Here is a 115,343-nt window from a genome sequence, read left to right as displayed (position 1 = left end):
GCTTGGCCCAGGCGTTGGTATAAATGCGGTTGAGAAACTCTGCCGCATCGGGCCCGCGAATATCGATCTTGCCGAGGGTAGAGGCGTCGAGAACGCCAACAGCATTCCTGACCGCCAGGCATTCGCGATTGAGCGCCTCATGCATGGTCTCGCCCGCTTTCGGGAAATACCAGGGGCGTTTCCATTGCCCGACATTTTCGAATAGGGCACCATTCTCCACATGCCAGTCGTGAATGCTGGTTACGCGCACCGGATCGGACCAGTCGCCAAGGTTGCGCCCGGCCAGCGCGCCATAGGAGACCGGCGTATAGGGCGGACGGAAAGTCGTCGTTCCGACCTTGGGGATTGGTTTATCGAGGATGCCGGAAAGAATGGCCAGCGCGTTGATATTCGATGTTTTTCCCTGATCCGTGCCAAAACCTGTCAAGGTATAGCGTTTGATATGCTCAACGGACTCGAAGCCTTCGCGCACCGCTAGCTCGATATCCGCCGCTGTGGTGTCATTTTGCAAATCGACGAAATGTTTCGCCATTCCCTCCCCGATGGGGCGCGATCCCGGAACGATCCAGAAAGGCTCAATCCCGCCGAGGTCCGGCTCTTCAATCTCCGGCGCGGCGGGCTTGCGCTTCGGGGTGAAACCGGTTGCCCGCGCCGCATCCGCCCCCGCCTTATATCCGCCCGCCAGACATTCCTTCAGAGTAAACTGACCGGCGAGTGCGCCTGCCACCTGTTGAGCCTGCCGGGGCTTTCCGGGCAGGAAGCAGACTTTTTCCTCATCATATTCAAGCTGGCCCTGTGACTGACTGAAAAGATGGACGACCGGGCTCCATCCACCGGACATAGCGACGAGATCGCAGTCGATCTGCCGCGCGGCGGAAGTATAGACCTTCGCGCCTTTCTGGATGGCCCGGACTTCTACACTCTCGACGCGCTTGCCGCCGGATGTGCCGGTGATTGCGTAGCCCGCCAGTATCTCGATATCAAGCGCGCGGGCCGCATCGACAAGTTCCCCGCTCACCTCATGCCGACAGTCAATGATCGCGACCACATCGCCGCCCGCCGCCTGCAGATCAATCGCCGCCTCATAAGCTGCGTCGTTATTGGTGAACAAAACCATCTTCTTGCCCGGAAGGACGCCATAGCGATTGACGTAAGTCTGCACAGACCCCGCCAGCATGATTCCCGGCCTGTCGTTATCGGCAAATACCAGCGGCCGTTCATGGGCCCCGGTGGCGAGCACGACTTGTCCCGCGCGAATATGCCAGACCCGCTGTCTTACCTTGCCCTTGCGTTCTGCAGCAGGAAGGTGATCCGTCTTCTGTTCCAGCACGCAGAGATAGTTATGATCGTAATAGCCGAAGGCGGTCGAACGCGAAAGCAGCGTCACATCGGGCATGGCTTCCAGTTCCGCCGCCATATCGGCGATCCAGCCTGCCTCATCCTTGGCACCGATTTGCCGTTTTTTTGAGAGGAGACTGCCGCCGAATTCGCTCTGCTCATCGACCAGCAGGACCCGAGCCCCCGCACGCCCCGCCGCCAGCGCCGCCATCAGGCCCGCCGGACCGCCACCAACCACCATCACCTCCACATGAAGATGCATATGATCATAGATATCCGGGTCCGTTTGCGTCGGCGCCTTTCCCCAGCCAGCCGCCCGGCGGATAACTGGCTCATATAGTTTCATCCACATGGAACGCGGCCACATGAACGTTTTGTTGTAAAAACCCGCCGTCATGATCTTCGCAAACAGGCCGTTGATCGCGCTGATATCAAACTCGACATTCGGCCAGACATTGACGCTGGAGGCCGTCAGCCCCTCATAGAGGGAGATTTGCGTCGCGCGGATATTCGGCTCGGTCGTCGCCCCCTCACCGAGTTGGACCATGGAGTTGGGCTCTTCTGCTCCGGCGGCAACAATTCCGCGTGGGCGATGATATTTGAAACTGCGCCCCAGAAGATGCACGCCATTCGCCAGCAGGGCCGAAGCAAGTGTGTCGCCCTCATAGCCGATGTAGCTTTGGCCGTTGAAGGTGAAATTGATCGCCTTCCTGCGGTCAATGCGCCCGCCAGATGTTGTGCGAAAAGCTTGTGTCATTTCGCATCTCCCGTTCGTTTTGGCAGTTTGGGTGGCTTCTCGCCCATCTTGTAGGAACCGACAATATCATGGGTAACAGTGTTCCGGATCACATTGAACCAGCGGCGGCAGCCGTGGCTATGCAGCCATCGTTCGGCGAAATAGCCTTTCGTATTGGTCCGCATGAAAAGAAACTCCGCCCATTCCGTATCTTCGAGCTTGGCAGGATCCTCTGGACGGGCGATATGCGCCTCTCCGCCGTAGTGGAATTCCGTTTCGTGTCGTTTGCCACACCAGGGGCAGTCGATATTAAGCATCTCTCTGCCCTCCTAATGCGCGACGCCAGCGGCGCCATGTTCATCGATGAGCGCGCCACTCTCGAACCGCGAGAGGCTGAAGGGCGCGTTGAGCGGATGCGGCTCTTCTTTTGCGAGTGTATGGGCGAAGCACCAGCCCGAGCCCGGCGTTGCCTTGAACCCGCCAGTCCCCCAACCGCAGTTAAAATAGAGCCCGTCAACCGGCGTGCGCGATAAAATCGGCGACGCATCGGGGCAGGTATCGACGATGCCGCCCCAAGTCCGCATCATGCGTACCCGGCTGAAAATTGGGAAGAGTTCAAGACAGGCACCAAGCTGATGCTCGATCACATGGAAGCTACCCCGCTGGGCATAGGAATTGAAGCTGTCGATCCCCGCCCCCATGACCAATTCCCCCTTGTCCGACTGGCTGACATAGACATGCACCGCGCCCGACATGACAACGCAGTCGATGACCGGCTTGATCGGTTCGGAGACAAGCGCCTGCAAGGGATGGCTGGTGATCGGCAGGCGAATCCCCGCCATCTCCGCAATGACGGAACTGTGCCCCGCCGCGACGACGCCGATTTTCTTGGCCGCAATATCCCCGCGCGTGGTTTCGACGCCAGTGACCTTGCCGCCTTCCCGCTTGATGCCCGTCACTTCGCAATTCTGGATGATATCAACGCCGAGCGCGTCGGCAGCGCGGGCATAGCCCCAAGCGACGCTGTCATGCCGGGCGACACCGCCCCGTCGCTGCAAGGTCGCGCCAAGCACCGGATGCCGCGCGGATTTGGAGATATTGATGATCGGGCAGAAGTTCTTGACCCCCTCCGCATCCAGCCATTCTGCATCCACACCGTTGAGGCGGTTGGCATTCACCCGGCGCACCCCTTCACGCACATCGCCAAGGCTGTGGGCGAGATTGAGGACGCCCCGCTGGCTCAGCATCACATTGTAGTTGATGTCCTGCGACAGCCCTTCCCAGAGCTGCAAGGATTTCTCATAGATCGCCGCGCTTTCATCCCAGAGATAGTTGGACCGGACAATGGTCGTATTGCGCGCTGTATTGCCACCCCCAAGCCAGCCTTTTTCCAGCACAGCAATATTCCTCACCCCATGCTCTTTCGCGAGGTAATAGGCAGTCGCCAGACCATGACCGCCCCCGCCGATGATGATCACATCGTATTCCGGTTTGGGCTCCGGGCTGCGCCACTGCTTGGGCCAGTTCTGATGGCCGGTAAGCGCGTTCCGCGCGATCGTGAAGATCGAATATTTGACCATGAAATTTCCTCACTCAGCCACGTTTCCGGGACAGTGCCATTTTAACGAAAGCGCCATCAGTCGCAAATGGTCATTTACTAGAAAATTAGCGACATCCGCGTTACCGGGTTCCGTTCCGCTTGCTGAAGAATAAGTGTCGCATTATGAATAGCCACAGACCAGCAGTCCCGCCACTCTGGCGGAAATGGTTGGAAAATCAAGAAATGACGGCTTTTCAGGGGGAGAATAAAGTACAATGACGGACCAACATGCGAATCCCAAAAGCGATATTGACATTGCACAGGCCGCCTCCATGAAGCGTATTGCCGAGGTGGCGAAAGACAGCCTCGGGATCGATGCGGATAATCTGGAACCCTATGGCCATTACAAAGCAAAGCTCTCTCTGGATTACATCAACTCCTTAAAAGACAAACCGGATGGGAAATTAATCCTCGTCACGGCCATGACCCCGACCCCGGCCGGTGAAGGCAAGACAACTACTACTGTCGGGCTGGGCGACGGCCTCAACCGTATCGGCAAGAAGACAATCATCTGCCTGCGCGAGCCTTCCCTTGGCCCCTGCTTCGGGATGAAGGGCGGCGCGGCGGGTGGCGGTTATGCGCAAGTTGTACCGATGACGGATATCAATCTTCATTTCACCGGCGATTTTCATGCGATTGGCGTCGCCAACAATCTGCTCGCGGCGATGGTCGATAATCATATTTATTGGGGCAACAAACTTGGCCTGGATGAGCGGCGCATTATCTGGCGGCGGGTTGTCGACATGAACGACCGGGCGCTTCGTAATATCGTCAACAGTCTTGGCGGTATCGCCGATGGGTTCCCGCGCGAAGATCATTTCGATATCACTGTCGCCTCGGAAGTGATGGCAATTTTCTGCCTCGCCACTGACCTTGAGGATCTAAAACGTCGTCTTGGCAATATCATCGTGGGCTATACCCGAGAGAAAAATCCGGTATTCGCAAAAGACCTCGATGCCCATGGCGCGATGACCGTCCTCCTGAAAGACGCGTTCCAGCCCAATCTCGTCCAGACACTGGAGAACAACCCCGCCTTTATCCATGGCGGTCCGTTCGCCAATATCGCCCATGGCTGCAATTCTGTACTCGCCACAAAGACAGCGCTCAAACTCGCCGATTATGTCGTGACGGAAGCTGGGTTTGGTGCAGATTTAGGTGCCGAGAAGTTCTTGGACATTAAATGTCGTAAGGCAGGACTAAACCCGGAAATCGCAGTACTTGTTGCGACCATTCGCGCGCTTAAAATGCATGGCGGTGTTGCGAAAGAGGACCTTGGAAAGGAAAATGTCAAAGCCGTCACCGACGGCGCGGAGAACCTTTCGCGGCATATCGAAAACCTCAAAAAATTCGGCCTGCCTGTGATCGTCGCCATCAATAAATTCTCTGCCGATACGGAAGCCGAAGTGAACGAGGTCCGACACATCTGCGTCAACTTAGGGGTGGACGCGATTGAATCGGATCATTGGGGGAATGGCGGCGCAGGCGCAGAAGATTTAGCGAAAGCCGTCGTCGCCAAGATCGAGCAGAACAGCAGTAACTATGCCCCGCTCTATAAAGACGCACTGCCGCTTTGGGATAAAGTCAGAACCGTTGCCCAGTCGCTCTATGGCGCAGAAGACATCACCGCAGAGAAGAAAGTCCGCGACCAGTTTCAAGAACTGCAGGACGCAGGTTTCGGCCATTACCCGGTCTGTATTGCCAAAACCCAATATAGCTTCTCCACCGACCCGAACCTCAAAGGCGCACCCATCAATCATGTTGTGCCTATTCGGGAAGTGCGCATCTCCAGCGGCGCGGAATTTGTGGTGGCCGTCTGCGGCAGTATCATGACAATGCCGGGCCTGCCGCGTGTTCCAGCCGCCAACTCCATCGATGTGAATGAAGCGGGCGACATCATCGGTCTCTTCTGAGGTCTCTTTTAATTCACGCAAAAGGCGGCGGATACGTCGCCTTTTTGGCGGAACATATCAAAAATTGTTTGTCTTTTATCGAATCTGAATTAGCGTTTAGATCCTGATGGAATAAATTTGCTGGAAGTCACGAATTTGGACAGTGAAACGGAGGCCACGGGCGCAAAGCATAGAATTGGTTTTTGTTTGCTGCCCGAATTTTCATCGCTTGCATTCATCTCAGCCGTTGAACCGCTTCGGCTGGCCAATCGCCTCAGCAACGAAACCATCTACAGCTGGGAATGCTTTTCCATCGATGGCAAGCCGGCCGTCAGCTCCGCCGGAATTGAATTTTCCGTGCAGGGAAGCATCTCTGATATGCCCGCGCTACCCACCGTATTCACCTGCGGCGGGGTCAATATCCAGAAGCACACGGAACCGCAAATCATTTCGACCTTGCGGCGGCTCTCATCCCACGGCTCTAGCCTCGGCGCCATATGTACAGGGCCGCATGTGCTGGCGAAAGCCGGACTGTTAAAAGGCTATCGCTGCACCATCCATTGGGAGAATTTGTCGGGCTTTATAGAGGATTTTCCCGAACTCGATATCACCTCTGAACTCTTTGAGATTGACCGAAACCGCTACACTTGCGCCGGCGGCACGGCCTCCCTCGATATGATGCTGAGCCTGATCGCGAATCAAATCAGCCAGGAACTGGCCCTCGGTGTCGCTGATCAGTTGATCTATCACCGTATCCGAGAGGGAACGGAGCGCCAACGGATGGAGCTGCGGGCTCGCCTCGGCATCTCCCACCCCAAACTGCTGGCCGCCATTGCTTGCATGGAAGACAATCTGGAAGAACCGTTGAGTTGCAGTGATCTAGCCACCAATGTCGGCCTCTCCACCCGGCAGCTTGAAAGACTGTTCCAGAAATATCTCGATTATTCGCCGACCCGCTACTATCTCGGTCTACGGCTCGACCGGGCGCGCTATCTCCTGACACAGACCAGTCTGCCGATTATCGAGGTGGCGCTTGCCTGTGGCTTTGTCTCAGCCTCGCATTTCTCAAAATGCCACCGCGAACATTTTGGCCGCACCCCGAGTGATGAGCGGCGCGTCCGCCATTAATCAGCGTCTACCCGGTTCCGACGTCGACGGCGGCGTCCTCCTTCCGATGACGTATCGGAGAGAACTTTGGGTGCAGGCATTTTGACAGCCTTCGATAGCTCCGGATAGGACGCTGTTTTATGGGGTATGGCCATGGCTTCCACGAAATACTGCTGGAATTTTGGCTCGACGGCGGTTTCGATTTTCTCAACCGTTTTCACCAGTTCCTCAATCTCATCCCGCGCCGCATTGTTTAGAAGTGCGATGCGCGCACCAACACCCGCCGCATTGCCGACGGCCTGAACTTCGCTCAAATCGCAATCGGGAATCATGCCGAGCACCATGGCATATTTAGTGTCGATATGGCTGCCGAACGCGCCGGTGAGTTGGATGCGGTCCACCTTCTCCAGATCAAGACGGTCCATCAGCAGCTTCGCCCCTGCATAGAGAGCCGCCTTCGCCAGCTGGATCGCTCGAACGTCCGTCTGGTATATTTTGATCTCGCTCTCACCGTCGCGGATGACATAGGAAAAAGTCCGACCATCAGCGACCACACGCGGGCTTTTCGCTGACATGGATCCGTCAATCACGCCATCGCTGCTTAAAATGCCCGCGAGATACATCTCCGCCATCACCTCAATGATGCCGGAACCGCAAATGCCGGTAATCCCGATTTTCTTCGTCGCTTCCTCAAACCCCGGCTCATTCGACCAGAGATCGGAACCGATCACCTTGAAGCGCGGCTCCAATGTTTCAGGATCGATGCGAACGCGTTCAATTGCGCCTGCCGCCGCCCGCTGGCCACAGGAAATCTGCGCGCCCTCAAACGCCGGACCGGTTGGCGATGAGGCGGCCAGCAATCGCTCGTTATTGCCCAACACAATCTCCGCATTGGTACCGACATCAATAATAAGGGTCATCTGCTCCTGCAAATACGGAGCCTCCGACAGAATGACCGCCGCCGTATCAGCCCCTACATGTCCCGCGATACAGGGCAGGAAATAGGCACGACAATCGGGGTTGGAAATCATGCCGACCTCGCTCGCCCAGACGATCATGCCCGAATTGGTGGCCAGTGCAAATGGCGCACCGCCGAGTTCTGTCGGATCAATCCCGAGCAGTAGATGGTGCATGATCGGGTTGCCGACAAAAACCGCGTTCAGGATATCGTCCGGATCAACCTTCGCCTCGTTTGTTACCTCCGCGATCAGGTCATTGATGCCGCCGCGCACCGCTTCCGTCAGCAGGAGTTCCCCGCCCGGGTTCATCATTACATACGAGACCCGACTCATCAGGTCTTCGCCATAACGGATCTGCGGGTTCATCATTCCTGCCGAGGCAATCACTGCCCCGGTGGAGAGATCACAAAGATGCATGGCGATGGTGGTGGAGCCAACATCGACGGCGATACCATAAGCATGACTGTTGAAACCGGGCCAGATTTTTGTGATCCGCGTGCCGCGATGCACGGCAACCGTAACGTTCCAGTTCCCCGCCCGCAATGTCTTTTGCAGGGTCTGCAAGGTCCGGATATCACATTCCAGATCATCAAGATCCCATTGCTGCTTCAATGCAGCGCAAAGCCTCTCAAAATCGCCGGTGGGATTATGCATATCCGGTTCCAGCACCTGCACAAAATGCAGCCGGATCGCCGGGTCCATCTCGATCTTGCGATCATCCACCTGTTTGACAACGACCTGCTTATGCACCTGGCTGGTGGCAGGCACATCGATGACTGCGTCACCCAGAAGCTGCGCCTGACAACTGAGGCGACGCCCCTCCTTCAGCTTGCGGCGCCCCTTGTAATTTTCTTCAACCTCGTTGAAAGGAGAGAGCGAATCTTCCCGGCTGGTCACCCCATGCTTGGAAAAGCGGCCTACGGTCAAATCTACCTGACAACGGCCGCAAATCCCGCGTCCACCGCACACACTGTCGATATCTACCCCGAGAAGACGCGCAGCCTCCAACACCGGCGTTCCATGGGGAAAGCGCCCTCGCTTGCCCGACGGCATGAAAGCGATCAGATGGGTTTCCTCTTTTCCCAGCGACCGATCAGGCATTGCGTCTCCGTCGACGACTGGCACGACGGGCCTCCTCGCTGCCTTCGGCGGCGGGTTCACGGAATGTCTTGATCCATTTCACGCAGTTCGGATCATGCCCCATGACCACATTCGCCCCCTTGATGGCCGCCATCTCCGGTTCGTGCAGCGGATTGGTAATGGCGGACGTCATGCCCGCGCCGATCGCCATGGAAAGGAATGCCGCGTTCATGCCGTGGCGGTTGGGCAGGCCGAAACTGAAGTTGGACGCGCCGCAGGTCGTATTGACTTTCAGCTCCTCGCGCAGGCGACGGACCAGCGACATCACCTGCCGCCCTGCATCATTGAGTGCCCCCACCGGCATCACCAGCGGGTCAACCACGACATCGGAGGCCGGAATGCCGTAATCCTGCGCCCGCTCGACAATCTTCTTGGCAACCGCAAAACGGACGTTCGGGTCTTCTGAAATACCGGTTTCATCATTGGAGATGGCAACGACCGCCGCGCCATATTTCTTGACCAGCGGAAGAACCGTTTCCAGCCGATCTTCCTCGCCGGTAACGGAGTTTACGAGCGGCTTGCCCTGATACACGGCAAGGCCTGCCTCCAGCGCGGCAACGATGGAACTGTCAATGGAGAGCGGTACGTCGGTCAGGCTCTGCACCAACTGGATCGCCTCCGCCAGAATGCGTGGCTCATCAGCGAGTGGAATTCCCGCATTTACATCCAGCATTTGGGCTCCGGCGGCAACCTGCGCCAGCGCATCCGATTCCACGCGGCTGTAGTCCCCATTCTTCATTTCCTCGGCAAGGAGCTTGCGACCGGTCGGGTTGATACGCTCCCCGATAATCACGAAAGGGCGTTCAAACCCGATGATAACTTCCCGAGTCGCTGAGGAAATAAGGGTATCCGTCATGCTGCCATACCTTCAATAAACGGGGCTTTCGCCAATTGTCACTCACATTCATTAAACGGCAGAACCGCTAATTCTCTTGTTCAGGAACGACTTAGTGTTCCTCAAAAGCGGCAGCGACCGCCTCCTCTGGATCAATGGGATGTTCAAACTGATCCTTGGCGGTTTCAAAGGCCTCGGTGACTGCCTCGAAATCCGGATTACTTTCGCGCGTCCAAGGCCGGCGGCCCTTCAATATACCGGATTCATGGACAATTTCCGCGACCAGTTCTTCCTGCCGATAGGCCATGACATGTGCGCCAGAGACCCCCGTCATCTCCCGCACCTGCTGGAGCATCTCGATACAGATTTTCTTGCCTTCCAGCTTTTGATCTGCCGCGCCTTCCAGCCGGTCGATAATTGAATCCGGAATATGGATGCCCGGCACATTGCTCCGGATCCATTTGGCGGCCCGCGCGGAGGCCAAAGGCCCAACCCCGATCAGGATATAGCATTGCTCATCCAGCCCTAAATCACGCACCTGATCCATATAACGTTCCAGCATGGGTGCATCGAAACAGTATTGCGACTGCACGAACTGCGCCCCGGCCTCAAATTTTTTTGCAAGGCGCAAGGGCCGGAAGTCGTAAGGTGGCGCGAATGGATTAATCGCCGCGCCCAAAAATACCTGCGGCGGAGAGGTGATCTTGCGCCCGGACAAGAACCGCCCCTCATCACGCATCAGGCGAATGGTCCGGAGCAGCGACATGCAATCCAGATCAAAGACCGGCTTGGCGCCGGGCTGGTCCCCCGCCTGCACCCCGTCGCCGGTAAGACACAGGATATTGTTCACCCCCATCGCCGCCGCACCGAGCACATTTCCCTGAATGGCAATGCGGTTATGATCGCGGCAGGAAATCTGCATGATCGGGGAATAGCCGACACGGGTCAGAAGCGCGCAGATTCCGACGGAGGACATATGGCAATTGGCGCCAGATCCATCCGTCGCATTGATCCCGTCCACCCAGCCATCAAAAACTGCGCCGCGATCAAAAACCTCGTTAGGATCCGCGCTGTCAGGCGGGTTAAGCTCGGCCGTGACCGCAAATTCACCGGCGCGCAGCACCCGTTCCAGCCGCCCGCGGGAAGTATGACCCGGCAGCGGCGGCAGAGGTGAGCTTATGTCGTGGGGCGCAGGCGTACTCATGTCAAACAGCCTCTGCCTTCTGCGCATCTTTCTCCTCCGCAGATTGGGCAGTTGCCCGCAGCCAGGCGGAGGAACCGCGGTAGGAATGATCGACCGGCGGCTGGACATGCAGGATGTTATCTCCCGCCCGCATATTCCGGCTGCCCTTCCAGGCCTGAACCCAGACGCAGGGCATGTCCGGCTCCACCTCGCAATTGCCGTTCGCCCTCACCCCGCCGCACGGACCGTTGCGCAGGGATTTCGGGCAATTCATCGGGCAGGACATGCCGGTATCGCTGAGCACGCATTGCCCGCACATCCGGCAGTCGAAAAGAAAGCTCTTCACTGTCTTCTCAATCAGCACCACCGGCTTTTCCGCACGCTTGTAGCCAACGAACTTCCAGAACGGGTGCAGTTTCAGAAAAACACCCGCCAGAAGCTTGTAGATTCGCTCCAGCCCACGGGAATGGCGCACGGACCATAGCCGCACCGAGTAAAAGGCGCGTGAGCGGGGAACGGGACTGCGGCTTGCGGGTTGATAAGCGGGTTTCGGCATCAACCCTCCTTCCGGCCGCCGGAGACAACCAGCGCCCGGAGCGCGGCGTCATCATACGTCGTCTCCAGCGAGTTTGCGCATGCTTCCGCCGCGGCCTGAAGATCACCCTCAACGCTTTCGGGGTCGCCCTTGCGCCAACCCTCGAGATAGGCATCGCTGTCATGGGATTTGTCGCGCATGGCGGCCATATCAATCGCCTCCTGAAACCGGTCGGAAAGCAGGATCTTGGCGTTCTGTCGCCCCTGCTTGACTACGACCTGGGACGGAATATCGCGCCAATACAGAATGGAAAGTTGCGCCATCGCCTTACCCCGCCTTCTGGTTCAGAAAATCGCCAATGCCGGATAATCCGGTGAACCGATACTCGTAACGCAGGGAGAGACGATCCGCCGCCGCGCGCGCCTTTTCCTGAAGGTCTTTATTTTCAATTTGAGAGAGGTAGAGCAGCTTTTCATAGTTACCAAAATAAAGCGGTAACAGCTCCGGGTGCTTGTCAATGCCGAGCCCCTCGATGATCAGCCGGTCGAAATGCCGGGCGAGAAAGTCCGTTAGATAAAAGGTGGCGGGTTCCGCATCGGCAATTGCCGCAAACGCCGTCGCACCGGTATAGAATTCATAGCAATGAGCGCCGGCAATCCGCTCAACGCCCTCCTCTTTCAGCACCTTATCGAGCCCGCCGCCCGTCCCGCAATCGCCATAGAGGGCGAGAATCTGGTCGAACCGGTCGCGATTTTCATGGATCTTTTTCCGCATTGCCTCGGGGATCAGGGCCGGCCGGTTATGCAGCTTGGCCGGCAGGCAGGTCACCTCCATATGATCCCAGCCATTTGCCCGGATCACGGCGAAACATTCCTCTGCCAGCGCGCCGCAGGCGATTAAAAGCGTTTTCCCCGGCGCAGCTGTCATATCACGCTCCTCCGGTCATGACGTCAGGCCGCGCGGCGTTCGGCGACCATTTTCTGGGCAATTTCCACAGTCATGGCTGCATCCCGGCCATAGGCATCGGCCCCGACGCTTTCGGCAAACTCCTCATTCAGCGGCGCGCCGCCGACCATGACAATATAATCGTCGCGGATGCCCTTTTCCTTCATCGTGTCGATGACGACCTTCATATAGGGCATGGTGGTGGTCAGCAGCGCCGACATGCCGATGATGTCGGGTTTATGTTCCTCCAGCGCCTCAAGATATTTCTCGACCGGATTATTGATGCCGAGATCCACCACCTCGAAGCCCGCACCTTCCATCATCATGATGACAAGGTTCTTGCCAATGTCGTGGATATCGCCCTTGACCGTGCCGATGACCATCTTTCCGGCCTTTGGCGCACCGGTTTCAGCGAGCAGCGGTTTCAGGATCGCCATGCCCGCCTTCATCGAGTTGGCGGCCAGCAGCACTTCCGGCACGAACAGGATGCCGTCCCGGAAATCAATGCCGACAATTCGCATCCCTTCAACGAGAGCCTCAGTCAGAACCCTGTAAGGCTCCCAGCCGCGCCCCAGAAGGATGTTCACCCCCTCGCAAATCTCATCCGCCAGTCCGTCATACAGATCATCATGCATCTGTTCGACGAGTTCCCCGTCATCCAGGGCCGAGAGGTCAATATCATCATCTTCCATCGAAATCTCCACAGACTAATAAAAACGCGCTCTGCTCTATCGAAAAAGTGTCATATAAGCGGCCGCGCAAAACTATTCCCGCGCAGACATGGAATAATTTTCCTGCGACACTTTTGTCGAAATCGGAACAAAGCCTCCGATTTTCAGGCCCTCAACCGTTCATTTTCAGGGTCAAAGATCGATTCATCAATGACGGTCGCGGGATAACGCTCCCCGAGGATTTCAATCTCCAACTTGGTGCCAATAGCCTCCATCCCGGCCTTGATATACCCTTGCGCCAGGCTCTTCTTAACCCAGTGGCCATAGGCTCCTGCTGTCGCCCGGCCAACAATATTTCCGCTTGTATCGTAGAGGGGCTCATTGCCCAGCGGATCGGCATCCGTGATTCCGTCCACCTCAAGGCAGACAAAGGATTGGGGCACGCCCTCTTCCTTCTGCCTGATCAACGCGTCCCGGCCGATGAAATCGCCCTTGTCGAGATGGACGAAGCGCTCCAGCCCGGCCTCAAACACGGAATATTCACGGGTCAGGTCCTGCCCCCACATGCGGTAGTTTTTCTCCATCCGCAGGCTGTCCATGGCGCGCATGCCGCACATGCCGAGACCGAATTCCTCCCCCGCCGCGACAATCGCATCATAGATATGGTTCTGATACTCAATCGGGTGATGCAGCTCCCAGCCGAGGTCGCCGACAAAATTAACGCGAAGGGCCCGGCAAGGCGCCAGACCGACGGTGATATGCTGTCCGGTCAGCCATTTAAAGCCATTGTTGGAAAGGTCGGCATCGGTGATTTTGCGAAGGATATCGCGGGATTTCGGCCCCGCCAGCACCAGCACCCCATGTGCCGTTGTGACGTTATCGAGGCGGACCGAGCCGTCATCCGGTAAATGCTTCAGCAGATAATCATGATCAAATCGTTCCGCCGCTCCGGAACTGACCAGATAGAACGCTTCCGGCCCGTCTCGCATGATGGTGAATTCGGAGCGAATACCGCCCCGCTTGTTCAGCGCATGAGAGAGGTTAATACGCCCGACGCCTTTCGGCAGCTTGCGACAGACAAGCCGGTCGAGATAGGCCTCCGCTCCCGGTCCTGTCACCTCGAATTTCGAGAAGCTGGTGATATCGATTAGTCCGGCGTTTGTTCGCATGTTCTTCACTTCATTACCCACATGCTCGAAATAGTTGGAACGCCGGAAGCTCCATTGATCCTTCGGCTCCACCCCTTCCGGCGCAAACCAGTTGGGCCGTTCCCAGCCATAACGTTGGCCGAACACTGCCCCGCGCGCCGCCATCCGGTCATGACAGGGGCTCATCTTGAGTGGCCGACCGGCTCCACGCTCCTCATCGGGATAATGAATAACGAAGACATGCTCATAGCATTCCTCATTCTTGATCTTGGTATAGGGCTTGGTGGCATAGGCACCGAAGCGGCGCGGGTCGACATCCATCATGTCGATGCCGGGCTCGCCCTCGGTGATCCATTCGGCGAGCTGCCAGCCGGAACCGCCCGCCGCCGTCACGCCGAAGCTATGGCCTTCGTTGATCCAGAAATTTTTAAGGCCCCAGGCCGGGCCGATCATCGGGCTGCCGTCGGGGGTATAGGCGATGGGGCCGTTGACGATATCCTTGATCCCCGCATCGGCAAAGGTCGGCACGCGCTTGATCGCCGCCTCCACATGCGGCATGAGCCGTTCGAGATCGCCGGGGAACAGATCCTGCCCGAAGGTATCCGGGACGCCATCAACGAAACAGGCGGGTGCGCCCTTCTCATATGGACCGAGGATATAGCCCTGCCGTTCCTCCCGCAGGTAATAAGACGCGTCACTCTCTCGCAGGACGGCCATTTCCGGCAAGCCGGCCTTCTTGCGCTCGATCAGCTCCGGCACTTCGTCGGTGACAATATACTGATGCTCCACGGGGATGACCGGAATATCAAGCCCGACCATGGAGAGCGTCTGGCGGGCGTAGTTGCCGGTGCAGCTGACCACATGCTCGGCGGTGATATCGCCCTTGTTGGTGCGAACCAGCCATTCGCCGTTCTTCTGCTGCTCAATGGAGAGGACTTCTGTATGGCGGTTGATCTCGGCGCCGCCATTGCGTGCGCCGATCGCCATGGCGTTGGTCACATCCACCGGCGCGATATGGCCGTCATCGGGATGATAGAGCGCCCCGACCAGCCCATCGACATCGGAAAGCGGCCAGAGTTCCTTCACCTGTTTCGGCGTGATGATCTCATAAGGCACGCCAATGGTGTTCGCGGTTCCGCAGTATTTGAGATATTCATCCATGCGTTCCTTGTTTGTCGCAAGGCGGAGATTGCCGGTGACATGGAAGCTGACATTCTGTCCGGTCTCGGCCTCCAGCCTTTTATAGAGGTCAACACTGTATTTATGGATCTGCCCGACGGCATAGCTCATGTTGAAAAGCGGGAGGAGCCCCGCCGCATGCCAGGTCGATCCGGCGGTGAGTTCCGTCCGTTCCAGCAGGACCACATCGGACCACCCCTTCTTGGTCAGATGATAAAGTGTACTGACCCCGACAACGCCGCCGCCAATGACAACTACCCGCGCATGTGATTTCATTTTGTCCGTCCCCTTTGCCCTGCAGCATGCCCGAGAGGCATAGATTTTCCCTCCGTCCACCGTGGCGATTGCGCTTTTAAATCGCTAACGGGTCTCCGACGCTCCCTGTTCCTTAGCCGTCATGCCTGTCACCCGCCTCGACGTCCCCTTCGGCGACTGTTCTATATTCGCCAGAGAAATCAGGAAAAAGACGCCCACTGGCTAGTCCGCCCTTGGATATCCGATTTAATTTCATGAAAGACGCGCTTCTGTCTGGTGAGACAAGCTGGAGGAAATCATGAGTGCAAGAGAAGGTCGCAGCAATCGGAGAGGGCGCGATGCCCGCCGTGAGGCACGGGCGAGCAACAACGCCCGTCATATCCCCTATATCAAGCGGAATATCCCCGTTACCAACCTCACCAGCAATGAGGCACTTGAGATTATCGAGGCGAATGCCGACACGATCCTGGAAGAAATCGGCCTTGAATTCCGCGATGACCCGGAATCGCTGGCGCTCTGGAAATCCGTCGGGGCGGATGTGCAGGGTGCACGCGTGCATTTCCCGAAAGGCCTCTGCCAGCAGCTTCTCAAAACCGCACCGGCCGAGTTTACCCAATATGCCCGCAACCCCGCAAACAATGTCCAGATCGGCGGGAACAATACGGTGCTGGCGCCGGTCTACGGCCCGCCCTTTGTGCATGATCTCGACAAGGGTCGCCGCTATGGCACGATCAAGGATTTCGAGAATTTCGTAAAGCTCGCCTATATGGCACCCGCCATGCATCATTCCGGCGGCACGGTTTGCGAGCCGGTCGACCTGCCCGTCAACAAGCGGCATTTCGACATGGTCTACAGCCATATCAAATATTCCGACAAACCCTTCATGGGATCGGTCACCGCGCCGGAACGGGCGCAGGATAGCATCGATATGGCGTCCCTCGTCTTCGGGGAGGAGTTCGTGCAGAACAACTGCGTGATGCTGAACCTGATCAACGCTAACTCGCCCATGACTTTTGACGCAACCATGCTTGGCGCCCTCAAGACCTACGCCGCGAACAATCAGGCCTGCGTCGTCTCTCCCTTTATCCTCTCGGGCGCCATGAGCCCGGTTTCGGGTGCCGGCACCCTGTCCCAGCTACTCGCGGAGGCTTTGGCTGGCTGCGCCCTCACGCAAATCATCAAGCCGGGCACCCCGGTCATTTTCGGCACATTCGTCAGTTCCATCTCCATGCAGTCGGGCGCGCCAACCTTCGGCACCCCGGAAAGCAGTCTCGTGTTGAACGGGGCGGCGGAACTTTCGCGGCGGTTGAACCTGCCGTTCCGCTCCGGCGGATCCTTCACAGCCTCCAAGCTGCCGGACGCGCAGGCCGCCTATGAGAGTGCGCAAACGCTGCTGATGACGCTTCTTTCCGGGGTAAACTTCTCGCTCCATGCGGCGGGCTGGCTGGAAGGCGGGCTCTGTTCATCCTACGAGAAATTCGTCATGGATATTGACCAGTGCGCAATGATGGAAGTGTTGGCGCGCGGCATTGATGTCTCTGAAAATGGTCAGGCTATGGATGCGGTGCGTGAGGTTGGGCCGGGTGGCCATTTCCTCGGCTGCGCCCATACGCAGGCGAATTTCGAGGATGCCTTCTACCGGTCCCGCACCGCCGACAACAACTCGGTCGAACAATGGCAGGCGGACGGCTCCAAGGACACGGCCACGCGCGCCAACGCTATCTGGAAGCAGATGCTCGCCGACTATCAGGCGCCCGCCCTCGATCAGGGCATTGATGAGGCGTTGCAGGAGTTCATGGCGAAGCGAAAGGCCTCCTTCGCGGATTCGAATGTCTAGCGATCGGCCGTAAAGGCCCCGCCAAAGGCAAAGCGGCTGCCCGGATGATAGAGCCGGACCGTGGTGATCATCTGCTCCCCGGCGTAGGTATGCCGCTCCAACGTAAGAACTGGTTCGTTCTCCTCCAGCTGCAGCAGGCGTTTTTGCTCGTCCGTCGGGATATCGGCACTGATGCGGTGGTCGGCATGGCTGTAGGGCATGGTGCGGATCAGGAAGCCGCTTGGTGTCTCGTCTGAAAAATCCTGCTCGATAAAGGCCGGAACAAGGGACGGATTGACATAGCGTTCCTCCAGTTCCACAGGTACGCCATTCTCCGAATGCAACATCAGGCAGTGAAAAAGGCGCTCCCCCTGCCCGGCCATCAGTTCCCTTAACTCGATCGACACGGTAATTTCTTTCAGGCTTAGGAGTTCCGCGCTATGCTTCCCACCACGGTTGGCAATTTCCGCCGCAATATTGCGGATTTCCAGAAGGCCGGATTCCAGCTTGCTCGGCGCGACAAAGGTGCCGGAGCCCTGCCGCCGCGCCAGAACCCCCTCCTGCGTCAATTCCCGAAGCGCCCGGTTAATGGTCATGCGGGAGGCTTTCAACTCCTCAACCAGGGCATGTTCCGTTGGGATCCTGTCGCCCTCGCGCCACTCTCCCGTCCCAATCTTGTGAAGAATCAGGTCCTTGATCTGCTGATAGAGCGGGCCGGAAGTATTTATTCTGAGGTCATTAATGTTATTCACTACGCTGTCCAAATCTAGTGTCCGGCCGCCAGCTCCGTTATCACACGTCGGAAGCGATGGGTGATTGCCTCCTCCTCCGCATGGTGGCGATCCTTGATCACCAGCTTGCCGTTGACCGCGACATCCTTTACCACAGAGTTATCGCCGGCGAACAGCCAGCTATCGAGAATTTTCCGCGCCGGCTTGCCAAGAAGCGCCGGGTGATCCCCGTCGAGAAGAACGAAATTGGCGTAACCACCGACCTGCAGACCTTCCTTCCCCGGACGGCCAAGCGCCTGATGCCCGCCGGAGAGCGCCGCTGAAAAAATCCGCGCACCGGTCGAGTGTAATTCATCGCCAAGGACATTGCGCTGCTCTTTCAAAAGGCGCTGCCCATATTCCAGCAGCCGGACCTCCTCCGCGAGGGAAATATAGATATTGCTGTCCGACCCGAGCGCGATCCGCCCGCCATCTTCCAGAAACTCTCCTGCCGGGAAAATGCCGTCACCGAGATTTGCCTCCGTGATCGGGCATAGCCCCGCAACCACCCCGGACTGCACGATGCCCCGTCGCTCCGTTTCCGTGATATGGGTGGCATGAATGAGGCACCAGCGATCATCAAGATGCATATTTTCGGCCAGCCATTCGACGGGCCGTGCACCTGACCAGTCAAGGCAATCCGCGACCTCTTTCTGCTGTTCGGCGATATGTATATGACAAGGCATGTTCTTTGGGATTCCGGCGAGGAGGGTTTGCAGCAAGGCCGGATCCACCGCGCGCAGCGAGTGCGGCGCAACACCAACCAGAGTGGAATCACTTCCCTGCGACCGGTCCTGCAAGCGTTGCACGAGAACGAGAAATTCATCTCCCTCCATAATAAAGCGGCGCTGATGATCCTGCGGTGCCTCTCCCCCGAAACCACCGTATCGATACAACACGGGGAGCAAAGTAAGACCAATCCCCGTCCGCTCCGCCGCCGCAAGAATTCTACCACTCATCTCCGTGGGATCAGCGTACGCCGTGCCATCCCTGTCATGATGCAGGTAGTGAAACTCCCCGACCGAGGTGAACCCCGCCTTCAGCATTTCAAGATATAGCTGCGCGGCAATTATCTCCAGCTGCTCCGGCGTGATCGTGCGCAGGAAACCATACATGACCTGACGCCAGCTCCAGAAGCTATCCGCCGCCGGTCCCGCTGCTTCCGCAAGGCCCGCCATCGCGCGCTGAAACGCATGGGAATGTACATTGGCGATGCCCGGCACCGCATATCCCCGATGGATTACTTCCGCTTCCTTCGCGGTTCCGTCTCCTATAGCGAGAATTTCCCCGCTTTCGGAGATATCAAGGAACTGATTTCGCTGCCAACCGTTAGATAACAGTATTTCGTCAAAAAAATGCTTGATCATAAGAGAAATCTTATCATAATAATTTGTATATACAAATTTAAAATGGGGCATGGGAGAAATGGCGATAGCGACTTGCGACAGACTTTTCATCAATGCACATCTTGCCGCCATGACACCCGGTGGCGAGCCCTATGGCGCGATTGACGCCGATGCCCTCGCCGTGACGGGTGACAGGATCAGCTGGCTCGGCCTTGCGGAAGACGGCCTGCCCGACGCCCCCGAGGTAATCGATCTCGAGGGCCGCTGGATCACCCCGGGCCTGATCGATTGCCACACCCATCTTGTCTATGCTGGCAATCGCGCCCAGGAATTCGAGATGTCGCTGAATGGCGCGACCTATGAGGAAATCGCCGCGCAGGGCGGCGGTATTCTCTCCACCGTCAAGGCGACACGAGAGGCCAGCGAGAGCGATCTCGCCGCTGAAAGCCAGCCACGTCTGCAAGCCATGATCGATGCCGGCGTGACGACAGTGGAAATCAAATCAGGCTACGGCCTCGATCTGGAAGACGAAGTCAAGATGCTGGAGGTCGCCAAGCAACTCGGTGAGATCAATCCGGTCCGGGTTCTCAAGACATTTCTCGGCGCCCATGCGCTGCCACCGGAATTCGCGGGCGACAGCGACGGCTATATGGCGAAGGTTATTCACGAAATGCTGCCGACCATTCACGCGCTCGGCCTTGTCGACGCTATCGACGCCTTCTGCGAGAAAATCGCCTTTTCCGAGGACCAGGTGCGCCAGCTTTTCAAGGCTGCCGACAGGATGAACATTCCGGTCAAGATCCATGCGGAGCAGCTCAGCAATCAGCGCGGGGCGGAACTCGCCGCGCATTTCAAGGCGCTCTCCGCCGATCATCTGGAATATATTGACGAAAAGGGGGTGGTGGAAATGGCGAAGGCAGGCACCGTTGCGGTGATCCTTCCCGGCGCCTTTTATTACCTTCGTGAGACACAAAAGCCACCGATTGAACTGTTCCGCGAATACGACGTACCAATGGCGCTCGCCACCGACTGCAATCCCGGTTCTTCCCCGACGACGAACCCGCAGTTGATGATGAATATGGCCGCCGTACTTTTCCGCCTGACACCGGAGGAGGCCCTTGCCGGTTTTACGCGCAACGCCGCGAAGGCGCTCGGCTTAAGCAAGGAGATCGGTACGCTCGAAGTCGGAAAGCTGGCCGACCTTGCCGTCTGGGATATCGAGCATCCATCAGAACTCACACAATCCATTGGCTCTAACCCGCTCCATTCGCGGTATTTTGGAGGTCATCTATGAACACCGATCCGACACACATGGTCCTCTCGCCAGGTCATCTCACCTTGGATGAACTTCGTTTGATTTATGAAGGGGAGCGCACTCTCTCTCTTGATCCCGCTTGCCGGGATGCCGTGGAGGCGAGCGCGGCAACGGTTAAGAATATCGTCGATGAAAACCGCACTGTGTATGGCATCAATACCGGCTTCGGCCGCCTCGCGCAGGAGATAATCCCGAAAGACAAGCTGGAGGCGTTACAGAAAAATCTCGTCCTTTCCCATTCCACTGGCGTTGGCCCTCTCCTGAATGACAATATCGTCCGACTTGTCTTGGCGATGAAAGCCGCGAGTCTCGCGCGCGGATTTTCGGGTGTGCGCATGACGGTGATTGAAGCCTTGATGACTTTTTTGGAGCATCGAATCTATCCCTGCATCCCGTCAAAAGGCTCTGTTGGTGCGTCCGGTGACCTTGCCCCCCTGGCCCATATGACAGCAGCTCTGATGGGCATCGGCGATGTCCGGTTTAATGGAGAAATCGTACCCGCCGATGCCACCTTGAAGGCCTTGATGATTCCGCCGCTCACCCTCGGTCCAAAGGAAGGCCTCGCGCTCCTGAACGGGACTCAGGTCTCCGCCGCGCTTGCGCTTGCGGGTCTGTTCGAAGGCGAAAAGCTCCTCGCAGCCGCTACACTTGCGGGCAGTCTGTCGTTGGACGCAGCGCAAGGCACTGATGCGCCCTTCGATACCCGCATTCACGCGGCGCGCGGGCAGATTGGGCAGATGGAAATGGCAGCGAGTTACCGCGCCCTGATCGAGGGAAGCGAAATTCGCAAGTCCCACGAAGAATGCGAAAAGGTGCAGGACCCTTATTGCCTGCGCTGCCAGCCTCAAGTGATGGGCGCTTGCCTTGATCAGATGCGCCATGCTGCGAGCGTCCTGATTATAGAGGCAAATGCCGTATCTGATAATCCACTTGTCTTTGTTGAAACCGGCGAAGTCATTTCGGGTGGTAATTTCCATGCCGAACCAGTGGCCTTTGCCGCCGACAATCTCGCGCTCGCCATTGCCGAAATTGGTTCCATGTCGGAACGACGCATCGCCATGCTGGTCGATACCTCGATCAGCGGCTTGCCAGCTTTTCTGGTGACCAGCGCCGGGATTAATTCCGGCTTCATGATTGCCCATGTGACAGCCGCCGCACTCGCCAGCGAGAACAAGCAGCAGGCTTTTCCCGCCTCAGTCGACAGCATTCCGACCTCCGCCAATCAGGAAGATCATGTCAGCATGGCGACGCATGGCGCGCGGCGAACGCTACGTATGGCGGAGAATACGGCGGCGATCGTCGGGATTGAGCTTCTGGCGGCAACACAGGGGATTGAGCTACGCAGCCCGCTAAAAACCTCGGCCCCGCTTGAAAAGCTTCATGCGGAAATTCGTAAAATCGTTGATCCTTACGAGGAAGACCGGTTCTTTTCCCCGGACATCGAAGCCGCAAAAAAACTGGTGATGAGCGGCACTCTTAGAAAGCAGTTCGCCGACTTCCTTCCCGATACACTGGAGAGTTAATATGCAAGGCGACGTATTTACATTAACGCGGGGATCATCCCCTCTTCTCCTAAGTCAGCCGCATGCAGGGCTCGACGTTCCCGCATCGATCGAGCGACGCCTGACGGAGGCGGCAAAGGCCCTGCCCGATACAGACTGGCATATCCACCGCCTCTATCAACCGATGGCGAAAGAACTCGACGCCACGGTTTTAACGGCTCGTTTCTCCCGTTACGTCATCGACCTGAACCGTGATCCCGACGGGGCGCCACTCTATCCAGGACAGAGCGTCACGGAACTTTGCCCGACAACCCTGTTTGATAACAGCAAGTTATATCAGGACGGGCTGGAGCCGGACATCGAGGAAATCGAGACACGGCGCGGAGTCTTCTGGCAGCCCTATCATGACGTCCTGACGGAGGAAATCGAGCGGATCAAGGCTATCCATGGCTATGTGCTGCTCTATGACTGCCATTCCATCCGCTCTGTCATCCCGCGCTTTTTTGACGGTCGTCTGCCGTCCCTGAATATCGGCACGGGGGACGGGATATCCGCAGATGCGGATCTCACGGAATCCGTTGAGAATATTGCTGCTGCGTCCCCCTATAGCCACGCGCTCAACGGACGGTTCAAGGGCGGCTATATCACGCGCCATTACGGTGACCCGACAACCAACATCCATGCACTGCAAATGGAGCTCGCGCAGGAAGATTACATGCAGGAAGAGACGCCCTTTTCTTATCTGCCGGAGAAGGCAGCGGCACTTCAACCCACTCTCAAACTGATACTGGAGACCATGCTCGACTTCGGGCGGAACCGCGTCGTTACATAAAGGAATGGCATCATGACGAACCGACGAGACAACAGCCGTGTGATTAAGGCCCCGACGGGCCCGAAACTTTCCTGCAAGAGCTGGCTAACCGAGGCACCACTTCGCATGCTGATGAACAATCTCGACCCTGATGTCGCGGAGAACCCGGCGGAGCTGGTGGTTTACGGCGGGATTGGCCGTGCGGCGCGCAACTGGGACTGCTTTGACCAGATACAGCGATCCTTACGCGATCTCAACACGGACGAAACTCTGCTGGTCCAGTCGGGCAAGGCCGTCGGCATCTTCAAGACCCATGAGAATGCACCCCGTGTCCTGATTGCCAACTCCAACCTCGTGCCGCATTGGGCCAACTGGGACCATTTCAACGAGCTCGATAAAAAGGGCCTGATGATGTATGGCCAGATGACAGCAGGGTCCTGGATCTATATCGGCAGTCAGGGCATTGTGCAGGGCACCTATGAGACCTTTGCCGAAGCCGGGCGACAGCATTTTGGCGGCGACATGTCGGGTAAATGGATCCTGACCGGTGGCCTTGGCGGCATGGGTGGCGCGCAGCCTCTGGCCGCGACCATGGCCGGTGCCTCTATGCTCGCCGTTGAATGCCGTCCGAGCAGTATCGATTTCCGCCTGCGTTCAGGTTATCTCGATGAAAAAGCCGTGAGCCTGCCCGAGGCTCTTGCCATCATCCGCGATGCCAATGAACGCGGAAAGCCTGTCTCCGTCGGGTTGCTTGGCAACGCCGCAGATATCTTCCCGGAGATTCTCGAAGGCGAGATGCTGCCTGATCTCGTGACCGACCAGACCTCTGCCCATGATCCGGTCAATGGCTACCTGCCGCAGGGCTGGACCCTCGCTCAGTGGGAGCAGATGCGGGAAAATGATCCCAAGTCCGTCGAGATTGCGGCGCGCAAATCCATGGCGGTGCAGGTGCGGGCGATGCTGGAATTCCAGGAGCGCGGAATCCCGACTGTTGATTACGGCAATAACATCCGTCAGGTCGCGCTGGAGGAAGGGGTCGACAGCGCCTTCAATTTCCCGGGTTTTGTTCCCGCCTATATCCGCCCTCTCTTCTGCCGGGGTATCGGGCCGTTCCGCTGGGCCGCGCTTTCCGGTGACCCTGAGGATATCTTCAAGACCGACACCAAGGTGAAGGAGCTGATCCCCGATGATGCCCATCTGCATAACTGGCTCGACATGGCGAAGGAACGGATCAAGTTTCAGGGGCTTCCCTCCCGCATCTGCTGGGTTGGGCTGGGACAGCGCCATCGCCTCGGCCTCGCCTTTAACGAAATGGTGCGAACGGGGGAGCTTTCCGCCCCCATCGTGATTGGCCGCGATCATCTGGATTCAGGATCAGTTGCCAGCCCCAATCGGGAGACGGAGGGGATGAAGGACGGATCGGATGCGGTTTCTGACTGGCCCCTCCTGAATGCATTGCTTAATACAGCAAGCGGCGCGACATGGGTCAGCCTGCATCACGGCGGCGGGGTCGGGATGGGATTTTCCCAGCATGCCGGGATGGTGATCGTCTGTGATGGCACAAAAGAGGCGGACGAACGGATCGCCCGCGTTCTCTTCAATGATCCGGCGACGGGCGTGATGCGCCACGCCGACGCCGGTTATGAGGAGGCCATAGAATGCGCGAGGGAGAATAACCTCAATCTCCCGTTTTTGAACCGGACCTAGATCTTGATACCGAGGCCGTTCGCGGCCTTGGTCAGCATGTTGGTCGTCTGGTCATTGCCGCTGGTATATTCGGCCTGCGTTGCCGCATCGGCAATTTCCGCCCAGTTTTCAGCAATTTTCTCGGGCGTGCGGTCTTCCTCGGGAAGCCATTTGCCGCCTGTCTCATAGACGATGGTGCGCGCATAGGTGCCCGCGCCCGCCGTGATGATCGTGCGGTTGGGGCTGTCGTCGGAAACGATGTAGAGGAGTGCCGGAGTCACGGATTCCGGCGTCAACAGTTCCAGAAGATTTTCAGGAATGATATCCTCGGTCATACGGGTCGCGGCGCAGGGCGAGAGCGCATTTACCTTGATGCCGTATTTCGCGCCCTCGATCACCAGCGTATTCATCAGGCCGATAACGCCCATCTTCGCCGCGCCATAGTTGGTCTGGCCAAAGTTGCCGTAAAGCCCACTCGATGAAGTGGTCATGGCAATGCGGCCATAATTCTGCTCCCGCATGATGCCCCAGACCGCCTTCGAGCAGTTGACTGAACCCATCAGATGGACATCCAGAACAAAGGAGAAGTCATCCAGTTCGACGTTGGAGAAGGATTTATCGCGCAGAACGCCCGCATTATTCACCAGAATATCCACACGGCCCCATTTATCCATGGCCTCCGCCACCAACGCCTCGACCTGGGCCATATCGGTAACGTTCGCGCCGTTGGCAATCGCCTCGCCACCCGCCGCCTCAATCTCGGCCACAACAGCCTTCGCCGCATCGGATGAGCCGCCACTACCGTCGACGGCACCGCCCAGATCATTGACGACCACTTTCGCACCGCGCGCCGCAAGCTGCAACGCATGGCTCTTGCCCAGTCCGTTTCCGGCGCCAGTAACAATAGCCACCCTGTCATCAAACCGAATGCTCATCTTCTCTCCTTAACGTTCTGATTTTACGGATAGTTCTTATTCGCCGACGAAAGTCATTCCCAACCATTCAACAATCAGGGCCGGCTTACCCGAACCCTTGATTTCCACGGTTATCTCAGTTTTGGTGAGATATTGTCCCGGGCGTTTCTCGTCGATGCTGAGAACCTTGGCAGTGACACGAATTTCGCTATCCACTTTGACCGGCTGCAAGAAACGCAATTTATCAATGCCATAGTTGATGCCCATCTGGACATTCTCGATCTTAGGCTGGATTTTCGGCACAAGACCCGCCAGCAGTGACAGGGTCAGAAATCCATGGGCGATAGTTGAGCCGAACGGTGTCTCCTTGACGGCGCGCTCCGGATCCACATGAATGAACTGGAAATCATCGGTTGCCTCGGCGAATTTGTTGATCCGGTCCTGATCGACCTTGAACCACTCCCCCGGTCCATACACAGTGCCGACAGAATTCAGAAAATCGGTTTTGGATAGTGTCATTGTCATTATTGTTTTCCTCCAAATCAGTTTTAGATGAATTTTTTAGCCAATTTTCTGCCGCCGCGATAGCCCCTATCGTCCGATGGCTTTATTTACTGTGGGGATTTCCGCTCACTCATTTCCCTTTGGCATGCCATAGCCTTTTTTGAATTGTTCTTTTACGGCATCCATCTCCGCATCACTCAGAAGGATGGGATCGCCGATCTGGAGAATGCGCCAAAATGTGTCGCATAAAGTCTCTACCTCGACCGCGAGTGAGAGCGCCCGTGCGAGGCTTTCTCCTCCCGCGAGCAGCCCATGATTGGCAAGCAAGCAGGCCTTACGACCTTCAATCGCCTTCAACGCATTATCGGAAAGTTCCTGAGTGCCGAATGTCGCGTAGTCAGCGCAGCGGATTGTGTTCCCACCTGCAACCGCGATCATATAATGAAAAGGCGGCAGATCCATGCGCTGACAGGCGAGCGTCATGGCGGCTTTGCCGTGGGTATGGACAATTGCACCGAAGTCCGACCGGGAATTGAGAAGATCCTGATGAAAGCGCCACTCGCTGGAGGGTTTGCGTTTTCCCTTCGCCTCACCTTCAAAAGACATCTCGACGATATCGTCGGGCTCCAGATCTTCATAAGCCATGCCTGACGGAGTAACCAGATAGCCGCCCTCAACACGAACACTGGCATTGCCGGACGTGCCTTGATTGATGCCAAGCCCGTTCATCTCTCGCACCGTGGCTATCAGTTCTTTTCGTTCCGCGAGATTTCTCATATTGTCCCCGCCAATCAATATAGCCTATGGCCGACGAGACCGTCGTCCGATGCGCTCAAATTCACCAGTTCCCCATACTCATATCGCATCCGCCAGGAGAGAAGCTCCTGTACGCAATTGAGCACAATGCCTTGATAGTCCGGATCTTCTGCCAGATTGCGCGTTTCGTCCGGATCGTTTTTCATGTCGAACAATAGCGGCGGCAAGGCCGCAAAATGCACATACTTAAACTCCGCATCCCGATGGACAAGCAGGTTGCACTCCGCCGATGAGATATTGAGCAGTTTTTCTGGCATTCCGGTCACCGGATCACGAAAATCATAAAGCCAATGCACCGCTTTACGCCAGTTCTCGGGCATTTCACCACGCATAAAGGGCATGAGCGAATGGCCGTCGCATTGGCGCGGAATCGGGAGATCGAGCCCGTCCAGTATTGTCGGCATCAGATCGACGGATTCAGTGAATTCGCTCACCTGCCGCCCGGTGGCAACGTCCCAGCTTTTCGGTGGTTTAATAATCAGCGGGATGTGGAAGCTCTCATCATAAAAGCCGATTTTTCCCCATAGATAATGATCCCCCAGCTGTTCCCCATGATCGGATGTCACGACTATCATTGTCTCATCATAGCGACCCTGCTCTTTCAGCGTCGTGATAATGCGGCCGAGATTATGATCCGCCTCAGTGATCAGCGCCTGATAGGTCGCGCGGATCTGCGCCACGGCGGCATCATCGAGATCCACGGCACGCCCCTCACCTTCCATGAAAAAGGCATCCTGCGGGATTGCTTCATACATCAGGGCAATGGCGGGATGCAGGCTTCGCATTTCATCACGCGTCGCGGCCTTTACTGGCTTCACCATATCTACCGGATCATACATGTCATGATATTCCGGTGGGGAGATAAAGGGCGGATGCGGCCGCAAAAAGGAAAGATGGTGAAAGAATGGCGTATCGGGATCACTTTTCAGGCCATCGATTAACCTGTCCGCAAGCCAATGCGTCTCGCTATCCTCGGCCTTGAACCGGCTCGGCGCGGAGAGAGGATGACGGCCGGGTGGGAGTTTATAGTCCGGGTCGGGATGATAGATCGCATAGCCCGGTCCCGGAATATCATAGCCCTTCGTTGCTAGATATTCGAGCCAAGGGATATTGTTTGCAGGAAGTTGCTGCCCCACCGTGAAGCCCGGCATCACCCCTTCATAGGTCAGGAAAGCCTCGTGATCCTCCCCCAGCAGCCGTGGATCCGGCGTTGTATCCGTATAACCCCAAAGAGTTGGATCATATCCCCCATTTCGAACTTCCAATGCGATATTGGTCAGGCTGTGATTGAGCGGCGTGCCATTGCGGATGGAGCGGTGATTACTCGGGTACATGCCCGTCAGAAAGGTCGTCCGCGACGGGCCGCAGGGCGCGATGCAGGTATAGTGGTTGAGGAAGGTAACGCCATCACCCACCAGCGCGTCTAGATTGGGTGTCTTCACGGTCGCGTTCCCGGTTGCCGCGAGATGATCTGCGCGCCACTGATCGAGAGTGACGAAAAGAACATTCGTTTTTGTCATCAGGACAATTTAAATCCGTTAAGGGATGTTGCAATATCTTGTGAGAATTCTACCAAAAGCTGGCTCACCGCCTTGGCATAGCTGTTGTAATCACCGACCGTGGCAGCAGTCTCGTAAATTTTCGCCTGCCGCGAAAGAACTTTGTTGTCATAAAGCGCCTTGATATGCCAACGCACGGACAGGCGCGCCATCCCTGCCCCTGTCTCGGTGATATCAATGACATTAACCGCAACCTGAAGGGATTGCTTGTCCGGGCGAAAATCCGCCGGGTAGGAAAAGACTTTTTCTTCCCCGATCAAGGTCGCGACATTACTGGTCAACACCCGTTTGATCGCATCACCCAAAGGTTCCGCCCAGTGATCGAAGTCGGACACATTGATCGCGGCTCCGCTGCCGAAGGTGACAATCTGCGGCCGATCCGCATAACCCGGAATCTGCACTGGCCCAATACCAACTGTAGTTCCTTCCGCCAGCGTAACGGTTGTTCCTTTCGTATCCAACTGGGTAGCAGTTTGCAGAATATAGAAATTGGTCGGGTCCGATCCCGGCAGCCCACTGCACGCGCTAAGCGGTAGTGCAACCAGCAGGAGGAAAACGAAGTTTTGCCCAAACGGGCGCAGACTAGGCAAGGTCATATCTTATCTCTTTCCACTGATCAGGGAACTCGGGTTTCGTTCCAGGAAGTCGGCAAGACTGCGGACAGCTCGGCTTGCCGCTGACAGCTCCTGCAGCATATTCATCAGATCATATTTAAACGGGGAGCCATCGGCAATCAGCCCGTTGACGGAGCTGAACATTGTTTCCGCCGAGGCCAGCGTCTCGTCAATCTTGTTGATCGCCACGCGCACATCATCGATTGTCTTTCCAATATTGGGCAGCGTCTTGGTGTCAATATTCTGTGCCACCACCCGAACAGAAACCGCGAGCTTGCGATATTCCTCGATGGTTTTTTGCAATTCTCCAGAATTAATGAATTTATCCAACCCCTCCACTGTACCGGTCAAGCTTTTACCGAGCCGCTCAATGGGTAGCTTGTCGAGCTTCGCCATCAGTTGAGCAACAGAAGACGTGATTTCTTCCAAATCCGCCGGTACCGTCGGGATTTCGGGAACGCGGCCACTGGAAGACACATACACCGCCGGTTTATCCGGAATTAGGTCGAGATCAACGATAAGCGCACCCGTCAGGAAGTTGGAATTTTTTAGCTTCGCTTTCAATCCGCGCTGGATCAAATCCTTGATGATTTTCTGGCGCAGCTCACGTGTTTCCAAAACCGACCGGATTTTCTTACCGTCATCAGTCAGTTTTATTCGCTGAGGCTCTATATCGATCTGCACCGGAATATAGTATTTCTGGTTCGCCTCGTCGATTTCCAGACTGATATCGCGGACACTGCCAACCTTGATTCCCTTGAACTCAACATTTGCGCCAACGGAGAGGCCGCTGACGGATCCATCAAAATAAAGCACATAAACGACTTTCTCGGTAAAGCGGGCATCGTCCTTCGCCTGTTGATTGTCGTAGAGCTTGAACTGGTAGCGGGATTCCGCCTTAAAGGTACTCTGGTAGATTTCCGGTGTGGCAAACTCGATTGCCCCTGCAACGAGGGCTTGCAATGAGTTCGCGCCAAGTTCAATTCCGGACGTGGAAACAGAGACGTTGATGCCGCCCGCATTCCAGAAATTTGTCCCCTCAAGCACCAGATCGTCATAGGGTGCCTTCACAAAAGCATAGACATCGATGGCACTTTTATCTTCTGCCAAACGGTACCCCAGGACACTGCCAACCTGCAGTCCCTTATAGATAATCGGCGTCCCACGGTTGATATTGCTCAGCTTCTCCGTGGAAAGAAGATATTCTGTTCCCTTGTCGTTCGACGTGATAACCGGCGGTGTACTAAGTCCCTTGAACTTGGTTTCCCGGTCTCCGCCTTTGCCCGGATCTATCTCGATGAAGGAACCAGAGAGAAGGGTCTGAAGACCGGTAATTCCTTGAAAGCCGATGGCCGGGGCCACAATCCAGAAACGTGCCGTATCGGTCAGGTATTTGTCCGCCACCCGGGTCGTATCAATGACCATCGACACGCCCTCGTCATCGTCGAGAATATCAACCCGTTTCAGTGTCCCGATGTTAACGTCCTTGTATTTCAGCTGCGTTTTGCCCGGCACCATACCCTCGGCATTATCGAAGGTGATGGATATTTCCGTTCCCCGCTCCGACAGCGCCTGAAAAATCAGATAGGCAGCCACGGCAAGGGCTATTGCTGGAACAATCCAGATGCTCATCAGGCTCCCATAGCCTCGGCGGACCTTTGCGTCGGGCAGTTTCTGCTCGCTATCATCCGTCATTGTCATTCCCCTCGTCATCCCAAATCAAACGCGGATCAAAGGACATGGCCGCGAACATCGTAATAATCACCACGGCGGCAAAAGCAATGGCACCGGGTCCCGCCGTTACCGTCGCCAGCGCCTGCAACTTCACCAGCCCTATCAGAATTGAGATCATGAAGATGTCAATCATAGACCACCGACCGATAAACTCAGTAAAGCGATAGAGAAGCGCCCGCTTGCGTCGTTGTACTTTTAACCCTAATTGCACCGAAACTACCAGAAAAAGTAAAGCGGCAATTTTAAAGATGGGGACGAAGACACTGGCAACAAAAACGATCACAGCAATAACCGCTTGTCCGGACTGCGCCAGTTCAATCACCCCACCCATAATTGTATTCGTTGTCGACCGACCGAATGAAATAAGTGTCAGGACCGGATAGACATTGGCCGGGATATAAAGGATCGCCGCCGCAATCAACAACGCCCAGGTGCGGTTCAGGCTATTGATTTTACGACTATGCAGCGCCGCGTCGCAGCGCGGGCAATCGGCCCTATGCTCCGCAATAAACCGCTTCGATACCAGCAACCCGCAAACATGGCAGGAAATAGCGCCGATCGATTGTGCAGTTACCGGCGCGGTCATGCACGGATCTCCTTCAATCGGCTCCAGAGCGCCCCTTCATCAAGGGTGAGATAGGCCATGACCGTCGCCGCCACCATCAGGACGAAGGCAACAAGCGATAACCCGACACTCACATCCGCAAAATCCTGCAACTTCACAAAGGCGACTATAATACCAAGAATGAAAATTTCCGACATTGCCCAGGGTTTCAGATGACTTAGCAGCCGAACCTGAAATTGTGGACTGAACGGGGAGCGGCCCAGCTGCATCGGCAGCAGCAATGTGATCAGAACAAGCAGGACCGCGAGCGGCGCCACAACACTGGAAATAAAGACGACAATACCTAGCTCCCAATACCCTGCGTTCCAAAAAGCAATCGCGCCATCAATCAACCGGTTCGATTCTGACTGCCCTTCCATCTGAAAAGTGAGCAGCGGAAACAGGTTCGCTAGAATAAAGAACATTAACCCGGTGAGTGCAAAGGCCAACGAGCGGTTGAGACTGTTTTTATGGCGGACGAAAAGTAATGCGCCGCACCGGATGCAACGTCCCTGCTCCCCCTCCCTGATCTTTGGAGTAGAATGAATGAGGTCGCATTCCGGGCAGGCAATAAAGGCCTCGGTGTAGCTGAAATCCTTATTAATCTCCATACGGAACTTTCGTCAGTCAATTCTGTCCCAGACAATAATGCGCAAAGCCACCGCATTCAATTGATTTCCTTCGCGTATTTTCCATCATCCCGGCCATGGTGACGCGCCGACAACCGCATTTTCCCATATTGCAACAGGGTATAAGAGATCCTATGTTCATATTTACACGGTAAATTTATGCAAAATGATATATTTTACATAATTTTATAGTTAAATAGGGTTGTTTCTTCTTGTGGCAACTCTCGATATTATATAAGCCCTTGTGCATAACGGCGCAGGAGCGCCCGGATACTGGAACAAGAGACGACATTATGAGTACATCGCGGTTGACCCATTTACGCCAGCTGGAAGCAGAAAGCATTCATATCTTCCGGGAAGTCGCCGCGGAGTTTGAACGGCCAGTCATGCTGTATTCCATCGGCAAGGATTCTGCGGTGCTGCTGCATCTTGCGCGGAAGGCCTTTTTTCCATCACCCATTCCTTTTCCACTCCTGCATGTGGACACTACCTGGAAATTCCGCGAGATGATCCATTTCCGCGATACCATCGTGAAGGATTACGGTCTCGAATTGTTGGTGCATATCAACCCTGAAGGCGTCAAGCAGGGGGTCGGTCCCTTTACCCATGGCTCGGCGCTTCATACCGACATCATGAAGACGGAGGCTCTGAAACAAGCACTCGATCAGTACAAGTTCGATGCAGCTTTTGGCGGCGCCCGCCGGGATGAGGAGGCAAGCCGCGCGAAAGAGCGGGTCTTCTCTTTTCGCAATGAGGCGCATCGCTGGGATCCGAAAAACCAGCGCCCCGAGCTTTGGAATATTTATAACGGTCGGGTCCGCAAAGGGGAGAGCATCAGAGCCTTCCCCCTCTCCAACTGGACCGAACTCGATATCTGGCAATATATCTATATGGAGGATATTCCCATTGTGCCGCTCTATTTCGCCGCCGAACGCCCGGTGGTAGAGCGCGAGGGGATGCTGATTATGGTCGATGACGACCGGATGCCTTTGAATGAGGGCGAAACACCGATGATGAAATCAGTCCGCTTCCGCACGCTAGGTTGCTATCCGCTCACCGGTGCGATTGAATCGACCGCCGCCACCCTGCCCGAGATTATTCAGGAAATGCTCGTCGCCCGCACATCGGAGCGACAGGGACGGCAGATCGACAAGGATCAGGCCGGGTCGATGGAGAAGAAAAAGCAAGAGGGGTATTTCTGATGGATCAGAAAACCGACACCGCAACAGCGGAAATCGACGCCTATCTCAAGACGCAGGAACAGAAAAACCTCCTCCGCTTTATTACTTGCGGCAGCGTTGATGACGGCAAGAGTACCTTTATCGGTCGCCTTCTGTGGGATTCGAAGCTGTTGTTCGAGGATCAACTCGCGACCCTCACCGCCGAGAGCAAACGCGTCGGCACGCAGAATGGCGAGATTGACTACGCCCTCCTCCTAGATGGGTTACAGGCGGAGCGCGAACAGGGCATCACCATTGACGTTGCCTATCGTTTTTTTGCGACCGACAAGCGCAAATTCATCGTCGCCGACACCCCCGGACATGAGCAATACACCCGAAATATGGTAACCGGCGCGTCAACCGCCGACCTCGCCGTTATCCTGATCGATGCCCGCAAAGGCGTGCTGATCCAAACAATGCGGCACAGCTATCTGGTTAACCTGCTCGGCATCAAGAAAGTCGTGCTGGCGATCAACAAGATGGACCTGGTTGACTATAGTGAAGAGGTATTCGAACAAATCCGCAGTGATTACCTCAAATTCGCGGAGCAACTCAATTTCGAACAAATTACCCCGATTCCCGTCTCGGCGCTGAAAGGCGACAACATGATCGGCGCAAGCGAGGCCATGGCTTGGTACAGCGGGCCTAGCGTGTTAGCGCACCTGGAAGGCGTTGAGATCGGTGCAGAGGACCTCTCCCGCCCGTTCCGGATGCCCGTGCAGTGGGTCAATCGGCCGAACCTTGATTTCCGGGGCTTCTCCGGCACTATCGCCAGCGGAACGATCCATGTCGGGGATGAAATCGTCGAGCCCGCGTCAGGACGGAGCAGCCGGATTTCTCGTATCGTCACCTTCGACGGTGACCTTGAGGAGGCCATTGCTGGACAGGCTGTCACCCTCACCCTTGAAGACGAGATCGACATCAGTCGCGGCGATATCCTTTGTGCCACGAAAGACCGCCCAGCAACCGCCGACCAATTCGAGGCCAAGATCGTCTGGATGAGCAGCGATTCGATGCTGCCAAGCCGGACCTATCTTCTGAAACTCGGCACCGGAACGACCGCCGCGCGGGTCAGCAATCTTAAATACACAGTCAACGTCAACACCATGGAGCAGATGGCGTCCAAAAAACTTGAACTCAACGAAATTGGCGTGTGTAATCTGTCACTGGATAAAGCCATTTCCTTCGATCCATATGCAGAAAATCCGGGAACCGGCTCTTTTATCCTCATTGATCGCTTCACCAACGCGACGGTCGCCGCCGGGATGATCGAATTTGCGCTCCGCCGGGCAGAAAATATCCATTGGCAATCAGTGGATATTCATAAAGAGGCCCGCGCTGAACAGAAGAGACAGAAAGCCTCTGTTCTCTGGTTTACGGGACTTTCCGGATCAGGCAAATCAACGATCGCCAATCTCGTCGAGAAAAAGCTTCATGCCATGGATAAGCACACCTATTTGCTGGACGGCGATAACGTGCGTCACGGGCTGAACAAGGATCTCGGCTTCACTGATGCGGACAGGGTTGAGAATATCCGCCGTGTTGGCGAAACGGCGAAGCTCATGGTCGATGCGGGGTTGATTACCCTCGTTTCCTTCATCTCTCCCTTTAGAAGCGAACGACAGATGGCGCGCGGCCTGTTGGAGGATGGAGAGTTTCTTGAAGTCTTCGTTGATACGCCGCTGGAAATCTGCGAGGCGCGCGACATAAAAGGCCTGTATAAGAAGGCGCGAGCAGGCGAAATCAAGAATTTCACCGGTATCTCTTCGGATTATGAACGGCCGGAGAATGCGGAAATTGTCATCGATGGCAGTAGGCAGAGCCCTGAAGACTCCGCCGACCAGATCGTTGCCACGCTTGTAGAGCGCGGCGTTATCTAGAATTTATTTGATAAGATCGAGCAAATACTCGCCATAGCCGCTCTTCCTGAGCGGTTCGGCGAGGGCGGCGAGTTCGTCCGCCGTGATGAATTTCTTCTGATAGGCGATTTCCTCCGGACAGGCAATTTTGAGGCCCTGCCGCTTTTCAATCGTCTGTACGAAGTGAGACGCTTCCAGCAGATTGTCATGTGTGCCGGTATCGAGCCAGGCACTACCCCGGCCCAGCAATTCCATGCTGAGCTCCCCCTGATCGAGATAGAGACGGTTGAGATCGGTGATTTCCAGCTCACCCCGCGCACTCGGTTTCAGATGCTTGGCAAAATCGATCACCTGATTATCATAGAAATAGAGCCCGGTAATGGCGAAGTTCGATTTCGGATTTTTCGGCTTTTCCTCAACCCCGATGACCTTACCAGTCTGATCAAATTCGGCGACGCCATAAGCTGTCGGGTCCGAGACATGATAGCCGAAAATGGTCGCGCCAACTTCCCGACCTTTTGCACTCTGCAGGAGTTGGCTGAAACGGTTGGCGTAAAAAATATTATCGCCGAGAATCAGAGCGGAATGATCGTCGCCGATATGATCAGCACCAATAATAAATGCCTGAGCCAGACCATCCGGCGATGGCTGCGCCGCATACGAAATATTCAAGCCCCAGCGTGCACCATCGCCCAACACGCGAATAAACACATCCTGCTCTTCCGGCGTGGTGATAATGAGGATATCCCGAATATCCGCCAGCATCAGCGTCGTCAACGGATAATAGATCATCGGCTTGTCGTAAATCGGCATCAGCTGTTTACTGACACCCAACGTCAAGGGATGAAGCCGGCTGCCTGTACCGCCCGCGAGAATAATGCCTTTATGCGCCATGGGTCCTGTCTCAATGTCGTTTAAAAATATATACTAGGAATAGCATATCATTAACGACATAGAGTTTAAATTTTCTTACTCTCGCTCATTTCACCGCAAAAATCGTCTTGCGACACGGCATACTCTTTGCCTCTATTTCTTCTACGACACGGCCGAATAAATGATGTGCCTTGCGATTATCTGGCTCCCTCACAAGCAAACTTTTCAATGGCTCAAGTGCCTCCTTATGGCGTCCTGCCTTCATCAACAAATTTACAACCAGAAATACTCCCTCAGATGTTGCGTTCAGAAACAGCCGATTTCGCTCAAGAATTTCCATTGCCTCGTCCGGCGCCCCGGCTTCTTCCATCAGATGGATAATAGTAATCGCGGGATCGGGGTTTGAATCACATCTAAAATGTGCCTTATCAACTCTTTTCAGAGCGTCGACAACTGACTTTTTCTGATGTGCACTTGCCGTGGGCAATGTCTTTCTCAGCGCACCAACACAACCACGGAAAATCTTTATATCGCCGCAGCTTATGCGCATTAGTGCAAGTATTTGCGGCAAGCTGTAATCTGCGAAGTTTTTCTCCGCAATTTTTTTCAGCATGAAGAATTCATCGGGCCCGGTGTCGCGAATATGGGTATTGAATTGATGCGTTAGATGCCGGGCCTTTCGCCGCCCAGGATTCATCAGCACGCCCGCCATTTCCAATGAAGATTTCGAGTGATCGGGAGAGAGAAACCGACCTTTGCGCATCCCGACATATTCACGAAGCGCATGATAATTGACATGCATACTGAACACGCCATTGCGGGCAACTCGGCGCGGCGGTAAATCCCACAAATCGGAGAGCGCCGTTACTCCGAAATCACCGGTGAGCATAAACGTCGCGCCTGTTGTAAGTGCCGCCAGCCGATCAATCATACGAAAGCCTCCGACGGGAAGAGAGAAATTCAATTCTCCCTGCATCCTCCGATATTTCCCAAGTGTACGGTTCCAGTCCTCATTCTCATATATCTTTACTGGCGCGGGCTCTTCCTGATAATTGAATTCCGTATGACGGATAATGTCCTCTATTTCATCGCTGTCCGTTTCAATCCGATGGCAGACACGTCTTTCAAATAATTTTTTGTCCTTCACACAGTAAAAATCATGCGGCAAGCTATCGAGCACATAATTTGCGATTACAGAGAGAGGATTGGAAAGACTGCCCGGTGTTAGTTCCTGACCCGAGATTAGAAGCCGGATCGGATCGTCTTTCAGGACATCTAGATAGGCAAAATCGAGAATCCCCTGATCGATAAAGGGTTTAAGCTGCGGGTGCCGCCGCCAAAAATCAATGGCGGCCTTACTTACTTCTGTCATCACATAGACGACATTCCGTTTTTTTGCGACGGCCAATTCCTCTGCTGAAAAGAAATGCAGCAAGAAACCATACGCGAAGCGTCCCGTACCTGCACCAAGTTCCAGGATGTAATGCGGCTCCCGGCGTGCACGGGTCGTCCCGCTTTGCCCGAAATCATCAAGAAAACCGCGAATGACTTTAGCGTAGGCGCGTCCGATAAACGGGTTTGTCGTCACGTAGTTGGGCACCCTTCCCGGCTCCCATGCCTCTGTGCCCAAGGTACCATAATAACTTCGCACCAGATCCCAGATCGGCGACCTGGATAAGGGAACATAATTTTCGAGAGGGTCATCCGCCGTCATCTTCTACTACTTTCCTGTTGTCTACATGTCTCACAAACGCGTGGCGGTGCGAATTCGTGAAAGCAGAAAGAACATTTGGCAATATGGCTTTACCTGCGCCCGTGCCTGATGATAAGGATTCTTGTAACCCGGCGGCGCGACAGAGGGTCTTTTCTGCTAAACTTGAGAGAAATTATGGCTAAAAACATGAATGATGCGGCAACGAAAGAATGGCAGTTCTGGGTCGATCGCGGCGGCACCTTTACCGATTTGGTTGCGCGCCGACCCGATGGCAGCATCGTTACCCACAAGTTACTGAGCGAAAACCCGGAGCAGTATGAAGATGCCGCGCTGCAGGGTATCCGTGACCTGCTCGGCCTCGGCAAAACCGAAGATATACCTGCATCACAGATCGAAGCGGTCAAGATGGGAACAACCGTCGCCACCAACGCATTGCTGGAGCGCAAGGGCGAACCGCTGGCACTAATCACAACGGAGGGGTTCCGAGATGCCCTCCGGATCGGCTATCAGACGCGCCCCAAGCTCTTTGCACTGCATATCGAGCTACCGGAAATGCTCTATAGCCGCGTTATTGAGGTGAAGGAGCGCGTCGGCGCAACCGGCGAGATGATCCGACCTCTCGACACAGTCGACGCGCGCGCCAAGCTGCAAGAAGCATATGATGCGGGTCTGCGTACCTGTGCCATTGTCTTCATGCACGGGTACCGTTATCCGGATCATGAGAAAGCTGTCGCCGAAATCGCTAGGGGCATTGGCTTCACCCAAATCTCAACCAGTCATGAAACCAGCCCGCTGATGAAATTGGTCAGCCGTGGTGACACCACCGTGGTAGATGCCTATCTCTCCCCCATCTTACGCCGCTATGTTGACCGAGTTGCATCCGAACTAGGCGAAACCCGCCTGATGTTCATGCAATCGAATGGTGGGCTGACGGATGCGCGGTTTTTCCATGGGAAAGACGCCATTCTCTCTGGTCCAGCGGGCGGTGTGGTTGGCATGGTACAGACCAGCGCCATGGCCGGGTTTGAAAAAGTCATCGGTTTCGATATGGGCGGCACGTCGACCGACGTTTCCCATTATGGTGGCGAGTATGAACGCACTTTCGAGACGGAGGTTGCAGGAGTGCGCATGCGTGCGCCAATGATGCTGATCCATACGGTGGCAGCAGGCGGTGGTTCAATCCTGCATTTCGATGGTGCAAGATATAAGGTCGGCCCGGACAGCGCGGGGGCCAATCCCGGCCCTGCCTGCTATCGCAAGGGTGGCCCGCTAACCGTCACTGATTGCAATGTGATGCTCGGCAAGCTTTCCCCGGCATTCTTTCCCAAAGTCTTCGGCCCCAACGCCGATGAGGCGTTATCTGTGGAGACAGTGCGTGAGAAATTCGCAGCCTTGGCCACGAAAATCAACGCTGCCACGGGCGATAACCGCAGCCCGGAAGAAGTCGCGCGCGGCTTTCTCTTTATCGCGGTGGAAAATATGGCCAATGCGATCAAGAAAATCTCTGTTCAGCGCGGCTATGACGTCTCCGAATATGTTCTGACCTCCTTCGGGGGTGCTGGTGGCCAGCATGCCTGCCTCGTTGCCGACAGCCTCGGTATGAAGAAGATCATGTTGCACCCTTATGCGGGCGTTCTTTCCGCCTTCGGGATGGGTCTGGCCGACCTTCGCGTGTTGAAAGAAAAAGCGATGGAGGTGACGCTGGAAGACTCGGCCCTTCCCGACATTGCCATAACCCTGGAAACTCTCGCCACAGAGGGGTTGGCGGAAATGCGTGCGCAAGGAGTGGCAGAGGCCCGCATCGATGTCGAACGCAAGCTCCATATCAAATATCAGGGCTCCGATACCGCGATGGTTGTCGATGATGGCCCGTTGGATGAGATCACCAAAGCGTTCGAGGCCGCACATCGTCAGCGCTTCGGCTTTACAACGCCGGAAAAAGCGATGATCGTTGAGGCCGCCGCCGTTGAAGTAGTCGGTATCGGCGACAAGATTGAGGATCCGATCCGAAGGAGTGGTAACATGGACGTCGGCCCCCTCGCCCAAGAGGCAATCTTTGTCGGGGATAGCTGGCAGGATTGCCCCTTCTATGATCGCGACGCCTTGCCCTCGGGCTCGAAGATCAACGGCCCCGCAGTCATTGTCGAGAAAACCGGCACAAATGTAATTGAACCGGGTTGGCAGGCGGAAATGACAGATCGAGGCTATCTCGTCCTTACCCGCGTCGAGGAACTCAAGCGCGAACTCGCCATCGGCACGGAAGTCGATCCGGTCATGCTGGAGATTTTCAACAATCTCTTCATGAATGTCGCCGAACAGATGGGTACGGTGCTGGAAAAAACGGCCTATTCGGTGAATATCAAGGAACGGCTCGATTTCTCTTGCGCGGTCTTTGAGTTGAACGGAGACCTGATCGCCAATGCGCCCCATATGCCCGTGCATCTGGGCTCCATGTCAGAGAGTATCAAGGCGGTGATCAATAAACATAAATCGACGATGAAAGCAGGCGATGTTTTCGTCCTTAATGCGCCTTATAACGGCGGGACGCATCTGCCCGATGTCACGGTAATCACGCCCGTTTTTGATCTTGCAGGCAAGGACGTCCTCTTTTACGTGGCAAGCCGTGGGCACCATGCGGATATCGGAGGCACCACGCCCGGCTCCATGCCGCCCGACAGTCGAACGGTAGAAGAGGAAGGCGTCATCCTCGATAACGTGTTGCTGGTCGATGGCGGACGGCTGCTTGAAGACGAGATTGTCGAGATCCTTAAATCCGGCAAGTATCCGTCCCGCAACACCGATCAGAATATGGCCGACCTGAAGGCTCAGATCGCGGCCTGCGAGAAGGGCATTCAGGAACTGCGCAAGATGGTCGATCATTTCTCCCTTGAGGTCGTCCATGCCTATATGGACCACGTACAGGATAACGCCGAGGAATCCGTGCGCCGAGTGCTGGATGTGCTAAAGGATGGGTCCTTCACTTATCCCATGGATGATGGGTATGAGATTAAGGTCAATATCTCCATCGACAAGGCGGCCCGTTCGGCCACCATCGATTTCACTGGCACCAGCGGGCAGCACCCGACCAACTATAACGCACCGCGTGCCGTCACCACAGCGGCGGTGTTGTATGTGTTCCGTTGCCTGGTGGAAAGCGATATTCCGCTGAATGCAGGCTGTCTCAAACCGTTGAAGATTATCATACCCGACCGCTCCATGCTGTCGCCCGAATATCCGGCAGCCGTGGTTGCGGGCAACGTCGAAACATCACAATGCATCACCGATTGTCTGTTCGGCGCGCTTGGCGTGATGGCTGCCGCGCAAGGGACAATGAATAATTTTACCTTCGGCAACGAAACCTATCAATACTACGAAACGATCTGTGGTGGTTCCGGCGCGGGCCCTGATTTCGACGGGACCAGTGCGGTGCATACGCATATGACTAATTCCCGCCTGACCGATCCGGAGGTAGTCGAATGGCGCTTCCCGGTGACGCTGGAAAGCTTCGAGATCAGACGCGGCTCCGGCGGTAAAGGCGCACATAAAGGTGGCGACGGAACGCTTCGCAAGTTTCGCTTTCATGAACCGATGTCAGCCGCGCTTCTTTCCAGCCACCGTGTTGTGCCGCCTTTCGGCCTGAACGGTGGTGAAGATGGAGAGGTCGGCAAGCAATGGGTCATCCGCAAGAATGGCGAGATCGACACCTTGGAAGGCCGCGACAAGACCGAGATGGAAGCAGACGATATTTTCGTTATCCAAACACCGTCTGGCGGCGGCTACGGCAAATAGAAGTGGACGATTTTAAGTGGTTTGCGGAACATGCCGATAGGCCATGGTCGAGAACATTCCGGCCGCAAGATGATAGAGATTATGACAATGAAATGCCCAGAGTCCGGGGTTTAGGGTATCGAGAACGACCGTCACCTGCGTCTTCGGCGGCACCATGATCGTGTCACGAAGGGCGCCCGCGATCCGTTTTCCGTTGATCTCTACAACCTGGAAGCTGTGACCGTGCAGATGCATCGGATGGGACATAGGCGTCTCATTGGTCATGATGATCTCGACACGCTGCTTCTCTGAAACGACGGCAGGCATACCGCCTTGCCCCTCAATTGGCATACTCCAGATATAACTCGACATCGAGCCTGTTAATTTCACCGGAATACGGCGCTGGACCTTATGCGGAATAAGCGGAGTAGCGGCGCGAAGCAGCAATTCCTGATCAAGCCCGACACGCGGCCCCTCGCTATCGGTCACTGTCGAAATTTTCTCGACTCTGGCGCCTTTCGGCGCAAGCACGATGCCTGAGCGCATTTTCCGCCCTTCGCAATGAGCGAGCACCGCCGCGGCCGAACCATCTGATGGTAATTCAAGCATGATGTCTGCGCGCTGCGCAATGGCGAGCGGGAAGGTCTTGCCGATCAAAGGTTCTACCGGATTGCCGTCGACGGCGACTAATGTTCCGTCCAGAGACCCAAGATCGATTGTGTAGTTAGAGGAGGCCGACGCATTGATAATGCGAAGACGCACTCTTCCACCCTTTTCCACCGCAATCACATCCGGATCGTCAAGCGTGCGGTCGTTCGCGAGAAACGCATCGAATTTAACGTCATTCAGATCGGGACCGGTATCCTTATCGCTCTTCGATCCCATTTTCATCAACGGCTTGGGTTTGCGCAAATTTGCGAAAATTTCCTCAGGGCTTGTCCATGAAAAATCCTCGAGGAACAAGACAACCTCCTGAGCATTTTCTTGCATCGCTGCTTTATCCCGGATGATCAGTGGTGACGCGAGCAGGTTCTGCTCCTGCAATCCGAAATGCGAATGCATCCAACGTGTGCCGGTAGGTTTCGCCGCGAAATTGTAGTTCGCACTGCTTCCCGGCGCGATTGGAAGGGCGGAGAGATAAGGTACGCCATCCTGCTGCCAGGGCTCTTCCATCCCATGCCAGTGAACGAGGGTGCTGTCTGAAAGCTCGTTCACGAGTTGAACATCGAAATGATCACCGGGGTCGAGGAAAAGACCGAATGTACCATTTTCCTGTTCGACGCCATAGCGAGTCACGGCCTTGCCATCGACTTCGATCTGTCGCGTGCGGACATATAAAATTTTTCTCTGACTAGCTTCGGCTATTGGTATTCGCGCAACAGATGCACTCGCCGCAACGCCCGCGGCCGCCAAAAATCCTCTGCGTGAAATATTCATATTTCCTGCCTCTTCATTTCATCAGTATGCCGCCGACAGAGAAACTGTCAGCGCTATCTCTTTCGCCAAAATACGATTGTATTATTTATTATTTATTAATCTTTAGCGAGGAATTTTTGCCAGTTTTTATCAGCGTCCTTGATCCGTTCGGCAATGCCCGTTTGCCGCCAACGGATACGGCCTGCGTCATGGCCGAAGAGATAGAGCTTGCCCTCAAAGATCAGCCAAACGCCCGGGTCCGTATCGGCGAGATTGCCGAGGCTCATCTGGTTGGAGCAATAGCCGCCATATTGAGGGGCGTATGCCGAAGGACTGGCCGCAAACAGATCACGACTTTTCGCGTCAGCAAAGCGCCAGGTCGCGCCCTTATATTCGACACTAAAATCCGCGCCCCCTTCTTCCGGTTTGGCCTTCGTGAAATAGGCTGTGCTGTCATAGCCATCAACGGCAAGCCCGCCAATGAAGCTCTTGTTGACACCCTCGAAGGCAAAAGCCTTCGCCGCTCCGATAAAGAGCAAGATTATGACGACTAGGCCGATACGACGGTACATGTATATCCTCCGACGGTAATAGACTGTATTATTACCGCAACGCCATTCCGACGAAAATCAACTTTGCGTCATTAAACAGAGCGACTTACCCGGCACGCCGAACCCGCTCATAGGCAAGGTTTGAGGCCAGCAGTCTTTCTGCTGCGTCGGGCGAAATTCCCTTGCGTTTAGCGTAATCCTCCACCTGATCGCGGCCGACATTGCCAATCCCGAAATAGCGTGCCTCCGGATGGGAGAAATAAAGCCCCGACACCGACGAGGCCGGCATCATGGCAAAACTTTCGGTAAGCTCAATACCGACCCGCTTTTCCGCTTCCAACAGATCGAACAATCCGCGTTTTTCCGAATGCTCCGGGCAGGCCGGATAGCCGGGCGCCGGGCGGATACCCTGATAGCTTTCGCGGATCAGATCTTCGTTGCCGAGTTGTTCATTGCGGGCATAGGCCCAAAGCTCTTTTCGCGTTTGCTGATGTATATATTCAGCCATGGCCTCCGCCAGTCTATCGGCCAAGGCTTTTAACATAATACTGCTGTAATCATCATGGGTTCTTTTGAATTCTTCAAGCTTTGACTCAATTCCGAGACCCGCCGTCACGGCAAAGGCGCCGATATAGTCCTTCAGGCCGCTTTCCACCGGTGCGATATAATCCGCAAGGCTGTGGTTGGCGCGCCCGTTTTTCCGCATCATCTGTTGCCGCAGGAAGTGGAAGCGATGTTTTTCCTCAGTCCGGCTGTCATCCGTATAGACGATCACGTCATCCCCGTCCCGTGCCGCCGGGAACAGCCCGACAACCGCCTTCGCGGTCAGCCATTTTTCATCAATGATCTTATCCAGCATGGCGGTCGCATCGTTATAAAGTTCGGTCGCGGTTTCCCCGACAACCTTATCTTTCAGGATTTTCGGGAAATGTCCCGCAAGCTCCCACGTCCGGAAGAAGGGTGACCAGTCAATATACTCGCGCAAACTCGCCAGGTTTATGTTCTGGAACTCATTCAGGCCAGGAAAAGGCGGTACCGGAGGCTGATACCCTGACCAGTCGATCGGCACGGCATTTGCGCGCGCTTCTGCCAGTGTGAATTGCTGATCGGGGCGGGATTTTTTGAGATAATTTTCCCGTACCTGTTCATATTCCACCTTGATGCTGTCGCGCAGCTCCTGATTATTCTCGTTGCTGGTCAGCTTGGTGGCGATGCCGACGGCGCGGGACGCGTCCGTCACATAGATCGTCGTCCCGTCATATTGCGGCGCGATCTTGAGCGCCGTATGCACCTTCGAGGTGGTCGCCCCGCCGATCAACAGTGGCAGTTCAAATCCCTGTCGCTGCATTTCTGCGGCAACTGTCGCCATTTCTTCAAGGGACGGCGTGATCAGCCCGGAAAGTCCGATAATATCAACCTTCTCCGAGATCGCTGTTTCAAGGATTTTCGAGTACGGCACCATCACGCCAAGGTCGATCACCTCGAAATTATTACATTGCAGGACGACGCCGACGATGTTCTTGCCAATATCATGCACATCACCCTTGACCGTCGCCATCAGCACCTTTCCCTTGGTCTGTGACTCACCGCTCTTGTCTTTCTCCGCCTCGATAAAGGGTAGAAGATGGGCCACCGCCTGCTTCATGACGCGTGCGCTTTTCACCACCTGCGGCAGGAACATCTTGCCCGACCCAAAGAGGTCACCAACCACATTCATGCCGTCCATCAACGGCCCCTCGATTACCTGAATGGGCCGTGGGAACTGAAGCCGGGCCTCTTCCGTATCGTCGATGATATAATCGGAAATGCCTTTCACCAACGCGTGGGTCAGCCGCTCACCGACCGTTCCTTCGCGCCAGGAAAGATCAATGACATTGCTCCGCTTCTGGCCGATGGCCTGCTCCGCCACTTCGAGCAAGCGTTCCGTCCCGTCCTCGCGCTTGTTGAAGACCACATCCTCAATGCGGTCGCGCAGGTCTTCGGGGATATCTGAATAGACGGCAAGTTGGCCCGCGTTCACGATGCCCATATCCATGCCCGCCTGGATCGCGTGATAGAGGAAAACGGAATGCATCGCCTCGCGCATGGGGTTGTTGCCCCGGAGCGAGAAGGACATGTTGCTGACACCGCCGCTGATCTGAATATGCGGGAGGGTCGCTTTTAGCTCGCGCGTTGCCTCAATATAATCGCGAGAAAAGTTACGATGCTCGTCAATGCCCGTGGCAATGGGGAAAATATTCGGATCAAAAATGATATCTTCTGGAGGAAAATCAACGACTTCCGTCAAAATCTTATAACAGCGCGTGCAGATCTCAATCATCCGCTCTTTGCTATCCGCCTGCCCATCTTCATCGAATGCCATGACCACAGCCGCCGCGCCAAAGCGGCGCACTTCCCGCGCATGCTCAATAAATTCCTCTTCACCTTCCTTTAAAGAAATCGAATTGACGACGCCCTTGCCCTGAATGGTTTTAAGGCCTGCTTGCAAGACTTCCCATTTGGAACTGTCGACCATGATCGGCACCCGGCTGATATCCGGCTCCGAGGCGATGAGGTTGAGGAATGTAGTCATGGCGGATTTCGCATCCAGCATGGCGTCATCCATATTTACATCAACGATTTGCGCACCGTTAATCACCTGCTCCCGCGCGATATCGAGGGCTGTATCATAATCCCCTTCCATCACCAGTTTCTTGAACTTGGCAGAACCGGCAACATTCGTCCGCTCCCCGACATTGATAAAACCCGCCACATCGTCCAGATAAAGCGGCTCCAGCCCGCTCAAGCGACAAACTGGTTCGAGATCGGGTATTTTGCGCGGTGGAAGATTGGCAACGGCCTCGGCAATGGCGGCGATATGTTCCGGGCGCGTACCGCAGCACCCGCCGACAATATTGACAAGGCCACTTTTCGCAAACTCGCCAAGCTGTTCAGCCATATAGGCCGGGGTGTCGTCATAGTCCCCAAGTTCGTTGGGAAGGCCGGCATTGGGATGCACGCTAACCCGCGCCGTCGCAACGTTCGAGACAGACTGAACATGCGGCCGTAAGTCCTTGGCACCCAACGCACAATTAAATCCGATACTGATTGGTTGCACATGCGCCATGGAGGCCCAGAAGGCCTCTGCTGTCTGACCCGATAGTGTCCGGCCGGAAGCATCGGTAATCGTGCCAGAGACCATCACAGGATGGCGAACACCTGTTTCGTCGAAGTAGCGCAGAACCGCATAGATAGCAGCCTTGCAGTTGAGGCTGTCAAACACGGTTTCGATCAGGATAATCTGCGCCCCGCCATCAATCAGGCCCCGCAGTGCCTCATCATATGCCTCGACCAATTCATCAAAGGAAACATTGCGATAGCCCGGATCATTCACATCTGGTGAGATCGATGCCGTGCGGTTGGTCGGCCCCAGGACACCCGCCACGAAGCGTGGCTTTTCGGGAGTTTTTCCCGTCCAGAGGTCAGCCGCCTTGCGGGCAAGCGCCGCGCCCTGCTTGTTGAGCTCATAGACCGCCTTTTCCAGCTTGTAGTCCGCTTGCGCGATCGAGGTGGAGTTAAAGGTGTTAGTCTCCAGTATGTCGGAGCCCGCCGCCAGAAAATCATCATGTATGCTTTCAATCACCTCTGGCTTGGTGAGGGTCAAAAGGTCATTATTGCCCTTCAGGTCATTGCTGACATTGGCATAGGCTGTACCCCGGTAATCTTCCTCCGTCAGCTTAAACCCCTGTATCATGGTGCCCATGGCGCCATCGAGAACCATGATCCTCTTATCAAGAATAGCCTCAAGTTCAGCAAATGCCGGTGACTTCTGCATGGGGTGACCTTTTATCAAAAAAGTTAAATTATTTAAGAAGTTACAGTCTTTAACTCAGGCCGCAGCCCAAGCGTATGGCAGACGGAATAAACCAGATCCGCCCGGTTCAATGTGTAGAAATGGAAATCCGTGACCCCGGCGCGCTGCAATTGCAGACACTGTTCGGACGCGACCATCGCGGCGACAAGATTACGCGTCGCCGGGTCCTCATCCAGATCTTCAAACAGATGTGTCAGCCACGCGGGCACCTGCGTGCCGCATTGCTTGCTGAACTGTCGGATTTTGGAATAGCTGGTGACCGGCAATATACCCGGCACAATCGGAATGGTAATACCATGGGCCCGCGCTCTGTCGATAAAGCGAAGATAAACTTCTGGATCGAAGAAAAACTGAGTAATCGCCCGAGTCGCACCGGCATCCATCTTGCGTTTAAGATAGTCTATATCGGCAAGGCTGGACTTCGCGTCGGGATGAATTTCCGGATAACACCCGACGGAGATTTCGAAATCGTGCTTTTTCTTGAGAAATTCGATCAACTCAACCGAGCCTGCAAATCCGCCGGGGTGCGGCTTGAACCTCTCGAACCCTTCCGGTGGATCACCACGCAACGCGACAAGATGGCGGATACCGCTCTCCCAGTAGCGTTCAGCAATTTCTTCAATCTCGCCCTTCTCCGCCCCTACGCAGGTAAGATGAGCAGCAGGTTCCAGCGTCGTTTCCTGCCGGATACGGCTAACCAGCGAATGGGTCCGCTCCCGTGTTGAGCCCCCGGCCCCGTATGTAACCGAGACAAATTTCGGATTGAGCGGTGCAAGGCGCATCAGGGCCTGCCAATGTTTTTCCGCAAGCGCGTCAGACGTCGGCGGGAAAAATTCGAACGATACGTCAACACGGTTGCGCGCACCGGCCTCCCTCAACCCGCTGGAAACATCGTTCCGCTCCGGTATTCCTGACATAATCATGACGCAACGGCTCCTTTGGATTGGGTGACGGCGGCCGGAACGGCCGTCCATATATTAACAGTAAGGGGATCGCCTTTCAGGACTCTGAAATCCTCCGGCTCAAGCCCCGCGTCGGTGCAGTAGGCCCGAATACTGTCTTCATCGAAGCCCATATGCCGATGGGCATGTTCGGTTCGCAGGCTATCGAGTGTATGGGGGGCAAAATCGACAATCGCCAAAATGCCATCACCGCGAAGAAGGCGCGCAGCTTCCCTGATGGCAACCGCCGGATCTTCCGCGTAATGGAGCACCTGATGGATGACGATAGCGTCCTGTGACTGAGCAATAAAAGGCAGGTTATACATATCCGCGAGGCGCACCTGACAATTCCTAAGGCCCGCATCCTCAATCGCAGAACGCGCGAAGGACAACATCTCCCGGCTGGAATCAACGCCGATCGCGTGGGTAACCTTGGGGCCGAACAACTCCAGCATACGGCCGGTCCCCGTGCCTATATCAAGGAAATCGATGATCTTGTGACCTTTGGTAAGTGTGACAAGAGCCTCTTCCACCGCTTCTTCGGAGACATGAAGGGAGCGAATCTCGTTCCAGCGGACGGCATTCTCACGGAAATATTCCTCCGCCGCCATGATCCGCGCCTTTTTAACAACCTCAAGACGATCTAAGTCCCGTGAAACAATGGGGTCTTCCTCCGGCACCAGATCAACGAGCGTACGGGCTAACAGTGACGCGTTATGTTTCGCCGACAATCGGTAAAAAACCCAGCTCCCCTCCTGATACCGGTCCAGCAGGCCTGCATCGCACAGAAGTTTAAGATGACGGGAAACACGTGGCTGGCTTTGCCCGAGAATCTGTGTCAGTTCACTGACCGTCAATTCCGAATGGCCGCAAAGTACCAGCAATCTCAGCCGGGTTTCCTCCCCGGCAGCGCGCAATCCCTGGAGCAGATTTTCCACATCAACCTCAATAAAATCATCAATTTGAACGATATAAACATATCTTTATATCTTAGTACAGGAAAAATATTGCCTAACTCGCGACTTTTTCGCCACACCATAGTAGTAATCTGTTGACCTGAAAAAACAGCGACTCGCCTTGAATATGGCCATGTGATAATTACAACTTCTGAGATTGCCGTGTCTAAGAACGTTGTTTTTTTGTGAAAATCGATTAAACAGGGTTAAGTAATAAGGTTAAAGACTTTGGTAACTCTTACCGGATAGGTTAGGCCTCACTTCCGGACCACAGGTATTGAGTTGGAAAAGATAAAAATGGGTTTGCGTTCAAAATCATCCTCCCTAAAAGCCGGTCTAACGGCCCTTGCGCTTCTCGTTGCCGTCAGTGGCTGTGCGACACCGCAGCAAAAAGACGGCAAAGCCGTCGCGGTGATGTATAACGAGGTTTACGATCCGCTTGAGCCGATGAACCGATACTTCTTTGACGTGAACTACGCGCTTGATGCGCTGTTCTTCAAACCGGTGGCAGAAATATATCGTGGCGTCGTTCCAGAGCCTGTACGCGATAGTGTCACGAACTTCCTGACCAACCTGTCGCAGCCGATCTACCTGATCAATAATGTCCTGCAGGGCGACCTCAATGGCGCCGGCGACAACATGGGCGCTTTCTTTACCAATACTTTCCTGGGGGTTGGCGGCCTGTTTGATGTGGCCAAATTGAATACTCCATCTGAAGATATGGGCCAGACTTTTGCGAAATGGGGCATTCAGGAAGGGCCGTATCTCGTTGTTCCAATCCTCGGTCCAAGAACAACACGTGCCGCCGTTGGTGGTATTGCCGATTATTATCTCGACCCGATCAATTACGCCGCCAAAGAAAATGATATCGAACATTTCGGCGTCATTCGCACAGCGGCCCATGGGCTGGACCAAAGGTCTCGTTCAATCGAGGCTCTTGATGAAATCGAAAAGAACTCGATCGACTTCTATGCGGCAATCAGAAGCCTGTATCGACAAAATCGGAACAATATGATTCTTAATGGTGCCAGCAATTCGACACAATTGCCGGATATGTCATTCGATGATGATGACGAGCCCGTTAAGAAAAATTAGTTAGATTTAATTTTTTTATTCGAAATTTTATTTTCCAATTGGAAACGAATTCCGTCGGGGGTGTGTTTTAATGTTCACGAGACGAAAATTTTTCCAGGGAACGCTCATCGCTGCGGCAATGACTGTCCTGTTTCAACCATCGGCCTTTGCGGCTGAAACCAAAGAACAAGCTGCCCTGGCGATGGTCAAGGCTATCGGAGATGAGGCTGTAGCTACGCTTGCGGATAAGTCTTTAAGCGAAGAGCAAAAGCAGGAACGCTTCGAGAAGTTTCTTGATTCCAGCTTTGATATGAAACGCATCGGACGCTTTGTTCTTGGTCAGTACTGGCGCGGCGCAACCGGCGCAGAACAAACCGAGTTTCTAAATGTTTTTCGCGATTACATGGTGACAAGTTACGCCGAGAAAATCGGCTCCTATTCCGGGGAAAATCTGGAAATCAAGGATGCAACATCACTCAATGACAAGGAATCGCTGGTTCATTCCGTGATTGTTCGGCCCAACGGCCCGCCTATCAAGCTTGACTGGCGGGTTCGCAAAACCAATGACGGCGAGAAGATCGTCGATGTCATTATTGAGGGTATCAGCATGGCACAGACGCATCGCTCCGAATTTGCCTCTGTGGTCAGCCAGCCCGGTGTTGGCGTTGAAGGTTTAATCAACAAGCTGAAAGAACAGATCAAGACCGCGTCAAACTAACGGCGTTATCTGAATAAATTAAATGCCGCCCTGCAACCAGCTGGGCGGCATTTTTTATGCCTTCTCGAAGCAGTAACCCACCGCGCGGACAGTCCTGATCAGGTCGACGTCACCTTTTTCGTTCAGCGCCTTGCGCAGGCGGCGGATATGGACATCAACCGTCCTATCCTCGACATAAACATTTTGGCCCCAGACACCATCGAGCAGTTGCTCACGGGTAAGGACTCGCCCTGCCCGCTCCATAAAGTAACGGAGCAGCTTGAATTCCGTAGGACCCAAGCGCAGTTCTCGTTCGCCCCGCTTGACCTTATAGGCAACCAGATCGACGACGACATCGGCGACGCTCAGCTGCTCGTTGCCCGCTTCCGGATTACGGCGGCGGAGAACAGCGCGAATGCGAGCCATCAGTTCAGCTGGTGAAAAGGGTTTAGACACATAGTCATCCGCCCCAACATCTAGGCCCCTCACCCGGTCGGCTTCTTCCCCGCGCGCAGTGATCATGATAACCGGCAGGTTGCTATGCTTCTGGTCGCGGCGAAGACGGCGACAGATCTCGATACCGGACACCTTTGGCAGCATCCAGTCGAGCAGGAGCATATCGGGATGTTCTTCTTCGATAGCAAGCATTGCTTCATCCCCGTCATGAGCGGAAGCAACGTCGAATCCTTCGCTTTCAAGATTGTATCGCAGGAGCTCGACCATGGCCGGCTCATCTTCTACTACAAGTATCTTCATCTGGTTATACTAACACCTTAAGGATTTTCATTCTCTATCATGGTGACACTGGTCTTGTCGCCCTTCGGGCGCGGTTCCGTCGGCATCTCGCCGGTGACCTGATAGATGATAATTTCGGCTATATTTGTCATATGATCGCCGATCCGTTCAATATTTTTTGCCATGAAGATCAGATGCGTACAGCTTGTAATGCTGCGCGGATCCTCCATCATGAAGGTCAGGAGTTCCCGGAACATACTGTTATAAAGCTGGTCCACCTCCTGATCCCGTCTCCAGACATCATACGCGAGATCAGGATCGCCAATGGCATAGGCCTTTAATGTGTCATCAATCATCCGGCGAACCATATCGCCCATCCGAGGGATGGAGGAAATCGGCGCGAGCGACGGCGATGTATTCAGCGCGATCACACGTTTGGATATATTTGCCGCATAGTCGGCAACCCGCTCCAGGACGGACGCTATCTTGAGTGCCGAGATCACCAGCCGCAAGTCATCTGCAACCGGATTTCTGAGCGCCAGCACGCGGATCGCCTTGTTATCGACCTCTTGCTCCAGACTATCGACAGCCTTGTCCGCCTCGATCGTCTTGAGCGCGAGTTCGGTATTCCGCTCGGTCAAGGAACGTACGGCTGCTTCAAGCTGGGATTCGGCAAGTCCGCCCATCTCGACAATGGTATTGCGAACATCTTCAAGCTCTTCGTCAAAAGACTTAACGATATGACCGCTACTCATTTTGGAATTCTCCTGTTCCTGACTGTGTTATCAACCGAACCGACCGGTGATGTAGCCCTGCGTCCGTTCATCGGATGGGCTGGTAAATAGTTTTTCGGTATTTCCTGTCTCAACAATTTCCCCAAGATGGAAGAAGGCTGTCTGCTGGGAAATACGCGCTGCCTGCTGCATCGAATGGGTCACGATAATGATGGTATAGTTTTCCTTAAGCTCATCAATCAGTTCCTCGACCTTTGCCGTGGCAATCGGGTCGAGCGCAGAACAGGGCTCATCCATCAGGATAATGTCCGGCCGCACAGCGAGTGCCCGAGCAATACAGAGCCGCTGCTGCTGCCCGCCGGAAAGGCCGGTACCCGATGAATGCAGACGATCCTGCACTTCCTTGATCAGGCCTGCCTTTTCAAGGCTGGTGAGCACAATTTCATCGAGATCGTCCTTATTCTGGGCAAGGCCATGAATTCGGGGACCATAGGCAACATTATCGTAAATCGATTTGGGAAACGGGTTCGGTTTCTGAAACACCATACCAACGCGCGCACGAAGAAGAACCTCGTCCACATCAGGGCCGTAAATATCAACGCCGTCGAGCAAGATTTCTCCTGTGACGCGGCATCCGTCCACCGTGTCATTCATCCGGTTAATACAGCGCAAGTAAGTTGACTTACCGCAACCGGAAGGACCGATCAGGGAGGTCACCTGATGCTTGTTAATATTCAGCGATACGCCCTGAAGAGCATGATTGTCGCCATAGTACACATTGACATCCCGCGTCGAGATAATAACCCCATGGTCCGTATTGGGATGGCTTTCGACGTTTTCTTCTGCTTGGATTTGCACGTTCATTTCCTTCTACCAACGACGTTCGAACTTCTTGCGAAGGAAAATCGCAAAAGCGTTCATTAAGATAAGGAACCCGAGCAATACCATGATCGCGCCGGATGTTTTTTCAACAAAGGCCCGCTCCGGACTGTCTGCCCAGAGGAAAATCTGCACCGGCATAACCGTTGCCGGATCGTTAAAGCCGCCCGGAATATCGGCGATAAAGGCGACCATTCCGATCATCAGGAGCGGTGCCGTTTCACCGAGAGCCTGTGACAGGCCAATAATCGTGCCCGTCAGAATGCCCGGCATGGAAAGTGGCAATATATGATGAAACGCCGCTTGTTGTTTTGAGGCCCCGAGGCCAAGCGCCGCCTGACGAATACTGTCGGGCACGGCACGGATAGCCGCACGGGCAGCAATGATAATGGTCGGCAACGTCATCAACGCGAGCGTCAAACCACCAACGACCGGCGCTGATCTGGGCATATGTGCCACATTCAGGAAGATCGCGAGCCCGAGAAGACCAAAGACGATCGAGGGAACCGCCGCAAGATTGTTGATATTCACCTCAATCAGGTCGGTGAGCTTGTTCTTGGCCGCGAATTCTTCGAGATAGATCGCCGTCATCACACCGATAGGAAAGGCAATTACCATAGTAATCACGAGCGTATAGAATGAGCCAACCATGGCGCCCGCAATACCCGCCTTTTCCGGCTCCCGACTGTCGCCATTGGTGAAGAATCCCGTATTGAAATGAAGTTTAATGTCACCGTCTGCTTCCAGCACATCCAGCCAGGCAAGCTCCTTGTCTTTTACGCGGCGGTCATCCTCCACCAGATTACGATCGATATAGCCCTTTTTGACCATATCGACATCATCCCCGGCAAGGAGAGAGACAGGGATCGTCTTACCGATCAGTTCCGGGTCATTCTCGACCATTTTACGTAGCTTCGTATTCGCATCTCCGCTGACGAGACCAAACAACCGTCTCAAGTCGCGTCGACCTTTCACATCAGGGAATTTTTCGCGCAGGGCATTCTGCACCAGTTTGTTATAATTAGCCGAGCGAAGCTCCGCCGGGTCCAGCGTTCCATTCGGATCGATCACCTCCTCAGCGAAGGTAATGTCCAACGTGACAAAAGTCTGTACGAAGGCGGTATACCCCTTGCTGACAATGCTGAACAACAGGATCGCCAGCAATGTAAGCGCCGTGAGGATCGCCAGCAGCCCGGTCAGACGGAACCGGCGCTCTGACCGTTTACGCTTCTTCAGGTTCTTGAGAAACGCCTCTGATTGCCAGGCGTTGCCGCCCTCTTTTTGAGCTTGATCAGTCATATTTTTCCCGATATTTGCGAACCACGATCAAGGCGATCACGTTCAGGCATAAGGTAACAATGAAGAGCACCAGGGCCAGAGCAAAGGCGGCCAGAGTTTTGGCGCTGTCAAATTCCTGGTCTCCAACGAGCAAGCCAACAATCTGCACGGTAACCGTTGTCACGGCTTCCAGCGGATTGGCTGTCAGGTTGGCGGCAAAGCCAGCAGCCATAACCACAATCATGGTTTCACCAATTGCGCGACTGACAGCCAGTAGAACCGCGCCGACTATGCCCGGCAGGGCCGCAGGCAGGATCACTTTGCGAACAGTCTCTGATTTTGTCGCGCCAAGACCGTAGGACCCATCGCGTAAAGACTGAGGCACGGCCATAATGATGTCGTCACTCAAAGACGAGACGAACGGGATAATCATCATCCCCATAACCACACCGGCGGCAAGCGCGCTTTCAGAAACAACATCAATCCCGAGAGAATCCCCAAGGTCGCGGAAGAAGACGCCAACCGTCAAGGCGGCAAAGAATCCATAAACCACCGTCGGGATACCCGCCAGAATTTCCAGCATCGGCTTAACCACCGAACGGAACCGGCTGGACGCATATTCCGTCATATAAACCGCGCTCAATAACCCAAGCGGAACCGCAACACACATAGCGATAAAGGTAATGAGCAGCGTACCCGTGAACAATGGAATTGATCCAAATGCCCCGCTTGATCCCACCTGATCGGTGCGAAGGGCTGTCTGCGGGCTCCAGGTGAGGCCGAAGAAGAACTCACTCATCGGCACCTTGCCGAAAAACTGGATCGTTTCGAACAGGAGCGAAAGAACAATACCAAGTGTCGTCAGAATGGAAATAATCGAGGCTAAGATCAGGATCACATAGATCAGACCCTCAATCGTCTTGCGGACCCGAAGATCCGGATTAATTCTTAAAATTGAGAAATAAAGCCCTGCCCCGGCTGCCAGCAGAAGAATGACCGGAAAAACAACCCGGTCTATCTGTCGCATAGCGCCTGTGTCCATCTGGATTGGCGTCACCTGAAGTATGGCCCAGATACCTCCCAGAATAACTGGCGGCACAAGAGCCCAAATGACAACATACAGTCCGAACTGATGCGGACGCGGCGTTAAAAAATTAGAGGATTTACGGACGGTGTTGAGCGCCTTTTTTGAACCAAACCAATATCCAACCGCAGACATCAGCAAAAGAACGATTAAAAGAGGATAAAAGCTCATATCGGTTTCTTTTTGTTAGTAAAAAGGCACAAAAATGGAAAAAAGAGGCGAGCGACATATGTCACCCGCCCCTTTCAATCAGGATTACATAAGTTTCAAAGGAGCCAGAGCGAGAGCTTCTTTACGTACTTCTGCACGTTCAGCTTCGGAAAGTGGGATCAGGCCCTTCTCTGTCAGGTAACCATATTCACCGAATGCTTTTTCGCTGGTGAATTCTGCAATGAATTCCTTGATGCCGGTCACTTCACCAACATGCGCATCCTTCACATAGAAGAAGAGTGAGCGAGAAATACCATACTGACCATCAGCAATATTTTCAAAAGTCGGTTCAACACCGCCAACTGTCGCGCCCTGAAGCTTGTCAGAGTTCTGGTCAAGGAAACTGAAACCGAAGATGCCGACAGCGTCTTTGTTTGCTTCGAGTTTTTGAACAATCAGGTTGTCGTTCTCGCCAGCTTCGATATAGGCACCGTCTTCACGAACTGAATGGGCAACCGCCTTGAATGCTTTCTTGTCTGATTTTCTCAGGTCTTTCAGCATGTCAAAACCTTTTGCGCCGCCTTCCATGGCCAACTCAACAAACGCATCGCGTGTTCCGCTGGTCGGTGGTGGGCCGAGAACTTCGATTTTTGTATCCGGAAGAGACGGATCAACGTCTTTCCAGGTCTTGTATGGGTTATCAACCAGCTTTCCGTCGATCGGAACCTGTTTAGCGAGAGCTGAAAAAATCTGTTTTTTCGTCAGGTTAAACGGCGCAACCGCTTTGGAATTCGCAAGAACGATACCGTCATAACCAACTTTAACTTCGGTGATATCGGTAACGCCGTTTTTCGCACAAGTTTCAACTTCTGACTTTTTGATACGACGTGACGCGTTCGTTATATCAGGTGTGTTCAAATCTGCGCCTGCGCAGAAAAGCTTCAAACCACCGCCAGAACCGGTGCTTTCAACAACTGGCGTTTTAAAGTTGCCAGTGCTGCCGAATGCTTCGGCAACTGCTGTTGAAAATGGGAAAACAGTTGAAGAGCCGACGATCCTGATCTGATCGCGAGCCATAGCTTGTCCGGAAAGGGCAACAGTAGCGACCGTTGCGGCGATTGCCAGACCGAGAGTTTTGTTTAGCACGTTTCATTCTCCGTTAATTGCATACGACAGCATTATCTGTCGTTGGACGGGACAATGCTCTTCATTCGCGACAGAAGTACTACAGTTTCATGACAGTAATGTTACAGGCGACAAGTCCCTGTTTTCTGCGGGTCAGGAGGTATAAATCGGTATTCTTACGGCGAATTTCGAGCCTTCACCGACCACGGATTCAATCTCGAGATGTCCGCGATGGCGACTCACAATATGTTTAACAATTGCGAGGCCCAATCCCGTTCCGCCAAGTTTCCGGCTGCGGTCACTGTCAACTCGATAAAATCTCTCGGTTAATCGGGATAAATGCTCTTCGGGGATACCCTCCCCTGTATCAATGACGGTGATGCGCGCTTCACGGCCCGTTACTGTCACCTCTATGCGAATTTCGCTTTCCTCAAAGCTGTATTTCAAGGCATTATCGATGAGATTGGTGAAAACCTGTGTCAACTGATCAAAATCACCGGTGACAAACACATCATTCTCCGGCATCTGCACGGCAATTGATTTACCCATTTCGACCGATTTCGCCTTGAGCAGGCTATTAACACCTTGTAATACCTTACCAATATCCACCCGATCGGAGGGGCGACTATGCTCATTGATCTCGATATGTGACAACGATAAAAGATCGTCAATCAGCTGCGACATGCGGAGAGACTGCGCCTGCATCATGGAGAAGAACCTCTGATGCGCCTCCAGATCGTTCCGCGCAGGCCCGATAAGCGTTTCAAGCGCCCCGATCAGGATCGCAAGCGGGGTTCTGAGTTCATGGCTGGCGTTGGCGACAAAATCAACGCGCATCTGCTGCATGCGGCGCGACTCCGTCAGGTCATACAGCGTGACAATGAGGCGAAGCCCCTCGCTGCTCTCGTCTCTCAGGTTGACAATATAGGCCGCGACATACCGGGGTACGACATCGGAGATGGTAAATTCAATCCGTGTATCCGGGTCCTTACCCGCATAGGCCGCATCGACAGCCTTCAGCAGGGCCGGATGGCGCAGGAATCGGGTGAGATCCCCTTGCATCTCGGTGACGTTGAAGAATTTATTCGCCGCCGCATTGGAACGACGGATACTCCGCCGGTTGCCGAGCACCAACACCGGGTCGGGCAGCATGTCGAACAAGAGCGACGCCTCATCCTGGCGCGATTGCGCTTCTTGCAGCATATGTTGCAGAACTCGGCGGTATTGCTGCATGGTCAGCAGCAAATTATCCAGAGGAAGCAAGCCGGTTCGCAGGCCCGCCTTGTCATCCCCCTCCAACGGGGACATAATTGCCGCCCGTTCCATGCGGAAGGCCACCGCCTGCATTTCGCGAACCAACCGGGTATAGAGAATCAAGGCGGGTAATACCGCAGCGGCAAGAATCAATAAATATTCTTCTATTACAAAGTCTTCGCCCGAATATAAAAAGAATGTGACGATGGAAACGGGCGCAGCCATGGCGAAAACAAACACCAACATTTTCCATAAGTAACTACTACTATTATACATTCTCTATTCTCATTACGCGGTACCCAGATCAGGGGAAATTTCAATGTTTCTTATGAGAGTGTTATTTTACAATTTTGTGACAGCGGCGAGCGTTTCCCCGATTTCCCGGTTGAGCACTATATCCGCGTGACTGTCCAGCGGTGTCGGCTCGCGGTTGAGGATCACCAGTTCCGCCCCGCCCTGCTTTGCCATCAACGGTATCTCCGCCGCGGGATAAACAACGAGGGAAGAGCCGATGGCCAACAATAAATCGCAGGTCAGAGCCGCAGCAGAGGCCCGGCGCATTTCCTCAACCGGCATGGCCTGACCGAAGGAAATTGTCGCGGTTTTGACGATCCCGCCACATTTTTCACATATTGGCAGGGTTTCATTGAGTGAGAAAATTTCCTGCACCTCTGAAAGTTCCATCCGCGTTCCGCAATCGAGACATTTCGCATAGGTCGTATTTCCATGCACTTCAATCACATCCTCATCACGAATGCCGGATGCTTGATGCAAGCCATCAATATTCTGCGTGATCACCGCACCGATTTTTCCTTGATCATAAAGGGAGGAAATTGCCATATGTCCTTTATTTGGCTTGGCTTTTGACAGAACAGATTCCATCGCGAACTTGCGCCGCCAGCTCTCGCGCCGTGCCTCTTCCGATCCAAGGAATTCGGAAAATTCAATCGGCCGGTTCTTTTCCCAGAGCCCGCCGGGACTCCGGAAATCAGGGATACCGGATTCAGTGCTGATCCCTGCCCCGGTAAAAATGACAATTGATTGGCTGTTCTCAATCAACTCGGCAAATGCTTCAAACTCCGCTGGCATTCCAATCTCCTTGCGCGCGCCGCATTTCCCACATTACAGGCGCTTTGCTTCTATGCCTATTATAGGGAAAAAGCACGGAACACCCTAATTTCGATATTTTTTCTCATCCCCTGTCACAAAGGCCCCCGCGAGACGTCATCTGTACATGTCAAACGGCATCGCTTCTACGCGCGGCCCGTCATCAGGAGTACAGCATGAACAGGGAAAACATGAACAATATCGTCGCAAAGGAATTTTCAGACGCTTTGGCCCGTTGCAACCAGCAGGGCATAGACGCCAGTACGGTCCGCACCGGATTACTCACCATCGCCATCGCCAATTTCGTCAACGGGATTGGCCTCGATAACACGGTTTCTCTATTTAGCGTGCTGCCAGAGCAAATCCGCTCCGGTATGTTCGATCGCTTCGTCGATCCGTCGCAACCTCGGGCGGCAAATTCCACCCCCGCCTATCGCGCCCCGGTCAGCGTAACCCAGCAGCAACCTGTCGATGTCAGTCGACATGTTGCTTCAGCTACCCCGGCGGCGCAGACGGCACCCATTAAGCGGCGGCGCTTATAATCGAACTCGGTAGAAAATGCGAAAATCCTGAAAATTACCCTCAAGGCCGTCCCACAAATTTTACAACAATTTTCCCTAACCATTAACCGTTTTTAAGGAAGATGGTCGTAGGCTGTAGCATAGATTTGGTTTATATTTTAAAAGAGAGGCCTAGCTGTGCCGCAAAATATACGTCTTGCCGCTCGTTTCCGGACTGTACTTCTCGCTACGACTGGCTTGGTTGCCGCGGGTTGTAACACTATTTCGGATCAATCTGCTTCTGCCGATCCGGCTGGAGCTCCGCCTGCTATTACAAAAACCACCTCCAGCGATGCCACCACATCAAAGGCGATGTCTTATGAGGCAATGTTGCGGGTTGCAGAGCGGGCGTGGCAGAAGAATGACGCTACCACGGCACTCGGAATTTATGCCACCGCTGCCAAACAGCGACCAACAGATCCCGCGCCTTATCTCAAAATCAGCGAAATACTGCGTAAAACGGGTCGGCCGCATGAGGCCATTACCGTTTATCAGCGCATTCTTGCCTTCGATGCAAGCAATCTCGCAGCACATCACGGCATCGGCTTCAGCCATCTGCAGATGGAAAAGCCCTATCTCGCCTCTCAGTCCTTTACGAATGCCCTCGAAATTGACAGCAATGATGGCAAATCACTTGGCGGCCTCGCGGTTGCTCTCGACAAGGCTGGCGATCATGAGCAGGCACAAAGCTATTATCAGCGCGCCGTCAAGGCAGATCCAAATAACCTCAATCACAAGAGTAATCTGGCACTATCTCTCGCCCTCTCTGGCAAGACTGAGCAGGCAATTGCAATTCTGAAAGTTGTTACGGAAAACCCGAATGCAACGGCTAAGCATCGTCAGACTTTAGCGCTTGCCTATGGCTTGGCCGGAAAATCCGGTGAGGCGATGAAATATTCACGTATGGATCTCTCAGAAGAGGATGCCCGCAACAATGCGCTTTACTTTGAAGCGCTGAATAGCAACGCGGACGAACAGGTTGCCTCTCTTGATGATCAAATCAAAAAGATGAAAGCCTCGCATGTTACAGTCGCCGCCGAAGAGCGGGCGAAAGGCAACATGCCACGCCTGCCGGAAAATCCAGATATATTAGTTTCCCGCCTGGATGAAGAAACGCTCGGCACGGACGCTACCAAGGGCAAGAAAACATCTCCTTTCAAGACGCAACCGAAAAGTCTTGTCCCGGAATCAAATGCTCTAATGATGATGGCAAAATCCGAACCGCCAATGTCAAAAGAGGCTCCGGTAAAGGATATTGCTCCGGTTGTTGTAGCCAAGAAAGAGGCTCCGAAGCCGATTGAAAAGCCGACTGTCACGGCAATGAAAAAACCTGAAAAGGCGAAGGAAAAGCCTGTCACTTTTGTAAAGAAAGAAATCGCACCGGTTGAAAAACCCGTGACCATGGCAAAGGCAGAAACCCCTGCCCCGGCACGTGAATGGACGCTGGACAAAAAAGCAATTCCGGCTTCACCCAAGAAAAGCGAGGCTGTCCTTACCAAAGCTACCGAAGACAAAGCTCTGGCCGTTACTAAAGTAGGTCTGGTGCCGGGAGACATGCCCCTAAATAGTGAAGTTCGTGCCTATAAACCTGATGGTGGCAGCTACTTCCTGCAGATCGGATCTTACAAAGAAAAGTCCGACGCAGAAAAAGGCTGGAGGATTGTGCAGACCCAGAATGTCGATCTGCTCAGTGACGTCGATCCTGTTATTCAAGAGATTGACCTAGGTGAAGAAAAGGGCGGCATGTTTTACCGTCTGAAAATTGGCGGCTTTACTGACAAGATGCGGACAATGCAACTTTGCGGCAGTCTTCGGGATCGCAAGTTTGATTGCTTTATGCCCACAGAAGCCAAAGTACCTGCCAAGAAAGACAGCACGCCCTCCCTCGCCCCGAACCAGCGGATGGTGGATAGCAAGGATGCAAACAAACCGAGGACGCCAACGGAGCCGAACCTGACAGCCGAATTCGGAGAAGGCTTTAGTGGCGCTCTCTAAAAGATAGTCAGATCAACGACGAACGGGCCGGCTTACCATCGGCCCGTTTTTTTATGCAGATACTTCTTTGTCACATTGCGCCCCTTTAGCTTGAAACTGCCCCAGCACTGTCCCTTTCTACTGAACGGGCCGCTCTCCTCCATCAAGTTAAAGCCTTCCTTTCCCGCTCCATGCCCTATTTATCTAAATTCTGGGCATCCATGGGCTTTCACCGGAAAACCTTGGGGAGCCCTGGAGTTCCCAGGGCAGCCCAGGGTAGCCCTGGAAATTCATGGAAAGCCCCCGATAACCCAACTAAAAGCCCCAAACAATGGGCAAACATGGAGAATAGTGGAGAGTTACAGAAGGACCATGGAAATAACTTGGATAGAGCATGGATATCCCATGGAAAGTGATGGGCTGCTCTATGTAAGGGTAAGCGACTGAACCTTCCTCACACTGAAACAAACTATAACGGCGCCTGAATTCTTATAAGACGCAGGAGGAAGCTATAGCTATTGGAGTTTGAGTGCCCAACCGTAACCCGCCAGCCGCGGTCAGCTGCCGCCCGAGAAAGCATCGATTGCTTTCAGAACCGCAGGGCCGATCAAAACAATGAACAAAGCCGGCAGGATAAAGACAATCATTGGCACCGTCATAATGGCTGGCAAGCGAGCGGCCTTTTCTTCGGCTTTCATCAGGCGTTCATCCCGCATTTCCGCCGCCAGCACCCGAAGTGCAACAGCGAGTGGCGTGCCATATTTCTCTGTCTGGATCAAAGTATTAACCAGCGTGGTCATCGCCTGGAAGTCCACGCGCGCCGCAAGATTGGCAAGCGCCATTCTACGATCCGGTAAGAAACCGATTTCAATTGAAGTTAGACCAATTTCATCAGACAGCTCAGGTGCGGAATTTGCAATCTCCCGGCAAACCCGATCAAGTCCACTATCCAGATTGAGCCCCGCCTCTGTACAAATCACCAGAAGATCAAGCGCATCGGGAAGCGACTTACGGATTGCCTGATACCGTTTCGCTATCTTGTTTTTCACCAATGTGTCAGGCACTAAATATCCAATGAAACCGGCAAAGCCCGAGGCAAGCAGTTTCACTGGAACAGACCATTCCACCGCGCTTGTCCCAAAAAGATAAGCTGCTGTCAGTACAGTAAATAAAAGCGGCAGGGAAACCTTGGCAAAAAGATAGGCCACCAGTGCATCTTTCGATCGCCATCCGCCCTTGGCCAGCTTGGCCGCCATCACCTTTGCTCGTTCACCCCGCATCAGTTGCAGCTTCTTCACCACACGATGCATCATGTTCTCGCGTACGACCAGCTTGCTGCGCTGTTTCGTCTCGTTGGCCAGATCAGTTTTCAACTTGGTTCGGCGTTTTTCGAGGTTCTTGATCCGGCCCGGCAACGCGTCCTTTACTAGAAACGCGTTCCACATCATCAGAACAACCGCAAAGGAGGCACCTCCCGCGATCAGGGCCAGCATATTCTCGGAGCGTAGCCAATCAGGAAATAGCGTGACGATATCAACCATTTCTCTCTCCTAAATCTCGAAGCGGACCATCTTGGCCATCACACCAACGCCCGAACCGATCATACCGAGACCGGCACCGATCAAATACATACCGCGTGGATCCGTGAGCAGCGTTCCAACATAGCCTTCATTCGCGAGCCAAAGCAGACCGAACATGATGAAAGGTAGGGAGCCGATAATCCAGGCACTGGCACGAGCTTCTGAGGACATTGCTTTGATTTTGAGCTTAATTTGACGCCGCTTGCGCAAGGTATTAGCAAGCCCGCTCAGCGTTTCGGCCAGGTTACCACCGGTCTCCCGTTGAATGGAAATTGCGATGATCAGAAATTTGAAATCCGGCAAATCAATCCGCCGCGCAACATTCCACAGGCCACTTTCAAGGCTTTGCCCCACCCGCATGGCATCTGCGACGCCGCGAAATTCTTTACCCACCGGATCAGGCGCGTCATTACCGACGGTGACGATGGCTTCACTGATTGGCAGACCAGCGCGTAGGCCCCGGCATAAAAGCTCAATCGCCTCTGGGAAAGTTTTCATAAACTTGTTAATCCGCCGCTTGCCGAGATAACCGACGATAAAATGCGGTAGAAACAGGCCTGACGCGAGGCCCACCGGGATCGCCAGAAACATCGACATATCATATAGATAATGCGATGCAAGAATGATCGAGAGAACCAAAACACCGGTTAAGGTCGCATATCGAGGTATCGGAATATTAAGGCCGGTTTTCTCAAGCCGGACTTTCAACTGATCCGGTTTAGGGACAAGTGTCCGGATCATGCTATCGAGAATTTTGAATCCGCTGGTATCCTCGGTCCGGCGTGCAGAGCTGCGCGCTTTCGTTTTGCCCATTGGCTTCTGGCCTTGGGCGATTTCAGCGAGACGCCGACTGGATTCGCGTGAATGGTTATCCCCACCGGTAAAGGCAAACACCAACAGCAGGGAGATAAGAAGCGTCGCGCCACCAACGACCAGCATCATGGTTATCAGATCTCCCGATCCGGCAGTTTCAAACATCACATGGCTCCCAAAAGCATCTTCTCAAGGCCAAAATAACCCGCGCGCGGTGCAAAATGCGGACGCAATCCAGTTGACTTGAAATCGCCAAGCAGACGGCCGCCCTTATCTTCACCCTGGAATTCGTACCAGAAGAGATCCTGCATCGTGATCACGTCTTCTTCCATGCCCACAACTTCAGAAATATAAGTCACGCGCCGGACACCATCGCGCATGCGACTGATCTGGACGATCAGGTCGATAGCGGAGGCAATCTGGGTGCGCACTGCCTTTGCCGGCAGATTAACGCTCGACATTCCCACCATGTTTTCAAGCCGGGTCAGCGCCTCACGCGGGCGGTTAGCATGGATGGTGGAGAGTGATCCGTCATGGCCCGTGTTCATGGCCTGCAACATGTCAATTGCTTCGCTACCACGAATTTCACCTAGAATAATACGGTCTGGGCGCATACGCAGGGAGTTCTTCAAGAGGTCCCGCATGGCAATTTCACCGCCCCCTTCCAGGTTGGCGGAGCGGGTCTCAAGACGGACGACATGTGGCTGCTGCAGTTGTAGCTCGGCCGCGTCCTCAATGGTAACAATACGTTCCCCCGGATCAATCAGCTGCGAAATTGCGTTCAGCATAGTGGTTTTACCGGAGCCGGTACCGCCAGAGATCAGAATATTCAGCCGTGACCGACCAGCAACTTTAAGAACCGTTGCCATGGCGTGCGACAAGTTTTGCGTCTTCTCCATCACGTCAAGAGTGATTTTCTGTTTCGCAAACTTACGAATTGAGATGGACGGGCCATCAATAGCGAGCGGCGGAATGATAATATTAACACGACTACCATCGGCCAAACGTGCATCGACCAGAGGATTCGATTCATCAATCCGTCGTCCAACATGACTGACGATCCGACCCGCGACCTGCAACACATGGGCGTTGTCACGGAACTGGCAATCAGAGAGTACCAACTTGCCTTTCTGTTCCACATAGACCTGTTTTGGTCCATTGACCATGATATCTGTAATTGTCTCATCTGCCAGCAGCGGCTCCAACGGACCAAGGCCGAGCATGTCGTGCATCAGGCTTTCAGCCAATTCACGCTGTTCGCGTTGATTAAGCTGAATACGTTCCTCGATCAGGATGTCGGTGATAATATCGGAAATATCGCGCGCCAGATCCAGACGATCCATGGTCACGGCAGCACTGATATCGATACGTTCCATCAACAGCGGCTGCACCACTTCCTTTACGGTCTCAAGATGTTTGTTCATCTTGGTGCCCGTGGTCTCCGGCGTCATATCTATGTTTAAGAGCGTCGATGATTTATCGTTCTCGTCCGGCTCTTCTTCGTCTTCTTCTGTTTTGGCGAGAGGTACGACGGGTTCGATTTCCTCATCGTCATCACTATCCATGTCGGACAGCAACTTTCCAACATTCTGGGGCTGGTCAAATTTAGCATTAACCTCAACCGGTGCTTCCGGGTCGGCGCCGAAAACAGTAACACCCTCTTCCACGATCTGGGTATAGGCTGAACTCTCGCCACTCCCATTTACTTCGATTGCGGATCCATCGTCGGCTTCCAACGCGGATGTCTCGGGGGCGGGTACGGACGACAGAGATTGTTTTTTCTTGTCGAGTTCCAACCACACTGACTGAGTAAGGTCATTAACCAGGTTTCTTTGCTCAAGGACATTCAGATCGACCTTTTCACGCGTCATCGCTTCACGAATATACGCCTTGACCATCTGTGCAACAGTGGATTTATTCTCGTTAACATCAATTTCGGGCAGCAGTTTTTCCGCGATCTCTGGCGAAAACTTCGCCAAAAGATCAACGGATTTCGAGCCGTCAGCGCTCGGGGCGACCGAAGCTGGCTTGCCTTTACTTCCCGATGATGAACGCCATAAACTCACTCTTTAGGTCCCACTTCTTTCTTTTTCTTAGCTTTGCCGCCCGGGACCATTGTGAAAAGTCCCTTCTTTTTTGGTTTTTCAAATCCGGAAACATCCGCTGCGAGTTCCTGCAGAACCTTGGCAATCGCCGATTTTACAGCCACTTCACCAATGGCTTTGCCCGCGTTGGCACAGATTGTCAGGGTTTTTGCATCCTCCGGCACGACATAATCAACCTCTTCGTTGAGGCCGCGTTCAAAGTCCGCTTTGGAAACTTGTGCCGCACGGTCCGAACCAACCCGGCTGACAACTTTTAGTATCCGTCCCTTAGTCTGTAGCGTCGTCATCGCCTGGGTGATTCGATTGATATCCCGAATACCTGCAAGAGATTGATCGGACACGAGAATTACCGTATCTGCAGAAGCCAGAAGTGACCCTTGCGTCGGCAAGAGATGTCGCGGCATATCAACAATGACCTGATTGTAGTCCTGGCTGATTTCGCCGATCAATGCATCGATTGATTCTTCATTTACTTCAATAAGTTCATCAATTGGCTCCTCTGTACCGAGTACCGCAAGCCTATCGCCATCTTTAACAATGGCACTATCAAGGAACAGTTTGTCGAGACGATGCGGATTTTCGAGAGCTTCCCGAAACCCACCACCTGTTTCGAGATCCAGCGACAAGGTCGTGGTTCCGAAATGCAGATCCATATCCATCAGCGCGGTCGGCAGCTTTTCCTCGTTTGCCATAATCCAGGCGAGGTTTGTTGCAATTGTCGTCGCTCCAACACCACCGCGTACACCAACTACAACGGTCAGCTTGCCACTCTGGGCGGCATGGAGGGCCTGCGACTGACGATCTACGTTCTCAACAGCGTCTTTCAGGACATCCGCCGTTAATGGCTTGACCAGATAGTCCTTTGCACCGAGAGCAATCATTTTACGAAATTCACCAACGTCGTTGGATGCGCCCAAAACAATCAAGGTATTATCCGGGCCCATTTTCCGGATCAGCCGCGTAATGTCACCGTCCGGATCCATGCTTTTGGTAATATCCGCGAGCACGACTTTCGGTGAATTTCCAGGTTCAATCCGATTCAGCGCCGCAGTGATACCCCCGTCGAGTGTTGCATCGGCCGAGTATTCAAGCGCCTTGCAAACTTCTCGGCTGACTTCCAGGGATTTTTCATCCTCAAGGAAGCCCATATACTCTTCGCAAACAGCATTGCCGAAAAGCGTACTCAATGATGATGATTTAGCCATTTCCTGTGACTCCCTTAATCGCTAGAAGCGGCGGCAGAACCTGCCGCTCCGGCCCGGTATTGTTCAACCGCTTTCGCTGCCCGTTCGCCAATTGCGGAGCTTTCATTTGCCGGATCGACCAAATCACGTGGATTGGCGATCATGCCCGCCAAAGCATCCGCATTCGCGCATCCCATATAAGGGAGTGGCAGGTTTTCGTACGCTAAGCCTTCCGGCTTGTACCAACCCTTCTGGCAATTCGGATCAACCGTCGCGACATATTTCACGAAATACACGCGCAATGAATTAGCTGCATTTTCCTTTGTTGCACGTGGCTCAACAGAAAATCCCTGGTCCTGCAGAAATGTGGCCACTTCGGCGAAACGTTGTTCGCTTAGACCACTGCTGCCCTGAGATTTCGGAAATTCAACCTCTACCGTTTCACCGAACTCGATATCCTGAGCTTCTATAAAACCGAGTAACTTGCCTTTTTCCATATCGGCAAGGCTGCCGCGACCAGATTCGAAATCAACGATAATTGTCGGTGTAAGCTCACTGACAGTGATTTTCTTTTCCAGTTTCGCTTTTTCGGGAGTGGCCGTATTATCATGGCCGCCGAACAGACCCTCCGGCGATGTGCAAGATGCGGTCAACATAAGCATCCCCATTAGGCCGGCCAGCGTTGCAGATTTTTTAAACAAATTCTGTTTCATCAAATTTACTCCAGGATAAAGCCAGCAGGGCCAGCAAGCTTGACATCAGACGGCGGCGCCGCAGCGGCAGTATCCCGTCCGTCCTTCGTCGGAGCATTTGCGCCCAAAGTAGGACGGAAATTCTCACCTTGTACGTATAGATCATTGTCCGTTGGTGGAATGTAGCCATCTGTCGGCTCAGCAATCCGGGAATTGCTAGGCTTCACGAGATATGGGGTCACGATAATCAGCAACTCCGTCTCGTTCCTCTGAAAGGAAGAAGACCGGAAAAGTGCCCCCAAAATCGGAATGTCCCCAAGGAATGGTGTTTTAGAAATATTATTGTCGCCGTCGCTGCTCAGCAGTCCGCCGATAGCAAAACTCTGTCCGCTTGACAGTTCCACTGTGGTCTCCGCACGGCGTGTCAACAGTGACTGGATAAACGAGCCACCAACATTAATGGCGGATTGCGATGAAAGCTGGCTGACTTCCGGCTTAACCTGCAGATTGATCAGATTGTCATCAACAATTGTCGGCTTGAATTCAAGAGATACACCAAATGGCTTATACTGAACAGTAATCGCACCATCTTCCTGTGGAACAGGGATTGGGAATTCACCACCAGCAAGAAACTTTGCCGTCTCTCCGGAAAGAGCTGTCAGGTTGGGTTCCGCCAGAATAGTAAGTAAACCCTCTTCATCAAGGGCATCGATAACATTCAATATATCAACATTGTTATCACTATAGCCTGAAACGAAGTTTGTACCGGTACCAAGCCGAGTAATGCCGGTCGCAGCAGATCCCGCAATATCGGTCGGTGTCGCAATGCCAAGGAAGGCATCACCAATACGGCCGAAAACTTCCCAGTTCACACCAAACTGCTTCGTGACAGAACGCGAAACCTCTGCGATCCGAACGCGCAGGTTAACCTGCATCGCGCCGGCCACCTCGATCCGGTTAAAGACTGTTCCACCGCCGAGATAAAGCGCCGCCATCCGACGGGCATCCTCTGCCTGGGCCGCTGATTTCACTCGCCCGGTCAGCATAATGCCGGTGGGGGTAGAGCGCGCCACTAGGCCACCATAAGGGCTAATACCTTGAAGGGCGTCATTCAAAGAGGTCACATCATGGGTAATGGAAATCGGCGAGTTGAGCAGAACCCGGCCCTTGGCATCTAGAGCAAACAAATTTGTGCTGCCCGTGCCTTTCCCGAATACGTATATAATTGTCGGTGACTGAACCTGCACGTCGGCAAGCTCCGGATTTCCGACAAAAACGGAGACGGCCGGTTGATCCAACTGAACAAGCTTCCCTGAATTCAGGGTCAAGGCGAGAATATCACCCTTGGAATTAATAACCTGTGCAGCCTGGATTTGTGTTGGAGCACCTACGGCTAACATCAATCCCAGCCCAAGTACGGCCAACGGTTGTAATAGTCTGGTCAGCATCGAAATTACTCCTTAGTCGAACAACTTCTGCTTGGCTTGGCCAGCACGTACGACATTGATGACTGTTGTCGGAATACCGGTCCGCGGGGTTTCGCCGGTAATGAGGCGACTTGCCTCGCTATCCCAGGTATGGCCGCGGCCACGTTCGGCCTTGAAGGCCACTGTTCCGTCTTTACTTTTCGCTTCATCGTCTATACGTGCGAGTGCACGCAGAGACAGAGACAAGCCACCTAATTCCTTGGCAACCGCGACAATTTCCGCACCCTTTGGCGAGACTTCCAATGTGGCGACGCGACGAACGGAGGCCTCCTGCGCCTGATCGTTGGTTGTCTGATCCATGGCCACAACCCGAACATCCGTCAGGATCGTCTCACTGGCCCGGCGCGGGGCACTTGTTTCGCCTTCAACTTCGGATTCCTGAACAAGAGCATGGGTCAAGATGACATCAACGCGATCACCCGGAAAAACGAATCCGGCAATACCCGATGTAACATCAACAGGGATGGAAACAGCGCGCTTGCCTGGGCTTAGGACTGCGGCGAGGAAGCCGCTCTGGCCCGGTTTCACCATGCGTGAATCAGTAACTGGCTCACCTGCGGCAACGCCATGTCGGACGACAGTGCCGATAAAATCTTCAAGTGAACGCTCTTCTGAATCTTCTACAATGTAGAGATCCTCGATATCATCGTCTTCGGGCCAGGCCTGCCACTTCAAATGCTGTTCCTGCACGAGTGTTCCAGCGGGAAGTTCTGTTGCCGCAACAAGAATTCTTATGTTCTGTTGTACTGGCTGAGTCTCAACAAGCGCAGCAGTTTCGGGCGCTGTAGTTCGCTGGCCAGCCCAATTGCGCACAAACCAAACAGTTGATCCGGTAATAAGTAATGCAAAAACGATCAGTATTAATTTTCGCGCCATGATATTAAATCCATCAGATTTCAAATATCGGGTAGCTTAGACCTGAAGACATTAATTTCCGGTTAAATTCGTGGTGTTTTAAAGGCAAAATCTCGAAGATTTCCAGATTAGATGACACATCGGAAAGCTCCTAAAATGCCCGCAAAAATAGTATAAAATTAGAGGTATTTGGATAAAAGACGCCACGAAAGCGTCAAGATGTTTAAACTGTGTTTGAAAGGATTGGGAAAATCCGAATGGGATTAAGAACAGCTGTTGAGACCGTCGTTGGAAAGAGAAAAATTTCCACCAATGGCAACACAGAAATCCTCGGTTATACCGGTGAAGGCTTCAAGGATTGTTTCGCCGGTTGAACCAAAGGCCACAACAGCAGCGATAGATACGAGGGCGGCAATCAAACCGTATTCAATGGCGGTGGCACCGGTCTCGTCGTTAAAAAAACTTGCTACGTGAACCATACCTACCTCCAGATTACTATTTCGATATCTATCGTGGCAATACGGCCCAAGCCTTTAGGCCTGGATGAAGGGGACGCCGGCGAACCGGCGTCCCGCTCCGAATAGCTAAATTAGCTGCAAGAACCAGCTGCAGCGTTTGCACCAGTAACAGAAGCAGTATAAGTACCGCCAGTACCTGTGCAGAGAGCTTCTGCGATGTCGTCGAATGCACCAACGATCGTGTCACCGAGAGCTGTAAAAGCAACAACACCAACAAGAGCGACGAGGGCAGCGATCAGACCATATTCAATAGCCGTAGCACCAGACTCGTCTGTTACAAAAGAACGGATTACTTTAATCATTTTGAGTCTCCTAAAATTCAGGACTTTAATCCTGACACTAAACAAAACTTGGTTGTAGTCCCGCCAGGTTTTCAAGACCCTTTAGGTATCCAGACTTTTTAGCCCGCGTTGAACCCGCAACCTGAAAAGCCCCTTAAAGTTAAAGCGCTTCCCAAGTTCGTCTTGCCTCGCGCCTTGGAGGTCATTTAAACCCCAATTCATTAATCAATAGTTAAAGGAATTAATTTTTTTGACCTACGAACAATGAATAAAAGGTAAAATTTTGCATAAAAAAATAATAACTTCGTATGAATACTTAAATTTTTCATTTTATTTATTTAATATTTCTAAATTTCATAATTCATACTATAAAATATTGTATAACAACGATTAAACTTGGAAATATTATAAATAATTAAAATAATTTTACTGAAATTCAGTTATTAAATTAATGAATTCTTAAAATTTTTGCCCGATGTTGATAAGCAGCAAAATTTATTTTGATTGCATGGTGTCAGCATGAGTAAAAAATATTCATTCGATTCATTACGACGGTTCATCACGCGCTTTTCCAAGAACAACCAAGGCGTGTCTGCCGTAATTATTGCATTTCTGGCAATCCCTCTTTTCGGGGCAATCGGCCTTTCAATCGATCTGGGGCGTGCATATGTCCTGAAATCGAAGCTATCCACAGCCCTGGATGCGGCTGGTCTCGCCGTAGGACGGAATATCTTTGCGCCTACGGATGCAGAAATTTACGCCGATGCACAGAAATATTTCGACGCAAACTTCCCATCGGGCTTTATGGGCACCTCCACGATAACAATGGATTCATCAACAGTCACCTGGGATTCGACACGAGAGAATATTTCGCTCAATGTTCGCGCAGACTTGGGTACGACTTTTATGAACGTATTGGGTCAGCCTTCGCTTGCCGTCGGCGCCGTGACCGAAATCAAACGCGACAACCGCGGGATGGAGCTTGTATTGGTCCTGGATAACACAGGATCAATGGATTCTTACCTCAGCGGCAGTACGCGCATGACGGAACTGAAATCGGCCGCAAAAAACCTTGTAGATATTCTCTACGGCAACGATGAAACCAAGGATAAACTTTGGGTTGGTATCGTTCCCTATACGATGGCCGTTAATGTGGGGCCACAGAATATAGACTGGCTAAAAAACAGCTATAAAACAAACCTCACCAGCAACTCGGCAAGCATCTTTACCCAGGATTCGTCGAATACGACCCTTGGCCGCGATGTCACGGGCGATGGTGTTAACGACACTGTCTATGGCTGGGAAGGCTGCGTCGAAATGCGGGATCATCTTCTTGGTGGGACGGTCGATACGTCCGATGACCCGCCGGATGACGATTTCGTACCCTATTTCTGGAATGACTATTTCCGGGATTCGGATAACGATTTCCATGGCGATAACAGTGGTGGGGACAGCGAAACAAACAATGACTGGAAGAAGTATAAATCCAGTAAGGGTAATTATTACTCCGTTGGCTCTTCTACCGGTCCGAATAAATATTGCCCGACAAGCAAGGTTCTACCGCTCACAGCCGAAAAGAGTACAATCAAATCTCATATTGATTCCATGGATGCGAACGGCGGCACGGCCGTTAACTTAGGCATGGTTTGGGGTTGGCGTGCACTCTCTCCACACTGGCGCGGTGAATGGTATGGTTCATCAACCCTAAATCTTCCGACGGGGTATTCCGCACTGCCGCTCAACTATGGCGAAGAGTTTATGGATAAAGTTGTTGTCCTGATGACAGATGGGCTCAACACACTCGGCACGAATAGTAACTCTTATGATATTTATCATGCATATGCGCGCCAGGAGCTTTTCGACACAACTCCTTCAACAAGCAAATATGATTATCGAGGCTTTCTCAGACAAAGTGCTCTCAACAGCAGTAGCTATTCGAGCTATCCAGATATAGTTGACGACAAGGTTCTCGCGACCTGTTCGGCGATGAAAAGTGCCGGGGTTATAGTCTATACAGTGCTGCTTGTAGACGGAAACTCCACCATGATGAGAGACTGCGCCACATCGCCCAAGCATGCGTTTGTCGCAACATCTGCAGACGAGCTCGCTGACAACTTCAACACCATCGGTGAGGAACTTAGTAACCTGCGTATCTCGAAATAAACAGAGATACTCCAAATTAAGGAGCGGTGGTTTTGGCCACCGCTCTTTTTTTTCGCACATCCAGGCACGGGTGGCCTTTGCATCAGTTGGTCCTCAGAGACAGCACTCCACTCCTCCTTCTGCCTCCATCCACCGCCTCTCCCCACGGGTGCGTGCGTGGGCCCTCTGGTAGCTCCACTCAAAATCATCGCACTGTTCCGGAGAGGGCAGATATACTCTGCCGTCGGTTTGCTTCTTCACGCCATGTGGTTTTGTATGCATTCGGACGCACCGTCCGGGCGCGCAGCAATAAGCAATAAAATGGCCGCCCCATGATATAGGGCGGCCTTGTTGGACAAGCATATGCTTTAGAGAATTTTTTTGTCTACGGTGATGCCGGGAAGGTGATCGTGTCGGTAAATCGAGGCCGGAAATAGGCACGCGCCCGCAGCATCATATCCCCAAAAAATCCGATTTCACCTATGAGATAGGGATTATAGTCATAGTAGATCTCAGCAATGATCAAGGTCTCCCCATCTGCCAATGTCTCGCCAGAGCCAGCATCAGGAAAGGCCGATGGCAGGCTCGCGTCACCACCAACTGTGTCACCAATATTACTGCTGTAGCCAGTAATTGATCCAGAAACCCGCTGGCTGAGAATTTCCGGTGCTTCCCCGGCTCGACCCTGAACCGACGTCAGGATAATCATGTTATCACCAGAAATATCAAATGGTTGCGCCATATAAAGCGCAGAATCGATAATGTTGGAGATTTCAACCTCAGTGATATCCTCAATAGTCGATCGCGCGATCAAATCCGATAGCGTTGCCGCGATCCGATCCAATTTCTGCGTCATCAGGGCATAGCGTGCGACTTCAAAACTGCCCGCGGTGAGGAGCATCAACACCGGCAGCATCAAAGCAAATTCCGCCATGGCCACGCCACGATGGTTACGGATAAACTCGCCGATATGGCCGAGCATTCGACTGCCAGTAGATTTAAGTAAACGCTTCATATTAGACCTCAGTTGAAGGTAATAGCGTATTAATAAGGTTCGTTTCGCACCACAATGGATGCATGCATGGGAATAACTCCCTCCAGGATCGGGATGACCTGACCGCTGAGGAAATTCCAGTTATACTCAACAGTATAGAGAACGATATCTCCTTGTGCGCCGAGCCCGGCAACACCGAAATCCTCGTCATAAACACCGTTGCCGTTCACCTCAACCCAGGGTTCACCATCTGGATAAATCGTGCCGTCAGAATGGGTGTATGGGCCGGGAGTCCAACTGCCATCGCCGTTCAAGTCGGTATATTCCTCGCCCTGCCCCACATAGGAGAAGTTTTCATAGACGAGAGTTGTTACATCACCGGTCGTCAGCCCAAGAAGTCCGAGAGAGGCTTCGTTGAGCATATCGACAAGGGCTTGAGTATTGCTGGCGCCATCCTGGATCTGTCCGGTCAGGCCAAGGCGGGAGGCGTCTTTCAGGCTGCCTTCTACCACCGTATTGATGAACATCGCCATGCTGAGCTCGATGATACCGACCAGCACCAGAATCAGCACAGGCGCGATCATCGCCAGCTCAACTGCTGTCGCGCCAAGGGTATCCTGAGCAAACGCGTTCAGGATCCTGCGTTTTAGAAGCTTGCCTAATGTCATCGCTAAACGATCCTTTTGCAAAAATAAGCAAAAGAGTAGCGAATAGGCCTTAAAACCCGGTTAATAACTAGAGTTAACTTGGATAAAATTCACGGAAAAATAGGACCGAATACAGGCCGTTTTCTTATGATACTCCGCCGAAACGTTCTTCCCAAGCGGCAACTTCATCGTCAGAAATCTTACGGAATAAGACATCCGGAATTTCAAAACCATGTCCAGATTGCAGCGTCTGCAGTTCCGTCATCATATCGCCCTCGATCCAATCGTTTGCGCCAAGCGTCAAACCGACGCAGGCCGCCATCTTCTGCGCGGCATTGGGAATGACCGGGGCACTTAATACCGCAAAGATGCGAATAAGGTTGATGGCGATGCGCAAGGACTGCGCCGCAGCATCCGGATCGGTCTTGAAGGCGGTCCACGGGGCTGTCTCCGTCAGATACTCATTGCCAAGCGCCCAGATCGCCCGCAGTTCCTGCATGGCCTTTCGAATCTGCAGTTCTCCCATATGAGTGTTATAGGCGTCCAGACGTTCGGTCAGTGCCTTGGCAAGTGCCGCTTCCGCATCACCCGCCTCCCCGCCTTCAGGGAGTTGATCGCCAAACTTGGATGTGCAGAATTTCAACGTCCGATTGACAAAATTTCCGAGGATATCAGCAAGATCCTTGTTCACCGTGCCGGCAAAGCCATCCCAGGTAAAACTGGCATCAGAGGTTTCCGGTGCATTGGCGAGGAGGTAATAGCGCCAATAGTCGGAGGGCAGAAGCTCGATCGCGTCTGACATGAAAATGCCACGCTTCTGACTGGTCGAGAATTTCCCGCCGTAATAGTTTAGCCAGTTGAATCCCTTGATATAATCAACCATCTTCCAGGGCTCACGACTGGCGAGGATAGTACCGGGAAAGGTGACCGTATGAAACGGCACATTATCCTTCGCCATCACCTGCACATAACGCACATCCTCGGCCTCATACCACCAGCTTTTCCAGTCTCGGCCTGATGGATCTTCATCGGCCCATTCCTTGGTTGCCGCGATATATTCAATCGGCGCATCGAACCAGACATAATAAACCTTATCCTCCAGCCCTGCCCGATCGACCGGTACGCCCCATTTAAGGTCACGCGTAATACCACGGTCATGTAGCCCCTCATCCAGCCATTTCAACGCGATGGAGGAAACGAGTACAGGCCAATCCTGATGACGGTTGACCCAGACGCGAATTTCATCGGCGAGCTTTGACTGTAGCAGGAACAGATGCTTGCTCTCGCGGATTTCAAGATTGGTGCTGCCCGACACCGCCGAGCGGGGCTCCAGCAGGTCTGTCGGATCGAGAAGCCGCGTACAATTCTCGCATTGATCGCCGCGCGCTTTATCATAGCCACAATGCGGGCATGTTCCCTCCACATAGCGGTCCGGCAGGAAGCGGTCATCATCGATGGAATAGACTTGCCGTGTCACGCGCTCATCAATATAGCCATTCTCATAGAGCTTGTTGCCGAAATGCTGGGTCAATTCCTTATTCTGCGGAGAAGACGAGCGGCCAAAATAATCGAAAGTGAGATCGAATGCGGCGCCGAGATCGGCCTGTACCTTATGTTGCTCCGCGCAGAACTCCGCCACATCCTGTCCTTTTTCGCGGGCGGCGAGTTCAGCAGGCGTGCCATGCTCGTCGGTGGCGCAGATAAACAGCACCTCTTCTCCTCGCGCCCGCAGATAACGTGCATAGAGGTCGGACGGCAACATAGAGCCGATCAGGTTCCCCAAATGCTTGACACCATTGATATAGGGTAAGGCGGAGGTAATAAGGTGGCGAGTCATCTTGGCGGCTGCTTCCTAAAACTGCTTGAATCTGTTCCTGTTTGCGCTCTTTTACAGGAAGTCGCATTGCGGGGCAAAGCAAACATGCAGCACATGCCGAAATAGGCCCGGAGCCACCTAGCTATTTTTCGAAAATAACATGTCCATCGCCGCCCCCGATATCAGTAGCGGCGCGACATTCGCAGGAAGTTTACCGAACCAAGCGCGATAAGCGCTACTCTGGCATCGACTTGAATATTTCCGGCGCTTCGGCGGCCATATCCCTGTAGATGCGAGTTATTTCCCCCGCCTCATCCGTATATTGCTTGAATGCGGTCTGATAAAAACCAAGACAGACACCCATCATTTCCTGCGGCGATTTGCATTCCGCGAGCTTCTGAGGCATGTCCAAATCCTCTTTGAGCCGATTGCGGCCAAAATTCATGATTTCCTCATTGCAGGACATCATCATCTTGTAGAATTTCTGGTTCATCCCAGCCATTGCCTCAATATTGAAAGGAATGCCTATTGGCTGAAGGAATTCACCATTCATGGATTTATCGGATTTTTTGGTCATATGCCGCCTCCTGCTGTGATCAATTCAGATTATTCAATCTAACTGGCTACGCGACCAATTGCTTTGATTTAGGTCAAGAGAGAAGGAGATCAATCGCACAGTTATCTATTACAGAAAAATCTGGCGCGCTGAGGCAGACTACTATTTTAGAAGTAACGCCTGGATTGCCTGCCCGGCAAAATAGCCGGACAGACGAGATTCCATGGGCGTGAAATAACGCGCAGATTTACTGTGACAGGGCCATTTCAGTCGCAGGGTCGCCGGCGATGCGCGAATGCAGCATGATGCGCGGTTCGGAGAAATCCCATTCGCAGGCGCGGTGCATCAGGCAGCGGTTATCCCAGACGACAATATCCCCGGCGCTCCAGCGGTGCTGATAGATCCGCCGCTCGTCGGCCACCGCAAAATTGTTAAGCCGCGCGATCAGCTCCTCCGATTCCGCCTCCGTCAGGCCCGGAATGCCATAGGCATGACGTCCGACGGCCAGCGCCTTGCGCCCCGTTTCGGGGTGCGTCTTGACCAGCGGGCGAAGCGGCACCTCGCCCACATTCATGCCATAGCCAATATATTCGCTGTTTTCCTTCTTGGTCTCCTCCCCCACGGCCCGCTGACTGTATTCGAGGGAGTGATAGGCCGAGAGCGTGCTGATCCGCGCCTTCGTCGCCTCATCGAGGGCATCATAGGCATCGCGCATATCGGCAAAGGCGGTATCGCCCTGCCGCTTCGGCACGACATGGGCGCTGAACACCGCGCCCTTCGCCTGGACCGGCATATAGGTGCTGTCCTGGTGCCAGTGCATATTGCCGCGGATGATCTTCATCATGTCATCGTCCGGCGCATCGCGCAGGCTGCCGTCCGGCTTGACATTACTGATCTCGACGGCCTTCAGCTCCTCGATCAGATCGCCGAAGCGCCGCGCAAAGGCCACCTGTTCGGATTTTCCGAGCCCCTGCCCCGGAAAGATCAGCAGGCCATAGGTGAGCCAGGCCTGATAGAGATCGTAAAAGGTTGCCGCATCAATGCTGCGCAGATCGATCTCCCGCACCAGAGCACCGAAGGACTTGTCCAGCGGTTTAACACTGAAGCCGGTGGTGGATTGAAGGGTTTGTCCCATTTTCTTCTCCTTTTTGCGAAGAAGTGTAGCGCCGATTGCACGCGTTGGGCAAGGGTTATGCTTTGATGAACGGCCTAATCAAAGCATAGAAAGTTAGCAAATCTTTACTTCTGAGCGGAAATGCGCTCGATTCTGAATGAACCGCTTTGGAGAAGTGTTGCGTGCGTATATACGAGCACGAGCTTGATTAAGAGATGACTCGTTCAGACGCATGGCAAGTTGCTTAGGAACTTGCTTCCTTATTGTAGCAGCAACGCCTTCTGAGTTTGTTGCCATAAATGCTTTCTTGGGAGAAATTGGTAACGCGATGATCAAGTTTGGATCATCAATTCCCTTAGTAAAAACACAAGGGTGATCGCCTAACAGCAGATCAAAGGAAACATTTGTAAAGTCCCAAAGCCACCACTTCATTTTGAAAATTTTATCGCCGACTTCAGGATTGCTTGCTATTTCATGAAAGAACAACAAGCCAAAATTTTCAATGTGCCCAGGTGATTGCTGCTCTGTCCATTCAACAAGTGTTGGTGGATCACCATTTTCAGAGATTACATCATATTCTTCGGGTTGCTGTGCCAGTGTCTTGGTCAACTGTTCCTCAGATTCAATTTTTAGTTTCTGGACAATATCTGGCTGACGAACGCGCAAAGACATCAAGAAACGGACCCAGTCAGACCGCTCGCTATTTGTTAATGATCTAAGTCCGTGTTCAACAAGTTTCTGATGCGCTCTGGCTGCGAGATTATCAACCTGCATTAAGAATATCTTTTCAATATCGTGCCTCTTCATGCCAGCAACAACAGGCTTGGACAGGGCATATAAATCATCTTTATAGCCTGTTGACTTAGGGGCTCGTCGCGAAGAAGGAAAACCATTCAAATCAAGCCGGATATCCTCGACTTTTCCGTCAAGTGAGCCATTGGCCCATGCACGTAGTAAAAATTGTGGAACGTAATGGTGTCTCATATTTTCGTATAACATATTACGAAAATATACACTAAATTTCCATTTTTCAGACGACTGCTTCAGGTCATTAGCAGACGAGTTTGCATCGGATGAACTCGTCTGCTGATCTGCAGTAAACAGACATTAACGCGCGCCTATAGATCGACTCCTCAAGAATTTTTGCCGCTTACACCCCATCTTAAAATGCTAAATATCAATTTTTCTTTGGTTTTAGGTTCATATCCCTATATCTAAACCGGAAATGAACACTGAGGCCCCTGTGACCAAACTAGACCGCACCATAAGTATCGCGCCCATGATGGACTGGACGGACCGGCATGACCGGTATTTCCTGCGCCTCATTTCCTCGCGCGCCCTTCTCTATACGGAGATGGTGACGACGGGGGCGATCCTGTTTGGCGATACGGATCGCTTTCTGCGTTTCGATCCAGCGGAGCAGCCGCTTGCCCTGCAGCTCGGCGGGAGTGAGCCGGAGGCGCTGGCCAAATGTTCGGAAATCGCGGAAGACTATGGCTATCAGGAGATCAATCTCAATGTCGGCTGCCCGTCCGACCGGGTGCAGAACGGCCGCTTCGGTGCCTGCCTGATGGCGGAGCCGGAGACGGTGGCGGATTGCGTCGCGGCGATGCAGGGGGCAACCTCCCTCCCCGTCACGGTGAAGACGCGCATCGGCATCGACGATCTCGACAGCTATGACTATTTCAAGGGCTTTATCGAGCGGGTGGCGGAGACGGGCATCAAAACCTTTATCATCCATGCCCGCAAGGCCTGGCTCACGGGCCTGAGCCCGAAGGAGAACCGCACCATCCCGCCGCTCGATTATGACCGCGTCTACCGGTTGAAGCAGGACATGCCGGAGCTGGAAATCATCCTCAATGGCGGGATTTCCAGCCATGAGGAGATTGACGCCCATCTTCAGCAGGTGGATGGCGTGATGATCGGGCGGGAGGCCTATCAGAACCCGTATTTTCTCGCCGAGATCGACCGGCGCCACTACGGCGCCGATGACGAAAGCCCGGAGCGGCGCGAGGTGATCGATCAAATGCTCCCCTATGTGGCGCGGGAGATGAAGGCGGGCGTACCGCTCAACTCCATCACACGGCATATGCTCGGCCTCTTTCAGGGGCGACCCGGCGCGCGCGCCTGGCGGCGGCATATCTCGGAAAACGCCCATAAAAAGGGCGCTGAGATCAATATCCTTACAGACGCAGCCTCCAAAACACGCTAAACCGCAAAAAACACGCCGGGCTATTACCATTTCTTAATTTTTACGCTCCAAAATTGATCGGATTGCAAGAATTCCGTTCACAAGGAGCCCGGCTTGTCCGTCTTTCCCAAAACTAAGTTCCGCTCCCCCTGGGCGCGCGAGAATAAGCGGAAAGGCAGTCTTGTGCAGTTTGCATCAATCGGTGTTATCAGCGTTATTGCGGGAACGGCAATTGGCCTGATGCCGGATATGCCCTCTACCCAAAACCATTCATCCTATACCGGTGTGTTGAACGGCCCTGCCCATGTGGTTGATGGCGATACGATCCGGTTGGCCGGAGAGAGAATTCGTTTGAACGGGATTGATGCGCCGGAGTCGGATCAGACCTGCTTTAATGATCAAACGGAAAGCTATGCCTGCGGTACAGAGGCTGGCGCCTATCTCAAAAGCCTTGTCGGGTCACAATCCCTCCGATGCAAGGGAAAGGAAAGAGACAGATATGGCCGCTTGATTGCCACTTGCTATCTCAAAGATCGTGATCTCAACGCGGAAATGGTTCGTGCGGGCTGGGCCGTTGCATATCGCCGCTTTTCAACGAAATACGCCCCGGACGAAACGGCGGCAAAAACCGCCGGTCTCGGTCTCTGGCAGGGGAGTTTCCGCATGCCCTGGGCATGGCGGCGGGATCAAAGCGTTGCCACAGTGGTCGCGCATGAGGGTACCGACTGCAATATCAAAGGGAATATCAGCGAGAACGGCAGAATCTATCATATACCGGGTAGTCGGTGGTATAGCGCAACGCGGATCAATGAAAATAACGGGGAGCGCTGGTTCTGTTCCGAGCTTGAAGCGCTCGCCGCAGGCTGGCGCAGTCCCCGCCATGATTAAGCTTGTCTAAGCCTGTTTTGATCGCCGATCGAGGCTATAAGCACCCGCTCCATTGGCGACGAGAAATAAGAGCCCGCCTGCGATGGCAATATTCTTGGTAAACATGATCATCTGCATCTGGTCTTCTGGCTGGAGATGAAAGAGCAACCCTGACACCAGGGTAAATCCGGCGAGCAGGAAGGCCCAGATCCGCGTCTGCCAGCCCGCGAGAATGGCAAGACCGCCGCCAAGTTCCACAATAATCACGAGCGGGAGCAGAATGCCCGGCACACCAACAGATTCCATATATCCGGCTGTCCCGCTATAGCCGGTAATCTTGCCGAAACCGGCAGGGACGAACAGGACCGCGATAAAAATACGGCCAGCAAGGTCAAACAAAGGGTTCAGTTTCTCTAGCATTGTCATCAACTCCAGCATCAGTTAATAATTATTCGCAGAATATATGTCGGATTTATAGAATATAAATTGAATAATTTCGGCATATATTGTCTATAATTTAGACATGCTGACCACGACACTCACCCAATGGCAGGTTTTTAATGCCGTTATCGACCATGGCGGCTATCTTCAGGCGGCGGAGAAGCTGAACCGCAGTCATTCCTCTCTTCACCACGCGGTGCAAAAACTACAGGACCAACTCGGCGTCAGATTGCTCACCGTGGCGGGCAAAAAAGTTCAGCTCACCCCTATCGGAGAGGTGATGCGGCGGCGCTCCCAACGGCTGCTTAAGGATGCGGAGGAGCTGGAACAGCTTGCCAAAACCGCCCGCGCAGGCTGGGAGACGGAAATCACCACCGCAGTAGAGGGGATCTATCCGCCGGGGTTATTGGCTGACGTTCTCGCCCGGTTTCATGAACAGGGACAGGGCACCCGCCTAAAGGTTGACAGCGTTATCCTGAACGGCGCGGTGGAGGCTATTACCGGAGCCACCGCCGATCTGGTGGTCAGCCCGATTGTCCCACAGGGATTTCTGGGTTCCCCCCTGATGGCTGTGAGAATGGCGCCTTATGCTCATAAACGCCATCCGCTTGTCACTAACAAGACCCCGGTCGAAACCGGTGAACTGCACCGCCATTTGCAGATTGTCATCAGCGACCGGACAGACCAGCAGCTACCGACGTCAATCGGTTGGCTGAAATCAGAGCAGCGCTGGACGGTGAGCGATTTTCATCAGGCACGGGATATTCTACAAGCGGGCCATGGCTTTTGCTGGCTTCCTGCCCATATGATCGACAAAGACATCAGCTATGGCGATCTCCGCCCTCTCAACACCCGCGACAAGCTGGAACTACTTGTGCCGCTCAACCTCGTTGTTCCTGCGCCGGAAAAACTCGGCCCCGCCGGTCGCCTCCTCGCCGATCTGTTCCGGAACGCAGCAGCCGTCACAACTATCTAGCGCGCCTGGGAGTGATATTCCTCGTTCGGCATCATGTCGATGGCCATGGCCATGCGATTGCTCATATTATAAAAAGAGACCGTCGCGGAGATATCCCAGATATCGCGATCGGTCCAGCCGGCATCACGCAATGCTTGCCGGTCGCTTTCCTCCATCTCGTTCGGGGTCTTGGTCAGCTTGTAGGCAAAATCAAGCATCGCGCGCTGGTTTGCGGGCAGTTCCGCCGCACGGTAGTTCATCACCATCAATTCCCCGAGGATCGGATCGCCCGAGAGTTCCCGAACCGCTGCGCCATGGGCCGTCAGGCAGTAAAAGCATTGATTGACAGAGGAAACCGCGACGGCAATCATTTCCCGCTCCAGCTTCGAGAGGCCAGACTCTCCCAGCATCAACTCCCCATACATATCTGAGAAAGCGCGGAGTTTCGCATTATCGAAGCTGTAGGCCGCCAATACGTTCGGCACCATGCCGAGTTTCTCGTCACATATCGCAAAATATTTCTGCGTTCCTTCGTCAAGCTCCTCGCGAGCCGGTACGGGAATTTTCAGGGCATGGACATATTTGGGCTGGGACATGAAGTCTCTCCTTTGAGATTATTGTTGTTTTTTATTTAGCCATTCTGGCCGCGATGACGCAAGAGATGGTCCGCAAGGACACAAGCCATCATGGCCTCCCCCACCGGGACACCGCGAATACCGACGCAGGGGTCATGGCGGCCTTTTGTCTGGATTTCCGTCTCATTCCCGTCGATATCAATCGTGTCGCGGGGTTTGAGGATTGATGACGTCGGCTTCACTGCGAACCGAACAACGATATCCTGACCTGTCGAAATCCCGCCAAGGATACCGCCCGCGTGATTACTGAGAAACCTTGGAAAGCCTTCATTACCGCTGCGCATTTCATCGGCATTGGTTTCCCCGGTGAGCGCGGCGGCAGAGAATCCATCGCCAATTTCCACCCCTTTCACCGCATTGATCGTCATCATCGCCATGGCAAGATCAGAATCAAGTTTACCATATATCGGGGCACCAAGGCCTGCAGGCACGCCAGAGGCCACAACCTCAATCACCGCACCGACGGAGGAACCTGACTTTCGGATCGCATCGAGATAGTCCGTCCATTCGCCAACAATGCCGGGATCGGGCGACCAGAAAGGATTGTTATCAATCTCAGACATATCGGCGCGGGACCGGTCGATTACCTTGTCGCCGATCTGCGTAAGATAGCCCTTGATCCTGATGGTGTCGCCGAGAACTTTACGGGCAATACCACCCGCCGCGACCCGCGCCGCCGTCTCCCGCGCACTGGAGCGGCCACCACCGCGATAATCACGAATGCCGTATTTCGTCTGATAAGTGAAGTCTGCATGGCCCGGGCGGAACTTGCTTTTGATATCGCCATAATCCTTGGAGCGTTGATCGACATTCTCGATCACCAGGCTGATTGGCGTACCCGTCGTTTTCCCCTCAAACACACCCGAAAGGATTTTAACCGCGTCGGGCTCTTTCCGCTGGGTGGTGAAGCGCGACTGACCCGGTTTGCGCCGGTCCATCCAGTGCTGAAGCTCCGCCTCACTGACATCAATCAGCGGCGGACAGCCGTCAATCACGCAACCAAGCGCAGGGCCGTGGCTTTCCCCCCAGGTCGTCACCCGGAACAGATGACCGAAACTATTGTGAGACATAAGGACTTCCGCCTGAAAACTTGTTTACTTGGTGATGTCGGGCGCGTCTTCCGCCTTCATGCCGACAACATGATACCCGGCATCCACATGATGTGTTTCCCCGGACACACCCGCACCGAGATCGCTCAGCAGATAGAGTGCAGATCCACCGACATCATCAATGGTGACATTGCGCTTGAGCGGCGAGTTATATTCGTTCCATTTCAGGATGTAGCGAAAATCTCCGATTCCACTTGCAGCCAGCGTCTTGATCGGCCCGGCGGAAAGCGCATTTACGCGAATATTGTCCTTGCCCATCTCAACGGCGAGATAGCGCACTGCCGCCTCCAGCCCAGCTTTGGCGACACCCATCACGTTATAATGTGGGATGACCCGCTCCGATCCGTAATAAGTCAGCGTCACCATGCTGCCACCCTCGCTCATAAGCTCAGAGGCGCGTTTGGCCAACGCAATAAATGAGAAGCAGGAAATCTCCATCGTCATGTTGAAATTGTCGCGTGTGGTATCGGAAAAATTGCCACGCAGCTGATTTTTGTCAGAGAAACCAATGGCATGAACGAAAAAATCGATCTTACCCCATTTCTCTTTCAGCGCCGCAAACACCGCATCCATCGAGGCATCATCCGTGACATCGCATTCCAGAACCGTGTCGGATCCTACACTCTCGGCGAGAGGAATTACCCGTTTTCCGAGCGCTTCGCCCTGGTAAGTGAACGCGATCTCTGCGCCATGTTCATGCAACGCCTGTGCAATACCCCACGCCAGCGAGTGGTTATTGGCGACCCCCATAATAAGGCCTCTTTTACCAGCCATCAAACCCTTGTGCTGCGTCATACGCGCCCCCTCATTACCCGTCTACAAAACTATAATTATTCTATCTTTTTATAGCGCTTATGAAGGGCAGTCAAAAGACTTATGCACGGCGCGGCCAATGACGGCTATTTCGCCTTCAGCTTGGAACGTGCGTCATAGGCATGTGTTTCCGCCCATTTCGTCACCCAGTCTTGCAATTCTTCGTCCTGCTCATCAGGCAAGACAACCTTCAGGCTGACCATCTGGTCCCCGCGCGAACCGCCCTTTGCGCCGACGATACCCTTGCCCTTCAGGCGTAACTTGGTACCTGTGTTTGAACCGGAGGGAACTTTCAGATTAACCGGCCCATCCACCGTCGGTACCTTGACCGAGGCCCCCAAAACCGCTTCAGGCAGGCTGATCGGCAATTCAATCAGGACATTCTGCCCGTCCCGACGGAAAAAACTGTGTGGCAGCACCGTGACATTGATCAGGATATCGCCTGCCGGACCGCCACCGGCCCCGGCTTCCCCTTGCCCGCGCAAGCGGATCTGCTGTCCGTCTGTAACACCTGCGGGAATAGCGACGTCCAATGTTCGTCCGCCATCCCCCATGGTCAGGCGTCGCTTACCCCCGAGGGCCGCCTCCATAAAGTCGATCTCGATGGCGAATTTTCGATCGCGGCCCTTTTCGGGCACACGCCCGCGAAAGCCGCCACCGCGTAAATTACCAAAAATCTCAGAGAATATGTCCTCTGCTCCACCGCCGCCGAAACCACCTGCGGAGGAAGCCCGATGGCCGCCGCGAAAGCCGCCCATCTTCTCCTGCCCATGCTCGTCGATCTCGCCGCCATCATAGCGCGCGCGCAGCTTCTCATCGCCGAGGATATTGTAGGCTGCGGAGATTTCCTTAAATTTCTCCTCTACCTTCGTATCCCCGGGGTTTGCGTCCGGATGGTGCTGCTTGGCGAGCTTGCGATAAGCGGATTTAATTTCCTGCTGGCTCGCGCCCTTAGAAACACCAAGAATACTGTATAAATTTTTCATCCGTTGCCATGCTGGACGCCAATGCGCCCCTGAAATCAATAAGTCGCTTTAGAATCAGTATATAAGAAATTTTTCTTAGGATTTAACTAATTCACCCGATCAATCTGTCTTTTTTCGAGATATGTCAAGCTGGGCTCCAGCTTAGCGAGTGCGGCAGCGGCCTCGCGTGAGCCGTTGCTCTTCGCCTTGTCCCACCAGAAGTAAGCACGCACCCGGTCTACTGGCAGCGCTACACCTGCATTAAATAGAGCGCCGAGCCGATATTGCGCCTCTGCATTGCCGTCTTCGGCCAGCGGCGCCCAGATGCTCAATGACTGCTGATATTGTTTCAGTGTATAGGCGAGATCTGCCATTTCCAGCTTTTCAGCCGCACTGAGGCCCGTTCCGGTCGGTACGGCCTGCACGGCGGGGCTCGCTTTTACCGGCTTCGCTGTCACCGGCGCCGGAATAGCCGCAACCTCTACCGGCTTAACAGGAACCGCCGCAACAACTGGCTTATCTGCCGGTGTCGGTGTCACTTTAGGAACTACCGGAGGAACAGGAGCTTTCTTTTCCGTTACCGTCTCGGCGGGGGTTGCCGCAACGGGTTTTTCAGCGGGTGCCGTTGCCGATGCATCGTCTGTCGTCTTGCGCCCCTGTGTCACAACGAGGGATTTAAGAGCTTCATAAAAGCCCTTTTTCTGAACCCCTTTTTCGGATGTTACGGCGGCCTTGTCCGCTTCTTCCTGTGTCACACTTTCCTGAGCGGCGAGCCCCTCGGCCACCTGCGTCACTTCTGTTTCATCTGCCTGCTCTTCATCTATTGCAGCCTTTTGAATCACCTCGCTCGACTTAGTTTCTGCAGTCGGTACGAGTTCCTGTGTTTCGACTGATGTGATCAACGGTCCGCCAGAGGCATTCGTATCGCCATCATCCGGCTGATTCTTGATGCGTGCGGCCAGTTCCGCCGCTTTCTTCTGGGCCTGCGGATGACCCGCCTTTGCGGCCAATGCAAACCAGCCAAGCGCCCGTTTGTCACTGCGTTCGACCCCAAGGCCGTTTTCCAGCAGCAAGGCGAGATTATACTGGGACACGACATGCCCTTGCTGCGCGGCGCGGGCAAACCAATTTGCAGCCTGGGCGTAGTCTTTCTCCACCCCCTCGCCTTCCAGATACATACCCGCGACATTGGCCTGCGCCCGGTCAAACCCGATGGTCGCCGCGCGTTTATACCAAGTCATTGCTTTGGCATAATCCTGCGCCGTGCCAAGACCGCGGCGATACATATGGCCGATATTCCGCATCGCCGCCGGATCGTTGTTCTTTGCCAGCGGTAGCCATTCATTGAACGCGGTTTTATAATCTCCGGCCTCATATGCCTCGACACCATCGTTGAAGTCTGCCCATACGGACGGGATTGCCCCCAAGGTGACAAACATCGCCGCCGTCAGGCCAACCGTGAATAGCTTAAAACGTCTCATTAAAATTGTTACCCGGCACGACGATCCCGCTCTATCAGAGAGGCCGTGGCCGCCTTCCACCCCTTAGTTCATAATCTGCCAGGAGCCATCAGGCTGCCGACAGGCTGTCCCATAGCCTTTTTCAAGCTTGCCGCCAACTTCAATCGTCTGCTGAAATTCCCGGCAGTAGCGACCATCCAGATGATTACCGTCGCGCACCGGCGTGATTGAGCCAGAATTGCCACTGTCCGGATTATTCCAGGAGATCGTCTGACCGATCGGCGCTGTTGTCGCCCGTTTCTCGGCGCGGTCAATCTGCGCCCGGTCCGCCGCGTCGAGAGTCTTACCGACCTCACTGCCGACCATCGCACCGGCCAACGTGCCAAGGCCAACGGCCACAAGCTGCCCCTTACCCTTGCCGAACATGGAGCCAAGCAACGCACCACCAATACCGCCAATTATGGCGCCACCGGTTGTTTTTGGGTTATTCTGGGCATCCGCGCAACCCGCAAGAGCAAGCGCCGACGCCATCGCCGTGACCATCAGTAGATTTGATTTCCGCATCATTGCAATCCTTGTCATCATAAAATCCAATCCTGACATACTATCAGGCAATCCCCGTTCCCACTATATAGGGATTGGGAACACATTTATAGTAACAGGCCCATCACAAATCATTTCAAATGCTTTCGCTTGGACCTATCTTAGTTTAAACGTCGCCGGTCGACAATTCCGTCGAGGCGGATTAAGTTTGGCAATGAAATGCGGCAAAGCAGTGGCATGCAGTGACATAACGAGTATCTGAAAATGACTGTGAAAAACATTACCGAACTCCTGAGTGAGTTTCAGGACTGGATGGCGGAAGCCGAAAAGAGTGAGCCCAACGACCCGACAGCCATGGCGCTTGCGACTGCCGATGCGGACGGTTATCCGTCTGTGCGCATGGTGCTGCTCAAGGGTGCGGATGAACGCGGCTTCGTCTTCTACACAAATTTCGGAAGCCAAAAAGGCCGCGAATTGCTTGCCAACCCGCGTGCAGGTCTTTGTTTTCACTGGAAATCCCTGCGCCGCAGCATACGCATTCAAGGCACCGTCGAAAAGGTTTCGAATGAAGAGGCAGATGCCTATTTTGACAGCCGGCCGCGCGATAGCCGGATCGGCGCCTGGGCCAGTCAGCAATCCCGCCCGATGGAAGGCCGCTTCACGCTTGAAGCAGAGGTTGCAAAATATGCGGCGAAATATGCAATTGGAGCGATCCCTCGGCCTGATTATTGGTCCGGCTTTCGCATCATCCCGGAGCGGATAGAGTTTTGGCGCGACCGGCCCTTCCGTTTGCATGAACGCCGCCGCTATGACAAGGGCGCCGGAGGTTGGACAGAGAGTGTCCTTTACCCGTAAGATAACCAGATACTCCGCGAAATCATTTACAATAGGATTAAGCCAACTGTGACCGCCGATCCAGACACCCAACTTCCACAGAAGGAAGAGACTGCAAACGGCTATTTGATGAAGCGCGCCACCTATGCCGCCGTGAGTGTTGCGCTGCTGCTGATCCTGATCAAGGCTTTTGCCTATTTCGCCACCAATTCCGTCGCCATGCTCTCGACGATGGTTGACTCCATTCTCGATCTTGCGGCCTCCGTCATAAATCTCTTCGCCGTGCGTCAGGCACTCGTGCCCGCTGATAGCGACCATCGCTTCGGCCATGGCAAGGCGGAGGCGCTTGCCGGGCTTTTCCAGTCAGCAATCATTACAGGGTCAGCGGTTTTTTTGCTGTTTCAAGGCGGAGAGAGGCTCCTTAACCCGAAGCCGGTTTACGCGGGAGACGTTGGCATTATTGTCATGGTGATTTCCATCGCGCTGACCATCGGCCTCGTCCTTTATCAGCGCCATGTAATCCGCAAGACCCGGTCTGTGGCGATTTCCGCCGATTCTCTGCATTATGTTGGCGATGTGCTTATCAATGGCGGCGTGATCCTCGCGCTGATACTCGACATCGTGTTCCACTGGCGTTATGCCGACGGGCTGTTTGCCATCCTGATCGCGCTTGTCCTGATCTTCAGTGCCTGGAAGATTATCCGAACCTCCTTCGCTGATTTGATGGATGAGGAGCTGGGCGATGAAGAGCGGGAGAATATCAAGGCCACCGTCCTGAAACAGCCCGGCGTGCTTGGTATTCATGACCTGCGCACCCGCCGCTCCGGCCAGCAGCTGTTCATGCAGATGCATATCGACATGGACGGCAGCATCTCCTTGCGGGACGCGCATACCATTTCTGACGCTGTGGAGGCCCGGCTGATGGCCGAATATCCCGATGCTGAAGCTATTGTTCATCAAGACCCCCTTCATATCGAGACAGGCCGGGACGACGAGGATTAGCCGGAGATGCTGACAAAACCCTTTAGGATTTAGGGTCTTAGTGTTACATTTAAATGAAAACTCACAGGTTGAGGTATTCAATGCATTTTAAAAATATTCTCGTTCCCGTCTCCGGCGCAAACAACGACAGCGACGCAAAGGCACTTGAAAGCGCCTTCAATCTCGCAACGCGCTTCGGTGCCCATGTCAATGCGCTCCATATCAAGATTGACCCGCGGTCCGCCGCTGCCTTCGTTGGTGAGGGGATGACCTCCACCATGATCGAAAGCGTGATTGAAATGGCGGAGAAGGATGGCGAAGAACGACGCCATCGCGCGCGGGAACAATTCAAGGAAATTGCCGGCCGCATGGGCGTGCCGGTTATCCATGACATCTCTGACCGGCCAACCGCGGATGGCGCCTCTGCCCGCTTCGTTGAAAAGCAGGGGAATAGCGAAGATACAATTCATAGCTACGGTCGTTTGTTTGACCTGATTATTATCTGCAAGCAGGAAGGTGAGGAACAGATCAACAATTCCTTGCTGATTAATACGGCACTGCGAGAGACCGGGCGGCCTGTCCTGCTGCTGGATAAGGTACTGCCAAAAGATGTCGGCATGCGTGTCGCCTTTGCCTGGAACGGATCGGAGGAATCGGCCCGCGCCCTCTCCTACTCCTTGCCCTTCCTGCAGACCGCCGAAAAAGTCATGCTGATTTCCGCCGTTGATGATCTGGATGAAGACATTCACCCACTGGCCGTACAGCGCTATCTCACGATGTATGGGGTGCATGCGGATCGTTGCGAGATTACGGATTCAAACGGTAAGTCAACGGCTGAATCAATCCTGACCGAAGCCAATAAATGTAACGCCGATCTTCTGGTGATGGGGGCCTACACCCGCAGCCGTCTGCGCCGGCTGTTTTTTGGCGCCGTCACAGAAGAAGTATTGAATAACTGCCCCATTCCGGTCTTGATGGCCCACTAGGATCTAGGCGTTTGACGGAAGGGCGCGGTAAAGACTGATCACATGATCGCGACCAGAACCATGTTGCGACCTTTTGTCTCTTGTCACGGATCGGTCGGAAACTGTAATTAGAAATACATCAGTCGATGGACCACGCATAGTTTAAGGGCAGACGATGGATTACGAAAGCATGTTCGAGAAGGCGATTGCCGCTCTGAAAGACGAGAAACGCTATCGCGTCTTTACCGAGCTTGGCCGTCATGCCGGTGATTTCCCCCGCGCAACCCGTTATCTGGATGATGGCGGAACGCAGGACATTACCATCTGGTGCTCTAACGACTATCTCGGCATGGGCCAACATCCGGATGTATTGGACGCAATCAAGGATGCGACGGACCAGTTTGGCGCCGGCGCGGGCGGCACCCGAAATATTTCCGGCAACACCCGTTTGATCTGCGAGCTGGAGCGAGAGCTTGCTGATCTTCATGAGAAGGAAGCGGCGCTCGTTTTCACATCCGGTTTTGTCTCCAACGATGCAACGCTCTCCACCCTTGGCAAACTACTGCCAGGCTGTGTGATCCTGTCCGATGAGCTCAACCACGCCTCCATGATTGATGGTGTGCGTCATTCGGGGTGCGAAAAACGGATATTCCGCCATAACGATGTACGCGATCTGGAAGATAAGCTTAAATCCATCGACCCGAACCGCCCCAAAGTTATCGCCTTTGAATCGGTTTATTCCATGGATGGCGATATCTCCCCGATAAAAGAAATCTGCGACCTTGCAGATAAATACAACGCAATGACCTATCTTGACGAAGTCCATGCGGTTGGCCTTTATGGTGCGCGTGGTGGTGGCGTGGCGGAGCGCGAGGGGCTGATGCACCGTCTTGATATTATTGAAGGCACACTCGGTAAAGCATTTGGCGTGGTCGGCGGCTTTATCACGGCAAGCCAGAATATCGTCGACGCCATTCGCTCCTACGCGTCAGGTTTTATCTTCACGACAACGCTCTCTCCGGTGATGTCTGCGGGTGCCCTTGCCAGTGTGCGGCACCTGAAATCAAGCCAGGCGGAGCGCGAACATCATCAGGAACGCGCCGCGACCCTCAAGAAGCTGTTCGCGGAAGCGGGCTTACCTGTCCTTCCCTCAGTCACCCATATTGTGCCGCTGATGGTTTATGACGCAGAACTATGCAAGCAGGCGAGCGATATGCTGCTTGATGATTATGGCATCTATATTCAGCCGATCAACTACCCGACCGTGCCGCGCGGACTGGAACGCTTGCGCATTACGCCAACACCGTTCCATGATGATGCGATGATGGCTGAACTCGTCGGAGCATTGAAAGATGTCTGGAACCGGCTGGAGTTACGTCAGGCCGCCTGATCAGACAAAGAAATCGGGAAGCAGGTCTTTCTCTTCTACCCCTTCGAAGCGGTATTGCGCGAAATCCGTGACCCCGGCATCCGCCAGCAATTCATCGTCAATGCAGAAATTCCCGGTAAATTCCCGTGACGGCTTGGTCAGGATGATATGCGCCGCATCGGACATAATCGTGTCTTTGCGGCATTTATTGCGCACATCTGGCCCACCAATCAGATCCATTGCCGAAGTTGCGACCGCCGTGCGTGGCCAGAGAGCGTTAAAAGCAATGCCCGCCTTCCTGAACTCCTCCGCCATGCCAAGGACACAGAGGCTCATCCCGTATTTCGCCATGCTATAGGCCACATGGGGCGAGAACCAGTGCGCCTCGAAATTGAGTGGCGGGGACAGGTTGAGCACATGTGGGTTCTCGGCCTTTTTAAGGTAAGGAATTGCCTTCTGTGAACAGAGAAACGTTCCGCGGATATTAATCTGATGCATCAGGTCGTAGCGCTTCATCGGGGTTTCAAGCGTTCCGGTCAGGCTGATAGCGGAGGCATTATTGACGAGAATATCAATCCCGCCAAAGGTATCCACCGCCTGCTTCATTGCCGCCTCGACGATGTCTTCTTCCCGCACATCAACAACGAGGGGGAGCGCTTTTCCGCCCGCCTCCTCTATCTCCTCGGCGGCACTATAAATCGTGCCCTTCAGCTTGGCATGGGGTTCTGCGGTTTTGGCGGCGATGACGACATTTGCGCCATCTGCCGCGGCACGTTTACCGATGGCAAGTCCGATGCCCCGGCTCGCGCCTGTGATGAAAAGAGTCTTTCCCTTCAGATCCGCCATAACCGTCTCCCTGTTCCATGCGAGAACCGGAGCCCGTTAATTGCCTTTATAGACGGGCTTCCGCTTCTCTTTAAAGGCAGTTACTCCCTCGACCCAATCATTGCTGGACGCACAAAAGGCAAAGCCTTGCGCTTCGAGCGAGAGCTGTTCTTCCAGACTATTCCCGAGTGAGGCATTAAGCAACTGCTTCGTCCGACCGAGCGCGACCGTCGGGCCGTTAGCAAGCCGTTTGGCGAGCTTCGCGGTTTCCGCGCCCAACTCCTCGGTCGGGACCACGAAATTGATGAGGCCGAGATCCTTGGCCTCCGCCGCCTTGATCCGGTCGCCGAGCATGGCAATTTCCATCGCCTTCTTCAGCCCGACAATCCGGGGGAGCATGTAGGAGCCCGAGCCGTCCGGCGTCGTGCCAATCCCGATATAGGCAAGCGTGACAAAGGCGTCTTCCGAAGCAATAACCATATCGCAGGCCATCATTAGCGAAAGGCCGAAACCGGCCGCACCGCCCCGCACACTGGCGATAATCGGCTTCGGCATCCGTGTCATGGTAAAAATTGTCGGGTGCAGGGTATGGATACGCTTTTCAAATGCTTTACGGCGCTCTTCCGGGTCCATCTTCGCATATTCAGTGAAGGATTTCACATCTCCGCCCGCCTGGAAATGCTCCCCTTCACCGCGCAGGATAATACAACGAACGCTGTCATCATTCTCCATATCGACAAAGGCATCATACAAACCTGAACGCATTTCCATCGACAGGGCGTTGCGCGCCTCCGGTCGGTTCAGGGTAATTGTGGCAATGCCGTCTTTCTTTTCGACTAAAAGGTCTTTTGTCATCTCTTTGTTTCCTTTATTTTTTATTATTTTCTTGAGTTGTTATTGCTCAGGCAACCGCCTTGCGTTCGGCGCTTCTCTGGAATTTCCAGATTCCGTCGCTTCCCATGATCCTCTCCAACTTGCCCTCACCAACAAGATAATGACAATGGGCCAAGCCTTCTGCAATCCCAAGCCCCTTGTCTTTTTCGTCCAGCTCCCGATCGAATAGCACCGGTAGCAGATCGATTGCTGATTGCGGTGTATCACAGGCGATCAATAACCGGTTAAGCCGATCTTCATGGTGTGATTGATAAAAATCAAGCTGGTTATGAAGGCCGTAAAAAACATCATTATGGGCTGGAAGGACGAAGGTATCCTTCGGCAATTTCTTATATATTTCAATGGAATCGATGAATTTCTTCAACGGATTGGCGAGCGGCTCTGCGGGATAGACCCCGATATGCGGCGTAATGCGCGGCAACACCTGATCACCGGAGATCAATATCCCGTCCGCCTGCGAATAAAGGCAGGCATGTTCCGGCGAATGACCCTGCCCGACGATCACTTGCCAGTCCCGCTTGCCGATGGTGATGATATCGCCGTCGGCGATCCGGTTGAAACCCATGGGCACCTGTGACATGGCTTGGCGGAAATTATTAAAGCCCCGGTCACGGACTTTTTCCAGCATTTCCTCAGTAAAACCAACAGACCGATAAAAATCCACCACATAGTCCGGCGTTTCCTTCTGGGCCTCCAGATAAAGCATCCGTCCGAAGGTCCATTCACCGAACGTCATGGTCAGCGGAATATTCCATTTATAGGTGACCCAACCTGCCTGCCCCATATGGTCGGGATGAAAATGAGTGCAGATCATCCGGGTAATCGGTTTACCTTTGAGATACTTCGCATAAATACTGCGCCAATGGTCGCGGATATCGCCGGTATTCAGTCCAGAATCCACCATCGTCCAGCCGTCATCATCCTCGATCAGATAGAGGTTTATATAGTCAAGACCCGGGATCGGGATCGGCATCCGCACCCAGAGGATGCCGTCGCTCACTTCCAGAACCTCGCCGTCTCCGGGGCGGGTATCAAAGGGGTAGGTTATTTCACTATAAGTCATTAGTACTCGTCCTGATGGCAGCTGGGCAGAACGCCCGCCGCTCTTGTTATTCTATTTTACGTTTACGTTAACGTCAAATAAGCCCCCCCCTGATCAGGCAGAAAGCAAATCTTCATCAATCGCAAATAAAGTCTCTGGCCCTTCCGTCACGGGGCCGAGCAGCGCTGTGGCTGTCGGCAGGATCTGGCCCATGAAGAAACGAGCCGTAATGATTTTCGCCTTCAGGAAATCCGTATCCGCTGCACCGTCATTCAGTAGCGCCCGTGCCTTCAACGCCGAACGGCCGAGAAGATGCGCCCCCACCGTTGTTGCAAACATGCGAAGATAGGGCGTCGCACCGGCTGGCGCCGCGTGTGGATCATTCGGCGCGTTGGCATAGAGCCAGTCGGTTGCGTCCTTCAGTGCCGACACCGCGAGGTTAAGCTGTAGCGACATTCCTGCCATCTCATCGCCTACCTTGGCCAGCCCGGTCACCGTTTCCTGCATATCAGCGAAGATTTCCTTCACCGGGTTTCCACCTTGCAGGCCGAGCTTGCGCCCTACCAGATCAAGCGCCTGAATGCCGTTCGTCCCCTCATAAATCGGCAGGATGCGGGCGTCGCGGTAATACTGGCCAACGCCGGTTTCCTCGATAAAGCCCATGCCGCCATGCACCTGAACGGCGGTGGAGGCCGTCTCCACGCCGAGATCTGTACACCAGGCCTTAGAGAGCGGGGTTAAAAGTTCAGCCATGCCCATGGCTTGTGCGCGTGCCATTTCATCCGGGCCGTGATGTGCCACATCAAGACAAGCACCATTCAGGTATATCAGGCAGCGCATGGCCTCGATATTTGCGCGCATGGTCATCAACATTCGACGCACATCCGCATGATGAATAATCGGAGTCATCTCGCCTTTTGGCATACCCGGGGCCTGCCCCTGCTTGCGATCACGGGCGTATTCGACCGCCTGCTGATAGGCGCGTTCCGCGATGGCGAGCCCCTGCACGCCAACACCGAGGCGGGCACTGTTCATCATGGTGAACATACAAGCCATGCCCTTGTTTTCAGCGCCGAGCAGATAACCGACGCAATTACCGTTATCGCCGTAGGACATCACCGCCGTCGGGCTCGCATGGATGCCGATTTTTTCCTCAAGCGAGACGCATTTAAGATCGTTCCGCTCGCCAAGCGACCCATCCTCATTCACGAGATATTTCGGCACGATAAAGAGGGAGATGCCGCGCGTGCCTGCCGGGGCGCCCGGCGTACGGGCCAGCACCAGATGGATGATGTTCTCGCTCATCTCATGGTCGCCATAGGTGATGAAGATTTTCTGCCCCGAAATCCGCCAGCTTCCATCCTCCGCCGGTTCCGCCTTGGAACGAAGCGCGCCGACGTCAGATCCGGCCTGACTCTCGGTCAGGTTCATGGTGGCGGCCCATTCCCCGCTCACCAGCTTTTTGAGGTATTTATCCTGCTGCTCTTTCGTGCCATGGGCGATGATGCTCTCGATTGCGCCTTGAGTGAGCAGTGGGCAGAGCGCAAAGCCAAGGTTAGCCGCATTCCACATTTCCACCGTCGCCAGCGACACCGCGCTCGGCAGCCCGCCGCCGTCATATTGCTCAGGCGCGGAAATCCCGTTCCACCCACCTTCGACAAAACCGGCATAAGCTTCTTTCCAACCGTCGGGCGTGGTCACCACCCCGTCTTTCACATGGGACCCCTGCAGATCACCAGATTTATTGATCGGCGAAAGAACATTGCTGGCGAACTTTCCCGCCTCTTCCAGAACCGCATCAACAACATCCGATTCCGCATGCTCATAACCGTCCAGCTTTGAGAGAGCCGCAAGATCGGCGATATTATCCAGAACAAAGCGCATATCTTTAAGGGGGGCGCTATATTCAGCCATGGAGATACCTCTTATATAATGGTTATTCTTACCGTCAGGATGTTATGGCATATCCCGCGAGGAGAAAAAAGACTTTCGCGCAAGTCGAAAGCCTCTCGACGAAGAAATACAATCGGGTAAACTCCCGGCAGCAATAAGCAGAATATTGATGATCAATGAAAATTTTTAAGACAGACAAAGATGGACTGACAGAGGCCGCAGAAGAAATTCGCGCCGGACATCTTGTCGCCTTTGCGACCGAGACGGTTTATGGCCTTGGCGCCGATGCAACGAATGATCGCGCCGTTGCCTCAATATACGAGGCCAAGGGCCGGCCGAGCTTTAACCCATTGATTGTCCATGTCCCCTCCCTCGCGAAAGCAAAGGAATATGTCACGTTCAATGACACGGCGGAACGGCTTGCGGCAACCTTCTGGCCGGGCGCTCTCACTCTCGTGCTGCCACGTGTGGAAAACTGTCCGGTCTCACGGCTTGCAAGTGCCGGGCTGGAAACATTGGCCATCCGGGTGCCGGGCCACAAACTCGCGCTTGAGTTCTTAAAAGAATGCGGTCGCCCCCTCGCCGCGCCGAGCGCCAATCCGTCGGGTGGAATCAGCCCGACCAAAGCGCAGCATGTCATTGACGGGCTAGAGGGGAAAATCGCGGGCGTTTTGGATGGCGGCCCCTGCCCTGTTGGTGTTGAAAGCACTGTTGTGGGTTTCACTGAAAATGATCAGCCCGTCCTCCTCCGCCCCGGCGGAATTACGCGAGAGGCGCTGGAGGCGTCGGTCGGACTGGTTCTTTCCCATGACGCGGATGGCACCACGCCGAGCCCAGGTATGCTGCTCAGCCACTATGCGCCCAATGCATCAGTCCGGCTCAATGCGACTGCCAAGGAACCCGGCGAGGCATATCTCGCCTTCGGGCGCGAGTATGACACCATCGCCGATGTGAATTTAAGCATTAACGGCGACCTGACAGAGGCGACGGCGCTTCTTTTCTCGGCTCTCCACTTTCTGGATAAAATGAATTTCAAGCGCATCGCCGTCGGCCCAATCCCCGAAATCGGGCTGGGTGTTGCCATCAATGACCGCCTCCGCCGCGCGGCGGCCCCAAAGCACGAAAAGGAAACGATAGGCAAATGACTTTAATCGAAAATATGAAAGCCATCGTTGGCGACACACATGTCATCACCGAGGAAGCCGATATGCAGGGCTTCGTTGTTGAATGGCGCGACAAATTTGTTGGCCGCGCCCGCGCCGTGGTGCAACCAAAAACAACAGAAGAAGTCGCCGCCATCGTCAAGCTCTGTGCGGAAACTAAAACGCCTCTTGTCCCGCAGGCCGGGAACACCAGTCTCGTTGGCGGCTCCATCCCCTTCACTGGCGGGGACGAGATTATCCTCTCGGTTGCGCGGATGAACCAGGTGCGAGAGGTTGACCGGCTGAATGGTACCCTCACTGTCGATGCGGGCTGCATCCTCGCTAATCTGCAGGAGGTGGCCGAGAACAATGGCTTTATCTTCCCGCTCCGGATTGGCTCCGAAGGAAGCTGCCAGATCGGTGGTAATATCTCCACCAACGCGGGCGGCGTGCAGGTCCTGCATTACGGCAATACGCGGGAGCAAGTGCTCGGGCTGGAAGTCGTGCTGCCCGACGGGCAAATCTGGGACGGCCTCACGGGCCTCCGCAAGGACAATACCGGCTACGATATCAAGCAGCTTTTCATCGGGGCGGAGGGCACCCTTGGCATTGTGACAGGTGCCGTCGTGAAAATGTACCCAAAGCCGAAATATCAGCAGGTGGCGCTGGCCGCCGTTCCCTCCGTTGAGGCGGCAATCGAGTTCCTCAGCCTGGCCCGTGCCATGAGCGGCGATCAGGTGACGGCGATCGAGCTGATTTCGCGTTATTGCGTTGATATGGTGATACGCCATGTACCGGATTTCACCGACCCGATGCCCGCGCGTTATGACTGGCATATACTTGTCGAGCTTTCCTCCAGCGCAACACCGGAGTTGAAGGAACTGATGGAGAGCATTCTCGAGGCGGCCTTCGAGAAAGAGATTGTGCTGGACGCGGTGGTCCCCGCGAGCGAGGCACAGCAGCAGCATCTGTGGCGCCTGCGGGAGGAAATCTCCGCCGCGCAGAAGCCCGAGGGTGGTAGCATCAAGCATGATATTTCCGTTCCCGTTTCCCGCTTCGCCGACTTCATCCGGGAGGCCGATATTGCGGTTGCCAAGATTGTTCCGAATTTCCGCTCAGTCGCTTTCGGTCATATCGGCGATGGCAATGTGCATTTTAATCCGATGCAGCCCGAGGATATGGGACGGGAAGAATATCTCTCCCATTGGGAGGAAGTCAGTCGCGCCGTTCATGATATCGCCGTAAAAATGCGCGGTTCCATCAGTGCCGAACATGGCATTGGCCGCCTGAAGGCCGACGATTTGGTGCATTACAAACCGGCAATCGAGATCGACCTGATGCGTCGGATAAAGAAGGCGTTCGACCCCGATGGGATCATGAATCCTGGTAAACTGCTAAAATAGGCTGGGCTGCCGGAAAACTGGTCGATCCGGATCGCTGATAAAGGGCATGACATCTGCGGCCGTGATTGGGCGTGAGAACAGAAAGCCCTGCGCCTGATGGCACTGGGCGGATCGGAGAAATTCCACCTGCTCCATGGTTTCGACACCTTCGGCAAGCACGTTCATACCGAGGCTGCGCCCGAGTGAGATAACTGTTCGCGCGATCGCAGCATCATCATCATTCTCGGTCAGGCCATCAATAAAAGCCTTGTCGATCTTGAGCGCGGATACAGGCAATTGCCGGAGATAGGCAAGCGAGGAATAACCGGTTCCAAAATCATCAATGGCAAAGCTAACGCCGAGATCGCGCAACACGCGGAAATTTTCCAACGTCTGCTCCGGGTTTTCCATAATCACACTTTCGGTGACTTCAAGTTCCAGCAGAGAGGGCGGACAACCTGTATCCGCCAATGTTTTCGTTATCAATTCGACAAAATCATCATTCTGGAAAATCGACAGCGAGAGATTAACTGCGACCCGGAAGTCACTCTCCCCCTGATCGAGCCATTCTCTACGTTGGCGACAGGCCTCGCTCAGGACCCATTCACTGATCGGCGCGATCAGGCCGGAGCTTTCCGCAACCGGAATAAAATCATTGGGAGCAACAAACATCCCCCCTTCACGCTGCCAGCGAACAAGCGCCTCAATTCCGATCATCGCCCCGCTCTCAAGATCGACTTGCGGCTGATAGGAAAGCGAGAGATCCTTTCGCATAATACCGGTACGGAGCGCGTTATTCATCTCGACGCGGGCGTTGATATCATTGGCGATGGTGCTGTTGTAAAAGCAGAAGTAGGAACCATTCCGGACCTTCAAATTCGAGAGCGCAATATTAGTATTCCGCCAAAGCGCCGTCGCGTTATCCGCATCGTCTGGATAAATGGCAAGGCCAATCCGGGGGCTGATATGCGGGATATTCTCTCGTGTTGATGGCCCATGTTCAAACACACTGTGGATGGTCTTCGGGATCTGCTTGAGTTCCCCCGTATTCTTGTACTGCAGGCATAGGCCAAACCCGTTCCCCGATGTTCGCGCGAGCGATATGGCCTGCGGGAACATGGTGGTCAATTGTTCAGAGACAAACTGGATAAGCTCGTCGCCCGCGTCATGCCCAAGCGCGATATTCAGTTCCGACAGATGTTCCAGCGTGAACTGCACCACGGCGAGGCGTCGCTTCTCCGGTTTGGCCACCCGTTCAATATGACCCTGCACATCTGTGCGGAATTTTGCTCGGCTGTCGAGACCGGTCAGGCTATCATTAAAGGCGAGGCGTTTAATTTCCTCGAACATGTCCGCATTTTCAAGGCCAAGCGTGATGTTGGCGCAGATCAACTCCATCTGCCGGGTTTCCAGAAAGGTGAGCGGCGCACGGTTTTCCAGCACGACCACGCCTTTTAGTTTTTCTTCTTGAGAAATACAGAGGATATTGACGGTCTCTGCGAAAACATTTTCACGCCCCACTGTCGCGGCAAGGACCCTCTCATACATATCCTCACTCACCACCTCTCCGACGCGTAACTTTTTGTTAGCGGCATACCGTCCCTTACCTGCTGTCACAGAAAGTTCCCCGGAATGTTCATTCGGGATAGCGAAGAAGCAATCTTCCACATTCTTGCAGATCACCTGCAGTTGCGAGAGGATGGTGAGGCAGAAATCCTCTACTGAGCGAACACCATAAAGCTCCTTGGTGATATCGAGAATTGTCTGAAGCGACTGCTTGCTGTCCTCTTCCGAGATTAGCCGCTCAAAAGACTGAAGCGCGATGGTCAGGCTGGTAAAAAGCTTGGGCAGGTTGATGGCGGATATATCGCGATAGTCACTGACGTCATAGTCGAGGAAGCGGTTCTGCGCCCCGGTCTGCTCTGCCGCTTCACCCAGCAGAACAATACGTATGATTTTGTTTCCGATCTCACCACGGAGCTTCTGCACGAGATCGAGGCCGCTCTCGCTCTTCTCCCCAGAGACATCGATAATCACCACGGCGATGTCCGGGTTTTCTTCCAGCATCATGGTTGCCGCTGTGGCGCTCTCTGCGATCATGAAGACGACGGGGAGATGCCCAAACACAAAAGTATCGAGCGATCCATATGGATCATTATTCTTTGGAATATTTATAGAAACAAGCAGCACCTTCCGGGCGATTGCCTGGCTTAACTGGCGTGTATTTCTCGCCGCCGACATTGTCGGTTTATGGCCTTCAACTAAAGGTGACATTATACTAACGCTTACGCTTACTAATCCCTGTATTAACTATAGTGAGTCAATCTGACGGAATTCGCAAACAGTTTCGACGAATTTAGCAGAAAAAAGCTGTAACCCCCCTATATTTAGCGTCTTTAGGAGTTATCCACACTAAATCGAATCATCCTAAATCAGAATAGGGAGGCACAACACGCCCGAATAAATGGCGTAGCACCCCTATTTGATGACGAGTTCCGGCCCCATGAAGGTCGTCGGCAACCAGGTCGAAAGGAATGGAATATAGGTCACCAGGATCAGGAACACGAACAGGATACCAAGCCACGGCAGCGCTGCCTTCACGACGCGCATGATCGGCATGCCCGCAATGCCAGAGGTGACAAATAGATTGAGCCCGACCGGGGGCGTAATCATCCCAATCTCCATATTCACGACCATGATAATGCCGAGATGAATAGGATCGATCCCGAGTTCCATCGCTATCGGAAAGACCAGCGGTGCGACAATCACGATGAGGCCTGACGGCTCCATGAACTGCCCGCCGATCAGCAGGATGATATTGACGATGATCAGGAATACCCACCAGTTAAACCCGGCGTCCAGCATCGCGCCAGCGATCTGCTGGGGGATCTGCTCGTCGGTCAGCACATGTTTCAGGATCAGCGCATTGGCGATGATGAACATCAGGGTGACGGTCAGCTTGCCCGCCTCGAACAGTGTATCGCGGGTATCTTTGTGGAAGAACACTGTGATCAGCGCCTGTGGCTTCCGCCAAAGCGGGATTGAATCCTGCCCTTGCCGGTGTAGCGGACCCATGTCGCAATAGATGAAATTGGCGATCAGGAAGGCATAGACGGACGCCACTGCCGCCGCTTCCGTCGGCGTGAAGACACCGCCATAAATACCGCCAAGGATAATCACGATCAGGAACAGACCCCAGCCCGCATCTCGCGCGGCGGAGAGCACTTCTCCCCAACCCTTCCAGTCGCCCTTGGGGAGCCCCTTGTATTTCGCGGCGACATAGATGCCAACCATCAGCATGAAACCCGCGAGTAACCCCGGGATCACACCAGCGAGGAACATGCGGCCAACAGAAACATCCGTCGCCGCCGCATAGACCACCATCACGATGGACGGTGGGATCAGGATACCGAGCGTGCCCGCGTTGCAGATAATTCCGGCGGCAAAGTCCTTCTTGTAGCCGACCTGGGTCATCCCGGCGATGACAATGGAGCCGATGGCGACCACGGTTGCGGGGCTGGAACCAGAGAGAGCCGCAAACATCATGCAGGCGAACACCCCGGCAATGGCGAGGCCACCGCTGAAATGCCCGACCACCGCAATGGAAAAGCGAATGATCCGCTTCGCCACCCCGCCCGTCGACATAAAGCTGGAGGCGAGAATAAAGAACGGGATGGCGAGCAAAGTGTAATGCCCGGCCATCGCCTCATAAAGTGTCTGCGCGACAGAGGCGAGCGAGCTGTCCGACGCGGACAGCAGGAAAAAAATAGAGGTTAATCCCAGCGCGATAGCAATGGGAACGCCAAGCACCAAAAGAACAATGACAATGGCAAACAGCAGGGCTACTTCCATCGACTATTCCTCCCTGCTTAATTTGGCGGCAGCTTCTTCAACCGCGTCTTCAGCCTCATGGCTGACAATGAGCAGTTCCTGCTTGCCTGTATAGATGGCCCAGCCTGCCTGCAGAAAGCGGAACAACAGCAGTGCCATCCCGACGGGCAGCATGACATAAGGGATCAGACGGGGAATTTTCTCATATCGTTCGCCATCGTTGAACCAGTCGGCAATGAACTGAAATATATCCGGCATGAAGACGTCGTTGGTTTCATACCAGCCCTTGGCGAGGAATTTCTCCTGAAATCCGGTCGGGAACCATCGTCCGGTCGTCGCCGGAAGGTTCGCGAAATTCGCCCAGAAATCCCACCCCCCTTTCAGAAGCAGGAAAGCATAGATAACACAAACAGCCACTGCAATCAGAGTGCAGAACTTTCGCACCGGCGGCGAGAGGAGATTGACAACCGCATCAACACCGAGATGCGCGGTTACCTTGACGCAATAGCTGACACCAAAAAGGACCAACCAGGCAAACAGGATCGACGTGACCTCAAGACCCCAGAGAATATTGGAATTGAAGACGTAGCGGGCCACGACATTGGCGAATGTGACCAGGGTCATCAGCCCCAGAATGATGGCGATCAGCGTCTCTTCGAGGCTGTCGACAAATGTGCCCTTGCGGTGCGGCGTGTGTCCCGACATGGCCTCCCCCTTGTCAGCTACGCAAAAAAGCGCTGGCGCGATCAAGACAACCGCGCCAGCGGGTTTCCAACCTTAGTTGGTCATATTGAACTTTTGTGCTTCGGCAATGTTATCGGCGCCGACGTCGGCTTCAAACTTGCTCCAAACAGGTTTCATTGCATCAACCCATTCCTGGCGCTGTTCCGGCGTCAGGGTGCGGACGACACCGCCAGCGGCAAGGATCGCCTGTTTGGCTTCCTCGTTGACCTTGGTAGATTCCGCATTACGGGTTTCTGTCACTTCCTTGATGATCGTATCAAGCTGTGTGCGGATATCATCGGGGAGGCCTTCCCAGAATTCCGTAGAAGTGACGAGAAGATAGTCAATCACGCCATGGTTTGTTTCGGTCGTGCCGTCCTGAACCTCGAAGAATTTCTGGCCATAGATGTTCGACCAGGTATTTTCCTGTCCGTTCACGGTGCCCTGCTGAAGCGCGCCATAAACTTCGGAGAAGGCCATCTTCTGGGGGTTCGCACCAAGAGCGTCCATCTGTGCGACCAGCACATCGGAGGACTGTACGCGGAATTTCAGCCCTTCCGCATCCTTCGGTGAGACCAGTGGCTTATTAGCTGAGAACTGCTTCATGCCATTGTGCCAGAACGCAAGGCCCAAGAGGCCGCGTTTTGTCATGCTTTCCTTCATGGCCTGACCGGTATCGGAGTTCTGGAAGGCATCGACTGCGTTGATATCCTTGAACATGAATGGCAAGTCGAAGATACGGAACTGCTTGGTGAACTGCTCGAATTTGGAGAGTGACGGCGCGGCAAGCTGGACATCGCCGTTCAGCAATGCTTCCAAGACCTTGTCGTCATTATAAAGGGTGGAGTTCGGATAAACTTCCATGCAGACCTTGCCCTGCATCTCGTCATTCACCCGCTGTTGCAGTAGGCTGGCGGCGATCCCCTTGGGATGCTTGTCCGTGTTCGTCACATGAGCAAATTTAATGACAATCTCGTTCGCATCACATGCCGCATAGGCGGCGGAACCGGATGCCATCAACACGGCTGTCACAGCCGCTACCATTAATGCTTTACGCATATCGTCTAATCCTCCCGGATATTTAAATGTCAAAATTGTTATTGCGCTTTAACAGCGTCTTGTTGGCTAGTATAGTCCTTGAGAAACATTTTCCATGTATTTTTACTCTTTGCAACAGAAACTTAGCAGCGCTAATTCACATTGCAGTGCAGCATTATCCGTAGAGCATGATGGCTGCAATCCGCCGCTGCAGCGGCGGCGTGATGGAAACGATACCCAGCGCCCAGCGGAACAGCCGCCGCATCACCGGATTTTTTGACGTGACGATCTTGCGTACCCGCTCGCTTCCCCTGATCACTTTTGCGCCTTCCGCATGGCGCGCGGCGCTATATCCCGCCAGCCCATCCTCCGCCAGACGCAGGGCAAATTCCGCGGCATCCGCGATTCCAAGGTTCATGCCGCGCCCGCCGACCGGGGAATGGCAATGTGCGGCATCACCAGCAAGGAACACCCGCCCCTTGCAGTACTCCGGCACCTGACGGATGGAGATGGTAAAGGTTCCCTCCCTATTGACTTTCGTAACCTCCATCTCAATGGGGAGATTGTGCAAGGCATCCCGCCGGTTGGAAATGACCCGATAACGATCCGATGCCAGTGGCGCGACAACGACAACTCCGCCGCGCGCGAACTGGCATATGGTAAAGGACTTGGGGGTCGGCCAATTCTTCGCATTTACATCGGCGATTGACCAGGTTTCCGGCAGGTCATATCCGTGGTAATCGAGGCCCAACACCTCCCGGCACCGACTTCGGATTCCATCAGCGCCGAGCACATAATCAAAGCGTTCCTCCCGCCCGTCCGCCGACATGGCAATGACACCGTCACCATCGTCGCGAAGATCTTTCAGCTCCGTCGCATAGCGAACCTTTACACCAAAGCTTTCCAATGTCTCACGCAAGATCGCTTCTGTGCGGTCCTGCGGCAGACCAAGAATATATTCATAGTCATATTTCGCCTTTGATACCTTGAAGGGGAGCTTCAACAATAATGTCGCGCGGCGGTGGATACGCGCCTCCTGAAAATGGATCCCCTCGGCGAGCAGTTTCTCCGTCACCCCCGATGCGGTCAGCAGCAAAAGACTCTCCGGCGTTATCCCGACTGCACGCGAAAGACCCGAGCCTTCCTCGCGTTTATCAACCACTTCAACATCAACACCGCGACGCTTAAGCTCTACCGCCGCCGTCAGCCCTGTTGGGCCCGCCCCCACAATCAGCACCCGCATTCTATTCCTCCCTGTTGGAATTCCCTGCCGCCTGCTATAAATCTATTTTACCATATACTGTTCCTCATTGGCTCACGATCTTTGTAGATGAACGCGCAAAATATAAACATACGCGAATATTTGCCTTTCGATCTGAAGGAGACAGCGTCACTATTTTTCGAGAGCATCCGGCGCGGCGCGGCGCGGCATTATACCGAGGAACAGCTTCTGGCCTGGGCGCCGGAAGTGCCCAATAAGGATGTCTGGCGCGATAGGATGCACGGCCTGAAAACCTGGATCGCGGAGACGGAGGACCAAATCATCGGCTTTATGTCCCTGACAGAAACCGGGCATATTGAGTTTGCCTTCGTTCATCCGGATTGGATCGGCAAAGGAATCGCCGGGAGGCTTTACGGGTTTGTTGAGCGATATGCCCTTGCGAAAAGGATGCCAGCACTAACCAGCGACGCCAGCCTTTTTGCCCGCCCCTTGTTTGAACGGCATGGCTGGCGGGCTCTCAAAAAACAACAGCCCATGCGCAATGGCGTGACGCTCACCAATTTCCGTATGGAGAAAATTCTCGCCTATTAATCCCGTTCCCGCAAAACACGCTTTCCGGGGTGAGGTTGCTTCGCTATAGTCTTGAAAACTAATAATAAGTATCGGGAATTATCATGGACTTGCTCCTAACACGCACCGAAGAAGACATGCTCGCCCGCGCGGTTGAGCTCGCCCGAAACGAGGTCGCCCCCAAGGCACAAAACTGGGAAGAAGAACGCCGCCAACCGATTGAGGCATTGCGTGCAGCTTCACTTGCAGGCCTCGCAGGTCTTGAGGTGCCCGAACATCTTGGTGGCTTTGGCGGACGGTTTCGCCTGAAGGCTCGGATCGCCGAGGAGATCGCACGAGACTGCTTCGCCTTTTCCTTCTCCCTGATCAATCATATGGGCCTTGCCGGGAAGATCGCCCGTGATGCGCCAACTGAAATCGCCGAGAAATACCTGCCTGAAATGCTGGCCGGAGAGGCTATCGGCTGCACCGCTCTGACCGAACCGGACGCAGGCAGCGATTTCGCCGCTATTACAACGCTTGCGAAAAAGGTCGATGGCGGCTGGGTTATCAATGGCGAGAAAGCCTGGATCACCAATGCGGCGAATGCGAACCTGATGTTCCTCTATGCGCAGACGGACCCGGCGGCGGGTTGGCGTGGGGTTGCGGGCTTTCTTATCGATGCGCGCGAGGACGGCGTTTCCCGTGTGCCGCCATTTGAAATCATGGGCGGCCATGCCATCGGCACCGGCGGCTTCAAGCTTGAGGATCATTTCGTCCCTGACATCCGGATGATGAGTGTGCCGGGTGACGGCTTCAAGGCAGCAATGAACAGTGTTAATGCCGCACGAACCTATGTCGCCACCATGTGCTGCGGCATGACCGAGGCGGCAATTGATCTCGCGGCCAGCTATGCGAGCGAGCGGGCCGCCTTTGGCGGACATATCGCTGATTTTCAAGGGCTCCGCTGGCGGCTCGCCGATGCCCAGACGGAGGTGGAGGCCGCGCGCCTTCTCGCCTATCGCGCTGTTCTCGCGGTGGAGAATGGCACAAATGCCGAACTGCCCGCTGCCCACGCGAAGAAATACGCCGCCCGAATGGCCGATGAGCAGCTTTCCCATTGTATGCAGGTAATGGGCGCGGCGGGCTTGCGCCGCGAATACCCGCTGGGCCGGCAGATCGCCTGCGCCCGCATCGCCAACTATGTCGATGGCACAACCGAAATCCAGAACGAGCGGATTGCCCGCGCCCTTTTCAGTAAAAACAAGAAGAAAAAGTAAAAAAGGAAATCCCCAATGACCGAGACTCACTCCTTCAAGCGTAGCCACAGTATCTTAATCAGCGCTCCTGCGGGGAACGTTCTTGACTATGTCTGCAATCCCAACAGCTGGCCCGAATGGCTCGCAGCATCGCACAAGATTGATAGCCCGGATCGCCCCCTGCGCAAGGGCGACACCTTTGTTGAGGAATGGCACACGAGAAGTGGTCCCGCGCAACTCAACTGGGTGGTGACGGAATGTGAACCGCCCCATCTCTGGATCGGGGAGACCGAGACGGATTTTATTGGAACGATCATCGTTCGCTATGACGTTAAGGAAGAAGGGGATCAGGTCCGCTTCACCCGCACCATGATCAACCCGGCCCGGCCTAAGCCGCCAACAAATGATCAGATCGACCGGCTGAACAAGGAAGCCGATATCGCGCTCGCAAATATCAAGAAGAATGTCGAAGCCCGCATCGCGAACGCTTCATAATATTACAGTTGACAGTCACCCCGGCTGTTGCGTCTATCTATGATGACGTTTCATAGACGCAGCAACCGGCTTTTTTCATGAATGCTAAGGCGGCCCATAAACCGGACAGAAGCGAGACTTTCGCCGCCTTCGGCCGCATCGGACTCCTGTCGTTCGGCGGACCGGCGGCGCAGATCGCGCTGATGCACCGGGTGCTGGTCGAGGAAAAGGCGTGGCTGAGCGAGAAACAATTCCTCAACGCGCTCAGCTTCTGCATGTTGCTGCCCGGACCGGAGGCGATGCAGCTCGCGACCTATGCGGGCTGGCGGCTTAAAGGAATTATCGGCGGGTTGATGGCCGGGCTGCTGTTCGTTCTGCCGGGCGCCGCCGTCATCCTCGCCCTTGGCAGTATCTATGCCTTTTATGGGTCGGTCCCACTGGTTGGCAGCCTCTTCCTCGGGATCAAGGCGGCGGTGGTCATTATCGTGATCGAAGCTTTGCTGAAAGTCGCGAAGCGAGCGTTGAAAGGGACAACGCCCTGGGTCGTCGGGGCGCTTGCCTTTATCGGGATATTCTTCCTTGAACTGCCGTTTCCGCTGATTGTCCTGCTTGCCGCGCTTTACGGCTTTTTCCGGAAGGGCACAATCCAGCCACAGGAGGCGATGCCCCTGCCCGCCGGCCAATCGCTGTTAAAAACCTCTCTCTGGATCGGATTCTGGCTGGTTGTCTGGTGGGCGCCGGTGTTGTTGATCGGCGCGTTTACGGGTGTGCCGATCCTGACCGAGATCGCGCTGTTCTTCTCCAAGCTCGCAGTGGTGACCTTCGGCGGGGCTTATGCGGTGCTCGCCTATATGGCGCAGGATGTAGTCAACCAGTTCGGTTGGCTGAGCGCAGGCGAAATGATGGATGGCCTTGGCCTTGCGGAGACGACGCCCGGCCCGCTGATCCTGGTGACAGAATTCGTCGGCTTCCTCGCCGCGTTTTATGAGGGCGGGTTCCTGCTCGGCCTCGCCGGCGCTGCACTCACCCTTTGGGTGACCTTTGTCCCCTGCTTCCTCTGGATTTTCACCGGCGCGCCCTATATCGACTGGATTTCCCATCAGCCCCGGCTGGAGCGTGCGCTGAACGGCATTACCGCAGCGGTGGTCGGCGTAATCCTCAACCTCTCCATCTGGTTCGCGTTGCATGTCTTCTTCACCGAGGTGACGAAGCAGGAATTCGGCCCGGTCACGCTCTGGCAGCCGACCCTCGCGACCTTCGATGGAAAGGTATTGATCCTCGCCACGATTGCCGCGGTGCTGCTGCTCTATCGTAAATGGTCGATAACACCGGTCCTGCTGATCTGCGCCGTGGGTGGTCTGCTCCTCGATTATATGGTCTAGGACGGCGGCAGACTGCAGATCCGGCCATAGGGGTAGCGTTCCCCGAGCAGGCCGTTATAGGCGAAAATATCCATCGTCGCCTCATAGGCGCTCTCGGTAATTTCCACATGTGGCGTCCAGCAGCCAAGCTTCTGATAAGTGGAGATGCAATTCGCGAGCACAGCCTCGTCAATATCAGGGAAATAGCTTTTCTCCGCCTTTGCGATTTCGGCGGCGGGTGTCTCATTCATATAGATGCGTGTCTTGCGGTAGGCCCGCATGAAGGCCCGCGCCATGTCGCTCTCCAGCCAGTCCTTGGTTGCGGCAAGACTTGAAAAGCCGCACGGCCCGATCTGTTTGCCGACCTGCGCCACGATATGACCGAGGCCATCCGCCGCAAGCTGCTGCGGGAACGGACCCTGCTGCTGCACATACTGGCCCTGCCCTTCGCGGAAAGCCTTGTCCATGGCCGCCGCGCCGCCAACGTTGATCGCCTTAATCTTGTCGTAGTCGATCCCGGCCTTGTGGCAGGCATATTTGAACATGACAAGTGGCTGCCCGCCGCCGAACAGGACAACTTCCGCCCCTTCCAGCTTCTTCCAAGTGAAATCCGGATCCGGCTCCCGCGCCGTCAGGAAAAAGCCGTCCATCTCGTTAATCTGCGCGAAATGGGAAATCGTCATCTCCTCCCCACGGGCGATCGCACCAAAACCATGGCTCAAAGCTGACTGCACAACATGGGCGCTGCCCTCCTTCAATGCCGCGATAGCGGAAACGCCGGGTGCGGCGACGGTCCAGTTGGGCTCCAGCCCTTCTTCCTTCAGAAATCCGCCGGACATCACCGAGATAAGCGGCGAATAAAAGGCCGAAAAAAGGGTGAACTGGATATTGATTTTTTCCATAGCGCGAACCTCCCTTATTATTGTTATGAGATACGCAAGCTATCACGCCCTTTATTCGGCGGCAATTATCTCCGCATCCGGAATGCCTTGCTTTTCCTCATCCTCTTTGGCCCAGCGCAGGGCCACTTCATTGAGCCCTTGCAACACACCATGCAGCTCCGCACCGCGCGCCGTCAGGGAATAATAGACCGTCGGCGGTACCGTCGGCTGATAGTCGCGATGAACAAGACCGGAGCCTTCCAGCTTGCGCAGGCGATCGGTCAGCACCTTGGCCGAAATATCCGGGATAAGCGCCGACAGCTGGCCGAAGCGCAAAGACTTCTCGTTCGAAAGGAGCCACAGGATATAGGGCGTCCACGGGCCCATGATCTGGCCGAGAATGCTTTCCATCGGGCATTGATTGGTTCCATGTTTCGGTGCCATGCGCAGTATCTCCAATTTTTTTCAATACTTACCAAAAGGTAACTACTTGCAAAAGGAAAGTAAAGGCTTTACGTGCCATTCATCGCAATAAACTTATTCGTCTTTTTTAAGCTTCAGGAGTTCACCAATGACCAAAATCGCAATCGTCTATTTCAGTGGTTACGGCCACACTGCCAAACAAGCCGACGCCGTGAAAGAAGGCGCTTCCCGCGTTAACAGCGCCACCGTTACCGACATCCAGATCCCGGAAAATGGCGAGATCGCCGCGGAGGTCTGGGACACTCTCGCCGAAGCGGACGCCATCATCTATGGCAGCCCGACCTATATGGGTGGCCCCGCGTGGCAGTTCAAGAAATTCGCCGATGAGAGCTCCAAGCCCTGGTTCAGCTCTATCTGGAAGGACAAGATTGCCGGCGGTTTCACCAATTCGGCTTCGGTCAACGGTGATAAAGGGTCAACGATCAATTATTTCTTCACCCTGTCGCAGCAGCATGGCCAGATCTGGGTCGGAACGGGCCTGCTTCCGTCCAACCAGAAACAGCATGGCCCCGATGATGTGAACTGGACGGCAGGCTTTGCCGGAGCGCTCGCCATCTCGCCGTCGGATGCCAGCCCGGAGGAAGGCCCCCGTGCAGGCGATCTTGAGACTGCCCGACTCTATGGCGAACGCATCGCGCAGATTGCCGCCAAGACAAGTGAAGCTCTCGCCGCGTAACACTCTGCTCTTGGGAAACGGTCGCCAGTTCACGCTGGCGGCCGTTTTTTGAGGAAAGATAGTTGAATCTCCATTGCGCTTACGGCATTGTCGGGGAAGTAATTTCACAACACCTGATAAGAGATTTGATGATGTCCGAAACCCGCTCCCCCCGCCTCGCTGTTCTGATCGATGCCGATAACGCCTCGTCCAAGATCGCCGATGGATTATTTGAGGAAATCGCCAAGATCGGGGAAGCCAGCGTGCGGCGGATTTACGGCGACTTTTCGCATCCGCGCTCAAAAAGCTGGGCCGAGATCCTATCCAAGCATGCCATCATGCCACATCAGCAGTTCGCCTATACGACAGGCAAGAACGCCTCCGATATCGCGCTGGTGATCGATGCCATGGACCTGCTGCACAGCGGCCGCTTTGATGGTTTCTGCCTGGTCTCCTCGGACAGCGACTTCACGGCCCTCGCCGCCCGCATCCGCGAACAGGGAACCGACGTCTATGGCTTCGGCGAACAGAAAACGCCGGAAAGCTTCCGTCAGGCCTGCCGCCGCTTCATCTATACGGAGAACCTGCGCGGCGTCGCCGAGGAAAGCCAGAAAGGCGGTGGCTCCCCAAAGAAACCGCGGGAGCAGCTTTCGAAGGCAACCCAGCAGATCAAGAAGGCCATCGCCGAGCTCGACAGCGATGACGGCTGGTTCGCACTCGGCCACGTGGGTAACCAGCTCCTTAACCTCAACTCCGACTTCGACCCGCGCAACTACGGCGTCCCGAAACTGAGCGACCTCGTGCGCAAGACCAACGCCTTCGATATCGAGCAGCCGAAAGGCGGCTCCATGCGCATCCGCCTGAAATCAAACGGGAAATAAAAACACCGCCCCCCTCGCAAAAGCCCTGCAACTCCCCTTCCCCGTCGGGCGGTGCAATTTTTTATTGACTAATTGTATTTTTCTAATACATTATTTAACATAATAGTTAAATAATAGAGAATTCATGTCAAATCTGTCGAGTACATTTGCCGCGCTGGGTGATGCCACCCGTTTCGCCATTGTCGAGAAACTCCTGCAGGAGGGAGAGCTTCCCGCCGGGGAGCTACAAAATGTGGGGCAGATTTCCGCCCCCGCCATCTCTCGGCATTTGAAAGTCCTTCGTAAAGCCGGCGTCGTCGAACAGCGCATCGATGCGCAGCGCCGCCTTTATTCCGTCCGCCCCGAAGCGGTGCAGGCCATTGGCGCCTGGTCGATGAGCTACCGCGAATTCTGGCAGAAGAGCCTCGACCGGCTTGAGGCCGCCCTACTACAGGAGAGCACGAAAAAATGAGCACACTCACTCTTGAACGCAATTTCCCTCTCGATCCGGAAACAGTTTTCGACTTCGTCACCCAGACGAAGAACCTGATGAAATGGTGGGGACCGGAGGGCATGACTGTGCCTGAACATAACCTTGATCTGTCGAAGCCCGGCGACTGGTCTTCGGTGATGGTCAATGCCGAGGGTGGTCGCCACAAGGTGACCGGCAAAGTCATCAAGATCGACCCGCCCCGCTCCGTCGAGTTCACCTGGGGCTGGCATGACGAAAATGACGCGCGCGGTCATGAAAGCCGGGTGCGTTTTGAGGTTGAACCAAACGGTTCCGGTGGAGCCATCTTTCGACTGATCCATTCCGATCTGCCGGACGACGAAAGCGCCGCAAACCATAATGAAGGCTGGACCTCGTCCTTGAGAAAACTGGAACGACTAGCAAGCTAACCTTTAATGACAGAAGGAGGATAAGAAGATGCCCAAATTTGTTTTTGCCTATCATGGCGGAGGAAAACCCGAGACGGAGGAAGAAGGCGCCAAAGCCATGGCCGCCTGGGGTGCATGGATGGAGAAGCATGGCAAGTATCTGGTTGACCCCGGCAATCCTGTCGGCATGTCCAAGACTGTCACTGCGAACGGCGTGGAAAATAACGGCGGCAGCAATCCGCTGTCAGGCTATACCCTTGTCAATGCAACTGATATGGATGCTGCCCTTGCCATCGCAAAAGACTGTCCGATCCTCCAGCATGGCGGGACCGTCGAGGTGGTCGAAGCGATCGACATGTAGCCCTTTGAAGCGCACCCCGTTTTGAGAGAAATGCCGGGCGGAGAGAGTTTCGTCCGGCACTTTAATGCGCATTAGCTCCGGTTCATCTTGAGCAGTACAACACCGAACAAGGTCATAAAGGTGGAGGCGAGTTTCATCAGGCTCAATTTCTCTTTCAGGAAGAAAACCCCAAACAGCAGCGCAAAAATAATGCTGGTTTCGCGGACCGCCGCGACAAGTGCAATCGGCGCCACCGTCATCGCCCAGATCACGGACCAATAGGCGACAAGGCTCATCAGCCCCATCAGGACGGCAAGTTTCCAGACGCGGGCAATCTGCGGCAAGGCCCTTTTCCGTCGCGTTATCAAGATATAGGCAATAAAGGGAATCCCCTCCAGACCCATCATCCAGGAAGTGTAGCTATGAGCGCTGCCTGCGAGCCGCGCGCCAATGCCATCGGTCAGCGTATAGGCAGCAATGAACAAACCGGTGCCGAGCGCGAAGAAGACAGCTTGTGGATTCCAGAGGTCCTGCGCGCCGCGGGTAAGTGACAGGCTCATGATCCCGAACGCCATGATCATAACAGCGAACATGGCCTGATTGCTTAACACCTCCCCGATATAGAAGACCGAGACCAGCGCAACGATCAATGGGGCGGACCCGCGGGCAAGCGGATAAACATGGCTCAGATCTCCAAACTTATACGCCATCAGCAGGAATAGCGGATAGCCGATATGCAATAGAACCGAGGTAGCG

At 54.2% G+C, this 115,343-nt stretch carries 103 protein-coding genes (2 of these 103 cut by a window edge); 33 read left to right on the top strand and 70 right to left on the bottom strand.

Features of this window, described 5'->3' with window-relative positions; genetic code table 11:
- The 3 genes in view from LKE13_RS13000 to LKE13_RS12990 are tightly spaced (at most 12 nt apart) and all read right to left on the bottom strand, a layout consistent with a single transcriptional unit that may run on beyond the window.
- Positions 1 to 2,095 carry the 5' portion of a sarcosine oxidase subunit alpha gene (locus LKE13_RS13000; protein ID WP_227951803.1) on the bottom strand. Its footprint begins 923 nt before the window's first position, so only the first 2,095 of its 3,018 coding nucleotides appear in the window; the start codon lies at positions 2,093 to 2,095; its stop codon lies beyond the left edge, outside the window.
- A complete protein-coding gene (locus LKE13_RS12995; protein WP_227951802.1) occupies positions 2,092 to 2,391 on the bottom strand; it encodes a sarcosine oxidase subunit delta in 300 nt (99 codons plus the stop codon). Before LKE13_RS12995 ends, LKE13_RS13000 begins: the two co-directional genes overlap by 4 nt.
- A gap of 12 nt (positions 2,392 to 2,403) precedes the next feature.
- On the bottom strand, positions 2,404 to 3,654 hold the full coding sequence (locus LKE13_RS12990; RefSeq protein ID WP_227951801.1) for a sarcosine oxidase subunit beta family protein: 1,251 nt from the start codon (positions 3,652 to 3,654) through the stop codon (positions 2,404 to 2,406).
- Positions 3,655 to 3,889: 235 nt separating this feature from the next.
- Between LKE13_RS12990 and LKE13_RS12985 the strand changes: the two genes are divergently transcribed.
- A complete protein-coding gene (locus tag LKE13_RS12985; RefSeq protein WP_227951800.1) occupies positions 3,890 to 5,584 on the top strand; it encodes a formate--tetrahydrofolate ligase in 1,695 nt (564 codons plus the stop codon).
- Between the two features lie 135 nt (positions 5,585 to 5,719).
- Positions 5,720 to 6,691, top strand: a complete 972-nt coding sequence (locus LKE13_RS12980; protein ID WP_227951799.1) for a GlxA family transcriptional regulator — start codon at positions 5,720 to 5,722, stop codon at positions 6,689 to 6,691.
- On the opposite strand, the gene LKE13_RS12975 is transcribed toward LKE13_RS12980, so the two are convergent.
- The 8 genes from LKE13_RS12975 to LKE13_RS12940 form a co-directional block, all read right to left on the bottom strand.
- Positions 6,688 to 8,730, bottom strand: coding sequence for an ASKHA domain-containing protein (locus tag LKE13_RS12975; protein WP_227951798.1), 2,043 nt, complete (start codon positions 8,728 to 8,730; stop codon positions 6,688 to 6,690). The genes LKE13_RS12980 and LKE13_RS12975 overlap by 4 nt on opposite strands.
- Complete coding sequence (locus LKE13_RS12970; protein WP_227951797.1) at positions 8,723 to 9,625, bottom strand: methyltetrahydrofolate cobalamin methyltransferase; 903 nt, start codon at positions 9,623 to 9,625, stop codon at positions 8,723 to 8,725. The genes LKE13_RS12975 and LKE13_RS12970 overlap by 8 nt, the downstream gene beginning before the upstream one ends.
- 91 nt (positions 9,626 to 9,716) lie before the next feature.
- Entirely contained in the window at positions 9,717 to 10,808 is a 1,092-nt protein-coding gene (locus tag LKE13_RS12965; protein WP_227951796.1) for a methylenetetrahydrofolate reductase, read from the bottom strand.
- Position 10,809: 1 nt separating this feature from the next.
- Entirely contained in the window at positions 10,810 to 11,343 is a 534-nt protein-coding gene (locus tag LKE13_RS12960) for a methylenetetrahydrofolate reductase C-terminal domain-containing protein (RefSeq protein ID WP_227951795.1), read from the bottom strand.
- On the bottom strand, positions 11,343 to 11,645 hold the full coding sequence (locus tag LKE13_RS12955) for a virulence factor (RefSeq protein WP_227951794.1): 303 nt from the start codon (positions 11,643 to 11,645) through the stop codon (positions 11,343 to 11,345). The genes LKE13_RS12960 and LKE13_RS12955 overlap by 1 nt, the downstream gene beginning before the upstream one ends.
- Positions 11,646 to 11,649: 4 nt before the next feature.
- Complete coding sequence (locus tag LKE13_RS12950) at positions 11,650 to 12,249, bottom strand: DUF1638 domain-containing protein (protein WP_227951793.1); 600 nt, start codon at positions 12,247 to 12,249, stop codon at positions 11,650 to 11,652.
- Between the two features lie 23 nt (positions 12,250 to 12,272).
- On the bottom strand, positions 12,273 to 12,959 hold the full coding sequence (locus LKE13_RS12945) for a corrinoid protein (RefSeq protein ID WP_227951792.1): 687 nt from the start codon (positions 12,957 to 12,959) through the stop codon (positions 12,273 to 12,275).
- A 143-nt stretch (positions 12,960 to 13,102) separates the two neighbouring features.
- Positions 13,103 to 15,541: a GcvT family protein gene (locus LKE13_RS12940; protein WP_227951791.1), complete on the bottom strand. Its 2,439-nt coding sequence runs from the start codon at positions 15,539 to 15,541 to the stop codon at positions 13,103 to 13,105.
- A gap of 277 nt (positions 15,542 to 15,818) precedes the next feature.
- Here LKE13_RS12940 and LKE13_RS12935 point away from each other — a divergent pair, with 277 nt between their 5' ends.
- Entirely contained in the window at positions 15,819 to 17,357 is a 1,539-nt protein-coding gene (locus LKE13_RS12935; protein ID WP_227951790.1) for a trimethylamine methyltransferase family protein, read from the top strand.
- Here the strand turns inward: LKE13_RS12935 and hutC are convergent.
- On the bottom strand, positions 17,354 to 18,088 hold the full coding sequence (hutC, locus tag LKE13_RS12930) for a histidine utilization repressor (protein ID WP_227951789.1): 735 nt from the start codon (positions 18,086 to 18,088) through the stop codon (positions 17,354 to 17,356). The genes LKE13_RS12935 and hutC overlap by 4 nt on opposite strands.
- Positions 18,089 to 18,102: 14 nt before the next feature.
- Entirely contained in the window at positions 18,103 to 19,473 is a 1,371-nt protein-coding gene (locus LKE13_RS12925; protein ID WP_227951788.1) for a formimidoylglutamate deiminase, read from the bottom strand.
- 58 nt (positions 19,474 to 19,531) lie between these two features.
- Between LKE13_RS12925 and hutI the strand changes: the two genes are divergently transcribed.
- From hutI to hutU, 4 genes are read left to right on the top strand one after another with little or no spacing between them, the layout of a single operon-like run.
- Entirely contained in the window at positions 19,532 to 20,746 is a 1,215-nt protein-coding gene (gene hutI / locus LKE13_RS12920) for an imidazolonepropionase (protein WP_227951787.1), read from the top strand.
- Positions 20,743 to 22,290: a histidine ammonia-lyase gene (hutH, locus tag LKE13_RS12915; RefSeq protein WP_227951786.1), complete on the top strand. Its 1,548-nt coding sequence runs from the start codon at positions 20,743 to 20,745 to the stop codon at positions 22,288 to 22,290. The genes hutI and hutH overlap by 4 nt, the downstream gene beginning before the upstream one ends.
- Position 22,291: 1 nt before the next feature.
- Positions 22,292 to 23,101: an N-formylglutamate deformylase gene (gene hutG / locus LKE13_RS12910; RefSeq protein WP_227951785.1), complete on the top strand. Its 810-nt coding sequence runs from the start codon at positions 22,292 to 22,294 to the stop codon at positions 23,099 to 23,101.
- Between the two features lie 12 nt (positions 23,102 to 23,113).
- Positions 23,114 to 24,787 (top strand): urocanate hydratase, encoded by a 1,674-nt coding sequence (gene hutU, locus LKE13_RS12905; RefSeq protein ID WP_227951784.1) that lies wholly within the window; start codon positions 23,114 to 23,116, stop codon positions 24,785 to 24,787.
- Here the strand turns inward: hutU and LKE13_RS12900 are convergent.
- The 8 genes from LKE13_RS12900 to LKE13_RS12865 all read right to left on the bottom strand — a co-directional run bounded on the left by LKE13_RS12900 (position 24,784) and on the right by LKE13_RS12865 (position 32,122).
- Complete coding sequence (locus LKE13_RS12900) at positions 24,784 to 25,701, bottom strand: SDR family NAD(P)-dependent oxidoreductase (protein WP_227951783.1); 918 nt, start codon at positions 25,699 to 25,701, stop codon at positions 24,784 to 24,786. The two genes, hutU and LKE13_RS12900, sit on opposite strands and share 4 nt — an antisense overlap.
- A gap of 36 nt (positions 25,702 to 25,737) precedes the next feature.
- The gene (locus LKE13_RS12895) at positions 25,738 to 26,205 is read right to left on the bottom strand and encodes a MaoC family dehydratase (protein ID WP_227951782.1); all 468 of its coding nucleotides are present in this window, start codon (positions 26,203 to 26,205) and stop codon (positions 25,738 to 25,740) included.
- Positions 26,206 to 26,310: 105 nt separating this feature from the next.
- On the bottom strand, positions 26,311 to 26,961 hold the full coding sequence (locus LKE13_RS12890) for a class II aldolase/adducin family protein (RefSeq protein WP_227951781.1): 651 nt from the start codon (positions 26,959 to 26,961) through the stop codon (positions 26,311 to 26,313).
- Positions 26,962 to 26,975: 14 nt separating this feature from the next.
- Positions 26,976 to 28,520: an alkaline phosphatase family protein gene (locus LKE13_RS12885; RefSeq protein ID WP_227951780.1), complete on the bottom strand. Its 1,545-nt coding sequence runs from the start codon at positions 28,518 to 28,520 to the stop codon at positions 26,976 to 26,978.
- Positions 28,520 to 29,155, bottom strand: coding sequence for a membrane integrity-associated transporter subunit PqiC (locus tag LKE13_RS12880; RefSeq protein WP_227951779.1), 636 nt, complete (start codon positions 29,153 to 29,155; stop codon positions 28,520 to 28,522). The genes LKE13_RS12885 and LKE13_RS12880 overlap by 1 nt, the downstream gene beginning before the upstream one ends.
- Before the next feature lie 3 nt (positions 29,156 to 29,158).
- Positions 29,159 to 30,868: an intermembrane transport protein PqiB gene (locus LKE13_RS12875; protein WP_227951778.1), complete on the bottom strand. Its 1,710-nt coding sequence runs from the start codon at positions 30,866 to 30,868 to the stop codon at positions 29,159 to 29,161.
- Positions 30,858 to 31,493: a paraquat-inducible protein A gene (locus tag LKE13_RS12870; RefSeq protein ID WP_227951777.1), complete on the bottom strand. Its 636-nt coding sequence runs from the start codon at positions 31,491 to 31,493 to the stop codon at positions 30,858 to 30,860. Before LKE13_RS12870 ends, LKE13_RS12875 begins: the two co-directional genes overlap by 11 nt.
- Positions 31,490 to 32,122 (bottom strand): paraquat-inducible protein A, encoded by a 633-nt coding sequence (locus LKE13_RS12865; protein ID WP_227951776.1) that lies wholly within the window; start codon positions 32,120 to 32,122, stop codon positions 31,490 to 31,492. The genes LKE13_RS12870 and LKE13_RS12865 overlap by 4 nt, the downstream gene beginning before the upstream one ends.
- A gap of 266 nt (positions 32,123 to 32,388) precedes the next feature.
- Between LKE13_RS12865 and cysD the strand changes: the two genes are divergently transcribed.
- Both cysD and cysN read left to right on the top strand, forming a co-directional pair.
- Complete coding sequence (cysD, locus tag LKE13_RS12860; protein ID WP_415776534.1) at positions 32,389 to 33,342, top strand: sulfate adenylyltransferase subunit CysD; 954 nt, start codon at positions 32,389 to 32,391, stop codon at positions 33,340 to 33,342.
- On the top strand, positions 33,342 to 35,240 hold the full coding sequence (gene cysN, locus LKE13_RS12855; RefSeq protein ID WP_227951774.1) for a sulfate adenylyltransferase subunit CysN: 1,899 nt from the start codon (positions 33,342 to 33,344) through the stop codon (positions 35,238 to 35,240). Before cysD ends, cysN begins: the two co-directional genes overlap by 1 nt.
- 3 nt (positions 35,241 to 35,243) lie before the next feature.
- On the opposite strand, the gene rfbA is transcribed toward cysN, so the two are convergent.
- Both rfbA and LKE13_RS12845 read right to left on the bottom strand, forming a co-directional pair.
- Positions 35,244 to 36,113 carry a glucose-1-phosphate thymidylyltransferase RfbA gene (gene rfbA / locus LKE13_RS12850; RefSeq protein ID WP_227951773.1) on the bottom strand — a complete coding sequence of 290 codons (870 nt, stop codon included), beginning with the start codon at positions 36,111 to 36,113 and terminating at the stop codon, positions 35,244 to 35,246.
- 85 nt (positions 36,114 to 36,198) lie between these two features.
- Positions 36,199 to 37,806, bottom strand: a complete 1,608-nt coding sequence (locus LKE13_RS12845; protein WP_227951772.1) for an SAM-dependent methyltransferase — start codon at positions 37,804 to 37,806, stop codon at positions 36,199 to 36,201.
- Between the two features lie 174 nt (positions 37,807 to 37,980).
- On the opposite strand from LKE13_RS12845, the gene LKE13_RS12840 reads away from it, so the two are divergent.
- Positions 37,981 to 41,595 carry a hydantoinase B/oxoprolinase family protein gene (locus LKE13_RS12840; RefSeq protein ID WP_227951771.1) on the top strand — a complete coding sequence of 1,205 codons (3,615 nt, stop codon included), beginning with the start codon at positions 37,981 to 37,983 and terminating at the stop codon, positions 41,593 to 41,595.
- A gap of 12 nt (positions 41,596 to 41,607) precedes the next feature.
- On the opposite strand, the gene LKE13_RS12835 is transcribed toward LKE13_RS12840, so the two are convergent.
- The 5 genes from LKE13_RS12835 to LKE13_RS12815 all read right to left on the bottom strand — a co-directional run bounded on the left by LKE13_RS12835 (position 41,608) and on the right by LKE13_RS12815 (position 49,273).
- Positions 41,608 to 43,011, bottom strand: a complete 1,404-nt coding sequence (locus LKE13_RS12835; protein WP_227951770.1) for a multicopper oxidase family protein — start codon at positions 43,009 to 43,011, stop codon at positions 41,608 to 41,610.
- A 95-nt stretch (positions 43,012 to 43,106) separates the two neighbouring features.
- Positions 43,107 to 43,562 carry a YHS domain-containing (seleno)protein gene (locus tag LKE13_RS12830; protein WP_227951769.1) on the bottom strand — a complete coding sequence of 152 codons (456 nt, stop codon included), beginning with the start codon at positions 43,560 to 43,562 and terminating at the stop codon, positions 43,107 to 43,109.
- Between the two features lie 85 nt (positions 43,563 to 43,647).
- Positions 43,648 to 47,355, bottom strand: coding sequence for a methionine synthase (gene metH, locus LKE13_RS12825; protein WP_227951768.1), 3,708 nt, complete (start codon positions 47,353 to 47,355; stop codon positions 43,648 to 43,650).
- Positions 47,356 to 47,387: 32 nt separating this feature from the next.
- Positions 47,388 to 48,311, bottom strand: a complete 924-nt coding sequence (metF, locus tag LKE13_RS12820) for a methylenetetrahydrofolate reductase [NAD(P)H] (protein ID WP_415776533.1) — start codon at positions 48,309 to 48,311, stop codon at positions 47,388 to 47,390.
- 2 nt (positions 48,312 to 48,313) lie between these two features.
- Positions 48,314 to 49,273 carry an ArsR/SmtB family transcription factor gene (locus LKE13_RS12815; RefSeq protein ID WP_227951766.1) on the bottom strand — a complete coding sequence of 320 codons (960 nt, stop codon included), beginning with the start codon at positions 49,271 to 49,273 and terminating at the stop codon, positions 48,314 to 48,316.
- A gap of 315 nt (positions 49,274 to 49,588) precedes the next feature.
- Between LKE13_RS12815 and LKE13_RS12810 the strand changes: the two genes are divergently transcribed.
- Both LKE13_RS12810 and LKE13_RS12805 read left to right on the top strand, forming a co-directional pair.
- Positions 49,589 to 50,386 carry a VacJ family lipoprotein gene (locus LKE13_RS12810; protein WP_227951765.1) on the top strand — a complete coding sequence of 266 codons (798 nt, stop codon included), beginning with the start codon at positions 49,589 to 49,591 and terminating at the stop codon, positions 50,384 to 50,386.
- Between the two features lie 70 nt (positions 50,387 to 50,456).
- The gene (locus LKE13_RS12805; RefSeq protein ID WP_227951764.1) at positions 50,457 to 51,083 is read left to right on the top strand and encodes a phospholipid-binding protein MlaC; all 627 of its coding nucleotides are present in this window, start codon (positions 50,457 to 50,459) and stop codon (positions 51,081 to 51,083) included.
- A 54-nt stretch (positions 51,084 to 51,137) separates the two neighbouring features.
- Here the strand turns inward: LKE13_RS12805 and phoB are convergent, their stop codons facing one another.
- From phoB to LKE13_RS12765, 8 genes are all read right to left on the bottom strand, one after another.
- Positions 51,138 to 51,818 carry a phosphate regulon transcriptional regulator PhoB gene (phoB, locus tag LKE13_RS12800; RefSeq protein ID WP_227951763.1) on the bottom strand — a complete coding sequence of 227 codons (681 nt, stop codon included), beginning with the start codon at positions 51,816 to 51,818 and terminating at the stop codon, positions 51,138 to 51,140.
- 17 nt (positions 51,819 to 51,835) lie between these two features.
- Positions 51,836 to 52,552, bottom strand: coding sequence for a phosphate signaling complex protein PhoU (phoU, locus tag LKE13_RS12795; protein WP_227951762.1), 717 nt, complete (start codon positions 52,550 to 52,552; stop codon positions 51,836 to 51,838).
- Between the two features lie 30 nt (positions 52,553 to 52,582).
- Positions 52,583 to 53,395, bottom strand: a complete 813-nt coding sequence (pstB, locus tag LKE13_RS12790; protein WP_227951761.1) for a phosphate ABC transporter ATP-binding protein PstB — start codon at positions 53,393 to 53,395, stop codon at positions 52,583 to 52,585.
- A gap of 6 nt (positions 53,396 to 53,401) precedes the next feature.
- The gene (gene pstA, locus LKE13_RS12785; RefSeq protein ID WP_227951760.1) at positions 53,402 to 54,709 is read right to left on the bottom strand and encodes a phosphate ABC transporter permease PstA; all 1,308 of its coding nucleotides are present in this window, start codon (positions 54,707 to 54,709) and stop codon (positions 53,402 to 53,404) included.
- The gene (gene pstC / locus LKE13_RS12780) at positions 54,702 to 55,943 is read right to left on the bottom strand and encodes a phosphate ABC transporter permease subunit PstC (RefSeq protein ID WP_227951759.1); all 1,242 of its coding nucleotides are present in this window, start codon (positions 55,941 to 55,943) and stop codon (positions 54,702 to 54,704) included. The genes pstA and pstC overlap by 8 nt, the downstream gene beginning before the upstream one ends.
- Before the next feature lie 84 nt (positions 55,944 to 56,027).
- Entirely contained in the window at positions 56,028 to 57,068 is a 1,041-nt protein-coding gene (locus LKE13_RS12775; protein WP_227951758.1) for a PstS family phosphate ABC transporter substrate-binding protein, read from the bottom strand.
- A gap of 132 nt (positions 57,069 to 57,200) precedes the next feature.
- Positions 57,201 to 58,577, bottom strand: coding sequence for an ATP-binding protein (locus LKE13_RS12770; RefSeq protein ID WP_227951757.1), 1,377 nt, complete (start codon positions 58,575 to 58,577; stop codon positions 57,201 to 57,203).
- A gap of 66 nt (positions 58,578 to 58,643) precedes the next feature.
- Positions 58,644 to 59,390, bottom strand: a complete 747-nt coding sequence (locus tag LKE13_RS12765) for an SIR2 family NAD-dependent protein deacylase (RefSeq protein ID WP_227951756.1) — start codon at positions 59,388 to 59,390, stop codon at positions 58,644 to 58,646.
- Positions 59,391 to 59,584: 194 nt separating this feature from the next.
- On the opposite strand from LKE13_RS12765, the gene LKE13_RS12760 reads away from it, so the two are divergent.
- Complete coding sequence (locus LKE13_RS12760) at positions 59,585 to 59,950, top strand: hypothetical protein (protein ID WP_227951755.1); 366 nt, start codon at positions 59,585 to 59,587, stop codon at positions 59,948 to 59,950.
- 156 nt (positions 59,951 to 60,106) lie between these two features.
- The gene (locus tag LKE13_RS12755; RefSeq protein ID WP_227951754.1) at positions 60,107 to 61,963 is read left to right on the top strand and encodes a tetratricopeptide repeat protein; all 1,857 of its coding nucleotides are present in this window, start codon (positions 60,107 to 60,109) and stop codon (positions 61,961 to 61,963) included.
- A 536-nt stretch (positions 61,964 to 62,499) separates the two neighbouring features.
- Here the strand turns inward: LKE13_RS12755 and LKE13_RS12750 are convergent.
- The 9 genes from LKE13_RS12750 to LKE13_RS12710 all read right to left on the bottom strand — a co-directional run bounded on the left by LKE13_RS12750 (position 62,500) and on the right by LKE13_RS12710 (position 71,478).
- Complete coding sequence (locus LKE13_RS12750) at positions 62,500 to 63,483, bottom strand: type II secretion system F family protein (protein ID WP_227951753.1); 984 nt, start codon at positions 63,481 to 63,483, stop codon at positions 62,500 to 62,502.
- 9 nt (positions 63,484 to 63,492) lie between these two features.
- Entirely contained in the window at positions 63,493 to 64,500 is a 1,008-nt protein-coding gene (locus LKE13_RS12745) for a type II secretion system F family protein (protein ID WP_227951752.1), read from the bottom strand.
- A complete protein-coding gene (locus LKE13_RS18780; RefSeq protein ID WP_227951751.1) occupies positions 64,500 to 66,401 on the bottom strand; it encodes a CpaF family protein in 1,902 nt (633 codons plus the stop codon). The genes LKE13_RS12745 and LKE13_RS18780 overlap by 1 nt, the downstream gene beginning before the upstream one ends.
- The gene (locus LKE13_RS12735; protein ID WP_227951750.1) at positions 66,398 to 67,645 is read right to left on the bottom strand and encodes an AAA family ATPase; all 1,248 of its coding nucleotides are present in this window, start codon (positions 67,643 to 67,645) and stop codon (positions 66,398 to 66,400) included. Before LKE13_RS12735 ends, LKE13_RS18780 begins: the two co-directional genes overlap by 4 nt.
- Before the next feature lie 14 nt (positions 67,646 to 67,659).
- Positions 67,660 to 68,337, bottom strand: coding sequence for a CpaD family pilus assembly lipoprotein (locus LKE13_RS12730; protein WP_227951749.1), 678 nt, complete (start codon positions 68,335 to 68,337; stop codon positions 67,660 to 67,662).
- A gap of 5 nt (positions 68,338 to 68,342) precedes the next feature.
- The gene (locus LKE13_RS12725; RefSeq protein WP_227951748.1) at positions 68,343 to 69,764 is read right to left on the bottom strand and encodes a type II and III secretion system protein family protein; all 1,422 of its coding nucleotides are present in this window, start codon (positions 69,762 to 69,764) and stop codon (positions 68,343 to 68,345) included.
- A 12-nt stretch (positions 69,765 to 69,776) separates the two neighbouring features.
- A complete protein-coding gene (cpaB, locus tag LKE13_RS12720) occupies positions 69,777 to 70,679 on the bottom strand; it encodes a Flp pilus assembly protein CpaB (protein ID WP_227951747.1) in 903 nt (300 codons plus the stop codon).
- A 242-nt stretch (positions 70,680 to 70,921) separates the two neighbouring features.
- The gene (locus LKE13_RS12715; protein ID WP_227951746.1) at positions 70,922 to 71,137 is read right to left on the bottom strand and encodes a Flp family type IVb pilin; all 216 of its coding nucleotides are present in this window, start codon (positions 71,135 to 71,137) and stop codon (positions 70,922 to 70,924) included.
- 110 nt (positions 71,138 to 71,247) lie between these two features.
- Positions 71,248 to 71,478, bottom strand: coding sequence for a Flp family type IVb pilin (locus LKE13_RS12710; protein ID WP_227951745.1), 231 nt, complete (start codon positions 71,476 to 71,478; stop codon positions 71,248 to 71,250).
- Between the two features lie 498 nt (positions 71,479 to 71,976).
- Here LKE13_RS12710 and LKE13_RS12705 point away from each other — a divergent pair, with 498 nt between their 5' ends.
- A complete protein-coding gene (locus LKE13_RS12705) occupies positions 71,977 to 73,620 on the top strand; it encodes a TadE/TadG family type IV pilus assembly protein (RefSeq protein ID WP_227951744.1) in 1,644 nt (547 codons plus the stop codon).
- 364 nt (positions 73,621 to 73,984) lie between these two features.
- On the opposite strand, the gene LKE13_RS12700 is transcribed toward LKE13_RS12705, so the two are convergent.
- The 6 genes from LKE13_RS12700 to LKE13_RS12675 all read right to left on the bottom strand — a co-directional run bounded on the left by LKE13_RS12700 (position 73,985) and on the right by LKE13_RS12675 (position 79,725).
- The gene (locus LKE13_RS12700) at positions 73,985 to 74,614 is read right to left on the bottom strand and encodes a TadE/TadG family type IV pilus assembly protein (RefSeq protein ID WP_227951743.1); all 630 of its coding nucleotides are present in this window, start codon (positions 74,612 to 74,614) and stop codon (positions 73,985 to 73,987) included.
- A 29-nt stretch (positions 74,615 to 74,643) separates the two neighbouring features.
- Entirely contained in the window at positions 74,644 to 75,261 is a 618-nt protein-coding gene (locus LKE13_RS12695) for a TadE/TadG family type IV pilus assembly protein (RefSeq protein WP_227951742.1), read from the bottom strand.
- A 124-nt stretch (positions 75,262 to 75,385) separates the two neighbouring features.
- The gene (gene metG / locus LKE13_RS12690; protein ID WP_227951741.1) at positions 75,386 to 77,077 is read right to left on the bottom strand and encodes a methionine--tRNA ligase; all 1,692 of its coding nucleotides are present in this window, start codon (positions 77,075 to 77,077) and stop codon (positions 75,386 to 75,388) included.
- A 214-nt stretch (positions 77,078 to 77,291) separates the two neighbouring features.
- Positions 77,292 to 77,633 (bottom strand): phasin family protein, encoded by a 342-nt coding sequence (locus tag LKE13_RS12685; RefSeq protein WP_227951740.1) that lies wholly within the window; start codon positions 77,631 to 77,633, stop codon positions 77,292 to 77,294.
- A 226-nt stretch (positions 77,634 to 77,859) separates the two neighbouring features.
- Entirely contained in the window at positions 77,860 to 78,747 is an 888-nt protein-coding gene (locus tag LKE13_RS12680) for a TauD/TfdA dioxygenase family protein (RefSeq protein WP_227951739.1), read from the bottom strand.
- A 93-nt stretch (positions 78,748 to 78,840) separates the two neighbouring features.
- Positions 78,841 to 79,725, bottom strand: coding sequence for a DUF4238 domain-containing protein (locus tag LKE13_RS12675; protein ID WP_227951738.1), 885 nt, complete (start codon positions 79,723 to 79,725; stop codon positions 78,841 to 78,843).
- Between the two features lie 226 nt (positions 79,726 to 79,951).
- Here LKE13_RS12675 and dusA point away from each other — a divergent pair, with 226 nt between their 5' ends.
- Together dusA and LKE13_RS12665 are read left to right on the top strand one after the other, a co-directional pair.
- A complete protein-coding gene (gene dusA / locus LKE13_RS12670; RefSeq protein WP_227951737.1) occupies positions 79,952 to 80,938 on the top strand; it encodes a tRNA dihydrouridine(20/20a) synthase DusA in 987 nt (328 codons plus the stop codon).
- Positions 80,939 to 81,031: 93 nt separating this feature from the next.
- Entirely contained in the window at positions 81,032 to 81,805 is a 774-nt protein-coding gene (locus LKE13_RS12665; RefSeq protein WP_227951736.1) for a thermonuclease family protein, read from the top strand.
- A 6-nt stretch (positions 81,806 to 81,811) separates the two neighbouring features.
- Here the strand turns inward: LKE13_RS12665 and LKE13_RS12660 are convergent, their stop codons facing one another.
- Positions 81,812 to 82,204, bottom strand: coding sequence for a DoxX family protein (locus LKE13_RS12660; protein WP_227951735.1), 393 nt, complete (start codon positions 82,202 to 82,204; stop codon positions 81,812 to 81,814).
- Between the two features lie 103 nt (positions 82,205 to 82,307).
- Here LKE13_RS12660 and LKE13_RS12655 point away from each other — a divergent pair, with 103 nt between their 5' ends.
- The gene (locus LKE13_RS12655; protein ID WP_227951734.1) at positions 82,308 to 83,201 is read left to right on the top strand and encodes a LysR family transcriptional regulator; all 894 of its coding nucleotides are present in this window, start codon (positions 82,308 to 82,310) and stop codon (positions 83,199 to 83,201) included.
- Here the strand turns inward: LKE13_RS12655 and LKE13_RS12650 are convergent.
- From LKE13_RS12650 to LKE13_RS12625, 6 genes are all read right to left on the bottom strand, one after another.
- A complete protein-coding gene (locus LKE13_RS12650) occupies positions 83,198 to 83,776 on the bottom strand; it encodes a peroxidase-related enzyme (protein WP_227951733.1) in 579 nt (192 codons plus the stop codon). The two genes, LKE13_RS12655 and LKE13_RS12650, sit on opposite strands and share 4 nt — an antisense overlap.
- Positions 83,777 to 83,811: 35 nt before the next feature.
- Entirely contained in the window at positions 83,812 to 84,885 is a 1,074-nt protein-coding gene (aroC, locus tag LKE13_RS12645; protein ID WP_227951732.1) for a chorismate synthase, read from the bottom strand.
- 24 nt (positions 84,886 to 84,909) lie between these two features.
- Positions 84,910 to 85,719, bottom strand: coding sequence for an enoyl-ACP reductase FabI (fabI, locus tag LKE13_RS12640; protein WP_227951731.1), 810 nt, complete (start codon positions 85,717 to 85,719; stop codon positions 84,910 to 84,912).
- Positions 85,720 to 85,823: 104 nt separating this feature from the next.
- Positions 85,824 to 86,723: a DnaJ C-terminal domain-containing protein gene (locus LKE13_RS12635; RefSeq protein WP_227951730.1), complete on the bottom strand. Its 900-nt coding sequence runs from the start codon at positions 86,721 to 86,723 to the stop codon at positions 85,824 to 85,826.
- A gap of 86 nt (positions 86,724 to 86,809) precedes the next feature.
- The gene (locus tag LKE13_RS12630) at positions 86,810 to 88,183 is read right to left on the bottom strand and encodes a tetratricopeptide repeat protein (protein WP_227951729.1); all 1,374 of its coding nucleotides are present in this window, start codon (positions 88,181 to 88,183) and stop codon (positions 86,810 to 86,812) included.
- A gap of 63 nt (positions 88,184 to 88,246) precedes the next feature.
- Positions 88,247 to 88,747 carry an RT0821/Lpp0805 family surface protein gene (locus tag LKE13_RS12625; RefSeq protein WP_227951728.1) on the bottom strand — a complete coding sequence of 167 codons (501 nt, stop codon included), beginning with the start codon at positions 88,745 to 88,747 and terminating at the stop codon, positions 88,247 to 88,249.
- A 222-nt stretch (positions 88,748 to 88,969) separates the two neighbouring features.
- Here LKE13_RS12625 and pdxH point away from each other — a divergent pair, with 222 nt between their 5' ends.
- The 4 genes from pdxH to hemA all read left to right on the top strand — a co-directional run bounded on the left by pdxH (position 88,970) and on the right by hemA (position 92,875).
- Entirely contained in the window at positions 88,970 to 89,560 is a 591-nt protein-coding gene (gene pdxH, locus LKE13_RS12620; protein ID WP_227951727.1) for a pyridoxamine 5'-phosphate oxidase, read from the top strand.
- Between the two features lie 48 nt (positions 89,561 to 89,608).
- Positions 89,609 to 90,541, top strand: coding sequence for a cation diffusion facilitator family transporter (locus LKE13_RS12615; protein WP_227951726.1), 933 nt, complete (start codon positions 89,609 to 89,611; stop codon positions 90,539 to 90,541).
- Positions 90,542 to 90,621: 80 nt separating this feature from the next.
- Positions 90,622 to 91,506, top strand: coding sequence for a universal stress protein (locus tag LKE13_RS12610; RefSeq protein WP_227951725.1), 885 nt, complete (start codon positions 90,622 to 90,624; stop codon positions 91,504 to 91,506).
- 154 nt (positions 91,507 to 91,660) lie between these two features.
- Positions 91,661 to 92,875 carry a 5-aminolevulinate synthase gene (hemA, locus tag LKE13_RS12605; protein WP_227951724.1) on the top strand — a complete coding sequence of 405 codons (1,215 nt, stop codon included), beginning with the start codon at positions 91,661 to 91,663 and terminating at the stop codon, positions 92,873 to 92,875.
- Here hemA and LKE13_RS12600 read toward each other — a convergent pair whose 3' ends face one another.
- From LKE13_RS12600 to LKE13_RS12585, 4 genes are all read right to left on the bottom strand, one after another.
- Positions 92,876 to 93,700: an SDR family oxidoreductase gene (locus LKE13_RS12600; RefSeq protein WP_227951723.1), complete on the bottom strand. Its 825-nt coding sequence runs from the start codon at positions 93,698 to 93,700 to the stop codon at positions 92,876 to 92,878.
- Between the two features lie 36 nt (positions 93,701 to 93,736).
- A complete protein-coding gene (locus LKE13_RS12595) occupies positions 93,737 to 94,534 on the bottom strand; it encodes an enoyl-CoA hydratase/isomerase family protein (protein WP_227951722.1) in 798 nt (265 codons plus the stop codon).
- Positions 94,535 to 94,580: 46 nt separating this feature from the next.
- A complete protein-coding gene (locus LKE13_RS12590; RefSeq protein WP_227951721.1) occupies positions 94,581 to 95,636 on the bottom strand; it encodes an MBL fold metallo-hydrolase in 1,056 nt (351 codons plus the stop codon).
- Positions 95,637 to 95,729: 93 nt separating this feature from the next.
- Positions 95,730 to 97,529: an acyl-CoA dehydrogenase gene (locus LKE13_RS12585; protein WP_227951720.1), complete on the bottom strand. Its 1,800-nt coding sequence runs from the start codon at positions 97,527 to 97,529 to the stop codon at positions 95,730 to 95,732.
- A 155-nt stretch (positions 97,530 to 97,684) separates the two neighbouring features.
- Between LKE13_RS12585 and LKE13_RS12580 the strand changes: the two genes are divergently transcribed.
- Positions 97,685 to 98,653: an L-threonylcarbamoyladenylate synthase gene (locus LKE13_RS12580; RefSeq protein WP_227951719.1), complete on the top strand. Its 969-nt coding sequence runs from the start codon at positions 97,685 to 97,687 to the stop codon at positions 98,651 to 98,653.
- Complete coding sequence (locus LKE13_RS12575; RefSeq protein ID WP_227951718.1) at positions 98,650 to 100,053, top strand: FAD-binding oxidoreductase; 1,404 nt, start codon at positions 98,650 to 98,652, stop codon at positions 100,051 to 100,053. The genes LKE13_RS12580 and LKE13_RS12575 overlap by 4 nt, the downstream gene beginning before the upstream one ends.
- On the opposite strand, the gene LKE13_RS12570 is transcribed toward LKE13_RS12575, so the two are convergent.
- The 5 genes from LKE13_RS12570 to LKE13_RS12550 all read right to left on the bottom strand — a co-directional run bounded on the left by LKE13_RS12570 (position 100,045) and on the right by LKE13_RS12550 (position 106,867).
- Positions 100,045 to 102,306 carry an EAL domain-containing protein gene (locus tag LKE13_RS12570; RefSeq protein WP_227951717.1) on the bottom strand — a complete coding sequence of 754 codons (2,262 nt, stop codon included), beginning with the start codon at positions 102,304 to 102,306 and terminating at the stop codon, positions 100,045 to 100,047. The two genes, LKE13_RS12575 and LKE13_RS12570, sit on opposite strands and share 9 nt — an antisense overlap.
- A gap of 204 nt (positions 102,307 to 102,510) precedes the next feature.
- Complete coding sequence (locus LKE13_RS12565) at positions 102,511 to 103,884, bottom strand: TRAP transporter large permease (protein WP_227951716.1); 1,374 nt, start codon at positions 103,882 to 103,884, stop codon at positions 102,511 to 102,513.
- Between the two features lie 3 nt (positions 103,885 to 103,887).
- Positions 103,888 to 104,568 (bottom strand): TRAP transporter small permease, encoded by a 681-nt coding sequence (locus LKE13_RS12560; RefSeq protein ID WP_227951715.1) that lies wholly within the window; start codon positions 104,566 to 104,568, stop codon positions 103,888 to 103,890.
- Between the two features lie 72 nt (positions 104,569 to 104,640).
- Complete coding sequence (locus tag LKE13_RS12555; protein WP_227951714.1) at positions 104,641 to 105,645, bottom strand: TRAP transporter substrate-binding protein; 1,005 nt, start codon at positions 105,643 to 105,645, stop codon at positions 104,641 to 104,643.
- A 154-nt stretch (positions 105,646 to 105,799) separates the two neighbouring features.
- Positions 105,800 to 106,867 carry an NAD(P)/FAD-dependent oxidoreductase gene (locus LKE13_RS12550; RefSeq protein ID WP_321576140.1) on the bottom strand — a complete coding sequence of 356 codons (1,068 nt, stop codon included), beginning with the start codon at positions 106,865 to 106,867 and terminating at the stop codon, positions 105,800 to 105,802.
- Positions 106,868 to 106,954: 87 nt separating this feature from the next.
- On the opposite strand from LKE13_RS12550, the gene LKE13_RS12545 reads away from it, so the two are divergent.
- The 4 genes from LKE13_RS12545 (at position 106,955) to chrA (ending at position 110,510) form a co-directional block, all read left to right on the top strand.
- Positions 106,955 to 107,437 carry a GNAT family N-acetyltransferase gene (locus LKE13_RS12545; protein WP_227951713.1) on the top strand — a complete coding sequence of 161 codons (483 nt, stop codon included), beginning with the start codon at positions 106,955 to 106,957 and terminating at the stop codon, positions 107,435 to 107,437.
- Between the two features lie 83 nt (positions 107,438 to 107,520).
- Entirely contained in the window at positions 107,521 to 108,675 is a 1,155-nt protein-coding gene (locus LKE13_RS12540) for an acyl-CoA dehydrogenase family protein (protein WP_227951712.1), read from the top strand.
- A 15-nt stretch (positions 108,676 to 108,690) separates the two neighbouring features.
- Complete coding sequence (locus LKE13_RS12535; protein ID WP_227951711.1) at positions 108,691 to 109,149, top strand: SRPBCC family protein; 459 nt, start codon at positions 108,691 to 108,693, stop codon at positions 109,147 to 109,149.
- A 77-nt stretch (positions 109,150 to 109,226) separates the two neighbouring features.
- Positions 109,227 to 110,510, top strand: a complete 1,284-nt coding sequence (chrA, locus tag LKE13_RS12530) for a chromate efflux transporter (RefSeq protein WP_227951710.1) — start codon at positions 109,227 to 109,229, stop codon at positions 110,508 to 110,510.
- On the opposite strand, the gene LKE13_RS12525 is transcribed toward chrA, so the two are convergent.
- Together LKE13_RS12525 and LKE13_RS12520 are read right to left on the bottom strand one after the other, a co-directional pair.
- A complete protein-coding gene (locus LKE13_RS12525; RefSeq protein WP_227951709.1) occupies positions 110,507 to 111,391 on the bottom strand; it encodes an ABC transporter substrate-binding protein in 885 nt (294 codons plus the stop codon). The two genes, chrA and LKE13_RS12525, sit on opposite strands and share 4 nt — an antisense overlap.
- 51 nt (positions 111,392 to 111,442) lie before the next feature.
- Complete coding sequence (locus LKE13_RS12520; protein WP_227951708.1) at positions 111,443 to 111,814, bottom strand: winged helix-turn-helix transcriptional regulator; 372 nt, start codon at positions 111,812 to 111,814, stop codon at positions 111,443 to 111,445.
- A gap of 127 nt (positions 111,815 to 111,941) precedes the next feature.
- Between LKE13_RS12520 and LKE13_RS12515 the strand changes: the two genes are divergently transcribed.
- From LKE13_RS12515 to LKE13_RS12495, 5 genes are all read left to right on the top strand, one after another.
- Positions 111,942 to 112,529 (top strand): flavodoxin family protein, encoded by a 588-nt coding sequence (locus tag LKE13_RS12515; protein ID WP_227951707.1) that lies wholly within the window; start codon positions 111,942 to 111,944, stop codon positions 112,527 to 112,529.
- A 128-nt stretch (positions 112,530 to 112,657) separates the two neighbouring features.
- The gene (locus LKE13_RS12510) at positions 112,658 to 113,389 is read left to right on the top strand and encodes an NYN domain-containing protein (protein WP_227951706.1); all 732 of its coding nucleotides are present in this window, start codon (positions 112,658 to 112,660) and stop codon (positions 113,387 to 113,389) included.
- A gap of 124 nt (positions 113,390 to 113,513) precedes the next feature.
- Positions 113,514 to 113,840: an ArsR/SmtB family transcription factor gene (locus LKE13_RS12505; RefSeq protein ID WP_227951705.1), complete on the top strand. Its 327-nt coding sequence runs from the start codon at positions 113,514 to 113,516 to the stop codon at positions 113,838 to 113,840.
- Entirely contained in the window at positions 113,837 to 114,268 is a 432-nt protein-coding gene (locus tag LKE13_RS12500) for an SRPBCC family protein (RefSeq protein ID WP_227951704.1), read from the top strand. Before LKE13_RS12505 ends, LKE13_RS12500 begins: the two co-directional genes overlap by 4 nt.
- Before the next feature lie 28 nt (positions 114,269 to 114,296).
- Positions 114,297 to 114,608, top strand: a complete 312-nt coding sequence (locus LKE13_RS12495; RefSeq protein WP_227951703.1) for a YciI family protein — start codon at positions 114,297 to 114,299, stop codon at positions 114,606 to 114,608.
- Between the two features lie 71 nt (positions 114,609 to 114,679).
- On the opposite strand, the gene LKE13_RS12490 is transcribed toward LKE13_RS12495, so the two are convergent.
- Positions 114,680 to 115,343, bottom strand: partial view of a DMT family transporter gene (locus LKE13_RS12490; protein WP_227951702.1) — the 3' portion only. Its footprint extends 185 nt past the window's final position; 664 of the gene's 849 nt are visible here — the last part of the coding sequence; the start codon falls outside the window, past its right edge — the gene reads right to left on this strand; it ends in the stop codon at positions 114,680 to 114,682.

The sequence above is a fragment of the Sneathiella sp. HT1-7 genome (genome assembly GCF_020731145.1).
GTDB lineage: Bacteria > Pseudomonadota > Alphaproteobacteria > Sneathiellales > Sneathiellaceae > Sneathiella.
This window is presented reverse-complemented; position numbering and strand designations above follow the sequence as displayed.

Bases quoted from the DNA above. Each gene is read 5' to 3' on its own strand.
- pdxH (WP_227951727.1), top strand. From the start codon at position 88,970: ATGACTGTGAAAAACATTACCGAACTCCTGAGTGAGTTTCAGGACTGG.
- fabI (WP_227951731.1), bottom strand. From the start codon at position 85,719: ATGACGCAGCACAAGGGTTTGATGGCTGGTAAAAGAGGCCTTATTATG.
- LKE13_RS12865 (WP_227951776.1), bottom strand. From the start codon at position 32,122: ATGGAGATTAATAAGGATTTCAGCTACACCGAGGCCTTTATTGCCTGC.
- metF (WP_415776533.1), bottom strand. From the start codon at position 48,311: ATGTCAGGAATACCGGAGCGGAACGATGTTTCCAGCGGGTTGAGGGAG.
- LKE13_RS12635 (WP_227951730.1), bottom strand. From the start codon at position 86,723: ATGAAAAATTTATACAGTATTCTTGGTGTTTCTAAGGGCGCGAGCCAG.
- hutI (WP_227951787.1), top strand. From the start codon at position 19,532: ATGGCGATAGCGACTTGCGACAGACTTTTCATCAATGCACATCTTGCC.
- LKE13_RS12675 (WP_227951738.1), bottom strand. From the start codon at position 79,725: ATGTTATACGAAAATATGAGACACCATTACGTTCCACAATTTTTACTA.
- LKE13_RS12880 (WP_227951779.1), bottom strand. From the start codon at position 29,155: ATGACCTTGCCTAGTCTGCGCCCGTTTGGGCAAAACTTCGTTTTCCTC.
- hemA (WP_227951724.1), top strand. From the start codon at position 91,661: ATGGATTACGAAAGCATGTTCGAGAAGGCGATTGCCGCTCTGAAAGAC.
- LKE13_RS12520 (WP_227951708.1), bottom strand. From the start codon at position 111,814: ATGGCACCGAAACATGGAACCAATCAATGCCCGATGGAAAGCATTCTC.
- LKE13_RS12525 (WP_227951709.1), bottom strand. From the start codon at position 111,391: ATGGAAAAAATCAATATCCAGTTCACCCTTTTTTCGGCCTTTTATTCG.
- LKE13_RS12550 (WP_321576140.1), bottom strand. From the start codon at position 106,867: ATGCGGGTGCTGATTGTGGGGGCGGGCCCAACAGGGCTGACGGCGGCG.
- LKE13_RS12975 (WP_227951798.1), bottom strand. From the start codon at position 8,730: ATGCCTGATCGGTCGCTGGGAAAAGAGGAAACCCATCTGATCGCTTTC.
- LKE13_RS12560 (WP_227951715.1), bottom strand. From the start codon at position 104,568: ATGTCGGGACACACGCCGCACCGCAAGGGCACATTTGTCGACAGCCTC.
- metG (WP_227951741.1), bottom strand. From the start codon at position 77,077: ATGACTCGCCACCTTATTACCTCCGCCTTACCCTATATCAATGGTGTC.
- LKE13_RS12655 (WP_227951734.1), top strand. From the start codon at position 82,308: ATGCTGACCACGACACTCACCCAATGGCAGGTTTTTAATGCCGTTATC.
- dusA (WP_227951737.1), top strand. From the start codon at position 79,952: ATGAACACTGAGGCCCCTGTGACCAAACTAGACCGCACCATAAGTATC.
- LKE13_RS12885 (WP_227951780.1), bottom strand. From the start codon at position 28,520: ATGACAAAAACGAATGTTCTTTTCGTCACTCTCGATCAGTGGCGCGCA.
- LKE13_RS12600 (WP_227951723.1), bottom strand. From the start codon at position 93,700: ATGGCGGATCTGAAGGGAAAGACTCTTTTCATCACAGGCGCGAGCCGG.
- LKE13_RS12555 (WP_227951714.1), bottom strand. From the start codon at position 105,645: ATGCGTAAAGCATTAATGGTAGCGGCTGTGACAGCCGTGTTGATGGCA.
- LKE13_RS12765 (WP_227951756.1), bottom strand. From the start codon at position 59,390: ATGCCAGCGGAGTTTGAAGCATTTGCCGAGTTGATTGAGAACAGCCAA.
- aroC (WP_227951732.1), bottom strand. From the start codon at position 84,885: ATGTCTCACAATAGTTTCGGTCATCTGTTCCGGGTGACGACCTGGGGG.
- LKE13_RS12650 (WP_227951733.1), bottom strand. From the start codon at position 83,776: ATGTCCCAGCCCAAATATGTCCATGCCCTGAAAATTCCCGTACCGGCT.
- LKE13_RS12685 (WP_227951740.1), bottom strand. From the start codon at position 77,633: ATGACCAAAAAATCCGATAAATCCATGAATGGTGAATTCCTTCAGCCA.
- LKE13_RS12580 (WP_227951719.1), top strand. From the start codon at position 97,685: ATGAAAATTTTTAAGACAGACAAAGATGGACTGACAGAGGCCGCAGAA.
- LKE13_RS12805 (WP_227951764.1), top strand. From the start codon at position 50,457: ATGTTCACGAGACGAAAATTTTTCCAGGGAACGCTCATCGCTGCGGCA.
- LKE13_RS12890 (WP_227951781.1), bottom strand. From the start codon at position 26,961: ATGAGAAATCTCGCGGAACGAAAAGAACTGATAGCCACGGTGCGAGAG.
- LKE13_RS12990 (WP_227951801.1), bottom strand. From the start codon at position 3,654: ATGGTCAAATATTCGATCTTCACGATCGCGCGGAACGCGCTTACCGGC.
- LKE13_RS12735 (WP_227951750.1), bottom strand. From the start codon at position 67,645: ATGGCTAAATCATCATCATTGAGTACGCTTTTCGGCAATGCTGTTTGC.
- hutU (WP_227951784.1), top strand. From the start codon at position 23,114: ATGACGAACCGACGAGACAACAGCCGTGTGATTAAGGCCCCGACGGGC.
- rfbA (WP_227951773.1), bottom strand. From the start codon at position 36,113: ATGGCGCATAAAGGCATTATTCTCGCGGGCGGTACAGGCAGCCGGCTT.
- metH (WP_227951768.1), bottom strand. From the start codon at position 47,355: ATGCAGAAGTCACCGGCATTTGCTGAACTTGAGGCTATTCTTGATAAG.
- LKE13_RS12955 (WP_227951794.1), bottom strand. From the start codon at position 11,645: ATGGCGCAACTTTCCATTCTGTATTGGCGCGATATTCCGTCCCAGGTC.
- LKE13_RS12745 (WP_227951752.1), bottom strand. From the start codon at position 64,500: ATGTTTGAAACTGCCGGATCGGGAGATCTGATAACCATGATGCTGGTC.
- LKE13_RS12985 (WP_227951800.1), top strand. From the start codon at position 3,890: ATGACGGACCAACATGCGAATCCCAAAAGCGATATTGACATTGCACAG.
- LKE13_RS12610 (WP_227951725.1), top strand. From the start codon at position 90,622: ATGCATTTTAAAAATATTCTCGTTCCCGTCTCCGGCGCAAACAACGAC.
- pstC (WP_227951759.1), bottom strand. From the start codon at position 55,943: ATGAGCTTTTATCCTCTTTTAATCGTTCTTTTGCTGATGTCTGCGGTT.
- LKE13_RS12545 (WP_227951713.1), top strand. From the start codon at position 106,955: ATGAACGCGCAAAATATAAACATACGCGAATATTTGCCTTTCGATCTG.
- hutG (WP_227951785.1), top strand. From the start codon at position 22,292: ATGCAAGGCGACGTATTTACATTAACGCGGGGATCATCCCCTCTTCTC.
- LKE13_RS12715 (WP_227951746.1), bottom strand. From the start codon at position 71,137: ATGGTTCACGTAGCAAGTTTTTTTAACGACGAGACCGGTGCCACCGCC.
- LKE13_RS12870 (WP_227951777.1), bottom strand. From the start codon at position 31,493: ATGACCGCGCCGGTAACTGCACAATCGATCGGCGCTATTTCCTGCCAT.
- LKE13_RS12730 (WP_227951749.1), bottom strand. From the start codon at position 68,337: ATGAAACAGAATTTGTTTAAAAAATCTGCAACGCTGGCCGGCCTAATG.
- LKE13_RS12585 (WP_227951720.1), bottom strand. From the start codon at position 97,529: ATGGCTGAATATAGCGCCCCCCTTAAAGATATGCGCTTTGTTCTGGAT.
- LKE13_RS12950 (WP_227951793.1), bottom strand. From the start codon at position 12,249: ATGACAGCTGCGCCGGGGAAAACGCTTTTAATCGCCTGCGGCGCGCTG.
- LKE13_RS12965 (WP_227951796.1), bottom strand. From the start codon at position 10,808: ATGAGTACGCCTGCGCCCCACGACATAAGCTCACCTCTGCCGCCGCTG.
- LKE13_RS12710 (WP_227951745.1), bottom strand. From the start codon at position 71,478: ATGATTAAAGTAATCCGTTCTTTTGTAACAGACGAGTCTGGTGCTACG.
- LKE13_RS12970 (WP_227951797.1), bottom strand. From the start codon at position 9,625: ATGACGGATACCCTTATTTCCTCAGCGACTCGGGAAGTTATCATCGGG.
- pstA (WP_227951760.1), bottom strand. From the start codon at position 54,709: ATGACTGATCAAGCTCAAAAAGAGGGCGGCAACGCCTGGCAATCAGAG.
- LKE13_RS12500 (WP_227951704.1), top strand. From the start codon at position 113,837: ATGAGCACACTCACTCTTGAACGCAATTTCCCTCTCGATCCGGAAACA.
- LKE13_RS12570 (WP_227951717.1), bottom strand. From the start codon at position 102,306: ATGTCACCTTTAGTTGAAGGCCATAAACCGACAATGTCGGCGGCGAGA.
- phoU (WP_227951762.1), bottom strand. From the start codon at position 52,552: ATGAGTAGCGGTCATATCGTTAAGTCTTTTGACGAAGAGCTTGAAGAT.
- LKE13_RS12510 (WP_227951706.1), top strand. From the start codon at position 112,658: ATGATGTCCGAAACCCGCTCCCCCCGCCTCGCTGTTCTGATCGATGCC.
- LKE13_RS12590 (WP_227951721.1), bottom strand. From the start codon at position 95,636: ATGACTTATAGTGAAATAACCTACCCCTTTGATACCCGCCCCGGAGAC.
- LKE13_RS12750 (WP_227951753.1), bottom strand. From the start codon at position 63,483: ATGGTTGATATCGTCACGCTATTTCCTGATTGGCTACGCTCCGAGAAT.
- LKE13_RS12960 (WP_227951795.1), bottom strand. From the start codon at position 11,343: ATGCCGAAACCCGCTTATCAACCCGCAAGCCGCAGTCCCGTTCCCCGC.
- LKE13_RS12625 (WP_227951728.1), bottom strand. From the start codon at position 88,747: ATGATGACAAGGATTGCAATGATGCGGAAATCAAATCTACTGATGGTC.
- LKE13_RS12945 (WP_227951792.1), bottom strand. From the start codon at position 12,959: ATGGAAGATGATGATATTGACCTCTCGGCCCTGGATGACGGGGAACTC.
- LKE13_RS12575 (WP_227951718.1), top strand. From the start codon at position 98,650: ATGACTTTAATCGAAAATATGAAAGCCATCGTTGGCGACACACATGTC.
- LKE13_RS12680 (WP_227951739.1), bottom strand. From the start codon at position 78,747: ATGGGACAAACCCTTCAATCCACCACCGGCTTCAGTGTTAAACCGCTG.
- LKE13_RS12770 (WP_227951757.1), bottom strand. From the start codon at position 58,577: ATGTATAATAGTAGTAGTTACTTATGGAAAATGTTGGTGTTTGTTTTC.
- LKE13_RS12845 (WP_227951772.1), bottom strand. From the start codon at position 37,806: ATGACGGCGGATGACCCTCTCGAAAATTATGTTCCCTTATCCAGGTCG.
- LKE13_RS12810 (WP_227951765.1), top strand. From the start codon at position 49,589: ATGGGTTTGCGTTCAAAATCATCCTCCCTAAAAGCCGGTCTAACGGCC.
- LKE13_RS12565 (WP_227951716.1), bottom strand. From the start codon at position 103,884: ATGGAAGTAGCCCTGCTGTTTGCCATTGTCATTGTTCTTTTGGTGCTT.
- LKE13_RS12835 (WP_227951770.1), bottom strand. From the start codon at position 43,011: ATGAATATTTCACGCAGAGGATTTTTGGCGGCCGCGGGCGTTGCGGCG.
- LKE13_RS12995 (WP_227951802.1), bottom strand. From the start codon at position 2,391: ATGCTTAATATCGACTGCCCCTGGTGTGGCAAACGACACGAAACGGAA.
- LKE13_RS12700 (WP_227951743.1), bottom strand. From the start codon at position 74,614: ATGAAGCGTTTACTTAAATCTACTGGCAGTCGAATGCTCGGCCATATC.
- LKE13_RS12725 (WP_227951748.1), bottom strand. From the start codon at position 69,764: ATGCTGACCAGACTATTACAACCGTTGGCCGTACTTGGGCTGGGATTG.
- LKE13_RS12830 (WP_227951769.1), bottom strand. From the start codon at position 43,562: ATGTACCGTCGTATCGGCCTAGTCGTCATAATCTTGCTCTTTATCGGA.
- chrA (WP_227951710.1), top strand. From the start codon at position 109,227: ATGAATGCTAAGGCGGCCCATAAACCGGACAGAAGCGAGACTTTCGCC.
- phoB (WP_227951763.1), bottom strand. From the start codon at position 51,818: ATGAAGATACTTGTAGTAGAAGATGAGCCGGCCATGGTCGAGCTCCTG.
- LKE13_RS12660 (WP_227951735.1), bottom strand. From the start codon at position 82,204: ATGCTAGAGAAACTGAACCCTTTGTTTGACCTTGCTGGCCGTATTTTT.
- LKE13_RS12895 (WP_227951782.1), bottom strand. From the start codon at position 26,205: ATGACAATGACACTATCCAAAACCGATTTTCTGAATTCTGTCGGCACT.
- LKE13_RS12595 (WP_227951722.1), bottom strand. From the start codon at position 94,534: ATGACAAAAGACCTTTTAGTCGAAAAGAAAGACGGCATTGCCACAATT.
- LKE13_RS12840 (WP_227951771.1), top strand. From the start codon at position 37,981: ATGGCTAAAAACATGAATGATGCGGCAACGAAAGAATGGCAGTTCTGG.
- pstB (WP_227951761.1), bottom strand. From the start codon at position 53,395: ATGAACGTGCAAATCCAAGCAGAAGAAAACGTCGAAAGCCATCCCAAT.
- LKE13_RS12760 (WP_227951755.1), top strand. From the start codon at position 59,585: ATGAACAGGGAAAACATGAACAATATCGTCGCAAAGGAATTTTCAGAC.
- hutH (WP_227951786.1), top strand. From the start codon at position 20,743: ATGAACACCGATCCGACACACATGGTCCTCTCGCCAGGTCATCTCACC.
- LKE13_RS12495 (WP_227951703.1), top strand. From the start codon at position 114,297: ATGCCCAAATTTGTTTTTGCCTATCATGGCGGAGGAAAACCCGAGACG.
- LKE13_RS12630 (WP_227951729.1), bottom strand. From the start codon at position 88,183: ATGAGACGTTTTAAGCTATTCACGGTTGGCCTGACGGCGGCGATGTTT.
- LKE13_RS12515 (WP_227951707.1), top strand. From the start codon at position 111,942: ATGACCAAAATCGCAATCGTCTATTTCAGTGGTTACGGCCACACTGCC.
- LKE13_RS12535 (WP_227951711.1), top strand. From the start codon at position 108,691: ATGACCGAGACTCACTCCTTCAAGCGTAGCCACAGTATCTTAATCAGC.
- LKE13_RS12505 (WP_227951705.1), top strand. From the start codon at position 113,514: ATGTCAAATCTGTCGAGTACATTTGCCGCGCTGGGTGATGCCACCCGT.
- cpaB (WP_227951747.1), bottom strand. From the start codon at position 70,679: ATGGCGCGAAAATTAATACTGATCGTTTTTGCATTACTTATTACCGGA.
- LKE13_RS12940 (WP_227951791.1), bottom strand. From the start codon at position 15,541: ATGAAATCACATGCGCGGGTAGTTGTCATTGGCGGCGGCGTTGTCGGG.
- LKE13_RS12935 (WP_227951790.1), top strand. From the start codon at position 15,819: ATGAGTGCAAGAGAAGGTCGCAGCAATCGGAGAGGGCGCGATGCCCGC.
- LKE13_RS12705 (WP_227951744.1), top strand. From the start codon at position 71,977: ATGAGTAAAAAATATTCATTCGATTCATTACGACGGTTCATCACGCGC.
- LKE13_RS12695 (WP_227951742.1), bottom strand. From the start codon at position 75,261: ATGACATTAGGCAAGCTTCTAAAACGCAGGATCCTGAACGCGTTTGCT.
- LKE13_RS12875 (WP_227951778.1), bottom strand. From the start codon at position 30,868: ATGACGGATGATAGCGAGCAGAAACTGCCCGACGCAAAGGTCCGCCGA.
- LKE13_RS12925 (WP_227951788.1), bottom strand. From the start codon at position 19,473: ATGATCAAGCATTTTTTTGACGAAATACTGTTATCTAACGGTTGGCAG.
- cysN (WP_227951774.1), top strand. From the start codon at position 33,342: ATGGATCAGAAAACCGACACCGCAACAGCGGAAATCGACGCCTATCTC.
- LKE13_RS12900 (WP_227951783.1), bottom strand. From the start codon at position 25,701: ATGAGCATTCGGTTTGATGACAGGGTGGCTATTGTTACTGGCGCCGGA.
- LKE13_RS12540 (WP_227951712.1), top strand. From the start codon at position 107,521: ATGGACTTGCTCCTAACACGCACCGAAGAAGACATGCTCGCCCGCGCG.